The sequence below is a fragment of the Limimaricola variabilis genome, assembly GCF_034371605.1.
Lineage (GTDB): Bacteria > Pseudomonadota > Alphaproteobacteria > Rhodobacterales > Rhodobacteraceae > Limimaricola > Limimaricola variabilis.
Window position 1 is genome coordinate 3001064 of the sequence record NZ_CP139691.1, and the last position, 112913, is coordinate 3113976.

General features: G+C 68.4%; 96 protein-coding genes and 3 tRNA genes (2 of these 99 running past the window's edge). 53 read left to right on the top strand and 46 right to left on the bottom strand.

Features of this window, described 5'->3' with window-relative positions; genetic code table 11:
- The 4 genes in view from cofC to cofG are tightly spaced (each overlapping or abutting the next) and all read right to left on the bottom strand, a layout consistent with a single transcriptional unit that may run on beyond the window.
- Positions 1-297: the 5' portion of a 2-phospho-L-lactate guanylyltransferase gene (gene cofC / locus T8T21_RS14995; protein ID WP_322336171.1), read on the bottom strand. 351 nt of this gene lie to the left of the window's left edge; 297 of the gene's 648 nt are visible here — the first part of the coding sequence; it begins with the start codon at positions 295-297; the stop codon falls past the left edge of the window.
- Positions 294-1250 (bottom strand): 2-phospho-L-lactate transferase, encoded by a 957-nt coding sequence (gene cofD / locus T8T21_RS15000; RefSeq protein WP_322336172.1) that lies wholly within the window; start codon positions 1248-1250, stop codon positions 294-296. Before cofD ends, cofC begins: the two co-directional genes overlap by 4 nt.
- Positions 1247-2524: a 5-amino-6-(D-ribitylamino)uracil--L-tyrosine 4-hydroxyphenyl transferase CofH gene (cofH, locus tag T8T21_RS15005; RefSeq protein WP_322336173.1), complete on the bottom strand. Its 1278-nt coding sequence runs from the start codon at positions 2522-2524 to the stop codon at positions 1247-1249. Before cofH ends, cofD begins: the two co-directional genes overlap by 4 nt.
- Positions 2521-3663, bottom strand: coding sequence for a 7,8-didemethyl-8-hydroxy-5-deazariboflavin synthase CofG (gene cofG, locus T8T21_RS15010; protein WP_322336174.1), 1143 nt, complete (start codon positions 3661-3663; stop codon positions 2521-2523). Before cofG ends, cofH begins: the two co-directional genes overlap by 4 nt.
- Positions 3664-3901: 238 nt before the next feature.
- Between cofG and T8T21_RS15015 the strand changes: the two genes are divergently transcribed.
- The 7 genes from T8T21_RS15015 (at position 3902) to T8T21_RS15045 (ending at position 13064) form a co-directional block, all read left to right on the top strand.
- Complete coding sequence (locus T8T21_RS15015) at positions 3902-5473, top strand: Re/Si-specific NAD(P)(+) transhydrogenase subunit alpha (RefSeq protein WP_322336175.1); 1572 nt, start codon at positions 3902-3904, stop codon at positions 5471-5473.
- Between the two features lie 12 nt (positions 5474-5485).
- Positions 5486-6988, top strand: coding sequence for an NAD(P)(+) transhydrogenase (Re/Si-specific) subunit beta (locus T8T21_RS15020; protein WP_322336176.1), 1503 nt, complete (start codon positions 5486-5488; stop codon positions 6986-6988).
- Between the two features lie 24 nt (positions 6989-7012).
- The gene (locus tag T8T21_RS15025) at positions 7013-8332 is read left to right on the top strand and encodes an aspartate aminotransferase family protein (protein ID WP_322336177.1); all 1320 of its coding nucleotides are present in this window, start codon (positions 7013-7015) and stop codon (positions 8330-8332) included.
- Positions 8333-8393: 61 nt separating this feature from the next.
- Entirely contained in the window at positions 8394-9644 is a 1251-nt protein-coding gene (locus tag T8T21_RS15030; protein ID WP_322336178.1) for a Zn-dependent hydrolase, read from the top strand.
- A gap of 10 nt (positions 9645-9654) precedes the next feature.
- Positions 9655-11109, top strand: a complete 1455-nt coding sequence (hydA, locus tag T8T21_RS15035; protein WP_322336179.1) for a dihydropyrimidinase — start codon at positions 9655-9657, stop codon at positions 11107-11109.
- A 96-nt stretch (positions 11110-11205) separates the two neighbouring features.
- Positions 11206-12696, top strand: a complete 1491-nt coding sequence (locus T8T21_RS15040; protein ID WP_183471186.1) for an NCS1 family nucleobase:cation symporter-1 — start codon at positions 11206-11208, stop codon at positions 12694-12696.
- Between the two features lie 74 nt (positions 12697-12770).
- Positions 12771-13064, top strand: coding sequence for a DUF1330 domain-containing protein (locus tag T8T21_RS15045; RefSeq protein WP_183471184.1), 294 nt, complete (start codon positions 12771-12773; stop codon positions 13062-13064).
- A gap of 16 nt (positions 13065-13080) precedes the next feature.
- Here the strand turns inward: T8T21_RS15045 and T8T21_RS15050 are convergent, their stop codons facing one another.
- Positions 13081-14478: a helix-turn-helix domain-containing protein gene (locus T8T21_RS15050; protein WP_322336180.1), complete on the bottom strand. Its 1398-nt coding sequence runs from the start codon at positions 14476-14478 to the stop codon at positions 13081-13083.
- Positions 14479-14602: 124 nt separating this feature from the next.
- Here T8T21_RS15050 and T8T21_RS15055 point away from each other — a divergent pair, with 124 nt between their 5' ends.
- From T8T21_RS15055 to scpA, 3 genes are read left to right on the top strand one after another with little or no spacing between them, the layout of a single operon-like run.
- Positions 14603-16135 carry an acyl-CoA carboxylase subunit beta gene (locus T8T21_RS15055; protein ID WP_322336181.1) on the top strand — a complete coding sequence of 511 codons (1533 nt, stop codon included), beginning with the start codon at positions 14603-14605 and terminating at the stop codon, positions 16133-16135.
- Complete coding sequence (locus tag T8T21_RS15060) at positions 16116-18146, top strand: acetyl/propionyl/methylcrotonyl-CoA carboxylase subunit alpha (protein WP_322336182.1); 2031 nt, start codon at positions 16116-16118, stop codon at positions 18144-18146. Before T8T21_RS15055 ends, T8T21_RS15060 begins: the two co-directional genes overlap by 20 nt.
- Positions 18147-18165: 19 nt before the next feature.
- Positions 18166-20301 carry a methylmalonyl-CoA mutase gene (scpA, locus tag T8T21_RS15065; protein WP_322336183.1) on the top strand — a complete coding sequence of 712 codons (2136 nt, stop codon included), beginning with the start codon at positions 18166-18168 and terminating at the stop codon, positions 20299-20301.
- Positions 20302-20510: 209 nt separating this feature from the next.
- Here the strand turns inward: scpA and T8T21_RS15070 are convergent, their stop codons facing one another.
- Positions 20511-21599: a cytochrome c3 family protein gene (locus T8T21_RS15070; RefSeq protein WP_322336184.1), complete on the bottom strand. Its 1089-nt coding sequence runs from the start codon at positions 21597-21599 to the stop codon at positions 20511-20513.
- Between the two features lie 132 nt (positions 21600-21731).
- Here T8T21_RS15070 and T8T21_RS15075 point away from each other — a divergent pair, with 132 nt between their 5' ends.
- From T8T21_RS15075 to T8T21_RS15125, 11 genes are all read left to right on the top strand, one after another.
- Positions 21732-22853, top strand: a complete 1122-nt coding sequence (locus tag T8T21_RS15075; RefSeq protein WP_322336185.1) for a hypothetical protein — start codon at positions 21732-21734, stop codon at positions 22851-22853.
- On the top strand, positions 22850-23644 hold the full coding sequence (locus tag T8T21_RS15080; protein ID WP_322336186.1) for an RnfABCDGE type electron transport complex subunit D: 795 nt from the start codon (positions 22850-22852) through the stop codon (positions 23642-23644). The genes T8T21_RS15075 and T8T21_RS15080 overlap by 4 nt, the downstream gene beginning before the upstream one ends.
- Entirely contained in the window at positions 23637-24437 is an 801-nt protein-coding gene (gene nqrC, locus T8T21_RS15085; protein ID WP_322336187.1) for an NADH:ubiquinone reductase (Na(+)-transporting) subunit C, read from the top strand. The genes T8T21_RS15080 and nqrC overlap by 8 nt, the downstream gene beginning before the upstream one ends.
- Entirely contained in the window at positions 24434-25093 is a 660-nt protein-coding gene (locus T8T21_RS15090) for an NADH:ubiquinone reductase (Na(+)-transporting) subunit D (RefSeq protein ID WP_183471168.1), read from the top strand. The genes nqrC and T8T21_RS15090 overlap by 4 nt, the downstream gene beginning before the upstream one ends.
- Entirely contained in the window at positions 25090-25689 is a 600-nt protein-coding gene (nqrE, locus tag T8T21_RS15095) for an NADH:ubiquinone reductase (Na(+)-transporting) subunit E (protein WP_322336188.1), read from the top strand. The genes T8T21_RS15090 and nqrE overlap by 4 nt, the downstream gene beginning before the upstream one ends.
- Positions 25686-26903 carry an NADH:ubiquinone reductase (Na(+)-transporting) subunit F gene (gene nqrF / locus T8T21_RS15100; protein ID WP_322336189.1) on the top strand — a complete coding sequence of 406 codons (1218 nt, stop codon included), beginning with the start codon at positions 25686-25688 and terminating at the stop codon, positions 26901-26903. Before nqrE ends, nqrF begins: the two co-directional genes overlap by 4 nt.
- 3 nt (positions 26904-26906) lie before the next feature.
- Complete coding sequence (locus T8T21_RS15105) at positions 26907-27863, top strand: FAD:protein FMN transferase (RefSeq protein ID WP_322336190.1); 957 nt, start codon at positions 26907-26909, stop codon at positions 27861-27863.
- 13 nt (positions 27864-27876) lie between these two features.
- The gene (locus T8T21_RS15110; RefSeq protein WP_322336191.1) at positions 27877-28026 is read left to right on the top strand and encodes a hypothetical protein; all 150 of its coding nucleotides are present in this window, start codon (positions 27877-27879) and stop codon (positions 28024-28026) included.
- Positions 28027-28052: 26 nt separating this feature from the next.
- Positions 28053-28421: a CBS domain-containing protein gene (locus T8T21_RS15115; protein ID WP_322336192.1), complete on the top strand. Its 369-nt coding sequence runs from the start codon at positions 28053-28055 to the stop codon at positions 28419-28421.
- A gap of 161 nt (positions 28422-28582) precedes the next feature.
- Positions 28583-29026, top strand: coding sequence for a hypothetical protein (locus T8T21_RS15120; protein ID WP_322336193.1), 444 nt, complete (start codon positions 28583-28585; stop codon positions 29024-29026).
- 25 nt (positions 29027-29051) lie between these two features.
- Entirely contained in the window at positions 29052-29894 is an 843-nt protein-coding gene (locus T8T21_RS15125) for a universal stress protein (RefSeq protein ID WP_322336194.1), read from the top strand.
- On the opposite strand, the gene T8T21_RS15130 is transcribed toward T8T21_RS15125, so the two are convergent.
- From T8T21_RS15130 to T8T21_RS15140, 3 genes are all read right to left on the bottom strand, one after another.
- Positions 29895-32597 (bottom strand): cation-translocating P-type ATPase, encoded by a 2703-nt coding sequence (locus T8T21_RS15130; RefSeq protein ID WP_322336195.1) that lies wholly within the window; start codon positions 32595-32597, stop codon positions 29895-29897.
- A 124-nt stretch (positions 32598-32721) separates the two neighbouring features.
- Positions 32722-33495 carry a VIT1/CCC1 transporter family protein gene (locus T8T21_RS15135; RefSeq protein ID WP_322336196.1) on the bottom strand — a complete coding sequence of 258 codons (774 nt, stop codon included), beginning with the start codon at positions 33493-33495 and terminating at the stop codon, positions 32722-32724.
- 6 nt (positions 33496-33501) lie between these two features.
- Entirely contained in the window at positions 33502-33909 is a 408-nt protein-coding gene (locus tag T8T21_RS15140; protein WP_322336197.1) for a c-type cytochrome, read from the bottom strand.
- A 136-nt stretch (positions 33910-34045) separates the two neighbouring features.
- On the opposite strand from T8T21_RS15140, the gene T8T21_RS15145 reads away from it, so the two are divergent.
- Complete coding sequence (locus tag T8T21_RS15145) at positions 34046-34900, top strand: universal stress protein (RefSeq protein ID WP_322336198.1); 855 nt, start codon at positions 34046-34048, stop codon at positions 34898-34900.
- Between the two features lie 20 nt (positions 34901-34920).
- A complete protein-coding gene (locus T8T21_RS15150) occupies positions 34921-35748 on the top strand; it encodes a universal stress protein (RefSeq protein ID WP_322336199.1) in 828 nt (275 codons plus the stop codon).
- Between the two features lie 95 nt (positions 35749-35843).
- Here the strand turns inward: T8T21_RS15150 and T8T21_RS15155 are convergent, their stop codons facing one another.
- Positions 35844-36758: a universal stress protein gene (locus T8T21_RS15155; RefSeq protein WP_322336200.1), complete on the bottom strand. Its 915-nt coding sequence runs from the start codon at positions 36756-36758 to the stop codon at positions 35844-35846.
- Positions 36759-37077: 319 nt separating this feature from the next.
- Here T8T21_RS15155 and fnrL point away from each other — a divergent pair, with 319 nt between their 5' ends.
- Complete coding sequence (fnrL, locus tag T8T21_RS15160; RefSeq protein WP_322336201.1) at positions 37078-37803, top strand: transcriptional regulator FnrL; 726 nt, start codon at positions 37078-37080, stop codon at positions 37801-37803.
- A gap of 770 nt (positions 37804-38573) precedes the next feature.
- Here fnrL and T8T21_RS15165 read toward each other — a convergent pair.
- Together T8T21_RS15165 and T8T21_RS15170 are read right to left on the bottom strand one after the other, a co-directional pair.
- Positions 38574-38963: a nuclear transport factor 2 family protein gene (locus tag T8T21_RS15165; RefSeq protein WP_322336202.1), complete on the bottom strand. Its 390-nt coding sequence runs from the start codon at positions 38961-38963 to the stop codon at positions 38574-38576.
- A gap of 276 nt (positions 38964-39239) precedes the next feature.
- On the bottom strand, positions 39240-39362 hold the full coding sequence (locus T8T21_RS15170; protein ID WP_322336203.1) for a hypothetical protein: 123 nt from the start codon (positions 39360-39362) through the stop codon (positions 39240-39242).
- Positions 39363-39651: 289 nt separating this feature from the next.
- Between T8T21_RS15170 and T8T21_RS15175 the strand changes: the two genes are divergently transcribed.
- Positions 39652-41003, top strand: a protein-coding gene (locus tag T8T21_RS15175) for an IS3 family transposase (RefSeq protein WP_322336204.1) whose coding sequence is annotated in 2 segments (ribosomal slippage) — positions 39652-39988 and positions 39988-41003 — 1353 coding nt in all. Because the reading frame shifts where the segments join, the coding sequence is not laid out codon by codon here.
- A gap of 99 nt (positions 41004-41102) precedes the next feature.
- Here the strand turns inward: T8T21_RS15175 and T8T21_RS15180 are convergent.
- Positions 41103-41528, bottom strand: a complete 426-nt coding sequence (locus tag T8T21_RS15180; RefSeq protein ID WP_322336205.1) for a hypothetical protein — start codon at positions 41526-41528, stop codon at positions 41103-41105.
- Positions 41529-41986: 458 nt separating this feature from the next.
- Between T8T21_RS15180 and T8T21_RS15185 the strand changes: the two genes are divergently transcribed.
- Both T8T21_RS15185 and T8T21_RS15190 read left to right on the top strand, forming a co-directional pair.
- Complete coding sequence (locus T8T21_RS15185; protein WP_322336206.1) at positions 41987-42358, top strand: hypothetical protein; 372 nt, start codon at positions 41987-41989, stop codon at positions 42356-42358.
- Between the two features lie 88 nt (positions 42359-42446).
- A complete protein-coding gene (locus tag T8T21_RS15190; RefSeq protein ID WP_322336207.1) occupies positions 42447-42830 on the top strand; it encodes a hypothetical protein in 384 nt (127 codons plus the stop codon).
- Between the two features lie 78 nt (positions 42831-42908).
- Here T8T21_RS15190 and T8T21_RS15195 read toward each other — a convergent pair whose 3' ends face one another.
- The 5 genes from T8T21_RS15195 to T8T21_RS15215 all read right to left on the bottom strand — a co-directional run bounded on the left by T8T21_RS15195 (position 42909) and on the right by T8T21_RS15215 (position 48551).
- Positions 42909-44792 (bottom strand): site-specific integrase, encoded by a 1884-nt coding sequence (locus T8T21_RS15195; RefSeq protein ID WP_322336208.1) that lies wholly within the window; start codon positions 44790-44792, stop codon positions 42909-42911.
- A 341-nt stretch (positions 44793-45133) separates the two neighbouring features.
- Positions 45134-45208, bottom strand: a tRNA-Gln gene (locus T8T21_RS15200).
- 141 nt (positions 45209-45349) lie between these two features.
- Positions 45350-46183, bottom strand: coding sequence for a 3-deoxy-8-phosphooctulonate synthase (kdsA, locus tag T8T21_RS15205; protein ID WP_322336209.1), 834 nt, complete (start codon positions 46181-46183; stop codon positions 45350-45352).
- An 81-nt stretch (positions 46184-46264) separates the two neighbouring features.
- Positions 46265-47914, bottom strand: a complete 1650-nt coding sequence (locus T8T21_RS15210) for a capsule biosynthesis protein (protein ID WP_322336210.1) — start codon at positions 47912-47914, stop codon at positions 46265-46267.
- On the bottom strand, positions 47898-48551 hold the full coding sequence (locus tag T8T21_RS15215; protein ID WP_183471036.1) for an ABC transporter ATP-binding protein: 654 nt from the start codon (positions 48549-48551) through the stop codon (positions 47898-47900). Before T8T21_RS15215 ends, T8T21_RS15210 begins: the two co-directional genes overlap by 17 nt.
- Before the next feature lie 335 nt (positions 48552-48886).
- Here T8T21_RS15215 and T8T21_RS15220 point away from each other — a divergent pair, with 335 nt between their 5' ends.
- Positions 48887-49474, top strand: coding sequence for a uracil-DNA glycosylase family protein (locus tag T8T21_RS15220; RefSeq protein ID WP_322336211.1), 588 nt, complete (start codon positions 48887-48889; stop codon positions 49472-49474).
- Between the two features lie 3 nt (positions 49475-49477).
- Entirely contained in the window at positions 49478-50254 is a 777-nt protein-coding gene (locus T8T21_RS15225) for an SseB family protein (RefSeq protein WP_322336212.1), read from the top strand.
- 4 nt (positions 50255-50258) lie between these two features.
- Here T8T21_RS15225 and T8T21_RS15230 read toward each other — a convergent pair whose 3' ends face one another.
- From T8T21_RS15230 to T8T21_RS15265, 8 genes are all read right to left on the bottom strand, one after another.
- Positions 50259-51185, bottom strand: coding sequence for a 2-hydroxyacid dehydrogenase (locus T8T21_RS15230; protein ID WP_322336213.1), 927 nt, complete (start codon positions 51183-51185; stop codon positions 50259-50261).
- A 1-nt stretch (position 51186) separates the two neighbouring features.
- On the bottom strand, positions 51187-52326 hold the full coding sequence (gene rodA / locus T8T21_RS15235) for a rod shape-determining protein RodA (protein WP_322336214.1): 1140 nt from the start codon (positions 52324-52326) through the stop codon (positions 51187-51189).
- A gap of 1 nt (position 52327) precedes the next feature.
- On the bottom strand, positions 52328-54268 hold the full coding sequence (gene mrdA, locus T8T21_RS15240; RefSeq protein ID WP_322336215.1) for a penicillin-binding protein 2: 1941 nt from the start codon (positions 54266-54268) through the stop codon (positions 52328-52330).
- Positions 54265-54798, bottom strand: a complete 534-nt coding sequence (locus T8T21_RS15245) for a rod shape-determining protein MreD (RefSeq protein WP_322336216.1) — start codon at positions 54796-54798, stop codon at positions 54265-54267. Before T8T21_RS15245 ends, mrdA begins: the two co-directional genes overlap by 4 nt.
- The gene (gene mreC, locus T8T21_RS15250) at positions 54791-55747 is read right to left on the bottom strand and encodes a rod shape-determining protein MreC (protein ID WP_183471023.1); all 957 of its coding nucleotides are present in this window, start codon (positions 55745-55747) and stop codon (positions 54791-54793) included. Before mreC ends, T8T21_RS15245 begins: the two co-directional genes overlap by 8 nt.
- Positions 55748-55828: 81 nt before the next feature.
- Positions 55829-56866 carry a rod shape-determining protein gene (locus tag T8T21_RS15255; RefSeq protein WP_085895516.1) on the bottom strand — a complete coding sequence of 346 codons (1038 nt, stop codon included), beginning with the start codon at positions 56864-56866 and terminating at the stop codon, positions 55829-55831.
- A gap of 184 nt (positions 56867-57050) precedes the next feature.
- On the bottom strand, positions 57051-58634 hold the full coding sequence (locus T8T21_RS15260; RefSeq protein WP_183471021.1) for a 2-isopropylmalate synthase: 1584 nt from the start codon (positions 58632-58634) through the stop codon (positions 57051-57053).
- Between the two features lie 192 nt (positions 58635-58826).
- Positions 58827-59627: a glutathione S-transferase family protein gene (locus T8T21_RS15265; protein WP_322336217.1), complete on the bottom strand. Its 801-nt coding sequence runs from the start codon at positions 59625-59627 to the stop codon at positions 58827-58829.
- Positions 59628-59719: 92 nt separating this feature from the next.
- On the opposite strand from T8T21_RS15265, the gene T8T21_RS15270 reads away from it, so the two are divergent.
- Positions 59720-60433 carry an SDR family oxidoreductase gene (locus T8T21_RS15270; protein WP_322336218.1) on the top strand — a complete coding sequence of 238 codons (714 nt, stop codon included), beginning with the start codon at positions 59720-59722 and terminating at the stop codon, positions 60431-60433.
- A complete protein-coding gene (locus tag T8T21_RS15275) occupies positions 60423-61088 on the top strand; it encodes an SDR family NAD(P)-dependent oxidoreductase (RefSeq protein ID WP_322336219.1) in 666 nt (221 codons plus the stop codon). Before T8T21_RS15270 ends, T8T21_RS15275 begins: the two co-directional genes overlap by 11 nt.
- 40 nt (positions 61089-61128) lie before the next feature.
- Here the strand turns inward: T8T21_RS15275 and T8T21_RS15280 are convergent, their stop codons facing one another.
- Entirely contained in the window at positions 61129-62748 is a 1620-nt protein-coding gene (locus T8T21_RS15280; RefSeq protein ID WP_322336220.1) for an MORN repeat-containing protein, read from the bottom strand.
- Between the two features lie 210 nt (positions 62749-62958).
- On the opposite strand from T8T21_RS15280, the gene T8T21_RS15285 reads away from it, so the two are divergent.
- Together T8T21_RS15285 and T8T21_RS15290 are read left to right on the top strand one after the other, a co-directional pair.
- Entirely contained in the window at positions 62959-63387 is a 429-nt protein-coding gene (locus T8T21_RS15285) for a DUF1801 domain-containing protein (protein WP_183471011.1), read from the top strand.
- A 20-nt stretch (positions 63388-63407) separates the two neighbouring features.
- The gene (locus T8T21_RS15290) at positions 63408-64859 is read left to right on the top strand and encodes an MFS transporter (protein ID WP_322336221.1); all 1452 of its coding nucleotides are present in this window, start codon (positions 63408-63410) and stop codon (positions 64857-64859) included.
- On the opposite strand, the gene T8T21_RS15295 is transcribed toward T8T21_RS15290, so the two are convergent.
- Positions 64860-65789: an MBL fold metallo-hydrolase gene (locus T8T21_RS15295; protein ID WP_322336222.1), complete on the bottom strand. Its 930-nt coding sequence runs from the start codon at positions 65787-65789 to the stop codon at positions 64860-64862.
- An 87-nt stretch (positions 65790-65876) separates the two neighbouring features.
- The gene (locus tag T8T21_RS15300; RefSeq protein WP_183471005.1) at positions 65877-66296 is read right to left on the bottom strand and encodes a metallopeptidase family protein; all 420 of its coding nucleotides are present in this window, start codon (positions 66294-66296) and stop codon (positions 65877-65879) included.
- A 61-nt stretch (positions 66297-66357) separates the two neighbouring features.
- Between T8T21_RS15300 and gltX the strand changes: the two genes are divergently transcribed.
- Both gltX and T8T21_RS15310 read left to right on the top strand, forming a co-directional pair.
- Positions 66358-67677 carry a glutamate--tRNA ligase gene (gene gltX / locus T8T21_RS15305; protein ID WP_322336223.1) on the top strand — a complete coding sequence of 440 codons (1320 nt, stop codon included), beginning with the start codon at positions 66358-66360 and terminating at the stop codon, positions 67675-67677.
- Between the two features lie 91 nt (positions 67678-67768).
- Positions 67769-68668 (top strand): NAD(P)/FAD-dependent oxidoreductase, encoded by a 900-nt coding sequence (locus T8T21_RS15310; RefSeq protein ID WP_322336224.1) that lies wholly within the window; start codon positions 67769-67771, stop codon positions 68666-68668.
- Here T8T21_RS15310 and T8T21_RS15315 read toward each other — a convergent pair.
- Both T8T21_RS15315 and T8T21_RS15320 read right to left on the bottom strand, forming a co-directional pair.
- Positions 68665-71190 carry an ABC transporter permease gene (locus T8T21_RS15315; protein ID WP_322336225.1) on the bottom strand — a complete coding sequence of 842 codons (2526 nt, stop codon included), beginning with the start codon at positions 71188-71190 and terminating at the stop codon, positions 68665-68667. The two genes, T8T21_RS15310 and T8T21_RS15315, sit on opposite strands and share 4 nt — an antisense overlap.
- Entirely contained in the window at positions 71187-71858 is a 672-nt protein-coding gene (locus T8T21_RS15320; RefSeq protein ID WP_183470997.1) for an ABC transporter ATP-binding protein, read from the bottom strand. Before T8T21_RS15320 ends, T8T21_RS15315 begins: the two co-directional genes overlap by 4 nt.
- 49 nt (positions 71859-71907) lie before the next feature.
- Here T8T21_RS15320 and T8T21_RS15325 point away from each other — a divergent pair, with 49 nt between their 5' ends.
- A complete protein-coding gene (locus tag T8T21_RS15325; RefSeq protein ID WP_322336226.1) occupies positions 71908-72555 on the top strand; it encodes an arylesterase in 648 nt (215 codons plus the stop codon).
- A gap of 98 nt (positions 72556-72653) precedes the next feature.
- Here T8T21_RS15325 and T8T21_RS15330 read toward each other — a convergent pair whose 3' ends face one another.
- On the bottom strand, positions 72654-72860 hold the full coding sequence (locus tag T8T21_RS15330; RefSeq protein ID WP_085895532.1) for a cold-shock protein: 207 nt from the start codon (positions 72858-72860) through the stop codon (positions 72654-72656).
- A gap of 235 nt (positions 72861-73095) precedes the next feature.
- On the opposite strand from T8T21_RS15330, the gene T8T21_RS15335 reads away from it, so the two are divergent.
- Genes T8T21_RS15335 through dacB form a run of 3 tightly spaced genes read left to right on the top strand, consistent with a single transcriptional unit; the run spans position 73096 to position 76114 of the window.
- Positions 73096-73914: a TolB family protein gene (locus T8T21_RS15335; protein WP_322336227.1), complete on the top strand. Its 819-nt coding sequence runs from the start codon at positions 73096-73098 to the stop codon at positions 73912-73914.
- Positions 73911-74537, top strand: a complete 627-nt coding sequence (locus tag T8T21_RS15340) for a nicotinate-nucleotide adenylyltransferase (RefSeq protein ID WP_322336228.1) — start codon at positions 73911-73913, stop codon at positions 74535-74537. The genes T8T21_RS15335 and T8T21_RS15340 overlap by 4 nt, the downstream gene beginning before the upstream one ends.
- A gap of 47 nt (positions 74538-74584) precedes the next feature.
- Complete coding sequence (gene dacB / locus T8T21_RS15345; RefSeq protein ID WP_322336229.1) at positions 74585-76114, top strand: D-alanyl-D-alanine carboxypeptidase/D-alanyl-D-alanine endopeptidase; 1530 nt, start codon at positions 74585-74587, stop codon at positions 76112-76114.
- On the opposite strand, the gene T8T21_RS15350 is transcribed toward dacB, so the two are convergent.
- Both T8T21_RS15350 and T8T21_RS15355 read right to left on the bottom strand, forming a co-directional pair.
- Positions 76111-76290, bottom strand: coding sequence for a PLD nuclease N-terminal domain-containing protein (locus tag T8T21_RS15350; RefSeq protein WP_322336230.1), 180 nt, complete (start codon positions 76288-76290; stop codon positions 76111-76113). The genes dacB and T8T21_RS15350 overlap by 4 nt on opposite strands.
- Positions 76291-76363: 73 nt before the next feature.
- Positions 76364-76780: a tellurite resistance TerB family protein gene (locus T8T21_RS15355; protein WP_322336231.1), complete on the bottom strand. Its 417-nt coding sequence runs from the start codon at positions 76778-76780 to the stop codon at positions 76364-76366.
- A 91-nt stretch (positions 76781-76871) separates the two neighbouring features.
- On the opposite strand from T8T21_RS15355, the gene T8T21_RS15360 reads away from it, so the two are divergent.
- Positions 76872-78452 (top strand): lysine--tRNA ligase, encoded by a 1581-nt coding sequence (locus tag T8T21_RS15360; protein WP_322336232.1) that lies wholly within the window; start codon positions 76872-76874, stop codon positions 78450-78452.
- Here the strand turns inward: T8T21_RS15360 and T8T21_RS15365 are convergent.
- Positions 78449-79348 carry a CHAD domain-containing protein gene (locus tag T8T21_RS15365; RefSeq protein WP_322336233.1) on the bottom strand — a complete coding sequence of 300 codons (900 nt, stop codon included), beginning with the start codon at positions 79346-79348 and terminating at the stop codon, positions 78449-78451. The genes T8T21_RS15360 and T8T21_RS15365 overlap by 4 nt on opposite strands.
- A gap of 138 nt (positions 79349-79486) precedes the next feature.
- Between T8T21_RS15365 and T8T21_RS15370 the strand changes: the two genes are divergently transcribed.
- From T8T21_RS15370 to T8T21_RS15385, 4 genes are all read left to right on the top strand, one after another.
- A complete protein-coding gene (locus tag T8T21_RS15370; protein ID WP_183470981.1) occupies positions 79487-79900 on the top strand; it encodes a DUF4864 domain-containing protein in 414 nt (137 codons plus the stop codon).
- Positions 79901-80067: 167 nt separating this feature from the next.
- Positions 80068-82344 (top strand): glycosyl hydrolase family 28-related protein, encoded by a 2277-nt coding sequence (locus T8T21_RS15375; protein WP_322336234.1) that lies wholly within the window; start codon positions 80068-80070, stop codon positions 82342-82344.
- Positions 82345-82426: 82 nt separating this feature from the next.
- Positions 82427-82753 carry an antifreeze protein gene (locus T8T21_RS15380; RefSeq protein ID WP_246391126.1) on the top strand — a complete coding sequence of 109 codons (327 nt, stop codon included), beginning with the start codon at positions 82427-82429 and terminating at the stop codon, positions 82751-82753.
- Between the two features lie 96 nt (positions 82754-82849).
- Complete coding sequence (locus tag T8T21_RS15385; protein ID WP_183470977.1) at positions 82850-83107, top strand: hypothetical protein; 258 nt, start codon at positions 82850-82852, stop codon at positions 83105-83107.
- Positions 83108-83341: 234 nt separating this feature from the next.
- Here T8T21_RS15385 and T8T21_RS15390 read toward each other — a convergent pair.
- The 3 genes from T8T21_RS15390 to T8T21_RS15400 form a co-directional block, all read right to left on the bottom strand.
- Positions 83342-83417, bottom strand: a tRNA-Ala gene (locus T8T21_RS15390).
- A 49-nt stretch (positions 83418-83466) separates the two neighbouring features.
- The gene (locus T8T21_RS15395; RefSeq protein WP_322336235.1) at positions 83467-83931 is read right to left on the bottom strand and encodes a pyridoxamine 5-phosphate oxidase; all 465 of its coding nucleotides are present in this window, start codon (positions 83929-83931) and stop codon (positions 83467-83469) included.
- A gap of 258 nt (positions 83932-84189) precedes the next feature.
- Positions 84190-84669: a YdcF family protein gene (locus T8T21_RS15400; RefSeq protein ID WP_322336236.1), complete on the bottom strand. Its 480-nt coding sequence runs from the start codon at positions 84667-84669 to the stop codon at positions 84190-84192.
- Positions 84670-84732: 63 nt separating this feature from the next.
- On the opposite strand from T8T21_RS15400, the gene T8T21_RS15405 reads away from it, so the two are divergent.
- Positions 84733-85005: a GlsB/YeaQ/YmgE family stress response membrane protein gene (locus T8T21_RS15405; RefSeq protein WP_322336237.1), complete on the top strand. Its 273-nt coding sequence runs from the start codon at positions 84733-84735 to the stop codon at positions 85003-85005.
- Between the two features lie 4 nt (positions 85006-85009).
- Here the strand turns inward: T8T21_RS15405 and uvrB are convergent, their stop codons facing one another.
- Positions 85010-87223 carry an excinuclease ABC subunit UvrB gene (gene uvrB, locus T8T21_RS15410; protein ID WP_322336238.1) on the bottom strand — a complete coding sequence of 738 codons (2214 nt, stop codon included), beginning with the start codon at positions 87221-87223 and terminating at the stop codon, positions 85010-85012.
- 130 nt (positions 87224-87353) lie between these two features.
- Here uvrB and T8T21_RS15415 point away from each other — a divergent pair, with 130 nt between their 5' ends.
- Both T8T21_RS15415 and T8T21_RS15420 read left to right on the top strand, forming a co-directional pair.
- Positions 87354-87665 carry an ETC complex I subunit gene (locus T8T21_RS15415; RefSeq protein WP_322336239.1) on the top strand — a complete coding sequence of 104 codons (312 nt, stop codon included), beginning with the start codon at positions 87354-87356 and terminating at the stop codon, positions 87663-87665.
- A gap of 153 nt (positions 87666-87818) precedes the next feature.
- Complete coding sequence (locus tag T8T21_RS15420) at positions 87819-88745, top strand: MYG1 family protein (protein WP_322336240.1); 927 nt, start codon at positions 87819-87821, stop codon at positions 88743-88745.
- A 183-nt stretch (positions 88746-88928) separates the two neighbouring features.
- On the opposite strand, the gene speB is transcribed toward T8T21_RS15420, so the two are convergent.
- Entirely contained in the window at positions 88929-89885 is a 957-nt protein-coding gene (gene speB, locus T8T21_RS15425; protein WP_322336241.1) for an agmatinase, read from the bottom strand.
- Between the two features lie 157 nt (positions 89886-90042).
- The gene (locus T8T21_RS15430; protein ID WP_322336242.1) at positions 90043-91143 is read right to left on the bottom strand and encodes a LysR family transcriptional regulator; all 1101 of its coding nucleotides are present in this window, start codon (positions 91141-91143) and stop codon (positions 90043-90045) included.
- Between T8T21_RS15430 and T8T21_RS15435 the strand changes: the two genes are divergently transcribed.
- Entirely contained in the window at positions 91142-92536 is a 1395-nt protein-coding gene (locus T8T21_RS15435; RefSeq protein ID WP_322336243.1) for an NAD(P)/FAD-dependent oxidoreductase, read from the top strand. The genes T8T21_RS15430 and T8T21_RS15435 overlap by 2 nt on opposite strands.
- Before the next feature lie 118 nt (positions 92537-92654).
- Here T8T21_RS15435 and T8T21_RS15440 read toward each other — a convergent pair whose 3' ends face one another.
- The 3 genes from T8T21_RS15440 to T8T21_RS15450 all read right to left on the bottom strand — a co-directional run bounded on the left by T8T21_RS15440 (position 92655) and on the right by T8T21_RS15450 (position 101578).
- Positions 92655-93296 carry a hypothetical protein gene (locus tag T8T21_RS15440; protein WP_322336244.1) on the bottom strand — a complete coding sequence of 214 codons (642 nt, stop codon included), beginning with the start codon at positions 93294-93296 and terminating at the stop codon, positions 92655-92657.
- A gap of 144 nt (positions 93297-93440) precedes the next feature.
- Positions 93441-95513, bottom strand: a complete 2073-nt coding sequence (locus T8T21_RS15445) for a hypothetical protein (RefSeq protein WP_322336245.1) — start codon at positions 95511-95513, stop codon at positions 93441-93443.
- On the bottom strand, positions 95510-101578 hold the full coding sequence (locus tag T8T21_RS15450) for a hypothetical protein (protein ID WP_322336246.1): 6069 nt from the start codon (positions 101576-101578) through the stop codon (positions 95510-95512). The genes T8T21_RS15445 and T8T21_RS15450 overlap by 4 nt, the downstream gene beginning before the upstream one ends.
- Before the next feature lie 1072 nt (positions 101579-102650).
- Here T8T21_RS15450 and T8T21_RS15455 point away from each other — a divergent pair.
- Positions 102651-104408 carry a purine-cytosine permease family protein gene (locus T8T21_RS15455; RefSeq protein WP_322336247.1) on the top strand — a complete coding sequence of 586 codons (1758 nt, stop codon included), beginning with the start codon at positions 102651-102653 and terminating at the stop codon, positions 104406-104408.
- A 149-nt stretch (positions 104409-104557) separates the two neighbouring features.
- Here T8T21_RS15455 and T8T21_RS15460 read toward each other — a convergent pair whose 3' ends face one another.
- Together T8T21_RS15460 and T8T21_RS15465 are read right to left on the bottom strand one after the other, a co-directional pair.
- A complete protein-coding gene (locus T8T21_RS15460) occupies positions 104558-104734 on the bottom strand; it encodes a CsbD family protein (protein WP_183470932.1) in 177 nt (58 codons plus the stop codon).
- Between the two features lie 138 nt (positions 104735-104872).
- Entirely contained in the window at positions 104873-105691 is an 819-nt protein-coding gene (locus T8T21_RS15465; protein WP_322336248.1) for an alpha/beta fold hydrolase, read from the bottom strand.
- Positions 105692-106017: 326 nt separating this feature from the next.
- Between T8T21_RS15465 and T8T21_RS15470 the strand changes: the two genes are divergently transcribed.
- The 4 genes from T8T21_RS15470 to T8T21_RS15485 all read left to right on the top strand — a co-directional run.
- On the top strand, positions 106018-107298 hold the full coding sequence (locus T8T21_RS15470) for an aspartate aminotransferase family protein (RefSeq protein WP_322337505.1): 1281 nt from the start codon (positions 106018-106020) through the stop codon (positions 107296-107298).
- Positions 107299-107577: 279 nt separating this feature from the next.
- Positions 107578-107654, top strand: a tRNA-Arg gene (locus tag T8T21_RS15475).
- Between the two features lie 567 nt (positions 107655-108221).
- Positions 108222-109499 carry a diaminobutyrate--2-oxoglutarate transaminase gene (gene ectB / locus T8T21_RS15480; RefSeq protein WP_322336249.1) on the top strand — a complete coding sequence of 426 codons (1278 nt, stop codon included), beginning with the start codon at positions 108222-108224 and terminating at the stop codon, positions 109497-109499.
- Positions 109489-112913: the 5' portion of a Pls/PosA family non-ribosomal peptide synthetase gene (locus T8T21_RS15485; protein WP_322336250.1), read on the top strand. It continues 712 nt past the right edge of the window; 3425 of the gene's 4137 nt are visible here — the first part of the coding sequence; it begins with the start codon at positions 109489-109491; the stop codon falls past the right edge of the window. The genes ectB and T8T21_RS15485 overlap by 11 nt, the downstream gene beginning before the upstream one ends.

A 112913-nucleotide genomic window follows, 5' to 3' on the forward strand; every position in this document is an offset into this window, starting at 1 on the left:
CCAGTGTGCCGCCGCTTCAACGGCCAGCGACAGCGACGCCGCGCCACCATCGTCGATCACCCTCAGGCCGAGCGTCTCGGCCACCTCGCGGATGGTCGGGCTGGCGCTGACCACGGCGAGATCGATCTGTGGCCCGAGCCCCTCGATGGCCTCGCGCAGCCGGTCCACCGTCACCCGGAACAGGCTCAGCGCCAGCTTCCCGCGCTCCTCCGGCGTCAGCGCGAGTCCGAGCCGGGTCTTGGCGTCGCGCGGATCCTTCATCGGGATCGCAACGAGACGTCTGCCCGCAGCGCTCATGCCACCACCTCCGCCGGGGCGAAGGCAAGATCGAGTATCTCGCGCGCCAGCCGGGCCTTGTCGGCCTGCGATTTCATCAGGATGTCGCTGCAATGGGGGGCGAGGCCCTCGGCGGCGATCTCAGCCGTGAGGGCGGCATCGGCATGGTCGATGACCAGCCGGTCGGCCAGCGTGCGGTAGCGCCGGGCAACCCCGAGCGCGTCGGCACGCAGGCCGAGAGAAGCCATCATCCGGTCGGCCGGGCCCTTGACCACGCGCCCGTCGATAAATGGGCTGACCGCGATCTTCGGCGCGGTGGCGGCGCGCAGCGCCTCCGTGATCCCGGGCACGCCGAGGATCGGCGCAATGCTCACCAGCGGGTTCGACGGCGCGATGACGATCAGGTCGGCCGCGGTGATCGCGGTCAGTGCCTCGGGCGTCGGGCGGGCCATGTCCATGCCGGAAAAGGCGATCTCGCGGATCTCCGGGGCGCAGCGCTCGCGCACGAAATATTCCTGAAAGCTGAGCCAGCGGCCATCGGTGGTGCGCAGCCGGGTCTGCACCACGTCGTCGGTGGGCAGCAGGATCGCAGGTGCGACGCCGAAGGCGCGGGCCACGTCACGGGCAATGTTGGAGGGCCGGTCCCCCCGCGCGCGCCGCATCGTACGGTGGATGTGCAGGCCGAAATCGCGGTCGCCGAGCGACATCCAGGTCTCCGCGCCCAAGAGCTTCAGCGTCTCCAGCGCACGGTGCCCCTCATCGGCGACGCCCCAGCCTTGATTGCGGTCGATCCGCCCGGCGAGGCTGTAGGTCAGCGTGTCGATATCGGGCGAGACCCACAGCCCGTGGAAGCTTTCGTCATCGGCGACGTTGCCGATCACCGACAGCGCCACATCGTCATGGGCAGCAAGCCCTTCGGCCATCTTGGCGCCGCCGACGCCACCGGCCAGCAGGCAGACCTTGCGCGGGCTCATCGCGCGGCCTCAACCGAGGCAGCAGGCCGCTCGGGGAACATCTCGAGGAAGGCCAGCGGATCACGGCCGTCGCGGTCCACCAGCGGCGCCAGCTCCTCGGGGTCGTGGCTCTCGAACACCTCGCGCACTTCGTAGACGGTGTTGCGGCGCACCGGCACGCGGCCCGCGGCCCGGATCATCCGCACCAGCTCCTTCGCGGTGATCTCCTGCCCGTGGTTCGATCCGGCGGCGCGCGAGATGCTCTCGTTCATCAGCGTGCCGCCCAGATCGTTGACCCCGCGCGACAGCATTTCCTGCGCCCGCGCCGCGCCGAGCTTGGTCCAGCTCACCTGGATGTTGTCGATCCAGCCATGCAGCATGATCCGCGACACCGCGTGCATCAGGTCGACCTCGCGCGCGGTCGGGCCGGGGCGCACCTTGTCCGGGTTCTGGGCGTAGAGCGGCGAGTCGGTGTGCACGAAGGAAAGTGGCACCAGCTCGGTGAAGCCGCCGGTGTCCTTCTGGATGTCGCGCAGGAGCGCGATATGCGCGGCCCAATGCTCGGGCGCGTCGACATGGCCGTACATGATCGTGGCGGTGGTCGGGATGCCGACCTCATGCGCGGTGCGGATGATCTCGACCCAGCGCTCGGCCGAGAGCTTGTTGGTGGTGAGCTGCATCCGGACCTCGGTGTCGAGGATCTCGGCCGCCGTGCCGGGCATCGAATCGAGGCCCGCTTCCTTCAGGTCGGTCAGGAAATCGCGGTAGGACATCTTGGTCTTGGAGGCGCCGTACCAGATCTCGAAGGGCGAGAAGGCGTGGATGTGCATGCCGGGCAGGGCCGTCTTAATGGCGCGGATGATCTCCCGGTAGTAGGTCCCCTCCATCTTCGGATGCAGCCCGCCCTGGATGCAGACCTCGGTCGCGCCGCGATCCCAGGCTTGCTGCGCGCGCCCCACGATCTGCGCGGGCTCGAGCCATTCGGCGGATTGGTCCTCGGCGCGCTTGGCGAAGCCGCAGAACCTGCAGCCCATGTAGCAGATGTTGGTGAAGTTGATGTTGCGGTTCACCACGAAGCTCACCCGGTCGCCATTGACGCGGCGGCGCAGCGTGTCGGCGGTGCGGTAGACGGCGTCGATATCCGCCCCTTCGGCGCGGAACAGGACCACGCCCTCTTCGGTGCTCACCTCGCCGCCTGAAAGCGCCTTTTCGAGGATCGCGCGGATCGGGTCGGATGCGCCGCCCACGGCGGCGGGATCGCAGGCGAACTGCCGGGTCGTCGACTGGAAGGTCATGCTGTCTCTCCGATGTGCCGCTGCTCGCGCGCCAGCCCTTCGCCCCCGGCCATGCCGAGTGCCCGGGCCCGCACGGACGGGTTGATGAAGCCCGAGTCGCCGGTGAGGTATCTCGGGTAGACGGTGAGCCTTTCGCGCAGCTCGAACCCGGCCTCGGCGCAGGACCGGGCGAGGGCGCAGATCTCGGGCCATTCGTGCTGCGGGTTGATGAAGTCGATGGTGACCGGGGAGATGCCGCCCCAATCGTTTATGCCCGCGTCGAGATAGGCGATGTGCCGCGCGCTGAGGTTCGGCGGCGCCTGCAGGCTGATCTCCGGCGACAAGATGATCCGCGCCGCCGCGATGGTGCGCAGCATGTCCTCGAGGTCGGGCTCAGGGTGGTTGGCCATCTCGATGTCGGGCTTGCGCTGGAAGTTCTGGATGATGACCTCCTGCACGTGGCCGTGGCGCGCATGGGCGGCGTTGATCGCCTCCAGCGCCTCGATCCGCTCCGCCCAGGTCTCGCCGATGCCGATCAGCAACCCGGTGGTGAAGGGCACGCGCTTCTCGCCCGCCCGCTCCAGCGTGCGCAGCCGCTGCACCGGCGTCTTGTCGGGGCAGGCGTAATGCGGCTGGCCCTTGCGGGTCAGGCGGCGGCTGACGGTTTCGAGCATCATGCCCATCGAGGCCGAGACCGGCTTGAGCGTGTCGATCTCGTCATCGGTGAGCGTGCCGGCGTTGACATGCGGCAGCAGGCTGGTCTCGCGCAGCACCAGCGCGCACATGTCGCGCAGGTAGTCGGTCAGCTTCGAATAACCCAGCCGTTCCAGCCCCTTGCGGGCTGCCTCATAGCGCAGCTCGGGTTTTTCTCCGAGGCTGAACAGCAGCTCCTTGCAGCCCTCGCGCTCACCGCGCAGCGCCTCGGCAAGCACCTGTTCGGGCGTCATGATCCGCGCCTCTGGCGAGGAGGGATGCTTGACGAAGGTGCAGTAGCCGCAGGTGTCGCGGCACATGTTGGTCAGCGGCACGAAGGCCTTGCGCGAGTAGGTGACCGTGCGGCCCCAGGCCGCGTCGCGGATCTGGCGGGCGCTGGCCATCAGGGCATCGAGATCCCCTGTTTCGGCCATCGCGGCGCCGGTGCTGGGCAAGTGGCTGGTCATGATCTCCTCCTGCCGCCAAGGCTGAGCGATCTCGATGCGACTTGTCAAAACTATTTTTAGTATCAGATCAAAAAACAGCCTGACGTCAGTTTTTATTGGCTTATATCAATCGCATAGTACTTATGATCATTTCTTCATGATCAAAATAATTGACTACTAGATAAAACAACGCGGATAGTCGGGTCAGGCTTCATGCGGCGCTTGGGAGGGCGCCCATGGGCAGTGGGAGGACAGAACCGTGATTATTGGATCGCCACGAGAAATGGCGGCTGGCGAAGCGCGGGTATCGATGACCCCGTCTTCGGCGCGTGACTTGCAGAAGCTTGGGCACGAGTGCCTGATCGAGGCGGGGGCGGGTCTGGCGGCGGGCTTCACCGACGCGGCCTACGCGGCGGCGGGGGTGCGGGTCGTGCCGGATGCCGAGACGCTGTGGGCCGAGGCGGAGATCGTCACCAAGGTGCGGCCGCCGCTCGACGCCGAGATGGACCGGCTGCGCGAGGGCCAGACGCTGATCTCGTTCTTCTATCCGGGCCAGAACGCCGAAGCGCTGGGCCGCGCCAAGGACGCCGGCGCCACGGTGATCGCGATGGACATGGTGCCGCGGATCTCCCGCGCCCAGAAGATGGACGCGCTGTCGTCGATGGCCAACATCGCGGGCTACCGCGCGGTGATCGAGGCGGGCAGCAATTTCGGCCGCTTCTTCACCGGCCAGGTGACCGCCGCCGGCAAGGTGCCGCCCGCCCGGGTGCTGGTGATCGGCGCCGGCGTCGCCGGCCTCGCCGCGATCGGCACCGCGACCTCGCTGGGCGCGGTGACGCTGGCGTTCGACGTGCGTCCCGAGGTGGCCGAGCAGATCGAGAGCATGGGCGCCGAGTTCGTCTATCTCGACTTCGAGGACAGCCAGGACAGCGCGGCCACGGGCGGCTACGCCGCCCCCTCCAGCCCCGAGTTCCGCGAGAAGCAGCTCGCCAAGTTCCGCGAGCTGGCGCCCGAGATCGACATCGTCATCTCCACCGCCCTCATCCCGGGCCGCGACGCGCCGGTGCTGTGGACCCGCGACATGGTCGAGGCGATGAAGCCCGGCTCGGTGATCGTCGATCTCGCCGCCGAGCGCGGCGGCAACTGCGAGCTGACGGTGCCGGAGGAGAAGTTCGTCACCGACAACGGCGTGACGATCATCGGCTACACCGATTTCCCCAGCCGCATGGCGGCGCAGGCCTCGACGCTCTACGCCACCAACATCCGCCACATGATGGCCGACCTGACGCCGAACAAGGACGGCGTCGTCGACCACGACATGGAGGACGACGTGATCCGCGGCGCCACCGCGACGCATCGCGGCGAGATCACCTACCCGCCGCCGAAGCCGAAGACCGCCGCCATCGCCGCCGCGCCCAAGAAGGAGAAGGCGCGCGAGCTGACGGTCGAGGAGAAGCGGTCGAACGAGATCGCGGCCTTCAGGAAGCAGACCAAGGACCAGATCGGCCTTCTGGCCGCGGGCGCGCTGGTGATGCTCTTGATCGGCGCGGTCGCGCCCGAGAGCTTCATGAGCCACTTCATCGTCTTCGCGCTGGCCTGCTTCGTCGGCTTCCAGGTGATCTGGGGCGTCAGCCACAGCCTGCACACGCCGCTGATGGCGGTGACCAACGCGATCTCGGGCATCGTCATCCTCGGCGCGCTCTTGCAGATCGGCTCGGGCAACTGGCTGGTGGTGTTTTTGTCGTTCATCGCGGTGCTGATCGCCTCGATCAACATCGTCGGCGGTTTCCTGGTCACGCGCCGGATGCTCGCCATGTTCCGCAAGTCGTAAGGGGGCCGGATCATGAGCATCGGCATCGTTTCCGCCGCCTATATCGTCGCGGCCATCCTGTTCATCCTGTCGCTCGGCGGCCTGTCGAACCAGGAAAGCGCCAAGCGCGCGGTCTGGTACGGCATTGCCGGCATGGCGGTGGCGGTCTTCGTCACCGTGTTCGGCCCCGGCGTGCACAACCTGTTTCTCATCCTCGTCGCGATCGCGGCGGGCGGCTTCGCCGGCTGGATCGTCGCCGGCCGGGTGCAGATGACCGAGATGCCGCAGCTGGTCGCCGCGCTGCACAGCTTCGTCGGTCTGGCGGCGGTGTTCATCGGCCTGAACGCCGACATCATGCTGCACGACGTCAACGCGCTGCTGGCCAGCCACGGGCTCGACCGCGCCGCGCTGGCGCTCTTGGACCCGACCGAGCTCGCGCAGGCGGGCGGCGGCTTCTTCGGCGAGCTCACCGGCTTCGGCAAGAAGCTGGCGCTGAAGGACGCGGCCGAGATCGGCATCCTCAAGACCGAGGTGTTTTTGGGCATCTTCATCGGCGCGGTGACCTTCACCGGCTCGGTGGTGGCCTTCGGCAAGCTCGCCGGAAAGGTCGACGGCAAGCCGAAGAAGCTGCCGGGCGGGCACATGCTCAACGCCGCGGCGCTGGCGCTGTGCTTGGCGCTGGGGCTTCTCTACCTCACCGGCGCCGGCATCTGGACCATGGTGCTGGTGACGATCATCGCGGGCTTCATCGGCTGGCACCTGATCATGGGCATCGGCGGCGCCGACATGCCGGTGGTCGTCTCGATGCTGAACTCCTATTCGGGCTGGGCCGCCGCCGCGATCGGCTTCACGCTGGGCAACGACCTGCTGATCGTCACCGGCGCGCTGGTCGGCTCCTCGGGCGCGATCCTGAGCTACATCATGTGCAAGGCGATGAACCGCAAGTTCGTCAGCGTCATCCTCGGCGGCTTCGGCGGCACCTCGGGCCCGGCGATGGCGGTCGAGGGCGAGCAGATCGCGATCGACGCCGACGGCGTGGCGCAGGCGCTGGAGGACGCCGACAGCGTGGTGATCATCCCCGGCTACGGCATGGCGGTGGCGCAGGCGCAGCAGTCGGTCTCCGAGCTGACCCGCAGGCTCCGCGCGCAGGGCAAGACCGTGCGCTTCGCGATCCACCCGGTGGCGGGGCGTCTGCCCGGCCACATGAACGTGCTGCTCGCGGAAGCCCGGGTGCCCTACGACATCGTGCTGGAGATGGACGAGATCAACGACGACTTCCCCGAGACGGACGTCGCCATCGTCATCGGCTCGAACGACATCGTGAACCCCGCCGCGCAGGACGACCCCAACAGCCCGATCGCCGGCATGCCGGTGCTCGAGGTCTGGAAGGCCAAACAGGTCTTCGTCTCCAAGCGCGGCCAGGGCACCGGATACTCCGGCATCGAAAACCCCCTCTTCTTCAAGGACAACACACGCATGTTCTACGGCGACGCCAAGAAATCGCTCGACGAACTGCTGGCCCGTTCGGCCGCCTGAGGCCCCCGTTCAAGGAACAACGAGATGAACGCAGAGACCAAGATCCGCAACGACCTCGGCGCCTACTGGATGCCCTTTACCGCCAACCGGCAGTTCAAGGACAACCCGCGCATGATCGCCAGCGCCGAAGGGATGTATTACACCACCACCGACGGGCGGAAGGTGATGGACGGCACCGCCGGTCTGTGGTGCGTCAACGCCGGCCACCGCGCGCCGCGCATCACCGAAGCGGTGCAGCGGCAGGTCGAGGAGCTGGACTACGCGCCCGCCTTCCAAATGGGCCATCCCAAGGCCTTCGAACTGGCCTCGCGCCTCGCCGAGCTGGCACCTGGCAAGCTCAATCACGTCTTCTTCACCAATTCCGGCTCGGAATCGGTGGAGACGGCGCTGAAGATCGCGTTGGCCTATCACAAGGCCAAGGGCGAGTCGGGGCGCACCCGGCTGATCGGCCGCGAGAAGGGCTATCACGGCGTCAATTTCGGCGGCATCTCGGTCGGCGGGTTGGTCAACAACCGCCGCGCCTTCGGCACGCTGCTGGGCGGCGTCGACCATCTGCCGCACACCCACGACATCGCGCGCAACGGCTTCACCAAGGGCCAGCCCGAGCACGGCGCCGAGCTCGCCGACGAGCTGGAGCGGATGGTGGCGCTGCACGGCGCCGAAACCATCGCCGCGGTGATCGTCGAGCCGATGGCAGGCTCGGCGGGGGTGATCCTGCCGCCCAAGGGATATCTGCAGAAGCTGCGGGAGATCACCCGCAAGCACGGCATCCTGCTGATCTTCGACGAGGTGATCACCGCCTATGGTCGGCTCGGCCGCGCCTTCGGGGCGGATTACTACGGCGTCGAGCCGGACCTGATCACCACCGCCAAGGGCCTGACCAACGGCGTTATCCCGATGGGCGCGGTTCTGGTCAGCGAGGAGATCCACGACGCCTTCATGACCGGCCCCGACCACATGATCGAGCTGTTCCACGGCTATACCTATTCGGGCAACCCGGTGGCCTGCGCCGCGGCGCTCGCCGCGCTCGACACCTATCGCGAGGAGGAGCTGTTCGAGCGCGCCGCCTCGCTTGAGGACTACTGGGCCGATGCGCTGTTCAGCCTCAGGGACAAGCCGGGCGTGATCGACATCCGCGCCGTCGGCCTCGTTGGTGCGGTCGAGCTGGAGCCCTTTGCCGACACGCCCACCAAGCGGGCCTTCGACACCTATCTGCGCGCTTGGGACAAGGGCGTGCACCTGCGCACCACCGGCGACACCATCGCCATGTCGCCGCCGCTGATCATCGAGAAATCCGAGATCGACCAGCTGGTCGGAACGCTCGGCGCGGCGCTCGACGCCTGATCATGGCCGGTGCGTGGCGGCCGGGAGGGTCGCCGCGCTCCGGTCCGTAACGGGAGGACCTATGAAAGACATCCAGACCAACACCCGGATCGACGGGGCCCGGCTGTGGGACTCGCTGATGGAGATGGCGAAGGTCGGCCCCGGCCTGCGCGGCGGCAACAACCGCCAGACCCTGACCGATGCCGACCGCGAGGGCCGCGACCTGTTCAAGCGCTGGTGCGAGGAGGCCGGCATGAGCGTCGGCGTCGACTCCATGGGCAACATGTTCGCCCGGCTCGAAGGGGCCGAGCCCGATCTCGACCCGGTGATGATGGGCAGCCATCTCGACACTCAGCCCACGGGCGGCAAGTATGACGGCGTTCTGGGCGTGCTGGCGGGGCTCGAGGTGGTGCGCTCGATCCGCGACCAGGGCATCACCCCGCGCCGCCCGATCGTCGTGGTCAACTGGACCAACGAGGAGGGCACCCGCTTCGCCCCTGCCATGCTGTCGAGCGGCGTCTTCGCGGGCGTCCACACGCAGGACTGGGCCTATGCGCGCGAGGATGCGGAAGGAAAGCGCTTCGGCGACGAGCTGGCCCGCATCGGCTATGTCGGCGACGAGCCGGTGGGCCAACGCAGGATGCACGCCATGTTCGAGCTGCATATCGAGCAGGGCCCGATCCTCGAGGCCGAGGGCAAGGATATCGGCGTCGTCACCCATGGGCAGGGGCTGAGCTGGACGCAGGTGACCGTCACCGGCAAGGAGAGCCATACCGGTTCCACCCCGATGCCGATGCGCCGCAACGCCGGCCTCGGCATGGCGCGCATCCTCGAGAAGGTCGACGAGATCGCCTGGAGCCACAAGCCGCACGCGGTGGGCGCGGCCGGTCACATCGAGGTCTTTCCGAACTCGCGCAACGTGATCCCCGGCAAGGCCGTGTTCACCGTCGATTTCCGTTCGCCCGAATTGTCGGTGATCGAGGACATGGAGGCGCGGCTGCGCGGCGAAGGCGCGAAGGTCGCCGAGGAAATGGGGCTGGAGATCGCCTTCGAGAAGGTCGGCGGCTTCGATCCGGTGCCCTTCGACGAGGGATGTGTGGATGCGGTGCGCCGCGCCGCCGAAAAGCTCGGCTATTCCCATCGCGAGATCATTTCAGGCGCGGGCCATGACGCCTGTTGGATCGCACGCGTGGCGCCGACGGCGATGATCATGTGCCCCTGCGTCGACGGGCTAAGCCACAATGAGGACGAGGAAATCAGCCGCGAATGGGCCGCCGCCGGCTGCGACGTGCTGCTGCACGCCGTCTTGGAAACCGCCGAAATCGTGGAGTGAGGAGATGAGCATGAGAACCGTGATCAAGGGCGGAACGATCGTCGCCGCCGACCGCAGCTACAAGGCCGACATCGCCATCGAGGGCGAGAAGATCGTGCAGATCGGCGCCGACCTCTCGGGCGACAAGGTGCTCGACGCGGAGGGCTGCTACGTGATGCCGGGCGGGATCGACCCGCATGTGCATCTCAAGATGCCCTTCATGGGCGCCCATTCCGCCGATGATTTCGAGAGCGGCACCCGCGCGGGCCTCGCCGGTGGCACCACCATGGTGGTGGATTTCTGCCTGCCCAGCCCCGGCCAGTCGCTGCTCGAGGCGCTGGAGGGCTGGCACGCCAAGTCGCAGCGCGCCTGCGGCGACTACTCCTTCCACATGGCGGTCACCTGGTGGAGCGAGCAGGTGTTCGAGGAGATGCAACAGGTCGTCGATCTGGGCATCAATTCCTTCAAGCACTTCATGGCCTACAAAGGCGCGCTGATGGTCGACGACGATGAGCTGTTCGACTCGTTCCAGCGCTGCGCCGCGATCGGTGCCCTGCCGATGGTGCATGCCGAGAATGGCGACGTCGTCGCGACCATGCAGCAGAAGCTTCTGGCGCAGGGCATCCGTGGTCCCGAGGGCCACGCCATGTCGCGGCCGCCCGAGGTCGAGGGCGAGGCCACCAACCGCGCCATCATGATCGCCGACATGGCGGGCGTGCCGCTTTACGTCGTGCATACCTCCTGCGAGCAGGCGCACGAGGCGATCCGCCGCGCGCGGCAGAAGGGCATGCGGGTCTATGGCGAGCCGCTGATCCAGCATCTCGTGCTCGACGACAGCGAGTATCGCAACCCCGACTGGGACCACGCCGCCCAGCGCGTCATGTCGCCGCCCTTCCGCGACAAGTCGAACCAGGACAGCCTTTGGGCCGGCCTGCAGGCGGGCTCGCTGCAGGTGGTGGCGACCGATCACTGCGCCTTCACCATCGACCAGAAGCGCACCGGGATCGACGACTTCACCAAGATCCCGAACGGCACCGGCGGGCTCGAGGACCGGATGCCGATGCTCTGGACCGAGGGCGTGAACACCGGGCGGCTGACGCCGAACGAGTTCGTCGCCGTGACCTCGACCAACATCGCGCGGATCCTCAACATCTACCCGCAGAAGGGTGCGATCCTCGAGGGCTCGGATGCCGATATCGTGGTGTGGGACCCCAAGAAGTCGAAGGTGATCTCGCCCGAGACCCAGCAATCGGTGGTCGAGTACAACGTCTTCGCTGGCCGCGAAGTGACCGGCCTGCCGCGCTACACGCTCAGCCGTGGCACGCTGGCGGTCGATGACGGCCGTGTCTGCGCCACCCCCGGCCATGGCCGCTTCGTGAAGCGCGCGCCCTTCGGCGAGGTGAACAAGGCGCTGTCGAAGTGGAAGGAGGTGACCGCGCCGCGGCAGGTGGTGCGCAAGCCCGAAAACATGCCGGCCTGCGTCTGAGATGAAATGCCCCCGAGATTTCGGGGGCATTTTTGATGGCGCCTGCGATAGAAGAAAATGGGCGCCACAAGACCAACAACAGGGAGAGGACAAGACATGACGGACATGACTGCGGGAATTCCCGCGGCGCGGGGTGGGTCAGGGGCCCCCATTGATGCCGCCGGGATGGATCCGAGGCTCTACAACGAGGACCAGCTGCCGACCAGCGCCGCCGAGCGGACCTGGGACTGGCTCGCCATAGCCGCGCTCTGGGTCGGCATGGTGGTCTGCATCCCGACCTACCTGCTGGCCTCCTACCTCATCAATTCGGGGATGAGCTGGGATCAGGCGGTGCTGACCATCCTCGCGGCCAACGCGATCGTGCTGATTCCGATGGTGCTGCTCGGCCATGCCGGGACCAAATACGGCATCCCGTTCCCGGTGCTGCTGCGCTCCTCCTTCGGACCCACGGGCGCCAAGATCCCGGCGGTGGCGCGCGGTATCGTCGCCTGCGGCTGGTTCGGCATCCAGACCTGGGTCGGCGGCTCGGCGATCTTCGTGATCCTCAACACGCTCACTGGCGGCGCGCTGGCGGGTGAAGCGATGCCCGTGCTCGGCATCAGCCTCGCGGAGTTCGTCTGCTTCCTCGCCTTCTGGGCGCTGCATCTCTACTTCATCAGAAACGGCACCGAGTCGATCCGTTGGCTCGAGACCTATGCCGCGCCGTTCCTCCTGCTGATGGGCTTCGCGCTGCTGGCCTGGGCCTATTTCGCCGCAGGCGGCTTCGGCCCGATGCTCTCGACGCCGAGCGCCTTCGATCCCGGCCAGCCGCAGGAAGGCCAGTTCTGGGTGGTGTTCTGGCCGAGCCTCACCGGCATGATCGGTTTCTGGGCGACGCTGGCGCTCAACATCCCGGACTTCACCCGTCACGCCAAGAGCCAGAAGGACCAGTTCCTCGGCCAGCTCGTGGGCCTGCCGATCCCGATGGCGCTGTTCGCCTTCATCGCCTCGGCGGTGACCTCGGCGACGATCGTGATCTATGGCGAGGCGATCTGGGACCCGATCCAGCTCGCCGAGCGGATGGGCGGCTTTTCGATCATCATCGCGCTGTTCGCGCTGATCGTGGCGACGCTGACCACCAACCTCGCGGCCAACGTGGTGGCGCCGGCGCATGGCTTCTCGAACCTCGCGCCGAGCAAGATCAACCTCAAGCGCGGCGGCTACATCACCGCGGGCATCGGCATCGCCATGTTCCCCTGGGTGCTGGTCAACCACATCGTCGGCTGGCTGATCGCCTATTCGGCGCTGCTGGGCCCGATCGCGGGCGTCATGCTGGCGGATTACTATCTGCTGCGGAAGACCAAGCTCGAGGTGAAGGACCTGTTCCGGATGGATGGCATCTATTCGGGCCGCAACGGCACCAACTGGGCCGGGGTCGGCGCGCTGGTGATTGGCATCCTGCCGAACCTGCCGGGCTTCCTCGCCGGCGTCGGCATCACCGCCGGCACCTCGGACTTCTTCGCCACGATCTATACCTATGCCTGGTTCGTCGGGCTGTTCGTGGCGGGCGCGGCCTACCTCGTGCTCTCGAAGTTCCTAAACAAGTGACGCGTTGCGCGTGACGGGCCGGGGCGGCAGGTGTCGCCCCGGCCTTTTCATGTCCGGAGACAGGAGAAGACGGCATGCCCAAGGCCTACTGGATCGCCCATGTGACGGTCACCGACCCCGAGCCCTACAAGCTCTATGCCGCTGGTGCGACCGAGGCGTTCCGCGCGCATGGCGCACGGGTGCTGGCCCGCGGCGGCCGGATCGAGGCGCTGGAGGGCGAGACCCACCCGCGCAACGTGGTGATCGAGTTCGACTCGATGGAGGCCGCGCTCGCCTGCTACAACTCGGACGCCTACCAGGCGGCCAAGCGCCATCGCGAGGGCGCGGGCATCGCCAACATCATGATCCTCGAAGGCGCGCCGGGCTGAGCCCGGTCGGGCGCGGTCACTCCAGCCGGTAGGGCAGATCCTGCCGCAGATCCGCGTCCACCTTCAGCCGCCCTTCAAGGGGAGGCACCGCGCGCTGGTGGCAGTTCGTCCGTTCGCAGATCCTGCAGGAGATGCCCACCGGCTCGAAGGCCTCGGCGGATTCGAGGTCCATGTGGTCGGCATAGACCAGCTCGCGCGCATGTTTCACTTCGCAGCCCAGCCCGATCGCAAAGCGTCGCACCGGCGCGCCCCAGGCCCCTCCGCCACCGCTGATGTCGCGCGCCAGCGACAGGTAGCGCACGCCATCCGGCGTCTCCGCGAGCTGGCGCAGCCAGCGGGTCGGCGTCTCGAAGGCCTGATGCACGTTCCAAAGCGGGCAGGCGCCGCCATAACGCGCGAATTGCAGCTGGGTCGCGGAATGGCGCTTGGTCACGGTGCCCGCCTGGTCCACCCGCACGAACCAGAACGGCACGCCGCGCGCACCGGGACGCTGCAGGGTCGAAAGCCGGTGCGCCACCTGCTCGAGGCTGGCACCGAAGCGCTCGGCCAGGAGCTCGAGATCGTGGCGCGTCTGCTGCGCGGCCTCGAGGAACCGGCCATAGGGCAGGAGCGCCGCGCCTGCGAAGTAGTTGGCCAGTCCGATCCGGGCGATGTCCCGCGCCGGGCCGGGCTCGAACCGCCCCAGATCGAGCGTGGCCTCGATCAGCTGATTGTGCTCGATGAGCGCGAGCTGCACCAGGAGCTGGAACCGCCGGGTCGGGCGCGGTGCGCGCGACGACAGGGTCAGGCTGCGGGTCTCGGCGTCGTAGCGGCGCAGCGGCCCCTCGGCGCGCTCCTGCAAGGTGATGCCGCGCGCTTCGAGCGCGCGCGCCGCCGCCTCGGGCGCGTCCTGCCCCTCGGCCGCGGCGCGGCGGGCGAACTGCTCTGCGGCGCGGTCGATCGCGTCGATGTAGTTGTCGCAATAATGGAAGAAGTCGCGCACCTCCTCCCATGGCGAGGCGGTGGTGCCCGCCCGGCCCAGCGCCTCGTCGAAGGAGGCCAGCCGGTCCTGCGCGCGGCGATAGGCGGCGTGCAGATCGAGCAGGGCGCGCGCCACCGAGGGCGCGTTGGCAGCGACCATGCGCAGGTCGGAGAGTGGCGGCTGGCTACCGCTCAGCACCGGATCGGCCAGCGCCTCGCGCATGTCGGAGGCCAATCGGATTTCCTCGCCGGAGGTCAGCTCGGTCACGTCGAAGCCGAACTCGCGCGCCAGCGCCAGTACCACCCCCGCCGAAACGGGGCGGTTGTTGTTCTCCATCTGGTTCAGATAGGGCAGCGAAACCCCGAGTCGCTCGGCAAAGAGCTTCTGGGTCAGCCCCAGCCGTCCGCGCAGCTCGCGCAGCTGGGTGCCGGCATAATGCTTCTGAACCGCCATCACGCCCCACTTTGCTGATTTGCATAAACGCTGCTCTGCATAATGCCGAATTTGCAAATTCGCGCAATCTCGCTGGGAAGAGGCGGGGCGTTTTTCCTAAGGTGACGCGCGAAGGAGAATGCCGATGCAAGAGATTTTGCGCGAGCTCGAAGAGCGCCGCGCCTCGGCCCGGATGGGCGGGGGAGAAAAGCGGATCGCGGCGCAGCATGCCAAGGGCAAGCTCACCGCGCGCGAGCGGATCGAGTTGCTGCTCGATGAGGGCAGCTTCGAGGAATACGACATGTTCGTAGCCCATCGCTGCACCGATTTTGGCATGGAGGAGAGCCGCCCCGCGGGCGACGGCGTCGTCACCGGCTGGGGCACGGTGAACGGCCGGATGATCTATGTCTTCAGCCAGGACTTCACCGTGTTCGGTGGCTCTCTCTCCGAGACCCATGCCCAGAAGATCTGCAAGATCATGGACATGGCGATGCGCAACGGCGCGCCGGTCGTGGGCATCAACGACTCCGGCGGCGCCCGCATCCAGGAAGGCGTGGCTTCTTTGGGCGGCTATGCCGAAGTGTTCCAGCGCAACGTGCTGGCCTCGGGCGTGGTGCCGCAGATTTCGCTGATCATGGGGCCCTGCGCGGGCGGTGCGGTCTATTCGCCGGCCATGACCGACTTCATCTACATGGTGAAGGACTCCTCCTACATGTTCGTCACCGGTCCCGACGTGGTGAAGACCGTGACCGGCGAGGTGGTCACCGCCGAGGAGCTGGGCGGCGCGCTGACGCACGCCCGCAAGTCGAGCGTCGCCGACGCTGCCTTCGAGAACGACGTCGAGGCGCTCTTGGAGGCGCGGCGGCTGATCGACTTCCTGCCGCTCAACAACCGCGAGAAGGCGCCCAAGCGCCCCTTCTTCGACGATCCCGCGCGCGAGGAGCCGAGCCTCGACAGTCTGATCCCCGCCAACCCGAACCAGCCCTACGACATGCGCGAGCTGGTCACCAAGATCGCCGACGAGGGCGACTTCCTCGAGATGCAGGCCGAGTTCGCCAAGAACATCCTGACCGGCTTTATCCGGCTGGAAGGCTCGACCGTCGGCGTCGTCGCCAACCAGCCGATGGTGCTGGCCGGCTGCCTCGACATCGACAGCAGCCGCAAGGCCGCGCGCTTCGTGCGCTTCTGCGACGCCTTCGAGATCCCGATCCTGACGCTCGTGGACGTGCCGGGCTTCCTGCCCGGGACCGGGCAGGAATATGGCGGTGTGATCAAGCACGGCGCCAAGCTGCTCTTCGCCTATGGCGAGGCCACGGTGCCCAAGGTCACGGTGATCACCCGCAAGGCCTATGGCGGCGCCTATGACGTCATGGCGTCGAAGCATCTGCGTGGCGACGTGAACTATGCCTGGCCCACGGCACAGATCGCGGTGATGGGCGCCAAGGGCGCGACCGAGATCCTGTATCGCTCCGAGCTGGGCGACCCCGACAAGATCGCGAAGCGCACCAAGGATTACGAGGACCGCTTCGCCAACCCCTTCGTCGCGGCCGAGCGCGGCTTCATCGACGAGGTGATCAAGCCGCGCGCCACCCGCCGCCGCGCCGCCCGCGCCTTTGCCGCCCTGCGGAACAAGAGCCTCGAGAACCCGTGGAGGAAGCATGACAACATCCCGCTCTGAGGCCCGCGCGCCGTTCCGCAGCCTGCTCGTCGCCAATCGCGGCGAGATCGCCTGCCGGGTGATCCGCTCCGCCCGCGCCATGGGGATCGAGACCATCGCGGTGCATTCGGTGGCCGACCGCGACGCGGTGCACGTGGCCATGGCCGATCGCGCGGTCGAGATCGGGCCTGCGCCCGCCGCGCAGTCCTATATCGCCATGGACCGCGTGCTCGACGCGATCGAGCAGACAGGTGCCGAGGCCGTGCATCCGGGCTACGGCTTTCTGTCGGAGAACCCGAAATTCGCCCGTGCGCTGGCCGAGCGGGGCGTGGTCTTCGTCGGCCCGCCCGCCGGCGCGATCGACCAGATGGGTGACAAGATCGCCTCCAAGAAGATCGCCGCCGAGGCGGGGGTCTCCACCGTACCGGGTCATATGGGCCTGATCGAGGATGCCGATGAGGCGGTGCGCATCGCGCAGCAGATCGGCTACCCGGTGATGATCAAGGCCAGCGCCGGCGGCGGCGGCAAGGGCATGCGCATCGCGCATGACGACCAGGCGGCTCGCGAGGGCTTCGAAGCCTCCAAGCGCGAGGCGGCCTCCTCTTTCGGCGACGACCGGATCTTCATCGAGAAGTTCGTCGAAGGCCCCCGGCACATCGAGATTCAGGTGCTGGCCGACCGGCACGGCAACTGCGTCTATCTGGGCGAGCGCGAATGCTCGATCCAGCGCCGCAACCAGAAGGTCGTCGAAGAGGCCCCGTCGCCCTTCCTCGACGAGGCGACCCGAGCCGCGATGGGCGCGCAGGCCTGTGCGCTGGCCAAGGCGGTGGGCTACGAGAGCGCCGGCACGGTCGAATTCATCGTCGATGCCCAGCGCAACTTCTACTTCCTCGAGATGAACACCCGCCTTCAGGTCGAGCATCCGGTGACCGAGCTGATCACCGGCATCGACCTCGTTGAGCAGATGATCCGCGTGGCCGCTGGCGAACCGCTGCCGTTTGCGCAGGAAGACATCCGGCTGAACGGCTGGGCGATCGAGAGCCGGCTCTATGCAGAGGACCCGTATCGCGGCTTCCTGCCCTCGATCGGGCGGCTGACGCGCTATCGTCCGCCGCAGGAGTTCGCCTCCGAGGTGGAGGTGGTGCGCAACGATACCGGGGTCGCCGAGGGCGGCGAGATCTCGATGCATTACGACCCGATGATCGCCAAGCTCTGCACTTGGGCACCCGACCGCGACCGTGCGGTGGATGCGATGGAGCGCGCGCTCGACGGCTTCGAGCTGGACGGTATCGGGCACAACCTGCCGTTCCTCTCGGCGGTGATGGCGCATCCGAAGTTCCGTTCGGGCGACATCCACACCGGCTTCATCGCCGAGGAATGGCCCGATGGGTTCGACGGTGTCGATCTGCCGCTCGAGACCCGGCGCCGCGTCGCTGCCGCCTGCGCCACCTTGCAGCGCATCGAGGAGATCCGCCGCGCCCGGATCTCTGGCCGGATCGACCACCACGAGCGGCGGGTGGGCGAAGCCTTCGTCGTGCAGGTCGCGGGCGAGAGCCACAAGGTGACGCTCGCAGCCGGGACCGGCGCCACCGATGTGCGGTTCGAGGACGGTGTCGTGATGCGGGTCGCGGGCGACTGGACGCCGGGCCAGCGCCTCGCGCGGCTCAGCGTCGACGGGATCGAGACGGTGTTGAAGGTCGAGCCGCGGATCGCGGGCTTCCGCGTGCGCCATCGCGGCGCCGATCTCGACGTTCGGGTCTACACGCCCCGCCAGGCCGAGCTGGCCGCGCTGATGCCCGAGAAGCAGGCTGCCGACACCTCCAAGCTGCTGCTGTGCCCGATGCCGGGGGTGGTGGTGCACGTCGATGTCGAGGAGGGGCAGGAGGTCGAGGAGGGCCAGCCGCTCTGCACCGTCGAGGCGATGAAGATGGAGAACGTTCTGCGGGCCGAGCGCCGGCTGAAGATCGCCAAGCTGCACGCTGCGGCGGGAGACAGCCTCTCGGTCGACCAGACCATCATGGAATTCGAATGACAGCCGAAAGGAGCGCGAGATGACCGGGCAGGACGACCGCCGAGCCGCATGGGCCGCGCGCGCCCGCAAGGAGCTCAAGGGGCGCGACCCCGAGAGCCTGACCCGCGAGACGCTTGAAGGGATCGCGGTCAGGCCGGTCTATGACGCGGCCGATCTCGACGGGCTGTCGCATCTCGGCGCGATGCCGGGCGAAGCGCCCTTCGTGCGCGGCGTCCGCTCGACCATGTATGCCGGTCGTCCCTGGACGATCCGGCAATATGCCGGCTTCTCGACGGCCGAGGAATCGAACGCCTTCTACCGCCGGGCGCTGGAGGGCGGGCAGCAGGGTGTCTCGGTCGCCTTCGACCTGGCCACCCATCGCGGCTATGACAGCGACCACCCCCGGGTCGAGGGCGATGTCGGCAAGGCCGGCGTGGCGATCGACAGCGTCGAGGACATGAAGATCCTGTTCGACGGCATTCCGCTCGACAAGGTGTCGGTCTCGATGACGATGAACGGCGCGGTGATCCCGATCCTCGCGAACTTCATCGTCGCGGGCGAGGAGCAGGGCGTGCCGGTGAGCAAGCTCTCGGGCACGATCCAGAACGACATCCTCAAGGAGTTCATGGTCCGCAACACCTATGTCTATCCGCCCGAACCCTCGATGCGGATCGTGGCCGACATCATCGAATACACCGCCGACCACATGCCGAAGTTCAACTCGGTCTCGATCTCCGGCTACCACATGCAGGAGGCGGGCGCCGACCTCGTGCAGGAGCTGGCCTTCACGCTTGCCGACGGGCGCGAATATGTGCGCGCCGCCATCGCGCGGGGCATGGATGTCGACCGCTTCGCCGGGCGGCTGTCGTTCTTCTTCGCGATCGGCATGAACTTCTTCATGGAGGCGGCCAAGCTACGGGCCGCTCGCCTGTTGTGGCACAGGATCATGGAGGAGTTCGCGCCCAAGGACCCCAAGTCCCTCATGCTGCGCACCCATTGCCAGACCTCGGGCGTGAGCCTGCAGGCGCAGGATCCCTACAACAACGTGGTGCGCACCGCCTACGAGGCGCTCTCCGCCGTGCTCGGCGGCACCCAGTCGCTGCACACCAACGCGCTCGACGAGGCGATAGCCCTTCCCACCGACTTTTCGGCCCGCATTGCCCGCAACACCCAGCTGATCCTGCAGGAGGAGACCGGCATCACCGATGTCGTCGATCCGCTGGCGGGGTCCTACTACGTCGAAAGCCTGACCAACGAACTGGCCGAGAAGGCATGGGCGCTGATCGAGGAGGTCGAAAGCCTTGGCGGCATGACCAAGGCGGTGGCGTCGGGCATGCCAAAGCTCAGGATCGAGGAGACGGCGGCCAAGCGGCAGGCCCTGATCGACCGGGGCGAGCAGGTGATCGTCGGCGTCAACAAGTACCGCAAGGAGCGGGAGGACCCGATCGACATCCTCGACATCGACAACGTCAAGGTGCGCGAGGGGCAGGTGGCGCGGCTCGACAGGATCCGGGCGACCCGCGACCAGAACGCCTGCGACGCGGCGCTCGCGCGGCTCGAAGCGGCGGCAAGGGAGGACGGCAACCTGCTCGCGGCGGCGGTCGAAGCGGCGCGGGCGCGCGCCACGGTAGGAGAGATCAGCATGGCGATGGAGAATGTCTTCGGCCGGCACCGGGCCGAGGTGAAGACGCTCGCGGGCGTCTATGGCAAGGCCTATGAGGGCGATGCGGGCTTCGAGAAGATCCGCGCCGAGATCGACGCCTTCGCCAAGGCCGAGGGCCGCCGCCCGCGCATGCTGGTGGTCAAGATGGGGCAGGACGGCCACGACCGCGGCGCCAAGGTGATCGCCACCGCCTTTGCAGATCTTGGCTTCGACGTCGACATGGGGCCCCTGTTCCAGACGCCCGAGGAGGCGGCGCAGGACGCGCTCGACAACGACGTGCACGTGGTCGGCATCTCCAGCCAGGCGGCCGGGCACCGCACCCTCGCGCCCAAGCTGGTGGCCGCGCTGCGTGCGCAGGGCGCGGGCGACATCCTCGTGGTCTGCGGCGGCGTGATCCCCGATCAGGACCACGCGATGCTCAAGGAAGCCGGGGTGGCGGCGATCTTCGGGCCGGGGACCAACATCCCCGAGGCGGCGTCGAAGGTGCTGTCGATGATCCGCGCGCGCGACTGACTGGGCTTGGCAGGGCCGCTGAAATCGGCGGCCTTGCCCGGGCTGTGGGTGATGTTCGCCCCAAACTGTCGGGGAAATGTGACAGTGGCCCGCCCCATCACGCGGGAAGCGAGGCTGTCATCGGCCTTGCGACGCGCGAGGTGCTTTCGGGACTTGCGCCGAGGCATGTAGGGGTCGCCGGACACTCCCCAATCCGGCGTTCCCTCGGTTCAGGGGCGCGCGAAGCTTCCTTCCGGCGATTGGGGCAGGGCCGATCCCAGATCGTTCAGCCCGTCGATCAGGAGCTGCGCGGCATAGAGCGGGTTATGGGCATGCGCGCCCCCGTCCTTCGCGATGAACTGGTAATTATAGGCTGCGCGCAGCAGGCGCGGCGTCCAGCTGGCATAGGCGTTGTCGCGGATCGTTTCCTCCGGGCCGGCCTCGCCGTCACCGTCGAGATCGGTGAAGTAATAGGGAAAGCTGTCCGGCGCGTAGAGGATCGCCGCCTCGGCGACGGTCTCGGCATAGAGCCTGATCATCTCGTGCAGGTGCTCGTGCAGGGTCTGGATCTCGGAGGCGATGCCCTCGGCGGTGTCGCCGTCACCGTCGAGATCCGTCGTGGTCGTGCGGATCGCGCGTGACCCCTCCACGCCGGCGTGACATGTCGTGCAATCGGCAATCTCGATCGCCGTGTCGTGCGGCCCGTGGCAGCCCGCGCAGTCGTCGAGATCCGGCACATGGGCGAAACGCCCGGCATAGGTCTGGCCCGGATACTCGTAACCGCCGCCTGCGTCGGTGCCCAGCAGCGTCGCGGCCGCGGCCGAATAGTGAGCATTGATGAAGCGTAGCTGATCCGAGACCTCGTCGTCGCCGATGCCGGCCACGGCCGTCTCGACGGCCTCCCCCGACGCGCGGCCCTGGTGGCAGACCGCGCAGACCGCGGCGCCCGAACCCAGCGACACGGCCGCGCCGGAGGGGAAGGTCACGGTCGTGAGCGCCGCCGCGGCAGGATCGTGGCAGGCGGTGCATTGGATCAATTCACCCGTAGCGACGGGGTGGTCGATGACTCCCACGGTGGTCATCGGCGAGCCGACATAGTCGGCGAAGCCGGTGGTGGAATGACAGGTGGCGCAAGCGCCGGGGATCTCTCCCTCGTCATCCCAATGGCGGAACGCTTCCGCCATGGCATCGGCATGGCCCGAGGCCATCCAGTCCTCGACGATCTCCTCGGGGGTGGGGGCGCTGTCCTGCGCCCATGACAGGACGGGCACGAGGCTGCCGGTCAGCAGCGCTGACAGCAGGAGGGCAGGGCGGTGCATGGCATCTCTCCTATGGGGCGGACCGCATGGCGCGATGATGCGAAGCGCGGGGGCGGCCGGCCTTGATCCAGATCAATGCGGCGGATCGGTGGCTGGTCGATTCAAGGGACAGGAGCCGTCACGGAGATCGCCATGTCCTGTCTCGAGCCGCAGCGCAAAGGGCCGTTCGGCCCGCCCGCCATCCTTCCCGACACGGTGACGCTGGAGGCGCGCGATCTGCCCGGCCTGCGCCCCGTCGCCTGCGTCACGGAGGGCGCGGAGGTCGCCATCGGTGCACACGTCATGAAGGACCGGTCGCGGCCCGAAATCCGCCTCGTCACCCCGGTGGCGGGCCGGGTCGAGCGGGTCGAGACCGGGCTGGGCCGCCGCGCGATCCGGGTGGTCATCCGACCTGAAGGTGCGGCGCGGCCTGCACCGGTGACGGGCGAGGGCGACACGCGCGACCTGATGCTCGCATACGGGTTCTGGCCGGATCTGCGCACCCGTCCGTTCGGCCGCGTGCCTGACCCGGATGCGTCGCCCGATGCGATGCTGGTGGATGCGCTGTCAGGCGCGGGCGTTCTCGCGGCGCAAGCCACGCCCTTTGCGCTGGGCCACGGCCTGCGCGCCCTTACCGCGCTCACCAAAGGGCCGGTGATCCTGTGCCAGCATGGCGGGCCGGCCTTGGCCCCGGCCGAGGGGCGCGTGGAGATCGACGCGCTGGCGCCGCGGCATGACAGCATGGCCCGCAGGCTGCGCCGCCTGCACAGCGTGGCCCGCGGCGGCGAGGTCTGGGTTCTTGACGTGCAGACGGCGATCGCTCTCGGCCGCCTCTGCGCCGAGGGGCTGTTCGACGCGACGCGGCTGGTCGAGGTTGTGACGCCCTCGGGCGCCGCCGCAGGCACTCTGCGCGCACCGCTCGGCGCCGATCTCGCGCCAGTACTGAACGAGCACGGTTGGACGGCCTCGGCCCCCCATCCGCTCCAGCGCAACGAGACCCGGATAGATCCCCGCCGCGACATGGCCGTGCCGTCCGACGCAGCACTCGGGCCGATCGTGCCGGTGCCCGCCCTCGCGGCGTCTCTGCCGCTGGGCATGCGCACCATCCCGCTGCTCAGGGCGCTGCAGATCGGCGATGCCGACACCGCCCGCAGGCTCGGCTGTCTCGATCTCGTCGAGGAGGACATGCGGGCGGCGAGCGCGATCTGCGCCAGCGGTGCCGATTACGGCCTGTTGCTGCGCCGCGTTCTCGACGAGTTGGAGGCCGAGCGATGAGGGGCGGATATCTCGCGACCCTCCGCGCGCGGGCAGCCCGCGACGCCACCACCCTCAGGCTGGCGGCCCTCGCGCCGCCAGCGGCGGTGCTGTTCCTGTCGGCCCCCGGCACGGAGTGGCCGCATCTGCTGGCCGTGGTGACGGCCGCGCTGGCCTGCGCGCTGGTCTTCGCCGAGATCCGCGGCCGGGGGCCGGTCTTCGAAGCGCTGGTACCGGCGCTGCTCATGTTCCTCTTCGCCCCGCCCGAGGCGTCACCGGGGCAGCTCGCATTCGCGCTGTCGCTCGCGCTCGTGCTCGGCTCGCTGATCTTCGGCGGGGCGGGCTTCGGGTTCCTGAGCATCGGCGCGTTGTCCCTTGCGCTGATGGCCTTCTCCTTTCCACCGCTCGCGCCGGCCGTCCCGGTGGATGCGGTGATCTGGGCCGCGCTGCCCGGCGGGCTTGTGGTCCTCTTTGCAGGGCTTGCGCCGTGGCGGGTCGTGCTGGCGGGGGCTGCGGGTTTCGCGCTGGCGGCCTGGCCCGCGGCGCTCGACCCCGGATATGCGCTGCCGCTTGCCCTCGTTCTGGTCCACCTCGCCGCCGATCCGTTCGGCGCGCCGGTCACAGGGCCGGGACAATGGCTGTCGGGGCTGACGACGGGTGGGCTGATCGCGGTTCTGGCCGCACCGGGCCTGCCCGGCCTCGACCTCTCGGCCGGCGTCTTCGCGGTGCTGCTCGCGAACCTGTTCGCGCCGCTGATCGACGCAGGGGTGATCGCTATCGCCGACTGGCGGGAGGAGGCGCGTCGTGCCTGAGCCGCATGGGATATGGGGGCGATTTCTCGCCCGTCCCAACGAGGACCCGGTCAAGGCGCTGGGCATGGCCGGGCTCGTGGCGCTGGGCGCGGCGCTCACCGTGTCGACCGCCGCCACGCTGCTCGAACCTCGACAGGCCGCCAATCTGGAGGCCGCCCGCGCCGCGCGGATGCAGGCCATGGTCGACGCGTTGCCGGGGCTGCGCGTGGTGATGGAGGAGGCCGGCGTCACCGAGCTGCAAAGCCGTCTGGTCGAGCTGGAGAGCGGGAGCGTCCTGCCGGGCGATGCCACAGGGTTCGAGGCCGAACCTACGGCGCGCGATGCCGAGACCGGGATCGATCTGCCGCCCGAGGCCGACATCGCCGGGCTCGGGCGGCGCGAGCGCGTGGCCGCGGTCCACCTGCTCGAACGCGACGGCGCGCCGGTGCTCGTGGTGCTGCCGATGCGCGGCACCGGGTATCAGTCGACAATCCACGCGCTGCTCGCGCTCGAAGCCGATCTCGACACGGTGGCGGCGCTGACCGTGACCGAGCAGGGCGAGACGCCGGGGCTCGGCGCGCAGATCGAACGCGCCGATTGGCAGGCGCTTTGGCCCGGCCGCCGTATCGCCGATGACAGCGGCACCATCCGCATCGAGGTGGTGCGCGGCACGGCTTCCACGCCTTATGAGGTCGACGGCATCTCGGGCGCCACCCGTACCGGCAACGGCGTCACCGCCATGCTGCGGTTCTGGATGGGGCCATGGGGGTATGGCCCGTTCCTCGACCGGCTGGCGCGGGAGGGGATGGGATGAGGCGCCTGTCGCACCACCTCACCGATCCGCTGATCCGGTCGAACCCGGTGACGCTGCAGATCCTGGGCATCTGCTCGGCGCTGGCGGTGACCACGGCGCTGGCGACGGCGCTCACCATGGCGGCGGCGCTGATCTTCGTGCTCTGCGCCTCGGCCGCGATCATCAGCGCGATCCGCCGCCATATCCCGCACGCGATCCGGCTGATCCTGCAGATCACCATCATCGCCACGCTGGTCATCGTCACCGACGAGGTGCTGCGCGCCTACGCCTTCGAGATCAGCCAGCGGCTGTCGATCTTCGTGGGACTGATCGTCACCAACTGCATCGTGCTGGGCCGGGCCGAAAGCTTTGCCATGCACCATCCGGTGGGGCCATCGGTCCTCGACGCGCTGGGCAACGCGCTGGGCTACGGCCTGGTGCTGATGATCGTCGCGACGATCCGCGAACTCTTCGGCACCGGCAGGCTCCTGGGCGTTCCGATGCTGCCGCTCGCCGAACAGGGCGGCTGGTTCGAACCGCTGCGGCTGATGCAGCTCGCGCCGTCGGCCTTCTTCATCATCGGGCTGCTGGTCTGGGCGATCCGCGCGGTGCGGCCCGAGCAGGCCGAGCGCCCCGAACACCGCCTGCTGTCGCGGCGAGGGGAGGCGCGGCCATGACCGAGATCCTGCTCGCCGCGATCCTGACCGACAACCTCGCTCTGTCCTTCTTCCTCGGCATCTGCACCTTCCTCGCGGTGTCGCAGCGGATCTCGACCGCGCTGGGCCTCGGCATCGCGGTGATCGTGGTGCAGGGCGTGACGGTGCCGGTCAACGCGCTGATCCACGCCTATCTGCTCGCCCCGGGCGCGCTGCACTGGATCGGGCTGCCGGAGATCGATCTGAGCTTCCTGCGGATTATCGTCTTCATCGGCGTCATCGCCGCGATGGTGCAGCTGATGGAGCTGCTGCTCGACCGCTTCGTGCCGGTGCTGCACCGCACGCTGGGGGTGTTCCTGCCGCTGATCACGGTGAACTGTGCGATCCTCGGCGGCAGCCTGTTCATGGTCGAGCGGCGCTACGACCCGCTGGAGGCGGTGGTCTGGGGGATCGGCAGCGGCATCGGCTGGGCGCTGGCGATCACCGCCTTCGCCGCGATCCGTGAGCGGCTGCGCCATGCCGACATGCCCGAGGGGCTGCGCGGCCTGGGCGGCGCCTTCATCGTCACCGGGCTGATGTCGCTCGGCTTCTCGGGCTTCGGGGGGCTGGTGCAATGACCGGGCTGTTGGCTGGCGTGGTGCTGCTGGTGGCCGTGGTGCTGGCGCTCAGCGCCGCGCTCATCCTGGCGCGGCGGCGGCTGGTGCCGGATCTGCCCGTCGCCGTCACGGTGAACGACCGCGCGCCTTTCGAAAGCCGATTCGGCACCGACCTGCTCGGAGCGTTGGCCACCCATGACATCCTGCTGCCGGCGGCCTGCGGCGGCGCGGGCACCTGCGGCCAATGCCGGGTGCGGGTCAGGGGGGAGACCATCGAGCCGATGCCCGCGGAGCGGGCGCGCCTGTCGCGGGCCGAGCGGCGCGAGGGAATGCATCTGGCTTGCCAGATCCGCCTCCGTGGCCCGGTCGAGGTCGAGCTGCCCGAGGCACTGCTCGATGCGCGCGGCTTCGACTGCACCGTCCTGCGGGCGCGGTTCCTGACCTCGCTGATCCGCGAGATCGTGCTTGATGCGCCGCCCGAGGTGATCGCAGCAGTGCGGGCCGGAGCCTTCGTCTCGCTGACCGCGCCACCGCATGAGTTCGGCTTCGACGCGATCGTGGTGCCGGAGCGCTTTGCCTATGACTGGGCCGAGCTGCGTGGGCTGCGCGCCACCACGACCGCGCCGGTCACCCGCGCCTATTCCATCGCCAGCACGCCTGCCGATCTCGCACGGGGCCGGCTCGTGCTGCTCATCCGTCTCGCTCTGCCGCCGCCCGACCGGCCGCGCCTGCCGCCCGGGGCGGTGTCGTCCTGGCTGTTTCACGTGAGCGAGGGCGCCCGGATCGCCGCGAGCGGCCCGCATGGCGATTTCCGGGCGCAGGACGGCGCGCGCGAAATGGTCCTGATCGGCGGCGGCGTCGGCATGGCGCCGCTTCGGGCGATCATCCACGAGCGGCTCGGCGAAGGGGCGCCTCCTCTGATCAGCTTCTGGTACGGCGCGCGCCGCCGCGACGACCTGTTCTACGCCGAGGAGTTCGCTGCCTTGGCCCGGCAGCATCCGAAATTCCGTTTCGAGGTCGCTCTGTCCGACCCGCAACCCGGTGACCGGTGGGAGGGGTGGACGGGCTTCGTCCACGCGGCCCTGCGCGAGGGGTTCTTGCGCGACCATCCTGAGCCGGAGGCGTGCGACTACTACCTTTGCGGGCCGCCGCTGATGATCGCGGCGGTGATGGGCGTTCTGGACGAGGCGGGCGTGCCGTCGAACCGCATCTTCTTCGACGATTTCGGGAGCTGAGCCATGCGGATAGGACGACGGGAGTTTCTGGCTGGAGCGGGGGCCGCCCTGTTCGCGCCGCCCGCATGGGCCGCGACGCTGAGCCTCGGCGGCCCGGCATTTGGCAGCTACTGGCGTTGCCTCCTGCCTGCCGGGACCGACGGCGTGGCGGTCGAGGCCGGAGCCACGAGCCTGATCGCCGCGCTGGATGCGGAGCTGTCGCCATGGCGCGAGGACAGCGCGCTCGTTGCGCTCAACCGCGCATCGGCGGGGCGGTGGATGGCAATAGGGGCCGCGACACAGGCCTGCCTGGAGGAGGCGGAAGCGGTGCGCGGGCTGACCCGGGGCGGCTTCGACGCGCGGGTCGGCCCGCTGGTGGCACGTTACGGCTTCGGCAGGATCGCCGGACGCGTCCCTAGGGGCGGGCAGTTTGACCTGAACGGCGGCACAGTCCGCAAGAGCCATGACGCGCTGACCTTCGACCCCTGCGGGCTGGCCAAGGGGCACGCGCTGGATCTTCTGACCGCGCGGGTCGCGGCTTTGGGCGCGAGGGATGCGCTGGTCGAGATCGGCGGTGAAATCAGGGCGCTTGGCCGCCACCCCTCTGGCCGGGCCTGGCGGGTCGCGGTCGAACATCCGGGGGCAGAGGCAACGCTCGCGCAACGGGTGGTGCGGCCAGGGGCGCTGGCGCTGGCCACCTCTGCCCATGCGCTACAGGGCCATGCGGGGCGCGCGACGACGAGCCATGTCATCGATCCCGTCCGCGCCCGGCCCGCGATGCAGACTCTCATGCAGGTCTCTGTGCTGGCCCGAACCGGCCTGCGGGCCGATGCCCTGGCGACGGGACTGCTGGCGCTCGGGCCGGAGCGCGGGATCGCGCTCGCGCGAAAGAGGGGCATCGCCGCCCTGTTCCTGCAACGCGGAGCCGACGGGCCTGTCGAGACCATGACCTGCGGCTTCGACGCCCGCATCTTGGCATGAAGGGAGATCGCGCATGACGCTGCTTCTCGTTCTCATCCTCGTGGCGCTGTCGATGGCGGGGCTGGCGCTGGGCCTGCTGGCCAGGCGGGGTCCGCTTTCGGGTGGCTGCGGTCGGGCCTGCGATGGCTGCCGCAAGACCTGTAACCGCAGGTCCGCGCTATGAAACCGCTGCCGCGCATATCGCGGATCATGACCCGCGAGGTGATCACCGTAACGCCCGGGATGGACCTGCAGCGGGCGATGCATCTCATGGCGTTCCACGGCGTCTCGGGCCTGCCGGTCGTCGATGACGAGGGACACGCCATCGGCATGCTGTCGCAAAGGGATTGCCTGAAGGGCGCGCTGGATGCGGCCTATCACGGCGGATCGTCGGGTCGCGTCGAGGAGGTCATGCATGCCCCGGTCGAGGGCCTGCCCGCCGATATGGATATCCTGACCGCGATCGAGCGCTTCCTCGCCAGCCGGTACCGCCGCTTTCCGGTGTTCGAGGCGGGCGCCATGGTCGGCATCTTGGCACGCGGCGACCTGGTTCGCGCCTTGGCCAACTGGGACGGCTAGGACCTCTTATAGAGCGGCTGGAACCGTGATCGGTTTTTCGGAAGGTGGGGAGGAGGCCGGGCGCGCCCTCGCAGATCGTTTCGAGGCCCGGCGGCAGGCATGATCCAGATCAAGGCGCGTCGGACTCCCATCGGCGAAACAGGATGCGGGAGGACATCGACATGACACTCACACCGCTGATGAAACGCGTCGCGCTGGCCAAGTCGCTCGGTCTCATGTTCGGGCTGGTGGCGCCGATCCTGCTGACCCCGGTCTCCGCTGCCGAGACCATGCTGGTCTGGGGCATCGTGCTCTGGGCCGTGATCCTCGGCGCGCTGGTGGGGCTGGCGGGCCAGTTCGACCGCGTGCCGCTGATCGACCTCCGCCTGCCCTCGGGTTTTCGCGGAGGCTGGATCGGGCTCTGGATGGGCATCGTGCTGCTCCTCGTGGCACAGCAGCCGCTGGGCATTATCTGGGCCCGCTCGGAATGGTTGCCGCAGCCGGGGCCGGGGGTCTGGTGGCTGGTCGCCGAAGCGACCCTGCTCGGCGCGCTGATAGACCTCGCCGTCACCGCAGTCTCCGATCCGCCGATCCGCGACGGTGGCCAGAGGCGGCCCCGTCATTGATCGCCCAGTCCAAGGAGGACCTCACATGCCCGGAATACTGATGGCGAGCGATCTCTCGGAACGCAGCGGCCACGCCCTCGCGCGGGCGCTGCAACTGGCCACGGCGCTGGGCGCCGAGCTCGAGATACTGCACGTGGTCGACGACAGCCTGCCCAGCCGCATCGCAGAGGAGACGGCGCAGACGGCGCACGAGCTCCTGACCCGCGACGCGGCCGGGGCGGGGAGGGTCGAGGTCGTCTTCGGCCATCCCTGGCGGCGGGTCGTGGATCGCATCTCGCGCGGGCGCTTCGATCTTGCGGTGACGGGGGCGCATCGCGACCGCGGCCTCGTCGATCTGTTTCGCGGCAGTGTCCTGCACCGCTGCGTGCAGATGTCCGACGCACCGGTGCTAGTCGTGTCGGATCGGCCGACGGCGCCCTATGGCAAGGTGCTGATTGCCACCAGCTTCGCGGCGCGCGATGCCGACGCGGCGCGTCTCGCCGCGAAGCTGGCGGAGGGCGCCTCGATGCGGCTCGTGCACGCCTACCGGGTGCCCTTCGGCGGGCTCGGCTACCGCATGGACGAGACCGGCGACATCACCAAGCGCGACCGGGACGAGATCGAGGAGCCGATGCTGTTCCAGCTGCAGCAAATGCAGCGACGCCTGTCGCAGGACGGCATCGAGGCGGAGATCGGGCTGCTCGAAGGGCGGCCGACGCCGGCCCTGCTCGACGCCGTGGCGCACGAGGGGGTCGACCTCCTGGCCATCGGGCGTCATGGCGCCGAGGGGCACGTGCCAATGACCATGGGCCGGGTCGCCTCGGAACTGCTGGCGCATCTGCCCTGCGACCTGCTGGTGCATCCAGGCCGTTTCCCCCGTGAGGACTGATCACCCATGCGCCCGAGGCTGCTGCGGCACCCGACCAGCCCAGCCACGGCGCAGCAGCTTCTCCGCTTCGAGCAGCAGCAGGAGCGCCACCCCGAGACCGAGGATCACGGCTCCGTCGCGGAGGTGCACGGGCCGGGTGTCGAACACCGCCTGCAGCGGCGAGGCATAGGTGAAAAGGGCCTGCGCACTGACGGCGACGATGATGCCGAGAAGAACCGCGCGGGTGCCGAGGACCCCCTTCAGCGTGATCGACGTCATGTGCAGGTAGCGCACCGAGAAAAGATAGAAGATCTCCAGCACCACGAGCAGGTTGACCGACAGGGTGCGCGCATAGGCCAGCGTTTCGCCCCGCGTGGTGACCCAGCCGGTCAGGCCGAAGACCGCGGCGCCGAACAGGACCGACACCAGCGCGACCCGCCAGATCATCTCGCCATCGAGCAGGGAGGCGCCCGGCCGTCGGGGCGGACGGTCCATGACGCCGGGCTCCGCTGGCTCGAAGGCCAAGGTGAGTCCGAGCGCCACCGCCGTGACCATGTTGATCCACAGGATCTGGATCGGCGTGATCGGCAGCGGCAGGCCGATCAGGATCGCCAAGATGACGACGAGCGCCTCGCCGCCATTGGTCGGCAGGTTCCAGGCGATGACCTTGCGGATGTTGTCGTAGATCGTGCGCCCTTCGCGGATGGCGGCGACGATGGAGGCGAAATTGTCGTCCGCCAGGACCACCTGCGCGGCCTCCTTGGCCGCGTCGGTGCCCTTGATGCCCATGGCGACGCCGACATCGGCCCGCTTCAGGGCGGGCGCGTCGTTCACGCCGTCGCCGGTCATCGCGACGACATGGCCCCCGGCCCGCAGCGCCTCGACCAGCCGCAGCTTGTGCTCGGGCGCGGTGCGCGCAAAGACGGTCGTGTCGGCCGCAAGACGCCGCAGCTCTGCCGCATCCAGCCCTTCGATGTCATGTCCGGTCAGCACGCCGCGCGCATCGAGGCCCAACTCGGCGGCGACGGCGAGGGCGGTGAGCGCATGGTCGCCGGTGATCATCTTCACCTCGATACCCGCACGGCGGCAATCGGCGACGGCCGTGATCGCCTCGGGCCGGGCCGGGTCGATGAAGCCCGCAAGGCCGAGAAGCGTCAGCCCGTCCATGTCGTCATGCGACAGCCTGTCGAGATCATCGGCCTGCCTGCTCGCGAAGGCGAGGACCCGATGGCCGCTCGATGCCAGCGCCTCGATCCGCGACGACCATGCCGCCCGGTCGATCGGAGCGGGGCCGCCGGGGCCGGCCTGCCGGGTGCAAAGCGCAACGAGCTGATCCGGCGCTCCCTTTGCCTGGATCGTCCACCCCGCCGGGCCGTCATGCAGCGTTGCCATGTAGCGATAGGCGGCGTCGAAGGGGATCTCGTGACGCCTTGGGTGCTCGCGGCGCGCGTTTTCGGGATCGATCCCCGCCTTGCCCGCGAGGGCCAGAAGCGCACCCTCCATAGGATCGCCGTTCACCGTCCAGCCGGCTTCGCCACGCACGAGATGCGCGTCATTGCAGAGTAGCCCGGCCATGATCAGGCTCGAGGCGGCTCCGCTGTCTCCGGTGATGTCGCCCTGCGGGTCGTAGCCAGCGCCGCCCACCGACAGGGGTGGTGCGTCGGGGTCGATCACGATCTGCCGCACGACCATCTCGTTCATGGTCAGCGTGCCGGTCTTGTCGGTGCAGATGACCGTCACCGCGCCGAGCGTTTCGACCGCGGGCAGGCGGCGTATGATGGCCCGGCGCCCGGCCATGCGCTGCACGCCGAGCGCAAGGGTGATCGTCAGCACCGCCGGCAGTCCTTCGGGGATCGCGGCCACGGCCATCCCGACCATCGCGAGAAACGCGGCGCTCGCGTCATAGCCGCCGAGCTGCACGGCGTAGAGGAAAACGGCGGCGCAGACGGCGAGGATCACGAAAGTCAGGCGGCGCGCGAAGCGGTCGATCTGTTGCAGCAGCGGTGTTCTGGATGTCTCCACCGTGCCGAGCATCGTGCCGATCCGGCCGATCTCCGTCGCGCTTCCGGTGGCGATGACGACCCCCTCGCCACGCCCGGCGGCGATCAGCGTGCCCGAGAATGCGAGCGGGCGGCGATCGCCAAGCGGGGCATTCGCCGCGACCGGCAGGACGTCCTTGTCCACCGCCATCGATTCCCCGGTCAACGCCGCCTCCTGCGCCTTGAGGCCACGGGTCTCGATCAGCCGCAGATCGGCGGGCACCCTGTCTCCAGGTTCCAGCAGCACGATGTCGCCGGGCACGAGGGCCGCGGCTTCGATCCGCCCGCGCCTGACGTCGCGCCGGACCGAGGCTTCGGGCGACAGCAACGAACGCACCGCCGCGAGCGCGTTTTCCGCGCGCCCCTCCTGCCACAGGCCGATGGCCGCGTTGATCACCACAACGGCGAGGATGACCCCCGAATCCACCCAGTGGCCGAGCACTGCCGTGATCAGCCCGGCCGCGAGCAGAACCTGGATGAGGAGGTTGTCGAACTGATGCCAGATGCGGCGCAGCAGGCTCTTGGGGCGCGGCGCGGGCAGGCGGTTCGGGCCATGCCGCGCCAGCCGCTCGCCGGCCTCGCGCGCGGTCAATCCTGCGGGCGTGGTGTCGAGCCTCGACAGTGCCTGTGCGCCCTCGAGCGCGTGCCAGGGCGTGCCGCCGGCTTGATCCTTTTCCTCCGTCATTCCCGCCGCGCCCCTTTCCTCTCTGTCGAGGCTAACACGGGCAGGCGCGGCGCGGCGTGATCCCGTGCCCGGCCGGTGGGAAAGCGGGGGGGGGCAATCGGCCTGCCGACGGGCCGGGCGCAACTCAGCCACCCCTGAACATGGAGCCGACGAGATAGGCGATCGAGGCCGCCATCCCGCCGATCAGCAGGGTTTCCAGGCCGGAGCGCCACCAGGGGCTGAGGGACCAGCGGCTCTTGAGCGCGCCGATCGCGAAGAAGGTCGCGGCGGTCGACAGGATCGACAGCCCGAACGCCCCGTTCAGCCCGATCGCGAAGGGCAGCAGCGGCACCATGCCCGCCGCGAGGAAGGCGGCGAAGGTGGCAAGCGCCGCCTTGCGCGGATCGGGGATCCTGGGGTTCAGCCCGTACTCGTCGACGAGCATCATCTGCACCCAGGCCCCGCGATTTTGCGCGATGGCCGCGACCGCCTGATCGAGAACCTCGCCCTCCAGCCCCTTGGCCTGCAGGATCTGGCGCAACTCCTCGCGCTCCCCTTCCGGGTAGAGCTCGATATGGCGTTCTTCCACGGCCCTGAGCCGCTCCATGTCGTCGCGTTCTGCCTTGGTCCCGGAGTAGTTGCTGGCGGCCATGGAGAAGCCGTCGGCCAGCACGTTCGCCGTGCCCAGCGCCAGGATGATCCCGGGCGAGAATCCGGCCCCCTGCACGCCGGCGACGATGGCAAAGGTGGTCACCGCGCCGTCGATCGCGCCATAGACGAAATCCTTGAGATGACCGGCGCCACCGCCGCCCGCACGGTCGAGGCGGCGTGCGATGTCCTCTCGGCCATGGCCATGATCGCTATCAGAAAGCCCGGCCATCGCCCGGATCGGCGCCGTTCCCTCGGCATCGCGCGCCATGCGGTGTCACTCCGCTTCCTGAATGGATTGCAGCCAGTGGATCAGGTCCACGATCGTGCGGTCCGTCAGCATCGGCTGCCCGGCCGGGGTGGCGAGCGCGGCCAGCTCCTTGTCGAAGACCGGGCCGAAGACCGGCATCTCGCCGCCATGGCCGAGCAGCGGGTCGCGCCCGTCGATCTGCCGCGCCACGGCCTCGGTGGGAAAGCGGCCGTCGTTGCGCAGAGCAAGGCGGGTCAGGTCCGGCGGTTCGCGGGTCATGATTTCGGCCAGCGGCCCGCCGCCTTGGGCCGTCGCCCCGTGACAGGTCTGGCAGAACACCATGTAGACATCCTGCCCGGCTGAAACCGATGCCGGATCGGATTGGGCGTGGGCCTGCGAGGCGAGGGCAAGCAGCAGCGGAACGGCATGTTTCATGGACGGATCCTCCTGTCCCCGACCCTGCCACGTGACTGCGCGCTGCGGTTTGACCTGGATCAACGCGCCCGGATGCGGGGCCGGAATAGAGTCGATCCCGACAGGGAGGCGTGATCCACGCCCGAAGGGGGCCCGCATGGAGAGAATACTGGTTGCCACAGACATGGCGGAGCAGGGCGACATCGCACTGCGGCGCGGCGCGGCGCTGGCCAAGGGGCGCAACGCGCAGCTGATCCTGCTGCATGTCATGCAGGACGGTCTGCCCGACGATCTGCACGCGACCTTCGAGGGCGCGCTGATGGCGCGGCTCGAGGGGCAGGCCACCGACCTGCGTGAACGCTTCGGCCTCGACGTGGTCGCCCGTATCGGCGTCGGCACCGATTGGATGGTGATCCTCGACCGGATCGAGGCGGAGGGCGCCGACCTTCTGATAATGGGTGCGCATCGCAATCCCGGTCTGATCGACCTGTTCCGCGGCACGACAGTCGAGCGGGTGGCGAAAGCCTGCGACGTGCCGCTCTTGGTCGCGCGCGACGACACCGACCAGCCCTACAGCTCGGTTCTCCTCGCCACGGATTTCTCGCTCGCTGCGCGCGAGGCGCTGGTGGCCGCGCATCGGCTGGCGCCGGCGGCGCGCATTCGCCTTCTGCATTGCTATTCCGTGCCGTTCGGCGGGGTGCTGCGCGGCACGGCGCGCAAGGGGGTGATGGCCCATGAGCGGCAACTGGCGCGCGCCGAGGCCGAGACCGGCATGGACACCTTCCTCGGCGGGCTCGAAACCATCGTCGGTCCCTCGGACCGGGAGCTGATCGAGGGCGAGACCGTCTCGGCGATACGCGAGGAGATCAGATCCGCGCCCACCGATCTGCTCGTTGTCGGCACCCACGGACGCTCGCGGCTGTCCGAGGCGCTTCTGGGCAGCGTGGCCCGCGGTCTCATGGCCGATCCACCCTGCGACATCCTCGCCGTGCCGCCCTCTATCGACACCTGACCCATTGAAAGGAGCCGGCCATGACCTGCCGCACCATCGCCCTTTGCTTCACCGATACCGCGAGCGCCCCGACACTGGCCCGGGCCGGCGCCGCGCTCGCGCGACATCACGGCGCGCATTTGCTCGGGCTGCATGTGCTGCCCGATCCGGTCGTGCATGCCTCGATCTCGATGTATGTCACAGGTGAGATCCTCAACCAGATCCGCGCCCGGCAGCGCGACACCGCCCTCGAGATCGAGACCGCTTTCAAGAAGGCGGCGGAGGCCGAAGGGGCCACGCCCGAATGGCGTTGCCTCGAGGCGCGGCTCGCCACGATCGGCGAGCGACTGTGCGAAAGCGCGCGTGCCGCCGATCTGGTCCTCGTCATGCGCCCGGAGCGGGACGCGGCGGGCCGGCCGCAGGAGGAGCTGATCCGCAATGCCGGCCGGCCGGTGCTGATGATCCCGCAGGGCTACCAGCCCGCCGCGCTCGGCGCTTCGGCGGTCATCGGCTGGAGCGCCACCCGCGAGGCGACGCGGGCCGCGCATGACGCGGTCCTGTTGCTCGACAAGGGCGCCGAGGTCGTTCTGCTCAGTGTCGAGAGGGCGCCCGATCCGGGCGAACAGGACTATCCGGCCAACGAGATGGCGGCGATGTTCAGCCGGCACGAGATGAACGCGACCGTCACCCACCGGTCACCGGGAGGAAGCCGGATCGCGGAGGTGATCGAGCGCGAGGCTTTCGAGACCGGCGCGAGCTTCATCGCCACCGGGGCTTTCGGTCACTCCAAGGCCTATGACTTCGTGCTGGGCACCGTGACGCGTGACCTGATGCAGCGGGCCAAGCGCCCGGTGCTGTTCTCGAAGTAGAGCCGTCGCGATCCCGGGCTGCCTCTCGGGACACGGCGGAGAAGGGGGCGGCGCCCCGGTAGGGGGCGCCAATCGAGCCGAGCTCTGCGGCGGGGCTATGCCGATTGCCGGGCGCCCGCCGGGAACACCATCAGGTCGCAGGGCGGGGTCCTCAGGAAGTCGTCCTTCAGGCCGCGCATCGGTTCCGCACCGGTGAGAGCGACCAGATCGATGCTCCGGGCCGAAACCTCCTGACGGATGCGAAGGCGCGGATCGCCTTCGACGACGAACAGCTCGGTTTCGGTACCGAACCCCGCGCGGTCGCGGAAACGCGCAGCGGCGTGGGCGCTGTAGGTCGGCGCGACGCCCAGGCCGTGAGGTTCGTCGCAGGGATGGCTGACCGAAGATCGGGCGCGCTCGATCTGCATCAAGTCGATTTTGGAGTCCGGTGCGATCGCACGCAGGACCGGCATGGCCCGCTCGCTCGCCGGGCCTAGATCGACCGTCGCCAGGATGCGGCGATAGGGTGTCTCCGGATCGGAGACCGAGACCAGGACCGGCACGGGGCAGTCGGTCGCCAACCTCTCAACGAAGGTCCCGTTGAACATGTCGAGCCCGTTCGGGTGCACATGCTGCCCGACCACCAGCAGATCGGCCTTCTGCCGTTCGAGAACGGGATAGATGTCCTGCCAGGCGGTTGAATCGGTGCCGCTCACCTCCAGCGCTGGGCCGAAGCGGCATTGGACCCGGGCGCGCAGCGTATCGATGTAACCCTCCGCAAGGGCGGCGAAATGCTCTGCCTGATCCGGCTCTATCCGAAATCTGGCCGCATGGAAGATGTGCAGCCACGCGCCCGTGCGGGCCGCGATGGCAGCGCCCTTCAGGACGGCTTGGTTGCTCGCCTTGGAAAAGTCGGTCGCGGCTATGATCGTCCTCATGGGGCTCACCTGTCGGCTGATTTCGATGCAAGCCAATCTTCCTCTGTCCTGCGCCACGCCGCCTTGCGCCAGATCAAGCTCGCTGCTCCGCAAGGGCGTCGAACCCGGGCGCATTGGTCCTGTCGATGGTCGTGGCGGGGCCGTGACTTGGCAAGGCCGCAGTTGCTCGCGTGCACAGAGAGTCCGCTCCCGAAAAGGCAGCTCTTTTGACCCAAGTTCGCTCTTAGTTGACTGGTCAATGGCTTGTCGGCCCTTGCCCGCAGCTGCGCTTTCACGGTCAGAGCGGAGGGCCATTCGATCCGGAGTAGCAATTCGGCAGGATCCGGGCATGGGACGCGGGGTCGCGTCGCACCGCCCTACGCGATCTTGCCGTTCGATGGTAACATGGCCCCACCTTGCAAGGATCTCAGGCATGACCCCACGATTGGACCTGCGCTGTGCGGATTGCGGAATCCGTCACCGCGCCGTCTGCGCGCGATGCGACGAGGCCGAGCTGGCAAGGCTCGAGGAGGTCAAGTTCTATCGCCGCTACGAGGCCGGGCAGAAGATCGTCTGGGCCGGGGACGAACTGAGCTTCGTGGGCTCGGTCGTCTCGGGCATCGCGACCATGTCGCAGACGCTCGAGGATGGGCGGGTGCAGATGGTCGGCCTGCTGTTGCCGTCGGATTTCATCGGCCGTCCGGGCCGCGAAACCGCCCCCTATGACGTGACGGCCGCGAGCGACGTGACCCTATGCTGTTTTCGCCGCGCGCCATTCGAGCGGCTGCTCGCGGACATGCCGCATGTGTCGGGGCGGCTTCTGGAGATGACGCTCGATGAGTTGGACGCGGCGCGCGAATGGATGATGGTGCTCGGCCGCAAGACTGCGCGCGAGCGCATCGCGAGCCTTCTGGTCTCGGTCGCCCGGCGCGAAGCCAGCTTCGACCTGATGCCCCGCACCCACGACCTGCGCCTCGATCTGCCGCTGACGCGCGAAGCGATGTCCGAATATCTCGGCCTGACCATCGAAACCGTGAGCCGCCAGATCAGCCAGCTCGGCCGCGAAGGGGTGATCGCGCTCGACGACCGGCGACGCATTCTGATCCCCGACCTGGATCGGCTCATCGTCGAGACGGGAGACGACGTGGCCGTGGCTTAACGTCTTCCCGCCGCGCATACGGACTTGGCGTGAAACTGCGTATAACCGTTCGAAAGGGTGCAACGGTGCCGAATGAGACATGGTGCGCTGCAGCGGACGGCGTACGGCTTGGCCGACAGTACCAGATGCTCCAAGCATGGATCGCCGCGGTCTTGCTACTGCCTTTGAAGACCATCTTAGGGCCCCGTCAGTCAAAGCCGTAGTAGGGAGTGACGGTTGGACAGGACGTGTCCGGTCGAGAACCGGACCATCAAGTATAAATATCTTGGAACGAACCTGGCTGGGGCGGTAGGATTCTATTATAAGTTACTGATATCAATTAAGAATATAGCATAACGAAGTATATGGTGTCAACTGTCGGGCAAGCAAAACGCCTTCTGTGTCACAGTCTGTGCCGCAGTGCATCCGACAATTCGAAAGGAGCACTCGAAGGCTATCTGTAAGAGATGACCTCAGTGGCTCGAGTAGGCGAAGGGGACGTGATGAGCAGAGAACCCAGACCGTTGCCGCAGTCCGGACTGAGATCCCCTGAACTGACATTCCCACCCTTCGCTGCGAGCGCTCGATAGGTGGTGTTCCTGCCAAGCTACGGGCAAGAAGGGCGGAAAGCGGACTTCTGCTGCTGTCCGTTCGAGCGGCAGCTCAGCGGACCTTGCCGACCTTCGCTGCATCTGCATGATTTCGGCCGCAGCTGCAAGGACCGCTCTGAGTGAGCGCGGGAAGCGGCCGTTCGCTACGCGCAACACGAACGGCCGCTTCGATGGTAGAGCTCAGACTCGCTTCCGGGAGGCTTCGAAGTCGGCCCTCAGAGGCGCGGTGTCGTAGATGATGGTCATCCGGGTGAAGCGCTGCCGGTCCTCGGTCAACTCGAAGACATCGACGCATTCGAACTCCACGACCTTGCCGCTGGCCAGGGTCCAGACGTAGCGGAAATGCAGAGCGACGGAGCGGCCTTCGAAAGAGCTGTCGAAGACGTTGAGGAGCGTCGTCTCCGACCGGGAGGTATCCGCGAAAAGCTCGGCGTAGAAGTCGTGCGCGGGCCGGACGCCGTAGAGCGGCGACACGATCTCGGCGTCGGGGGTGAAGAGGGCGCGCACGCCCTCCAGATCGCCCGTATTCAGGGCGTCGAGGTAGCGGTGGCAGAGGTCATCGAGGGTCATTCCGGTCTCCTTTGGGGAACCAAGCCCGGACGCCTCTGAACCGATCGAGCCGCCCATGGGCGGCGGCTTCTCTGATCGTCACGCACCATCGAGCCGCCGTCAGGGACGGCGGTAATAGCTCGAAGTCTGATGGCAACGGATCATGGGGTCTCGGTATCGGTCCCATCGAGACCTGTCAAAAACATTCGCCCTTGCCAGAAGACCGATGACAATTCTCCGGGGCGGCGCAGCGGCATTCATTGGCCGGGCCTCCAAACTCCTGCGACAGGCGACCGCTTACTCGCTCCATCCCGCATGACCGGACAGCCGGGCGATCAGAAAGTCCATGAAGATCCGGGTTTTCGGGGTCAGCACGTTGGTACGGGGATAGACCAGCCACAGCACGGAGCGGTCGTTCAACTTCTACTCTGGCAGAACCCGGACAAGCCGGCCCGACGTTGTTGCACATCTCGGTGAGGAGGACCCGCTTAGTGAATCCCCTTCACCGATATGTGCAACAGCGCCGCGATAGGGTCAATTTTTGAAGAAGACCGCCATCACCGCAGCGCTAATCAGTCGGCCCTCTTTAGCTGACCTTCACCCGGTATTACCCCCCCGAGGGCAGTGTCCCCCGTCAGCGCCTCTGGGACATCTGAGTTGATTTTGTAGCGGAGGGTTTCTGGCTCATCGTAACCACCGAGGAGTGGAGATGAGACAGAAACCCGGAACAGCCAGACCGACGGCGGAGTCGCTGGTGAAGGACATCCGTCGGCGCACGCGGAAGCACCATTCAGCCGAGGAGAAGATCCGTATCGTCCTGGATGGGCTGCGAGGCGAAGACAGCATTGCCGAACTCTGCCGGCGCAAGGGGATCGCCACGAGCCTCTATTACAGTTGGTCGAAGGAGTTCCTCGAGGCCGGCAAGAAGCGTCTCGCGGGCGACACGGCCCGCCAGGCCAGCAGCCCCGAGGTCAGGGAGTTGCGGCACGAGGCCTCGGCGCTGAAGGAGGCGGTGGCCGATCTCACCCTGGAGAACCGCCTGCTCAAAAAAAGCATGCTCGGGGATGGGGGAGACGAGGCATGAGATATCCCGCCTCCGAGAAGCTCGAGATCATCCGGCAGGTGGAGCGGTCACACCTGCCGGCGAAACGGACGCTCGACATGATCGGCGTGCCGCGCACGAGCTTCTACCGCTGGTATGATCGCTACCTGTCGCTTGGCCCCGCCGGGCTCGAGGACCGGCCCTCGCGACCGAGCCGGGTCTGGAACCGAATTCCCGACAAGGTGCGCGAGCAGATCGTCGAGCTGGCCCTGGAGCAGCCCGAGCTGTCACCGCGGGAGCTCGCCGCCCGCTTCACCGACACCCGTCGCTACTTCGTGTCCGAGGCCAGCGCCTACAGGGTTCTGAAGGCCCATGACCTGATCACCAGCCCGGCCTTCGTGGTGATCAAGGCGGCGGACGAGTTCCACGAGAAGACGACCCGGCCGAACCAGCTCTGGCAGACCGACTTCACCTATCTGAAGGTCATCAGCTGGGGCTGGTTCTACCTCTCGACCATCCTCGACGACTACAGCCGCTACGTCGTCGCCTGGCGGCTCTGCACGACGATGAAGGCTTCGGATGTGACCGCGACGCTGGAAGATGCCCTGGCCGCCTCGGGCTGCGACCGGGCCACCGTCGCCCACCGGCCCCGGCTGCTCAGCGACAATGGCAGCAGCTACATCTCCGGGGAGCTGGCCGGTTGGCTCGGTGACAAAGGCATGGACCATGTGCGCGGCGCCCCGAACCACCCCCAGACCCAGGGCAAGATCGAGCGCTGGCACCAGACCCTGAAGAACCGCATCCTGCTCGAGAACTACTACCTGCCCGGGGCGCTCGAAGAAGCCGTGGCGGCTTTCGTCGACCACTACAACCATCACCGCTACCACGAGAGCCTCGGCAATCTCGCCCCTGTCGACGTCTATCTCGGCAGGGCCGACACCATCCTCAATCGACGAAAGGAGATCAAAGCCAGGACGATCGAAAAGCGCCGTTCGCTGCATCGCCAGACGGCGGCATGAACCGAACCTTGAACGAGCCAGACCCTCCGTTCGACATCAGACCATCGTGTCCCAAATCATCTGACGACGGACAGGACAGAGCGGAAGAAGTGGACAGGCTCAATGCCTCGGGGCCTTACTCCGGCGCAAAGGTTCAAGCAGGTCCAGCAGGATCTCGAGAGGATCGCCGAATACTATGGCGGCTGGATGCCTGAAGGCACACGCAATACTTGGCTGCATCTGTTCGGTGTCAGCCTCAGCCACCAAGTGGATGTCGGCGATGTAGAGGGCTTCGTGGAGGCGGCCGCCGCTTGCGTGACGCCTGGCCTCGACGAAAGCGATGTTCGCGCGATCGCCAGGCAGGCCAAAGAGAAGGCCCAACTGCCCCGCACCTCGAACCCCCGTTTGGACGGCCGCTATCATTACCCCGGCCATGGCATCGCCGATCGGCTTGGCATCACCGCCGATATGGCATGGGAGCTTGGGCTGCGGCAGATCGTTCCTCTGGCCGAGCTGAAGCGCCGCAGGGCCGACAAGGAGCGGCAACGGCGTGCCAAGGCAGGCGCACTATCCCGCGCCGAGTGGCTCGATCAGAATAACGCCTCCCGCACCAAGCCATGGGAGCAACTCGGGATCGGCAGGACGAAGTATTACCGGCTGAAGAAGGCCGGATTGCTCGAGGATCTCGTTGCCGAACAAAGCGGACAGGTCCGTGCCCGCAACAGGGGCGTAGCCATAGCCGTAGCCCCCACCGGGGGCGAAGAGACGAGGTCCAGACAGGCAGAACCCAACCAGCAGGCGCAGGCGGCGCAGGAACCGAAAAACGGCCCAACAGGCGAAGGGCACCCACGGCTTTGCAGTCGACGGACCTCATCGCGACGAGAGGTCCATCGGCAGCAAAGGCCGGGATGCTCAGCCAAGAAGGAAGATCAGAAAGGGAAACGGAAAGAGCGGACTTGTGGCCCGGCAATCCCGCCGGGCACTTCCTCATCGGGAGTTTTACCATGTTCGACTGTTACGACCCCGCTCTCGCCGCGCTCCAGACCTTCCTTCGCGGCCGCTCGGAAGCACTGCAGAGCGCAGCCTTGCTTCTGGGCGGCCAACCTGCGCTCAAGGCGACCCAAGGGCTTCTCGACGAGGTCCGTGCGTCTACGGCGCTCTCACGGCGTCTACAGCGCGATCTCGGGAAGCTGCATGCGCTCCTCTCGTTGGAGCATGTGCAGGACCCCGACCGTCCGGAGGCAGGCTACTTCGCGGCGATCGATCCGTCATGGTCGTGCGTCGAGGAGATCTGTCTCCTCGCAGACGAACTGGCGGAAGTGTTCGATGCGGTCATACCGACCGAAGCGCTGACGCTAGCACCAAGGGCTGCCTGAGCGGCTCCTCACGTCAGCCCAAACAAGGATGGGCTGGCGTCTTGTCAGGCGTCGCCTCCTGCGGCGCCCAGAACTCGAGGATCCGAAGATGGATGATATCGAGACACTCATGATCGACTACGTGCAGTTCGGCCGCATTTTTGCCGATCGCTGGAAGGCCATGAACCTGGCCGACGAGATCGAAGACCTGCCGGGCGGCATTGATCTATACGTGCGTCGCCTGGAAACGCGCCGGGCGTGTCCCGAAGAAGGCGAGGATGTCGCTGCAATGCTGCCGCGGCAGCTTCAAGCCGTCCGCAAAGCCACTTTGGCGGCCAAGGACGCGGCAGATCCCACCAGCGGTGAGCGGATTTCACTCGATAAGAAACTGAACGATATCGGCGAGCTTTGCCGCGCATGGCAGAAACTGTCTGCGCTCAGGGGCTCGATCCTGGACCGTAAGGCCGCACGAATGCTCTGTGAACCTGATTGAGATGCTACATAACCTTTCAGCAAGCTCGGTTTCGCGCTCGCTGAAAGGTCGTGACGCCCTCAGGTGCCTCGTCGCCCATCAAGCCAAGGCCTGAAGGTGTTCAAATGCGGCCCGCTTCATTGCATTGGCCGGCAGGCGAAGCGAACGCAACGCCAGAATCTTCTTCAGGTCCTTGGCCGCTCGCTGAACCTGATCCCCCGTTTGGCTGTCTTCACGAACAAAGTCGAAAACGGGCTGTGTGCTCTTGTCGTCCTTGATAACGACGGTTGCCGCTTCGCCGTCGTCGGTCAGGGTCACCTCGACTTCGAGGTTGTCCGTCCGGGCCAGATTGGAACGGAGAATGACTGGGAAGCCGTAATGACGCTTGCGGCCGATCTCGATCTTGAAGTCAGCCTTGTCGATTGCGGCCTTGAGGTCCTTCGTGTTGTGCGCGGTGTAATGGATGTTGAGAACGGTGCCATGCTTGTGCCCGGCAATTGCCTGCCGTTGACCATCGGTGACATCCGCACTGCGCAGCATGCTCGAGAGAGTTTTCCGCATGGCGTAGAAATCTTCGTCGAAATCACCGAGGCCAAGGTGATCAAGGATACGGCGGAAATGCTTTCCAAAGGCGCTGGTGACGTCGCCCTTCGTCGAACGCCTGACGGCCTCGGGGAACAGGAGAACGCCATGTTCGTCGGGCAGGGCCTGGAACCACTCGACGAAGCCGAGGTCGAGGAGGAGCTGGGGAAGCGGGACGATACGGTTGGCGTCTTCGGTTTTTCCTGTGTTTGCCGGACCCGATGCGATTGCAAGGCAGAAATGCCCGTTCCGGAGGCGGACATCGGTCCGCTTGAGAAGGAGGATCTCCTCGATCCGGGAACCCAGCGTCAAGACGATCAGCGGCACCCAGTAGGTTGCATCGCGGATGATATGATTGCCGCGGCGCCAGCGGCGGGCAGAGGAAAAGCATCCCGTGAAGATCGGCGATGTGAGAAATGCGGTGAGACGCTCCTCGGACCATGGCATCCGGAGCTTGGGCTTGGTGACGCGAACATAAAGTTCGTCCTGGGGGGCTTGCGCGGCCAAGTGCCGTTCCACTTCCTTATAGGACAGCATGTCCATCTGCGGAGCACCGAGGTCCCGCGCGCTTACGAGCATGCGGTTCAGGGCATCGCGCTTGTTCTTCAAAGTGGACATAGTCAGCCGCGGGGTGAGCTTCTCGGCCAGGATCGCGCGCTTCTCGGCATTCGAGATGTCGGTCCGGTGGCGGAGTTCCTCGGTTACGAGAAAATCCGCGGCATCGGCGGCTTCAATCTCATCGTTCTTCAGAACGACAGCCGCCTCGGACTTAAAGCGGTTCTTGCCGTGACCCTTGCCTTGCTTCTTCGGGAGGCGCGCCATCCAGGCGAAGAAAGCCTTCTGGCGTTCCTTGGTAATCGCGGTGACCGGAACATCGCCGAAGAACTCCAGCGCGACCCGGGCGATCGCGTCGATGTTCCCCTTCATGGAGGGGGTGGGGTGGTTCTTCAGGGTCTGCTCCCAGGCCTGCGACAGCAGCACCGGCGCCTGCACGAAGGTGTCGAAGTCGTCGATCCCGTGCGCCGCGCGCAGATCGACTGAGGAGGGACGGACGTCGTCGCCTTCAAGCACATGGATTTCGACGTCGTTCAGGCTGCGCTTCAAATTCATGGCCTGGCTGCCGAGATCGGCAGTCATGGGCTCGGGCAGGGGGAGCGACACCAGTTCGCTGGCCTTCTGCAAAAGGGCTTGAACGGCGCTCCAGTCCTGGCGCCGGGAGGCGCGACGGAGCGCCTTGTTCTCGACTTCCAGCTTCTCGATCCGCGCATCCAGCTCGTCATCGGAGGCACCGCCCATGGCATTCTGCTCGTCGAGGATGCGAGCGAGTTCGGTGCGCAGAATCTCCGTGAGAAGGCTCTTGGCATCGGCGGGGGCGAGCAGGTTGTTCTTCAGTGCGTCCACGATCTTCTGTCCCTCTGTCTCGTAGACCGTGAGCAGCGCGGCTGAGCGCTTCACGGCGTCGAGGGGGACGTCGGTTCGCAGGGACAGACAAAGAAAAAGTTTGGATCGCTGGTTTGACTCGGTCCTTGGCAGCCGCTTCCGAAAATAAAAGACCCGCCCGCGGCGCAACAGGTAGGGCCCGGCATGGTGGCGGGCGCGTCGGCGGCGTCTGGCGGGCTGGGATGACCGCGGCGGTGTCACATCATGTGTCACACGCGGTGTCACAGCCGCGGACGGCTGTAGCACATGATTCGATTCAGAGGGCTTCGCGGCTCTGATTTCATTGGGTTTTTGGGAAAACCTGGCTGGGGTGGTAGGATTCGAACCTACGGTACACGGTACCAAAAACCGCTGCCTTACCACTTGGCTACACCCCAGCAGGTGTGGCGGCTGTCTAACCTTGTCGGTGGGCGGCCGCAAGAGTGGGAGAGGCAGTTTTTGCGCTTCGCCGGGGCATTTTTCGAGATGCCCCGGCGGAAGGCGGCGGTGCCCGGCCGGTGGTCCGCCGGGCGGCACGGTCAGAGGCGGATCGGGTCGGACTTCGCGAGGCGATCGAAGCCCATCAGCGTCTTGACCAGCTTCGGCATGGCGTCGAGCGGCACCATGTTCGGGCCGTCCGAGGGGGCGGTGTCGGGCGCCTCGTGGGTCTCGATGAACACCGCCGCGATTCCGAGGCTCACGGCGGCGCGCGCCATCACCGGGGCAAACTCGCGCTGGCCGCCCGAGGCGCCGCCCAACCCGCCGGGCTGCTGCACCGAATGGGTCGCGTCCATCACCACCGGGTAGCCGGTCTTCATCATCTCGGGCAGCGACCGCATGTCGGCCACTAGCGTGTTGTAACCGAAGGAGACGCCGCGCTCGGTGAGCAGGATGCGGCGGTTGCCGGTCGAGGCGATCTTCTCGGCGACATTGGCCATGTCCCACGGCGCGAGGAACTGGCCCTTCTTGACGTTGATCACCGCCCCGGTCTCGCCCGCCGCCAGCAGCAGGTCGGTCTGGCGGCACAGGAAGGCCGGGATCTGAAGGATGTCGGCGACTTCGGCGACAGGCACGCAGTGATCGGCGCCGTGGATGTCGGTCAGCACCGGGCAGCCGATGGCGCGCTTGACGTCCTCGAGCACCTTGAGCCCGGCCTCCATCCCGAGGCCGCGCTTGCCCGAAAGCGAGGTGCGGTTGGCCTTGTCGTAGCTGCCCTTGAATACGAACTGCGCGCCATGTGCCGCGCAGGCCTCGGCCATGCGGCCGGCGATCATCTGGGCGTGGTCGGACGATTCGAGCTGGCACGGCCCGGCGATCAGGGTGAGGGGATGGTCGTTGCCGACGGTGAGCGGGCCGATGGAGACGTCGATCATGGGGCAGGGGCCTTTCGGGTGGCTGTCGCCCCCGGTCTAGCGCGCGCGAGGGGCGGCGTCACGCGCCGCCCGCAAGCCACCTCAGCTCGAGACCTGTTCGCGCAGGATCGAGACGGTGAGCGACAGCATCAGGTAGATGCCCGAGAAGATCAGGAAGGCCAGCGCCGTGTTCTCGACCGCCCGGGGGTAGGTCGCCTCGTCCGGGGCCACCGGCTCGACCCCGAGCGACAGGTAGCGCACCTGCCGGTTGGCCTCGATCTGGGCCGCTTCCATCTGCTGCAGCGCCTGCTGCACCAGGAGCGTCTGGAAGCCGTAATCCTCCTCGGCCAGCCGCAGCTCGGTGTTGCGCGCGGCGAGGGAGGCGCCCTGCTCGGAGGCCTCGGTCATCTCGCGGCGCAGATCCGAGATCAGCGCCTCGATCCCCGCGATCTGGCTGCGGACCGAGTTGACCTGCGCCTCGTTGGGGCGGCGCACGCCGAGCCGGGTCTGCAGTTCGAGCTGCAGCTGCTGGCGCTGGGTCTCGAGCGCCGAGATCTGCTGGGTGCGGGCCGCGGTTTCGCCCACCGGGTCGATCTGCTGCACCTCCTGCTGGATGCGCAGCCAGTTGGCCAGCGCGTCGGCGCGGCGCGCCTCGGCCGCCTCGTAGCTGTCGCGCGCACCCTGCATCTGGTCGTTGCGCAGCCGCGAGGTGAGCTGGTCGACCTGCTCCTCGGCATAGCCCAGCAGCGCCTCGGAGAAGCGTTGCGACGTCTCGGGATCGGGCGCGATCACCTCCATCTTCACGATGCCCTCGGTCGGGTCGTAGGAGATCTTCACGTGATCCTGGTAGAGCGCGTAGGCGGCCTCGTTGGTCGCCGGCTGCGGCAGGCGCTGCAGCGGGTCGATCTCGGGGTCCGAGAACACCTCCTTGAAGCCCTCCTCCTCGTCGAGCCGCACCATCGCGGCGCGCGAGGTGAGGTAGGACTGCACGGTGATGCTGTCCTGCTGGGTCGCCATCGAGGTGCCCTGGAACATCCCGCCCAGCCCCGCGCCGGATTGCGGCTCGGCCTGCTGGATCACGAATTCCGAACGGGTGGCGTACATTGGCGTCGCCACGACGAAGAAATAGTATCCCGCCACCACCGTCGGCAGCAGCACGAACAGCGCCAAGCGCAGCATCAGCAGCCCCATCCGGCGGCGACGACGCCGCGCGAGATCGCGCTGGATGCCGCGGATCTCCGAGGCGCGGCGCTCGGCCGTGTCGGAGGGGATCACCCGCTCGGTCGAGGGCAGGTCGCGGCTCCGGTCGGGGACGGTGGAGGGCAGCTGCACCCGCGGCTCAGACGTGATCTCTTCCATGGCGGTCTCCTGTGCCGGGACCACCAGCTCGATGATGTTGGACCGCTGGAACGGATCGATGCCGAGATCGCGCAGCTGGCGCACCGCGTCGAAATCCGAGGTGATGTCGAGGCCCTGCTTCTGCGCCACCCGGCGGGCCATGCGCAGCTGCCGTCCCGTCAGCCCCTCGCGGCGGATCCGGTCGATCTGCTGCGCCACCTCGTCATTGCCGTCGCCATCGCCGGGCGCGGTTTCGGGCATCTGCTGCTGCAAGGGGTGCATCGCCATCGCCGAGGCGGCACGCGCGGCGGCCTCGGCGGCCTGCTCCTCGGCGCGGGCCGGATCGGCGGGGCGGGGGGTGAGCGGCGCGCCGGCGCGCAGCCGGTAGCGGGTGACCCTAGGCGGAGTAGTCATAGAGCTCGCGCGCCTCCTCGAGTGTGTCGAACATGTGCAGCTTGCCGTTCCGCAGCACCGCCGCCTGCCGGGCAAACCGCTCCAGCGTCTGCGGCTGGTGCGAGACGATGATCACCGTCGTGGTCTCGAGCCGCTCGCGCAGGATCTCGCCGGCCTTGCGGTTGAACTCCGCATCGGTGGTCTGGGGCATGCCCTCGTCGATCAGGTAGATGTCGAAATCGAGCGCCAGCATCAACGAGAAGGTGAAGCGCGCGCGCATGCCCTGGCTGTAGGTGCCGACCGGCCGGTCGAAATACTCGGCGATGCCGCAGAGCCAGCGGCAGAAGGCCTCCACGTAGTCGGGGTCGAGCCCATAGAGCCGGGCGATATAGCGGGCGTTCTCGCGGGCGCTGTGGCGCGGCACCACCCCGCCCATGAAGCCCAGCGGAAAGGAGATCCGGCTGCCGCGGGTGATCCGGCCCTCGTCGGGCTTCTCCAGCCCGGCCATCATGTTGATCAGCGTGGTCTTGCCGGTGCCGTTGGGCGCCAGGATGCCGAGCGAACGGCCAAGCTCCACCCGGAACGACGCCCGGTCGAGGATGATCTTGCGCTGCTTGCCGGTCCAGAAGGACTTGCTGACCTGATCGAATTCGAGCATCGGCTTTCCCGTTCGGCCTTTCCCCGTGCCTCAACCCATGATGCGGCATCGGGGTCGGCCTACCCCGGTGTAACCATGGTTTATGGCGAAAGGGCGCCAAAATCCTTACCAAAGCGGGGGAATGTTTCCCCCGACCGCCCCGAACCACCGCTGCCTGCGGCGAAACCGTGGCGCGCCTCGCGCGTTTGTCGACGAACCCCCTCCAATGGAGTCGCGACATGCGCAAATTCGTCAAGTACTTCGCTCTCTACAAGCTGGCCCGCAAGGTGCTTCGCCGCGGCCGGCGGGTCTGAGCCCGCTCTTGCGCGGGGGCGGCAGGCACATAGATCGGGCCCATGGATCAACTTCGTGCCGATCTTTCCGCCTGCCGCCTCTGCGCGGATCGTTTCGCGGCCACCGCGACGCGGCACGCGCCGCGCCCGGTGGTCTGGTTTCGCCCCGGCGCCCGGCTGCTGATCGCCAGCCAGGCACCGGGGCTTCGCGTTCACGAGGCGGGAACGCCGTTCTGGGACCGGTCGGGCAAGCGGCTCCGCGACTGGCTCGGCATGGACGAGGACACCTTCTACGACCGTTCGCGCGTCGCCATCGTGCCGATGGCCTTCTGCTTTCCGGGTTATGACGCCAAGGGGTCGGACCTGCCGCCGCCGCCGGTCTGTGCGCGGGTCTGGCGTGACCGGGTTCTGTCCGAGCTGACCGATATCCGTCTCACCGTGCTGATCGGTGGTGCAGCGATGAACTGGCATCTGGGTCGCGGCCCCGGCGTGACCGAACGGGTGCGCGCCTGGCGCGACTACGCCCCCGATGTCTTCCCCTTGCCTCACCCGTCCTGGCGCAATACCGCATGGCTCAAGCGCAACCCCTGGTTCGACGAGGAGGTGCTGCCCGCCCTGAAGGCGCGCGTGCGCGAGGTGATGGAGGAGTGACGCATGGAAACCGGTCTCGATCTGGCCGCGGCCGAGATGGACGCCGCCCCCGAGGATGACGCGGCGCGGCTGCGCTTCTACGGCCGTCTCGCGGATGCCGAACTCTACCTGCTGCTCGCCGAGGAGGCGGGCGAGGAAAGCGTGACCCCCGCGACCCTCGAAGAGGGCGGGCAGGTCTACGCGCTGGCCTTCGACCGCGAGGAACGGCTGTCGGACCACGCGGGCACGGCTGCCTTTCACGCCGCCGTGCCGGGTCGCGCACTCGCCCAGATCCTCGGCGCGCAGGGGCTCGGCCTCGCGCTCAACCCCGGTTTCGCCTCGGCCCGGCTGTTGCCGCCCGAGGCGCTGGGCTGGCTCGCCGAGACGCTGACCCACGCGCCGCAGGAGGCCGCCGATCGCCCGGTCGCTGTCAATCCGCCCAAGGATTTTCCCGAAGATCTGCTCGCCGCACTGGACCAGAAGCTGACCTCGGCGCGCGGGCTGGCGCGCGAAGCGTTCCTTGTGCGGGTCGAATATGCCGATGGGCGCGAGGCGCCGCTGCTGGCCTTCCTCGATCCGGCGCCGATGGCCGAACGCGGCCTCGCCGTCGCGGTGGGCGAGGCGCTGACCTTCTCGGGGCTGGAGGAGGGTGCGCTCGACGTGACCTTCCTCGCCTCCGAGAGCGAGACGGCGCGCCGCATCGCCCGCGTCGGCCTGCGCCTGAAGCTGCCGCAGCCCCATGTGGCGACCGGCCCCAAGGCCCCGGGCAGCGATCCGGACAAGCCGCCGCGCCTGCACTGAGGCGTCAGTAGCCGCGCGCCCGATCGACCTCGAACAGGAGCGGCTCGCCAGCCTCGGCGCGGCGGATGTTCTCTGCGATCACCCGTGCCGCCGTGGCGGGCCGGGTGGCCGAGGCGACATGCGGCGTCACCGTGACCCGCGGATGGGCCCAGTAGGGGTGCTCGCGGGGCAGCGGCTCGGTGCGGAACACGTCGAGCGTGGCGTGACCGATCCGGCCCGCATCGAGCGCCTCGAGCAGCGCCGCGTCATCGATCAGCGCGCCGCGCCCGGGGTTGATCAGCGCCGCGCCCGGCGCCGGCAGCGCGAGGCGCGCGGCATCCAGTAGACCCTCCGTCTCGGGCGTCAGCGGCAGCAGCGCGACGATGATCTCCGCCCCCGTGAGGGCGGTGGTCAGCCCGTCCTCGCCCGACAGGCAGCGCAGCCCCTCGATCCGCTTGGGCGTCCGGCTCCAGCCGGTCACCGGAAATCCCAGCCCGGCCAGCGTCGTCGCGCAGGCGCAGCCCAGCGCACCCAGCCCCAGCACCGTGACCGGCCGGTCTGCGGCCAGGGGCGGCGGCACCGGGGTCCAGTCGCGTTCGGGGTTCACCACATGCGCATCCATCCCGAGATGGTGGCGCAGCACGTGGCCGGTCACGTATTCGACCATGCCGCGTTCGAGGCCGGCATCGACCATCCGTGTCAGCGGCTGGGTCAGCGTGGCATTGCCGACGATCCGCTCCACCCCGGCCCAGAGCGACAGCACCGCGCGGATGCGGGTAAAGGGCGTGAAGTCGCGCAGATCGTCATTCGGGGCATAGACGATGTAGTCGACCGTATCGGGCGCCGCCTCGCGTACCACCTCGGCCGTGATCCCGGCATGGGCCAGGGCGGAGGGCAGCAGGTCGCGATAGTCGGCCCAGTCGCTCTCGGGGGCGGAGAACAGGATATTCATGTCACCTCGGCTTGTGGACATGCGCGCTCTGCACCAGCCCGAAGGCCAGCAGCAGCACCAGCATCGCCGATCCGCCATAGCTCACCAGCGGCAGCGGCACGCCCACCACCGGGGCCAGACCCATCACCATCGACATGTTGACCGCGAAGAACAGGAAGAAGGTCATCGCGATGCCGATCGTCACCAGCGAGGCGAAGCGGTCGCGGTTGTTCACAGCCGAGACGAGGCAGAAGAAGATGATCAGCGCGTAGAGCGCGAGCAGCGTGGAGGCTCCGACGAAGCCGAACTCCTCGGCCAGCGTGGTGAAGATGAAGTCGGTGTGCTTCTCGGGCAGGAAGTTGAGCCGCGATTGCGTGCCCTGCATGAAGCCGCGCCCGGTCCAGCCGCCCGATCCCAGCGCGATCTTGGCCTGGGTGATGTGGTAGCCCGCCCCGAGCGGGTCGTTCGACGGGTCGAGGAAGGTGTCGATCCGGCGGTACTGGTAATCCTTGAGGAGCTGCCAGGTCGTGCCGCGCGAGGCGAAGACGGCATAGATCGTGCCGACTCCGGCGGCGATCACGGTGGCAAAATAGGCCCAGTGGACGCCCGCCGCGAACATCACCGTGGCGCCGCCGATCAGCAGCAGCAGCGCCGTGCCCAGATCGGGCTGGGCCAGCGTCAGCAGCGTCGGGATCGAGATGAACACCACCGGCAGCAGCACCCAGAACGGATGCGATGTCCGCCTGAGCGGCAACCAGTCGTAATAGGCGGCGAGGAACATCACGAGGCTGATCTTCATCAGCTCGGAGGGCTGCAGCCGGATCGGGCCGAGATCGATCCAGCGCTGCGCGCCCATGCCGACCTCGCCGAACATGTCGACCGCGACCAGAAGCGCCAGCGAGCCGCCATAGGCGATCAGCGCCATGTTGCGCCAGAACCAGATCGGCACCATCGCGACCACCAGCATCGCCACCATGCCGACGCCGAAACGCTTGAGCTGCGGCTCCATCCACGGCGTCGCCGAGCCGCCGGCCACCGAGTAGAGCATCAGGAAGCCGAAGCTCGACACGGCGGCGAGCAGCAGGATCACCGGCCAGTTCAGGTAGAGCAGCTTGCGAAAGCCGGTCGGGACGAACTTGGCGTTGGTCTCTAGGTAGCTCATCTCAGGCCCTGTCCGACGCGGTCATGCCGCGCGCCACGTGGTTCTCGATCCGCTTCTGCTGCTCGGCGATCGCGTCGCGCAGGTTGGAGGGATAGGCCTCCAGCGGCGGGGGGCCGTCATAGAGGGCCTGCAGCGTCACGTCGCGGGCGATCGGCGCGGCGACCGACGAGCCGCCGCCGCCATGTTCGACCACCACCGACACCGCGAAGCGCGGGTTGTCATAGGGCGCGAAATTGACCCACAGCGCGTGGTCGCGCCGTTCCCAGGGCAGGTCGGCGTTGGAGGTGACGCCGCGCGCCCGTTCCTCGGCGGTGATCCGGCGCACCTGGCTGGTGCCGGACTTGCCCGCCATCTGCATCCCCTCGGCCACGATCCGCGCTCCGAAGCCGGTGCCGCGTTGAGCGTTGGAGACGTCGAACATCGCCGCGCGCACCCGGCGCAGGAAATTCTCGTTGAGGCCCATCGGCTCGCCCGCGCCGGAGGGCTGGATCACGCCGCCCACCGAGTGCACCAGCCGCGGCCGCACGTCGCGGCCGGTCGCCAGACGGGCCGACATCACCGCCAGCTGCAGCGGCGTCGCCAGCACGTAGCCCTGGCCGATCGAGGCGTTGACCGTGTCGCCGATCCGCCACGCCTCGCCGTAGCGGTCGCGCTTCCACTGCGTGTCGGGGGCCACGCCCATGCTCACCGCCGACATCGGCACGTCGTGCTCGACGCCGACGCCGAGACGGCGGGCCATTTCGGCGATGCGGTCGATGCCGATCTTCTGGCTGACCTCGTAGTAATAGACGTCGCAGCTCTCCTGCAGGGAGCGGTGCATGTTGACGTTGCCGTGCCCGCCGCGCTTCCAGCAGTGGAAGCGGGTGCCGCCCACCTCGGTATAGCCGGGGCAGTACTCGGTGTCCTCGGGGCCGACGAGCCCCGATTCCAGCGCCGCCATGGCGACCACCATCTTGAAGGTCGAACCGGGCGGGTAGGCGCCCTGCACGGTCTTGGCCGAAAGGGGGCGGTACTTGTTTTCGTTGAGCGCCCGCCAGTCGGGACCGGAGATGCCCCGCACGAAGAGGTTCGGGTCGAAGGTCGGCGCGGAGGCCACGGCGCGCAGGTCGCCGCTCTCCAGATCCATCACCACCACCGAGGCGCTCTCGCCCTCGAGCCGTGCCTCGGCGTAGCTCTGCAGCCGGCTGTCGATGGCGAGCTGGATATCGGCGCCCGACTTGCCTTCCTCGCGGTCGATCTCGCGCATCACCCGGCCGGCAGCGTTGACCTCGATCCGCTTGGTGCCGGCGCTGCCGCGCAGCACGTCCTCGTATTTCGCCTCGACCCCGGTCTTGCCGATCTGGAAGCGCGGGATCTGCAGCAGCGGGTCGGGATCCTCCATCTTTGAGAGGTCGTAATCCGAGACCGGGCCGACATAGCCCACCACATGCGCGGTGTCCGAGCCGCGCGGGTAATGCCGCGACAGGCCGACCTCGGCGGTGATGCCGGGCAGGGCGGGGGCGTTGACGGTGACCTTGGCGACGTCGTCCCACGGCACCCGCTCGGCCACGGTGACCGGCACGAAGGCGGGGCGGCGGGCCATCTCGGCCTTGGCGCTTTCGACCTCCTCGGGCGACAGGTTGATCAGCCGCGCCAGCCGGTCGAGCGTGTCATCGACATCGCCCGCATCCTCGCGGGTGATGATGACGCGGTAGTTCTGCTCGTTGACCGCGAGCGGCACGCCGTTGCGGTCGAACACCAGCCCGCGCGCCGGTGCGATCAGCCGCATGTTGATGCGGTTCTCCTCGGCGAGGCTGCGATAGATGTCGCCCTCATCGACCTGCATCGAGCGCATCCGCCAGCCCAGCACGCCGACCATGGCGAGCTGCGAGGCGCCGATCACCAAGCTGCGGCGCCCGATGCTGCGCGCACTTTGCTGGGTTTCCTTGGGGGGACGTTTCATGTCGAGATCCTCCGTCGGGAGTCGATCTGGCCGCGGCCGATGCCCAGAATCCAGCGCGCCGCGAAGGCCACCACCGGGTAGGCCAGCGCCGTGGCGAGCGCCTGGCTCACCACTAGGGTCCAGGGCGGTGCCGGGATCACCGCGATCCATAGCACGAACTGCGTCGCCGCGAGGATGCCCGCGATGGCCAGCGCCGCGGCCAGCCATTCGGCGGCAAAGCCGCCGGCGCGCAGCCGGACATGCCTCCGCCGCAGCATCTCGGTCGCGATCACCGTCAGCGCGGCGCCGAGCCCCGGGGGCCGCTGGAACAGGAAATCGACCAGCAGCACCACTGCCGCGATCAGCCAGACCGGCACCAGCTCCGGGCGGCGGATCGTCCAGAGCAGCAGCGCGGCGAGCAGCAGGTCCGGCCCGGCCCAGCGCGGCGGCAGCGTGTCGAGCGGCAGCAGCCGCAGGAAGACCAGCGCCAGCGCCAGCGCGGCGAAGCCCGCCCGTCCGATCCAGAGCCGGGCCTGACGCGGGCTAGCCATCGGGGGTCTCCGCGCCGGGATCGGAGGTTTCGTCCACCGCGCCCGCGAGGCTCTCCGGTGCCGGGGCCGGCGGGCCGAACATCTCGCGCGGCTCTGGCACGATCAGTCGGCCGGTCTCGTCGACGGTCTCGGCCTGATGGCTGCGCAGCACCCGCAGGAACTCAAGCCGGCCGTAATCGGCGGCGAGCCGGATCCGCAGCCGGCCATCGGCGCCCAGCGCCACCTGGCCCACCAGCAGGTCGGCCGGGAACATGCCGCCATCGCCCGACGACACCACCCGGTCGCCGGGGCGCACCAGATCGGGGTTCTCGAGGAAGTCGATCGGCGGGTAGAGCGTGTTGTCGCCCGCCAGGATCGCCCGCTGGCCCGAGGGCTGGATCGTCACTGGGATGCGCGAGGAGGTGTCGGTCAGCAGCAGCACGCGGCTGGTGCCCTGACCTACCCCCGAGATCCGGCCGACCAGCCCGATCCCGTCCATCGCAGGCCAGCCATCGAGCACGCCGTCGCGGGCGCCGACATTGACCAGCACCGACTGCCGGAAGGGCGAGCCGCTATCGGCCATCACCACGCCGGTGATGTAGGTCAGCCGCGGGTCGAGCCGGACGTTGTTGAGATCAAGCAGCTTGGCGTTCTCCTGCTCCAGCTGCAGCGCCGCCTCGCGCCAGGCACGCATCTGCTGCAGCTCGCGCCGCAGCTGCTGGTTCTGCTCGTGCAGATGCGCGTAGCTCTGGAAGTTGGAGGCCATGACGGCGAGGCCGGTGACCGGCGCCAGTGCCCAATCGAAGGAGGGCAGAACCCGGTCGATCACCTCGGCGCGGATACGCTCGACCCGCGGGCTGTCTATCCGCCACAGCGCGAACAGCGCCACGAGCGCCAGCAGCAGCAGCCCGACCAGCAGCCTGCGGATCGGTCGGGCGAAGGTCTCGCCATTGTGTCGTGCTTTCGCCAAGGAGCGGGCACCCCCTCGTCATCTGGCCATCCGGCCCCCGCCGGTCATCCGGTCGGAGGCCTGGCGCCGCGGGGGCGCCGTTCAGCTGTCGTAGTCTATCACATGGCGCAGCTGCTTCTCGTATTCCAGCGCCTTGCCGGTACCGAGTGCGACGCAGTTGAGCGATTCGTCGGCCACCGAGATGGCGAGGCCGGTCTGCTCGCGCAACGCGAGGTCGAGCTGGCCCAGAAGCGCGCCGCCACCGGTGAGCATCACGCCGCGATCGACGATGTCGGCGGCGAGATCCGGCGGCGTCGCCTCGAGCGCGGTCATCACCGCCTCGCAGATCTGCTGCACCGGCTCGGCCAGCGCCTCGGCGATCTGCGCCTGGCTGATCTCGGTCTCCTTGGGCACGCCGTTGAGCAGGTCGCGGCCCCGGATATGCATCGACTGGCCGCGGCCGTCATCGGGCATCCGCGCCGTGCCGATCTGGGTCTTGATGCGCTCGGCCGTGGCCTCGCCCACCAGCAGGTTGTGCTGGCGGCGCAGGTAGCTGACGATCGCCTCGTCCATCCGGTCGCCGCCGACCCGCACCGAGCGGGCATAGACGATGTCGCCGAGCGACAGCACCGCGACCTCGGTGGTGCCGCCGCCGATATCCACGACCATGTTGCCGGTCGGATCGGTGATCGGCATGCCCGACCCGATCGCCGCCGCGATCGGCTCCGCGATCAGCCCGGCGCGGCGGGCGCCGGCGGACAGGACCGACTGCCGGATCGCGCGCTTTTCCACCGGGGTCGCGCCATGCGGCACGCAGACGATGATCTTGGGCTTGGAGAAGGTCGTCCGCTTGTGCACCTTGCGGATGAAATACTTGATCATTTCCTCGGCGACGTCGAAATCGGCGATGACGCCCTCGCGCATCGGCCGGATCGCCTCGATCGAGCCGGGGGTCCGGCCCAGCATCAGCTTGGCGTCCTCACCCACGGCGAGCACTTTCTTCACGCCGTCCTTGACGTGGTAGGCCACCACGGAGGGTTCGGACAGCACGATGCCACGTCCCTTGACGTAGACCAGCGTGTTCGCGGTCCCCAGGTCGATCGCCATGTCAGACGAAAACAAGCTGCCCAATCCGAACATGGCGTGATCTATCCCGTTTCCAGTGTCATGAAAGCCCGCGATTCCGCATAAGGCGAGCCTCGCGCCTTATAGGCATGACGGGGCAGGGCGGAAAGGCCCCGTGGCCCCTGCGGTCAGCGCATTTTTGCCGTATCACGATGGCTTGCGCGGTGGAGACGGCGCGCGGGCGCCGTCTCCCGGGGCCTCACTGGCCCGCATCCATGTAGCCCACGCCCTTTACATCGGCGTTCGGCGCGGTCTTTTCGCGCCGCACCAGCAGCCGGTTCACGGCGTTGATATAGGCCTTGGCGCTCGCCACCACGGTGTCGGTATCGGCCGACTGGCCGGTGGCGATGCGCCCGTCTTCCTCGAGCCGCACCGACACGGTGGCCTGCGCGTCGGTCCCCTCGGTCACCGCCGCCACCTGGTAGAGCTGCAGCCGCGCCTCGTGCGGGAACAGCGCCTTGATCGCATTGAAGGTGGCGTCCACGGGGCCGTCGCCGGTGGCGTCGACCGACTTCTCCTCGTCGTCGATGGTCAGGGTCATCTCGGCGTGCTGCGGGCCCTCGGTGCCGCAGATCACCTTGAGCGACTTGAGCCGTACCCGGTCGGAGACCGCCTCGTTCTGCCGGACCAGCGCGATCAGGTCGTCGTCGTAGACCTCCTTCTTGCGGTCGGCCAGATCCTTGAACCGCACGAAGGTGTCGTTGAGCTGGTTGTCGGCCAGCTCGAAGCCCAGCTCCTTCAGCTTGGAGCGCAGCGCCGCGCGGCCCGAATGCTTGCCCAGCGGCAGCGAGGTGCCCGACAGGCCGACATCCTCGGGACGCATGATCTCGAAGGTCTCGGCGTTCTTGAGCATTCCGTCCTGATGGATGCCGCTCTCATGCGCGAAGGCGTTCTTGCCGACGATCGCCTTGTTGAACTGCACCGGAAAGCCCGAGACGGTGGCGACGCGGCGCGAGATGTTCATGATCTTGCGGGTGTCGATGCCGGTGTCCCAGGGCAGGATGTCGTGACGCACCTTGAGCGCCATCACCACCTCTTCCAGCGCGGTGTTGCCGGCGCGCTCGCCCAGGCCGTTGATCGTGCACTCGATCTGCCGCGCGCCGCCCTCGACGGCGGCGAGGCTGTTGGCCGTCGCCATGCCCAGGTCGTTGTGGCAGTGGGTCGCGAAGATGATCTCGTCGGCGCCCGGCACTTCGGCGATCAGGCGCCGGATCAGCTGGGCGCTCTCCATCGGGGCGGTGTAGCCCACCGTGTCGGGGATGTTGATCGTCGTGGCGCCCGCCTTGATCGCGATCTCGACGACGCGGGCGAGGTAGTCCCACTCGGTCCGGGTGGCGTCCATCGGCGACCACTGCACGTTGTCGCACAGGTTGCGCGCGTGGGTCACGGTGTCGTGGATCCGCTGCGCCATCTCGTCCTTGGTCAGGTTCGGGATCGCGCGATGCAGCGGCGAGGTGCCGATGAAGGTGTGGATGCGCGGCGAGCGCGCATGTTTCACCGCCTCCCAGCAGCGGTCGATGTCCTTGTAGTTGGCGCGCGCCAGGCCGCAGATCGTCGCGTTCTTCGACTGCTTGGCGATCTCGCTCACCGCCTTGAAGTCGCCTTCGGAGGCGATCGGGAAGCCGGCTTCGATGATGTCGACGCCCATTTCGTCGAGCAGCTCGGCGATCTCCAGCTTCTCGGCATGGGTCATGGTGGCGCCGGGCGACTGCTCGCCGTCACGCAGCGTCGTGTCGAAGATCAGGACGCGGTTTTCGGGACGGGTGTCGGGGGTGGTGGTCATCTCTCAATTCCTCTCGGGTCCGGGTGCTTTCTCCGGCGCGATTGTCCCCTCTGAGCGGTCGCGCCGATGGGCACGCTCAGAGGCGAGTAAGGAGAAGGAGGGTCCGAAGCGCGGGCAGGCCCGCGGGGGACGAGAAGGTGACGTTCCGGCTCATGGGCGGGACTATATCGCCCGAATCCGCGATGAAAACCCCTAAGCGGTCAGAAGCCCCAACTCGGCATCCGAGGCCACGCGGTCGTACTTGTCGGCGGGCGGCATCGGCCGGTCGCGCCAGTCCGGCTCGAAGACGAAGCTCGACCGTTTCCGCCCCTCGGGCAGCGCGCCGTTGCCCGACCCCACGGCATAATCATAGTAGAGCTTCACGATCTGGTCGTACCGCACCTGCTGCGCGGCCGGGTGCTCCAGGCAGGCCGTGCGCCAGCGGCGGACCCGGTCGTATTCCGGCGTCTCGGGCAGGGCGAAGCCCTCGTAATGCTCGAGGAACCAGAACCGCATCATCAGCGGCGTATAGACCACCTCCGCGAGGCCGTATCCGTCGAAGAGCCAGGTGCCGTTGGGGTTGTGCCGTCGCAGCATCTCGTCCAGCCAACGGTAATGCCCGAGCAGCGCCTCGCGCTTCTCGTCCATCCTGGCCCGGTCGGTGTTCATCACGTAGAGATAGCCCGCCATGCCGAACGGCCCCTCGCGGGTGATGAACAGCCGCTCGATGCCGCGCTCGAACGGGTCGGCGCGGGCGATGCGCGGCTCGGCCCAGCGCTCCTCGACATAGCGCAGGATGACGAGGCTTTCCTTCAGGATGCCGCCAGCTTCGGTCTCCAGCACCGGCAGCGCCGTGGTGCCGCCGGTCTTCTCCAGAAGCCAGTCGGGCCGCGGCTGGGTGATGTCGATGACGTGGAAATCGACCGCTTCGGTGAGACCCTTGAGCGCGAGCAGGATCTCGACCCGCTGCGAGAACGGGCAGACCGGGATGTGGTAGATGACGGGACGGGACATGCGCCCTCCTTCCTTGCCTCGCGGCATGATGCCACGCATGGCGACGTCCGTCACGGATTGACCGGGACGCCCGCCCGCCTAGCTCGGGCCGCATGACACAGGACATGAAACGCGCGCTCGTCACCGGCGGCGCCAAGGGAATCGGGCGCGGCCTCGTCGAGCGGCTGGCCCGCGAGGGTTGGCAGGTCGCGGCGATGGATCGCGACGCGGCGGCGCTGGGCGGTCTGCCCGAGGGCGCCCGCGCGATCGAGGGCGACGTCTCGGACGAGGCCTCGGTGCGGGCCGCGATCAAGGCCACCGGCTGGGACGGGCTCGACCTGCTGGTCAACAATGCCGGGCTCGCCGGGCCGGAGGGCGGGCCGGTCGAGGAGCTGGCGCTGGACGACTGGAACGCCTGGATCGGCACCAACCTCACCGGCGCGCTGCTGATGACCAAGCATTGCGTCGCGCTGCTGCGGGCGCGTCGGGGTGCGATCGTCAACATCACCTCGACCCGCGCGCATCAATCCGAGCCGAACACCGAGGCCTATGCCGCCGCCAAGGGCGGGCTGACCGCGCTGACCCATGCGCTCGCGGTCTCGCTCGGCCCCGAGATCCGGGTCAACGCCCTCGCGCCCGGCTGGATCGTCACGACCGGCTGGGACGAGCTGCGCGAGATCGATCACGCACAGCATCCAGCAGGCCGCGCCGGCCGGCCCGAGGACGTGGCCGAAGCGGTGCTGTGGCTGGCGCAGGCGGGGTTCATGACCGGGCAGGAAGTGCTGCTCGACGGCGGCATGACCCGCAAGATGATCTATGCCGAGTGAGCGCGCCCTCGTCATCGGTGCCTCGGGCGGCATCGGCGCAGCGCTCGCCGCCGAGCTGGAGGCGCGCGGCCAAGCGGTGACGCGGCTGTCACGCCGCGATGACGGCTTCGATGCCGTCGACCCGGCCTCGGTGGAGCGGCATCTGGGGGCTCTGCAGGGGCCCTTCGACCTCATCCTCGTGGCGATCGGCATCCTCGCGCCCGAGGGGAAGGGCCCGGAAAAATCGCTCGACGCGATCGAGGCCGATCACATGGCGCAAGTGATGGCGGTCAACGCGATCGGCCCGGCGCTGATCCTGCGGCATGTGCCCCGGTTGCTCGCGCCCGGCGGGCGGGCGGGGGTGCTCTCGGCGCGGGTCGGCTCGATCGGCGACAACCGGATCGGCGGCTGGCATTCCTACCGCGCCTCGAAGGCGGCGCTGAACCAGATCGTCCATGGCGCGGCGATCGAGCTTGCGCGCCAGGACCGCGACGCGATCCTCGTGGCGCTGCATCCCGGCACGGTCGAGACCGACTTCACCGCCCGCTATGCCGGGCGCCACCGCATGGTTTCGGCCGAGGAAGCGGCGCGCAACCTGCTGCAGGTGTTGGGCAATCTCGATCCGGCGCAGTCGGGCGACTTCTGCGACTGGCGCGGCGAAGAGGTGCCGTGGTGAGGCCGGATTGCGCAGCGCGCCAGCGCCGCGCCGTATGGGCCTACTCTTCGGAAGGCGTCTCCGAGGCGTCATCCTCCGCCTCGGGCGTGTTGATCGTGTCGGGCATGTCCTCCGACGACACCTCCGGCGCATCCGGCGCCGGTGCCTCCGCCGGGACGTCCGCCTCCGAGACGGCATCGGTGCTCTCGGCTTCAGCTTCGGGCTCGGCAGGGGTCTCGGTCTCGGGTTCCGCCCCCGTTTCCGCTTCACCGGTCGTTTCGCCCGGCTGCAGCACCGGAGCAGTGCCGACGAAGGCCCCGTCGCTCCAGCCGCCTTCCTCGGTCTCGCCGGTGGCGTAGCGCATCACGCCACGGCCCTGACGGCGACCGTCGCGGAACTCTCCCTCGTAGACGTCGCCATTGGCGTAAGTGGCGATGCCTTCGCCCTCGATCTCGCCATCGACCCACTGGCCCTCATAGGTGAAGCCGTCGGGCATGGTGATCTTGCCCTGGCCGTGCCGCTGCCCGTCCTCGAAGCCGCCCTCGTAGACCGTGCCGTCGGCATAGGTGGCGACGCCCTGGCCCTCGCGCTGGCCCTCGACCCAGTCGCCCTCGTAGCTATAGCCGTCGGCATAGGTCATCCGGCCGCGCCCGTGGTTCTGGGCGGCCTTGAACTCGCCCTCGTAGACGAGCCCGTTGGCATAGGTGGCGATGCCCTGGCCCTCGATCACGCCCTGGTTCCAGTCGCCCTCGTAGGTCGAGCCGTCCGGGTAGGTGATCTTGCCGGTGCCATGCGCGAGATCGTTCTCGAATTGGCCGACATAGACCGAGCCGTCGGGGTAGGTGACCTCGCCCTGGCCCTCGATCCGGCCCTCGACCCAGGCGCCGACATAGCGGTAGCCATCGGTGCCGGTGAAGGTGCCCTGGCCGTGCCGCAGGTCGTTCTTGAACCCGCCCTCGTAGACGTCGCCATTGGCGTATTCGACCCGGCCCGTGCCCTCGCGCTTGCCGGAAACGAACGCGCCCACATAGACGTCGCCATCGGGCTGTTCGAGCCGGCCCTCGCCCTCGATCCGGCCATCCACCCAGCCGCCCTCATAGACCAGCCCGTCGGGCATGGTCAGCCGGCCCTCGCCGTCGCGCTCGCCCGAGCGCAGCATGCCCTCGTAGACCGAGCCGTCGGGATAGGTGATCTTGCCTTCGCCTTCCTTGACGCCGTTGACCCACTGGCCCTCGTAGACATAGCCGTCAGGCCCGGTCAGGGTGCCGTTGCCGTGATGCATGGCGTTGCGGAACTCGCCTTCGTAGCGGGTACCGTTGGCGTATTCGGCGATGCCGCGGCCGGTGATCTTGCCGTCTTCCCACTCGCCCTCGTAGCTGCCGCCATCGGCGAAGGTGATCCGGCCCACGCCCTCGGGCTTGCCGCGCGCGAACTGGCCCTCATAGACCGAGCCGTTGGGGAAGGTGGCGGTGCCGTCGCCGCGGATCTCGCCCTCGAACCACTCGCCGCGATACTCGTAGCCATTGGGCAGCCGGTAGCTGCCCTGGCCGTGCTGGCGACCGTTGAGGAAGGTGCCCTCGTAGACGCCGCCATCCTCGTACTGCTTGGTGGTGACCTCCTGCGCGAGGGCGACCTGCGCCTGCGCGAGACCGATCGCCGCCGCGAGAGTGAACGCGCGCATGGCTCGTGCCTGCATGACCGATTGCCCCCGATCGACGGGCCCGGTTCGACCGGCCCCTGTTTCCGCTTTCGCGGCAGAGTAGCGGCGGGTGGGGGGCAAGACAACAGCCGCGGCACCGTCGCGGCCGAGGCCGCGCGCATGTGTGACCGGGACTTGCGCCGCCCCCCGCGCTCCCTAAGTTGCGGACCGAGCAATGCGCCCGGAGGCACCATGACCGGCAACAAGACCCAACCCACGGGCGAGAGCGTCGAAGCCTTTCTCGCGGCCGTCGAGCCCGAGCGCCGGCGCGAGGACGCGCAGGCGCTCGACGCGCTGTTTCGCGAGGTGACGGGCTTCGTGCCGCAGATGTGGGGGCCGTCGATCCTGGGCTACGGCTCCTACGACTACGTCTACGACAGCGGCCGCTCGGGACGGTTTCTCGCCACCGGCTTTTCGCCTCGAAAGGCGAACCTCGTGCTCTACATCATGCCCGGCTACGACGAGGCCAACCCGATCCTCGCGCGTCTGGGCAAGTATCGGACCGGCAAGTCGTGCCTTTACATCAACAGGCTCGCCGACGTGGATCGCGGCGTTCTGGCGGAGTTGATCCGGCATGGGCTCGACCGGCTGGAGACCTTCTGGCCGGTGCATCCGATCTGAGCCGCCCCGCAAGGACCGAGATGACAGAAGACGACACGCCGCGGCCCGGCCGCTGGATTGCCATGGCCGCGCTGCTGGTGGCGGGCTTCATGAACCTGATCGACGTGACCATCGTCAATGTCGCGATCCCGTCGCTGCAGGCGGCCTTCGACGCCACCGACAGCCAGATCGAATGGGTGGTCGCGGCCTATATCCTGAGCTTCGCGCTGTTCCTGCTGCCCGCCGGTCGCCTCGGCGACGTGGTCGGTCGGCGGCGTATGTTCGTCTTGGGCGTGGTCGTGTTCACCTTGGCCTCGGCGCTGTGCGGCCTCGCGCCCGGCATCGGCGCACTGGTTGCGGCGCGGGTGCTGCAGGGCGTGGGCGGGGCGATGATGACACCGCAGACCCTGGCGCTGGTCCCGGCGCTGTTTCCCCCGCGCGAGCGCGGCGCGGCCTTCGCGTTGTTCGGCCTCTCCGCCGGTCTGGCGAGCGTCACCGGACCGGTGCTCGGCGGGTTCCTGATCGGGGCCGACATCGCCGGGCTCGACTGGCGGCCGATCTTCCTGGTCAACATCCCCGTCGGGCTGGTCGCGGTGATGGGCGCGATGCGCTTTGTGCCGAAGGTGCCGGGCGACAAGGCGCTGCGCCTCGATCTGGTCGGCATGGCGCTGGCGGGGCTGGGGCTGATGCTGCTGCTCTTCCCGCTCATCGAAGGGCGCCAGTTGGGCTGGCCGGGCTGGATCTTCGCCATGATGGCGGCGAGCCTGCCGGTCGGTGCGGGCTTCGTGCTGTGGCAGCGCCGGCAGGCGCGGCGCGGCGCGGCGCAGCTCATACCGGCGAGCCTGCTGGCCAATGCCGATTACGTCACCGGCTCCTCCCTCGCGACGCTGCTCTTCGCCGGGGTGCCGGGGTTCTTTCTGGTCTTCGCGGTGTTCCTGCAGGTCGGTCACGGGCTGACGCCGCTGCAGTCGGGCGTCACCACCATGCCCTTCTCGCTCGGCGTGCTGGGCGCCTCGCTGGTGTCGGGACGGCTCGGCACCCGCTGGCCGCGCCAGCGCATCGCCGTGGGTGCCTTGATGCTGGTCGTCGGGGTGACGGCGCTGCGGCTGCTGGTGCCGGGCGAGGACGCGGCGCTGTCGCGGCTGGCTTTCGTGGCGCCGCTCGGGCTGGCCGGGCTGGGGCTGGGCACCGCCGTTTCGCCGCTGTTCCAGACCGTGCTGGCCAATGTCGCCGACCGCGACACCGGCGCCGGGTCGGGCGCGCTGCAAAGCTTCCAGCAGGTCGGCGGTGCCCTGGGCGTGGCGGTGATGGGGCAGCTCTTCTTCGGTGCGCTGCGCGCAGGCGGCGGCTACGAGGACGCGTTGACCGCCGCGCTGTGGTTCAACGCGGCGGCCTTTCTCGCCGTGGCGATGCTGGTCTGGCGGCTGCCCGAGCCGCGTTTGGTGCCGGGGCAGAGGCCTGACGGGGCGCCCGATCCCACCCCGGCGGAGTGATCACAGCATCAGCTGGTAGGTATGGGGCATCCAGCGGAAGCCCTCGCCCTCGGCGCTGACATAGCCCAGCCCGGGGAAGGGCATGTGGTAGCCCATGACCGGCATCCGGTTCTCAGCGGCCATCGACAGCACGCGGCGGCGCGTCTCGACCGCCATCTCCTTGTCGACGTCGAAGCTGACATGCCAGTCGGGCCGGCCCACCGACCAGACATAGTGGTTGGCGAGATCGCCCATCAGCAGCAGGTCGCTCTCGCCGCCCGCAACGGTGAAGACGAGATGCCCCGGCGTGTGGCCGAAGGCCTCCATCGTGGTGAGCGGGCCCACCTGGTCGCCCTCGGCGAGGAAGTTCAGCTCGCCTTCGAGCGGGCGCACCTTGCTTTCGAAGCCCTCGTTCTCCTGGCCGGCCCAGTAGTCGAACTCGACCCGGCCGGCGTGATGCGCGGCATTGGCAAAGGTCTTCTCGCCGGCCTCGGTCATCAGCCCTCCGATATGGTCGCCATGCATGTGGGTCAGCACGACATGGGTGACGTCCGAGGGCTGCTTGCCCGCCGCTTCGAGCGCGGCGGTGATGCCGGCGGGGTCGGTGCCGGTATCGACGAGGATCACCTCGCCACCCGCCTCGATCAGCACCGGGTTGAAGAAGAACCGCGCCTTGTCCGAGGGGATGAAATGTTCGTCGCTGACCTGCGCGAAGGTCTCGTCATCGACATTGAGCCCGAAGATCGAATGCGGCTCGGGCACGACGCGGCTGCCGGCGAGCAGGTCGGTGACCTTGACGTCCCCGAGCATGAACACCCGGTGGGTCGGCAGCTCCATCTCCATGCCTTCGGCCTGTTGGGCGCGGGCGATGCGGGGCAGGCCGAGACCCGCCGCCATGGGCAGGGCCGCGCCGGCCACGAGAGCCGCGCGGCGGCTGATCGAATGGGACATGTCACCTCTCCTGTGCACTTGTGATGCTTTGGGAGGATAGGGCGCATGGCGCAGCCGCCTAGAGACGTCCCGCCTCGGGGTGGCGGATCACAGCCACCATTGGTCGATCGCGGCGATGTCGTCGTCGGACCAGCCGAAATGATGAGCGTATTCATGCACCGTCACATGCGCCACCATCTCGGCCAGCGTCACGTCGCCCCGCTCGGCCCATTCGTCGAGGATCGGGCGGCGGAACAGCCAGACCACGTCCGGCCCCTGCGGCACGTCCCAGTTCGATTTTTCGGTCATCGGGATGCCGTCATAAAGCCCGGTCAGGTCGAAGGCCTCCATCTGCATCTGCTCGAGAATGTCGTCGGGCGCGAAGTCCACGACCCGCAACGCCACCTCGGCGGCCGCCTTGCGGAACGGCTCGGGCAGGGTGGCCACGACATGGCGCGCGATCGCCTCGATCTCCTCGAGAGAGGGAGCGAGCGGGCTTTGGGCGAAGGGGTCGGGCAACTGGTCCATGGCCCCCGATATGGACAAAACGCCGCCCTTGTGAAAGAGCCGTCGCGAACAGGAGAGCCCCATGACCACGACCCGTTTCGCCCCGTCCCCCACCGGTTGGCTGCATATCGGCAACCTGCGCGCCGCGCTGTTCAACCATGCCATCGCGCGGCAGCAGGGCGGCGAGTTCATCCTGCGCATCGACGACACCGACCAGGAACGCTCCAAGCCCGAATATGTCGACGGCATCCTCGAGGCGCTCGATTGGCTCGGCATCACCCATGACCGGGTGGAGCGGCAATCCGACCGGATGGAGCGCTACACGGCGGCGCGTGAGAAGTTGGTGGCCGACGGGCGGCTCTACGAATGCTTCGAGACCCCGACCGAGCTCGACCTCAAGCGCAAGAAGCAGCTCAACATGGGCAAGCCGCCGGTCTATGACCGCGCCGCGCTGGACCTGTCCGACGCCGAGAAGGACCGCCTGCGCGCCGAGCGCGGCAGCCATTGGCGCTTCAAGCTCGACCGCGAGCGGATCGAGTGGGAGGACGGCATCCTCGGGCCGATCTCGATCGACGCCGCGAGCGTGTCGGACCCGGTGCTGATCAAGGAAAGCGGTCAGGTGCTCTACACCTTCGCCTCCTCGGTCGACGACGCCGAGATGGGCATCACCGACGTGGTGCGCGGCTCGGACCACGTGACCAACACCGCGACCCAGATCCAGATCATCCGCGCGCTGGGCTACGAGCCGCCGCGCTTCGCGCATCACTCGCTGCTCACTGGCCCGCAGGGCGAGGCGCTGTCGAAGCGGCTCGGCACGCTGAGCTTGCGCGACCTCAAGGCCGCGGGCATCGAGCCGATGGCGATCCTGAGCCTGATGGCACGGCTGGGCTCCTCGCAGCCCGTCGAGCTGCGCCAGACGCCTTCGGAGGTGATCGAGGGCTTCGACATTGCCACCTTCGGCTCGGCACCGACCAAGTTCGACCCCGCCGATCTGGAGCCGCTGACCGCGCGCTGGCTGTCGCAGCAGCCGCTGTCAGAGGTCGCCGAGGACGTGCGTGCGGCGGGCGTGCCCGACGATCTGGCCGAGGCGTTCTGGGCCACGGTGCGCGGCAACCTCAAGACCCGCGCCACCATCACCGAATGGTGGGCGGTGTTCCGCGACGGTACGGCGGGCCGGGCCGAGCCCGAAGATGCCGAGTTCGTGGCGCAGGCGCTGGGGATGCTGGGCGAGCCGCCCTATGGCCCGGACACCTGGAAATCCTGGACCGATGCCGTGAAGGCGGAAACCGGCCGCAAGGGCAAGGGGCTGTTCCTGCCGCTGCGCCGCGCCGTCACCGGCATGGATCACGGTCCGGAGATGACCGATGTCATGGCTCTGATGCAGGTCAAGCCGCAGGTCTGACCGCAAGCTTTCGGCTTCGGCTCCCGCTCCGGGGCTGGACCCGGACCGGCCATGCCATACCTCCCGCCTCTGACGAGATGGGAGAACGGCCATGCGCGACTGCGTCATCGTGGGCGGTGGCCCGGCGGGACTGACCGCCGGGATCTACCTCGCACGCTTTTTGCGCGACACGGTGCTGTTCGATGCCGGAAGGCCGCGCGCGCACCGCATCCCGCGCACCCGCAACCTGCCGGGCTATCCCGAAGGCGTCGAGGGGCCGGAGCTTCTGTCCCAGATCCGCGGCCAGCTCGCCCATTACGAGGGGCGCGAGGTCGAGATCCGCCGCGAGGCGGTGACCGGCGCGCGTCGGATCGAAGGCGGGTTCAGGGTCGAGGCCGAGGGCGGTGCGGTCGAGGCGCGCAGCCTGATCCTCGCCACCGGCGTCACCAACCGTCCGCCGCGCATCCCCGAGGCGCTGCATGACGAGGGGGTGGCGCGCGGGCTGATCCGCTACTGCCCGATCTGCGACGCCTACGAGGTGCGCGGCCAGAAGGTCGCGATCCTCGGCTCCGGACCCCACGCGGTGGCCGAGGGACGCTTCGTGCGTCACTACACCGACGACGTGACCGTGGTGCGGCCCGAGCACGCGCCGCTCGACGATGACGGCGAGCGGGCGCTCGCGCAGGCGGGGCTGAAGATCCTGCCCTCGCATCGCCGCGACATCCGGCTCGACGGTGATGCCATCGTCATCGAGATGGAGGATGGTCGCGTCGCGCGCTTCGACACGCTCTACGTGGCGCTCGGGACCGACCCGCATTCCGACCTCGCGCAGGCGCTGGGCGCGGATCTGACCGAGGCGGGCTGCATCCTCGTCGATCCGCATTGCGAAACCAGCGTCGAGGGGCTCTTCGCGATCGGCGACGTGGTCGCCGGGCTCGACCAGATCGCCTATGGCATGGGCCACGCCGCCGTCGCGACGACGGCGATCCATAACCGGCTGCTCGGCGCCTAGTCCTGCGCCCGCAGCACCTGCGCCGGGCGCACCCTGAGCGGCCGCCAGGCAAAGGCCAGCCCGGCCAGCAGGCTCGCCAGCGCCCCGCCCAGAACGATGCCGATGGCCGAGGGCCAGATCACCGCGAAATCGGTCTCCATGACGAAGCGCGCCACCGCCCAGCCGCCCAGAACCCCCGCGCCGAGCGCCACCAGACCGGCCGCCGCGCCCAGAAGCGCCGCCCGCAGCGCAAAGCTCGCGAGGATGCGGCGGCGCGAGGCGCCCAGCGTCTTGAGGATCGCCGCCTCGTAGCTGCGCGACCGCTCGCCCGCCGCCGCCGCGCCGATCAGCACCAGGAAGCCGGTGAGCAGGGTCGCCGCGGCGCCGTAGCGGGTGGCGGCGGCGATGCCGTCGACCACCCGGGTGACCTGCGCGATGGCGTCGCGTACCCGGATCGCGGTGATGTTGGGATAGGCATCGGCGAGGTCGCGCAGGATCGCCGCCTCGGCCGCTTCCTCGGCATAGACCGTGGCGATCCAGCTATGCGGCGCACCGGCCAGCGCCGAAGGGTTCATCGACATCACGAAGGCGATCGCGGCCGAGCCGAAATCGACGCGCCGCAGATTGGCGATGGTCGCGGTCACGTCGCGGCCCAGCACGTTGACGGTGATCTCGTCGCCGATCCCGAGGCCGATCTCCAGCGCCTCCTCCTCGGCAAAGCTCACAAGCGGCGGGCCAGAATAATCGGCATCCCACCATTCGCCTGCGACGATGTCCTCGTCGTCGGGCGGGGTCGCGGAATAGGTCAGGCCCCGGTCGCCATGCAGCACCCAGTGATCGGCCACCTCGCGGGCGGGGCGGCCATTGATGCCCGAGACGATGCCCCGAAGCATCGGCGCGCTGTCGACCCGGCTCACCTGGCTGTCACCGTCGAGCCGCGCGCGGAAGCCCTCGATCTGGTCGGGCTGGATATCGACGAAGAAATAGGCCGGCGCCACCTCGGGCAAATCATCGGTGATGGCGCGGCGCAGATTGCCGTCGATCTGGCCGACGGCGGCCAGCACCGACAGGCCGAGGCCCAGCGACAGCACCACCGAGCCGGTCTCGCCGCCGCGCTTGCCGATCGCGCCCAGCGCCAACCTGAGGCCGGGCCGACCGCGCGCCGCGCGGCCCGCCCGCCGGGCCAAGGCCTGCACGCCGAGCGCCGCCAGCGCCAGAAGCGCCAGCGCCGCCGCGATCGAGCCCGCGGTCGACAGGGTCAGCTTCCAGGTGCCCGAGAACAGCACCGCCGATCCGATCAGCACCGCCAGCAGCCCGAGGATCGCCCCCATGTAGCGCCGCCGCGGCAGCGCCCGGCCCGCGCCCATCGCGTCTCGAAACAGCGTCGCGGCGCGCACGTTCTCGGTCCGCGCCAGCGGCCAGAGCGTGAAGATCCCGGCCACCAGCGCCCCGTAGAGCGCCGCCTCGATCAGCGGGCGGGGGTAGAGGCCGAACTCGGCCGGGATCGGCAGCCGGGCGGTGATCACCGGCGCCAGAAGCAGCGGCGCGAGGATGCCCAGCGCCAGCCCGAGCACGAGGCCGAGGATCGTGAGTGCCCCGATCTGGAAGAAATAGGTGAGGAAGATCGTGCTGCGCGTCGCCCCCAGCGTCCGGAGCGTCGCGATGGTCGCGGTCTTGCCCGACAGATAGGCGCGCACCGCAGCCGAGATGCCGACGCCGCCCACCGCCAGCCCCGACAGCCCGATCAGCACCAGAAACGAGCCCAGCCTGTCGATGAAACGTTCGGTGCCGCCCGCGCCGCGCCGGGCGTCGCGCCAGCGCAGCCCGCTGCCCTCGAAGCGGCCCTCCGCCTCGTCCTCGAGCGCCTGCAGATCGGCGCCTTGGGGCAGGTCGAGCCGGTAGGCGGTGGAGAACAGCGTGCCCTCGGCCAGAAGACCCGATTCCGACAAATCCTCGCGCAGAACGAGGCTGCGCGGACCGAAGTCGAAACCGCCTGCCGCGCTGTCGGGGTAGCGTGCCAGCACCGCCATCAGCACGAAATCCTGCGTGCCGAGCCGGACCCGGTCGCCCGGCGCCAGTGCCAGCCGGTCGGTGAGCGCCCGCTCCATGACGATCCCGGGCAGGCCGCCCGTTCCCGCGAAGGCCGCGTCGAGCGGCATCTCGGGCTCCAGCCGGACCTGGCCCACCAGCGGGTAGGCATCGTCGACGGCGCGGATCTGGGTCAGCGCGCGCTCGGTCTCCCCGTCTCGCGCGACCACTGCCATGGAGCGGAAATCGACCACCTCCGAGACGGTGTCGGCCACGCCCTGCATCCAGGCCAGCTCGGTCGCGTCGGCATAACGGTAGGTTAGCTCGATCTCGGCGTCACCGCCGAGGATCGCGGCGCTTTCGCGCTCGAGCCCGGCCTGGATCGCCGAGCGGACCATGCCGACGGCGGCGATGGCGGCGACGCCAAGCGCGAGGCAGGCGAGAAAGATGCGAAACCCCCGCAGGCCCCCGCGCAGCTCGCGCCGGGCGAGGCGGGCGGCGAGGCGGGCGCTCATGCCGCCACCCGCCCGTCCATCAGCCGCACCACCCGGTCGCAGCGCTCCGCGAGCTCGGGCGCATGGGTGACCATCACCAGCGTCGCGCCGTGCCGGTCGCGCAGGTCGAACAGCAGGTCCATGATCGCCGCGCCATTGGCGGCGTCGAGATTGCCGGTCGGCTCGTCCGCCAGCAGGATGCGCGGATGCGGCGCCGTGGCGCGGGCGAGCGCGACGCGCTGCTGCTCGCCGCCCGAGAGCTGACCGGGGTAATGGCCGGCGCGGTGGCCCAGCCCAACGGCGGCGAGCTGCGCCTCGGCGCGCTCATGCGCGTCGCGGTGGCCCGCCAGCTCAAGAGGAATTGCGACGTTTTCCAGCGCTGTCATGGTCGGGATCAGGTGGAAGGACTGGAACACCACCCCCATATTGTCTCGGCGGAACCGGGCCAGAGCGTCCTCGTCCAGCGCGGTGAGGTCGTGGCCCAGCGCCGCGACGGTGCCGCCGGTGGCGCGCTCCAGCCCGCCCATGAGCATGAGGAGAGACGACTTGCCTGACCCACTCGGACCCACCAGCCCCAGCGTCTCGCCCGGGCGCACGTCGAGCGTGATCCCGTGCAGGATCTCCACCGGCCCGGCATTGCCCGACAGCGTCAGCTCGGCTTCCTTGAGGGAGAGAACGGGGTCGGTCATGCTGAGGGCCTTTCGTCGCACACGCCCCGAGCGATATGGGGCCGGGGGCATGATGCGCAAGCTGATCCTGGCGCTGCCAATCGTCGCGGCCCCGCTCGCGGCGCAGGCGGGCGAGGTGGTGATCGCCGCGCTGGGCGACAGCTTGACGGCGGGCTACGGGCTGCCGCAGGGCGAGGGGCTGGTGCCGCAGCTGCAGGCCTGGCTCGACGAGGCGGGGGCCGAGGTGCGTCTGATCAATGCGGGCGTGTCGGGCGACACCTCGGCGGGCGGTCTGGCGCGGGCCGACTGGACGCTGACCCCCGAGGTCGACGCGATGATCCTGGCGCTGGGCGGCAACGACTATCTGCGCGGGCTCGACCCCGAGGAGATGGCGCGCAATCTCGACGGCATTCTGGGCAAGGCCGAGGCGGTGGGGGTCGAGACGCTGCTCGTCGGGATCAAGGCGGGATCGAATTACGGCCCCGATTACGCGGCCGCCTTCGATGCCGCCTATGCCGATCTGGCCGAGACGCATGACGTGCCGCTCTATCCGGATTTCTTCGCGCCGCTGCAGGCGGACGGGGAGGGGGTCGAGGCGGCGCGGCGGGCCTATCTGCAGGCCGACGGGCTGCATCCCAACGCCGATGGCGTGGCGCGGATCGTCGAGGAGATCGGCCCGCTGGTGCGCGATCTGGCCGAAAGCGCGCGGGCGGAGTGATCCGGCCCGCATGGGCCGGGGCCCATGTGAAACGGGCGCGGCCCCGGCCGCGCCCGTCTCGGAAATCAGGTGCGAAGCGGCCCCGCGGGGCCGGCCTCTTACATCGGCTTGAGGTTCACCGCCGATTCGCGGCCGTCGCGGCCGGCTTCGATGTCGAAGCTGATCTTCTGGTTGTCGGCGAGGCCGGTCAGGCCCGAACGCTCAACGGCGGAAATGTGGACGAAGACGTCCTTCTTGCCGCCATCGGGCGCGATGAAGCCATAGCCTTTGGTGGTGTTGAACCATTTCACGGTGCCGGTAGCCATCGTGCTGTCTTCCTTAACAAGTATCCGCTCGCGGAATTGCAGCGGTGTCGGCTCTGTCAGTGCTGATCGAGGGACTGAGGCCGTAAAGGAGACAGTGGTCGATAGAGGTAACGTCGCCTTGTCCAGTTAACCCGAATCAGCCAGAAAATCAATTCGCATTCGGGCGCGACGCCGGGCGGATCGGCGGCTCTTTGCGCGTCCCGTCCACCCCGTCGGCGCCCTCGGAAGGAGCGCTATGGAAAGCGAGATCTGCCTGTGGCGCCACGACGGTTCGGTCGAGGTCGTGCATCGCGGCACCGGCCGCATCGAGGCGCCGAACTGGTGCGCCGATGGCAGCCTTCTGGTGAATGCCGAAGGGCGGCTGTGGCGGCTCGACCCCGGCGCGGACCGCCTCACGCCGGTCGAGACCGGCTTTGCCACCCAGCTCAACAACGACCACGTACCATCGCCGGACGGACAGGTGATCGCGATCTCCGACAAGGCCGAGACTGGCGCCTCTTGCATCTATCTGGTACCGGCGGCGGGAGGCGCGCCACGCAGGCTGACCGCGCAGCTGCCGTCGTGGATGCATGGCTGGAGCCCCGACGGGCGGCGGGTGGTCTATGCCGGCGCCCGGGATGGCGGGCCGGTGGGGATCTACCTCGCCGAAATCGAAACCGGGGATGAGACCTGCGTGACGGCGGTCTTCGATCATGCCGACGGGCCGGATTTCTCGGCCGATGGGCGCTGGATCTGGTTCAACGGCGAACGTGACGGCGCGGTCGACATCTGGCGCATCCGGCCCGACGGCACCACGCCCGAGCGGATGACCGACGGCCCAGGCGTCAACTGGTTTCCGCACCCGTCACCGGACGGGCGGCACGTCGTGCATCTGCGTTACCCCCCCGGCACCCAAGGCCATCCGGCCGACCTCGATGTCGCGCTGTGGCTGCTGCCGCAGGCGGGTGGGGAAGGGCGCGAGATCGTCCGCTTCCGGGGCGGGCAGGGCAGCCTCAACGTGCCCTGCTGGGCGCCGGACTCGTCCGCCTTCGCCTTCGTGCGGTACCCTGCATGAGCACGGGATGGCCCAAGGCCCGGGCCGGGCAGGCGATCGGGCTGCTCGGCGGGTCGTTCGATCCGGCCCATGAGGGGCACATGGCAATCACGCTGGAGGCGATCCGCCGGTTCCGCCTCGACCGGGTGTGGTGGATGGTCAGCCCGGGCAATCCCCTGAAGGCGCGCGGCCCGGCGCCGATGGCGCGGCGCATCGCCCAGGCCGAACGGGTCGCGCAGCACCCGAAGATCCGCGTGACCGACATCGAAGCGCGGCTCGGCACGCGCTATACCGCGCAGACGATCGCCCGGTTGACGGCGCGCTATCCGGGCGTCGATTTCGTCTGGCTGATGGGGGCCGACAACCTCGTACAGCTGCATCGCTGGCAGGATTGGCGGCGCATCGTCGAGAGCGTCCCGATGGGCGTCTTCGCGCGGCCCGGCGACCGGCTGGCGGCGCGGCTGTCGCGGGCGGCGCGGGTCTATCGCGGCGCGCGGCTGCCGATGCACGCGGCCGAGGGGCTGGCGCGCGCCCCGGCCCCGGCCTGGTGCTTCGTGAACCTGCCGATGTCTGCGGCGTCGTCGACCGCGATCCGCGCCGAAGGCGGTTGGCCGCAGGGCGCAGGAAAACTTGCGAAACCATGAGGCGCAGGGCGTTGCCGAACGCGCGCGGCGCGCTCTATCTATCGGACATGAAAGCACGACTGACCCGACGCGGGCTGCTGATCGGCGGCCTATCGATGACCGCCTCGGCTGCCATGGCGCAGCCGCTCACTTCGCTGCGGCCGCAGGCCCGGCCGGACGGCGCGGTGGCGCTCGACGCCGCGCCTTCGGGGCTGCGCCCGCGGCTGCGCGATTCCACCGCGCAGTTCGTCGAGGAGGCGCGGCTCGGAGGGCGCACCGGCTTCGTCGCGCTCGACGCCCGCTCGGGCGAAATCCTAGACCAGCATGACGCCTATACGCGGCTGCCGCCCGCCTCTGTGGCCAAGGCGGTCACCGCGCTCTACGCGCTCGAGGCGTTGGGGGGCGATTACCGCTTCGAGACCACCCTCGTGGCCACCGGTCCGATCGAGAACGGCATCATCCAGGGCGATTTGGTGCTGGCCGGGACGGGCGATCCGACGCTCGACACCGATGCGCTGGCCGAGATGGCGCTTGAACTCAAGGCGCTGGGCGTGCGCGGCGTGGCGGGCGGCTTTGCGGTCTGGGGCGGCGCGCTGCCGCAGCAGAGCCAGATCGACCCGGTGCAGCTGCCGCATCTGGGCTACAACCCCGCCGTTTCGGGGCTCAACCTCAATTACAACCGCATTTATTTCTCCTGGGCGCGGTCGAGCGGCGGCTACGAGCTGACGCTCGACGCGCGGGGCACCGACACCCGTCCCGTGGTCGATATCGCGACGATGGAAGCGGTGGATCGCGGCACGCCGGTTTACACTTACGCGCAGCAGAACGGCGTCGATGTCTGGACCGTCGGTCGCCGCTATCTCGGCGACAGCGGCGCGCGCTGGCTGCCGGTGCGGCGCCCGGCGCTTTATGCGGGACAGGTCTTCGCCGCTCTCGCCGAGGATCAGGGGATCGAGCTGGGCACAGTGTCCGAGGCGTCCTCGGCCCCGAACGGCACGGTGCTGGTGCGCCACCAGAGCGCCGATCTCACCAAGCTGATCCGCGACATGCTGCTCTATTCGACCAATCTGATCGCCGAGCAGATCGGCCTTGCCGCCAGCGTGGCGCGCGGCACCGGCGTCACCGATCTGCCGGGCTCGGGCCGGGCGATGTCGGATTGGGTCGAGGCGCGTTTCGGCGCGGCGCCGGATCTGGTGGACCATTCCGGACTCGGCGGCGCGTCGCGGATCTCGGCGATGCAGATGGCCAAGATCCTCGCCACGCCGCAGGCGCGGCGCGATCTGAAGCCGTTGCTCAAGTCGATCCGCCTCTACGGCCCGCGCGGCGAGGCGCTGGCCCGTCCGCCGGGGGTGGTGGTGGCCAAGACCGGCACGCTCAATTTCGTCAGCGCGCTTGCGGGATACGAGCGCACGATGGGCGGGCGCGACATCGCCTTCGCGATCTTCTCGGGCGACGTGGCGCGCCGGATCGACGCGCAGGACGAGGAGGAGGAACGCCCCGAGGGCGCGCGCGCCTATAACGGCCGCGCCAAGTGGCTGCAGCAGCGGCTGCTGCAGCGCTGGGGCATCGCCTACGCGGCGGAGGGGGCGGTCAACTAGATCCGCGCGCCGCGCCCGCGCGGCCCCATGAAGAACCACACGATCAGGCCGAGCACTGGCAGGATCAGGATGGCGAGCGTCCAGACCACCTTCTTGCCCGTGCTGGCCGAGGAGGTGATGACGTTCCAGATGGCGTAGAGATCGAGCAGGAAGACGATCAGACCGAAGATCCGCATGGGCGTGCCCTTTCATGGCTGTTGCCCGTGAAACGCTCCGCCCCGCCTGCCGGGTCCCTCCGCCCAGTCCCGCTCAGACGGTCAGGTGCCGGGCCCGCGCGCCGCGCTCGATCGCCGCGGCGTGCAGCCGGTCGATCGACAGCTCGTAGCGGATCTCCTCGAGCATCCGGCCCTCGCCCTCGGTGACGTTGCCGTCGGCGGCCGCCACGTCGCAGGCCAGCGCATAGGCGGTCTCGTAGAGCCGCTCGGGCAGCGCCTCGCGGATCAGCCCGAACAGCGCGTCGAGCCCGTCCTCCTGCTCGAGCAGGTCGAACACCGTGTTCGAGATCTCAGACAGGTCGTCGCCGTAATCGGCGAAGACCGGCAAGTGGTTGACCATGTTGGTGATCTTCACCAGCTCGGAGGTGCGGATCGTTTCATCCGACGCCGAGACGGCGATCATCAGCGCCACCAGCGCATCCTGCGCGGTCAGAGAAGGGGTGTCGCTCATGGGTCTTGCTCCTTGCATTCACGGGCCAATTTATTGACGCCGTGACCCCCCCGCAATAGGAGAGCCGGGATCATTCCCAAGAGGTGACACGATGTCCGAACTGCGCGACGCAGCGATGCAGAGCAAGGCCTGGCCCTTCGAAGAGGCGCGCGCGCTGCTCAAACGTCTGAACGGCAAGGACCCCGAGAAGGGGTATGTCCTGTTCGAGACCGGCTACGGGCCGTCGGGTCTGCCGCATATCGGCACCTTCGGCGAGGTGCTGCGCACCACGATGATCCGCCGCGCCTTCGAGGCGATCTCGGACATCCCGACGCGGCTGGTCTGCTTCTCGGACGATCTCGACGGCATGCGCAAGGTGCCCGAGAACGTGCCCCAACAGGAGATGATGCACGAGAACCTGCAGCGGCCGCTGACCTCCGTACCCGATCCCTTCGGCACGCATGACAGCTTCGGCGGGCACAACAACGCCATGCTGCGCCGGTTCCTTGACACCTTCGGCTTCGAGTACGAGTTCGTCTCGGCGACCGAGTTCTACCGGGCGGGCAAGTTCGACGACACGCTGCGCCTGGCCGCCGAGCGCTATGACGACATCATGGCGATCATGCTGAAATCCTTGCGCGACGAGCGGCGCGAGACCTATTCGTGCTTCCTGCCGATCCACCCGGAGACCGGCCGCGTGCTCTACGTGCCGATGAAGCATGTCGACGCCAAGGAGCACACCGTCACCTTCGATGACGAGGACGGGCGCGAATGGACCCTGCCGGTCACCGGCGGCAACGTGAAGCTGCAGTGGAAGCCCGATTTCGGCGCCCGCTGGGCCGCGCTCGGCGTCGATTTCGAGATGTATGGCAAGGACCACTCGACCAACACGCCGATCTATGACGGCATCTGCAAGGTGCTGGGCGGCCGCGCGCCGCACCACTTCACCTACGAGCTGTTCCTCGACGATCAGGGCCAGAAGATCTCCAAGTCCAAGGGCAACGGCCTGACCATGGACGAGTGGCTGAGCTACGCCTCGACCGATAGCCTAAGCTACTTCATGTATCTCAAGCCCAAGACCGCAAAGCGGATGCATTTCGACGTCATCCCCAAGATGGTCGACGAGTATCACCAGCAGCTGCGCGCCTATCCGGGCCAGGACCTCAAGGCGCAGCTGGCGAACCCGGTGCACCACATCCACCAGGGCGACGTGCCCGCCTCGGACATGGTGGTGCCGTTCCAGATGCTCTTGAACCTCGTCTCGGTGTCGGGTGCCGAGGACAAGGACACGCTGTGGGGCTTCATCCGGCGCTACGCGCCCGAGGCCGCGCCCGAGACGCATCCGGGGCTCGACGCGGCGGCGGGCTTCGCGATCCGCTACTACGAAGACCGCGTGAAGCCGACCAAGACCTACCGCGCGCCGACCGAAGAGGAGCGCGCCGCGCTCGAGGATCTGCGCGCGCGGCTTGCCGCGTGGCAGGGCGGGGCGGATGCCGACGGGCTGCAATCCGAGGTCTTCGCGGTCGGTCGCGAGCGGCAGTTCGAGCCGATGCGCGACTGGTTCAAGGCACTCTACGAGATCCTGCTGGGTGCCTCCGAAGGGCCGCGCTTCGGCGGTTTCATCGCGCTGTACGGCGTCGAGAACACGGTCGCGCTGATCGACCGGGCGCTCGCGGGCGAGTTGGCGGGCTAACGCGCCCCGGCGGTTTCACGCCGCCACAGCCGCCACAGCGCGACGAGGCGCGCGGCGGTCTCCCCGGGCGGCGCGCCGAACAGCCGGCGCGCCACCGGCAGCGCCTCGGCGGCGAGATCGGCCTGCCGCCGGGCGGCCAGCGCCGTCAACGCGGCGCGTGCGGTCTCGTCGCGGGGGAGTTCCCGCGCGGCGAGATGGGCGCAGAGCGCGTCGAGATCGTGGTGATCGCCGATCAGGTCGCCCAGCCGTTTCGCCTGCTTTTCGCGCGCGCCGATCAGCGCCGGCCACGCCGGGCGCAACAGCTTCATATGGGCGCGGTGATCCTTGGCGCGCTTGCGCAGCTCGTGCAGCCTCGCCGCATCGGGGGCCTTTTCGGCCGCCGCGAGCGCGCGCGCGGCGCGGGCCAGCGACCGCTCCAGCCCCTCGTGGAGCAGCACGCGCCCTTTCCCTTCGATCCGCCAATGCCCGGCCCGTTCGCCCATCTGCTCCAGCGCGGCACGCAGGGCCGCGAGTTCGGCTTCGCCGCCATTCTGAGCGGCGCGGGCCTCGCGGGTGAGCGCCGCGCGCAGCCCGGCATAGGCGCGGCGGTCGATCTCGTTGGCGTAATGGGTCGTCAACTTGTCGAAGCTGTCGAGCCGCGCCTGCGCGTCGCGATGCCCCGACAGCGCCCGCGCGGCGTCGCGCAGAGCGCGGTTCTCTGCCGTAAAGGCCGAGAGGCCGGGGCGCATCAGCCGCAGCAGCGCGCGCGCTTTCTTGGTGTCCTTGCGCAGCGCGTGGATCGCCTCCTCCATGTCGGCCTCCGCCGCGTGCCCGGCCGCGCGCGCGCCACGCTCCGCCAGCACCCGCCGCAGGCCGGTCTTGAGCGAGCCATCCTCGGGCGCGATGCGGAAACCCATGATCTCTCCAATACGTGATGGAACCAAACGCCTGTCTTTTCAGCTGGTTCCTGCTCGCGCCGGTTGGGGTGCGAGGGGGAATGACCTGCTCCGCGCCTCGAGCGCGACGCGCGGGACGAGAACGAGATGGGACGGATCATGCGGACGAAGTTGGTGGGGCTGGTGCTCGCGCTTGTGGTGGCTGGCGCGGCATTGGCGCAGCAGGGCGGGGCCCAGGATGCGATCAGGTCGGTGATCGAAGACCAGCTCGGCGATTTCACGGCGCGCGATGTCGAAGGCGCCTATGACCATGCCAGCGACACGATCCAGAACCAGTTCGGCAACGCCGATACGTTCGGCCGGATGGTCAAGCAGGGCTACCCGATGGTCTGGGACAACGACAGCGCCCGCTTTCTCGACCTTGAGGAGCGCGAGGGCGTCTGGTTCCAGAGGGTGCTAATCCGCGACGGGCGCGGCGTGCCGCACTTGCTCGACTACCGGATGATCGAGACCGCCGAGGGTTGGCGCATCGACGGGGTGATGCTGCTCGCCGGGCCGGAATTCGGCGTCTGATCGCCGTTGCGGCCGCACGGTGCGGCCGCGGCTTCTTCATTTCCTGTGGCTATACCTGCCCTCCGTCCGGGGGCCGCGGCTCCCGGGCCCGGACCGGGCGGAGCGGAGGAGCGGCGGGCAGGGGGGCCGCGTCGCCGCCGCTCCGCCCCAGCGACAGGGGGCCTGCCATGCCGATCACCGACGCCTTGATGCCGACGCCGTATTCCGCCGGGCTGGAGGTCTGGTCGAGCGGCGACGGCACGCCCGGATCGGACACCTACGCGCAGTCCGGCGCGGGGGTCTTCGTGCCGGCCGATCAGGATTTCGGCGGCGCGCTGGAAATCCTCAAGACCGCCGCCGTGCAGAAGCTGCGCTACATGGGCGAAACGCCGATCCTGCCGGGGCTCTACCTGCGGGTCACGGCGCGGGTGAAGGCGCTGGCCGGGGCGTTGCCCTCGGTGCGGGTGGCCGGTTGGGCCGGGCGACCGGGCGGTGGGGCGCTGGGCGGGATCGTCACCGCCGGGCCGGAGGTACCGCTCACCGCCTATGGCGCGGTGGTGGAGCTGTCGGCGATCATCGGGCCGGGCGGGTTGCCGGGCGTCGATCTGGTCTGGACCGGCGCCGATCGCGGCCATCTGGGCGTCGACCTGACCGGGCCGTCGGGTGGGGTGGTGCGGATCGACGATCTGGTGATCGAGGATGTCAGCCATCTGTTCGCCGCCGATCTGGCCGGGCTGGTCGATGTCCGCGACTACGGCGCGCGGGGCGACGGCACCGGTGACGACGCGGCGGCCTTCGAGGCGGCCGATGACGCGGCGGCGGGCCGGACCGTGCTGGTGCCCGAGGGGCGCTACCGGCTGGCCTCCAACGTGACCATCCGCAGCCATGTGCGCTTCGTCGGGACGGTGGAGCCCGTCGGCGCGACCAAGCTGATCCTGCAGCGCGATTTCCGCTTCGGGGCCTATCTCGACGCGCTCGGCAATGAGGAGCTGGCCTTCGCCAAGGCCTTTCAGGCGCTGCTGAGCTTCTCGGACCACGATTCCCTCGACCTCGAAGGGCGGCGCATCGGCCTGTCGAAGCCCTTCGACATGGCCGCCGCCGTGCCCGACCGGGAAACCTTCGCCACCCGCCGGGTGATCCGGAACGGGCAGTTCCAGCCGATCGACGGCGCAGCCTGGACGCCCGCAGTCGTCCGCGCCCAAGCCAGCTATGCGCCGGCCAACCCGACCCGGCTCGACAACGTGGCCAATGTCTCGGCCATCGCGCCGGGCAGCCTCGTCACCGGCAACGGGGTGGGGCGCGAGGTCTATGTGAAGGCGGTCGATATCGGCAATCGGCGGATCACGTTGAGCCAGCCGCTCTTCGACGCCGAGGGGGTGCAGGAATTCACCTTCACGCGGTTTCGCTACCTGATCGACTTCTCGGGCTTCAAGGATCTCAGCCAGTTCGTTTTCGACGACATCGAGTTCCAGTGCAACGGCGTGGCCTCAGGCATCATCCTGCCGCCCGCCGGGCTGACCTTTCACCTGCGCGACTGCTTCGTGACCAAGCCGCGCGACCGCGGCCTGACCTCGCATGGCGGCGGCTGCCAAGGGATGATGATCGACCGCTGCCAGTTCCTGTCAAACGAGCAGGGCCTCCCGGTGGAGCAGCGGAAGACGCTGTGCTTCAACGCCAACGCCAACGACGTGAAGATCCGCGACAGCCGGATCGTGCTGTTCGAGCATTTCTGCGTGCTGGCCGGCACCGGCAACCTGATCGCGAACAACCACTGGTTCCACGGCGACTCGCTCTCGGACGGGGTCCGCAAGGGCGGGATCATCCTCACCCGGCCGAACCCGGCGACGCTGATCGTCGGCAACTACATCGACAACAACTTCATCGAGTGGAGCAACGAGCACGACGAGAGCCCTAGCCTCGGCCAGCAGTTCAGCTTCGGCGGGCTGACCGTGTCGGGCAACATATTCATCGCGACCGACGTGGCGCGCTGGTTCAACTGGATCGTGGTCAAGCCGCGCGGGCCGGGGCATTTCATCCACGGGCTGCACGTGACCGGCAACGTGTTCCGCACCTTCAACGGCTATGTCGACCGGGTGGAGCGGGTCGACACCAGCTTCGCCGATCTCGATTACGGGCGGATGCGCGACATCACCTTCACCGGCAACGCCTTTCACGGCATCAACCAGCCGGTACGCAACCCCGCAAGCCTCACCGCCGAGCGCAGCTCCCCCGAAAGGGTCTGGGTGGTACCGACCGCGCCGCATCTGCCGTTCCTCGGCCGGGCGCGGGTGGTCGAGGCGGCGCTGCCTGAGGGGCGGCTGGCCGACGCGAGAGGCGATGCGGTCTACGAACAGCCTTGGCTCGACACGGAATATGGCGGCGACAGGCGCAGCTTCCGGATCGTGTTCGACACGCCGGTGAGCGGGCGAATGCGATGCAGCGTGCGCATGGACCGCCCGGAATGAGGGTGGGCCGGGAACCGCGGCGGGGGGCTGCGCGTCGTCTGGTGTCAGCCCGCGATCCGCGGGCGTTTTCTCGGAGCGGAAGATGAGCAAGATGGCGACCCCGGCCGAATTGGTGCGCACTTCGATGACCTTCTGGACCCTGATGGCCGAGACCCAGGCCGTGATGGCCTATCGGCTGATGGGCATGGCGGGCCTCTGGTCGGTCACCGGCGGCGAGAACAACCGCATGGTCGACGAGAAGGTCCCGGCCTTCGCCGAGGCGATGGTGGCGGGCAACCGCGCGCTGTGGTCCGGCAAGAGGCCCGACCAGGTCGCGCTGGCGACGATGCTGCCGCTGCAGCGCCGCACCGCCTCCAACAACAAGCGGCTGGCGCGGCGCGGGCCGAACTTTCTGACCCTTCCGCGCTAAGCGGCCGGTTTCCGCCGGCCCGCCGAGCGCGCCGGAACGGGGCCATGGGGGAGTGGGTTTTATGCGGCGACCCAGCCCCCAACCAAGGTGCACGTGATGCAGAACCCGTTTTTCGAGCTGCCCCTGCAGATGTGGCAGACCAGTACCCGGATGTGGATGTCGGCCCTCGACACGCAGATGTCGATGATGCGGGCCTTTCTCCCGCAGGCCCTGCAGGAGCAGGCCGAGGAAGTGGGCGAGGCCGCCCGCGACATGACCGAGGCCAGCGGCAAGGGCGTCGACTTCGCGGCGCAGGCGGCGAAGAGCCTGGCCGAGGGCGGCAAGGACGGCGCCCGATCGAGTGTCCCGGTGTAGTCGAAAACTTGTCTGACCATGCATGGCGGCCCGTCCCCCGGACGGGCCGTTTCCTTGTGCGGCGCACGGTCCGGTCCCCAGATGGCTTGGCGCGTTTTGATAGCCGGCAAGGCGGACAAGGGAGCGGCATCGGACATGCCAATTCGCCCCGACCCTGCACAGGGTTCGCGGTCACGGACTGGCGCTTGCCCGATCTCGGGCAGTCACGGCGATATTCAGAAAAAGGGGGAGATCTGGTGGAGTCGAGGGGGATCGAACCCCTGACCTCGTCATTGCGAACGACGCGCTCTCCCAACTGAGCTACGACCCCACTGGTCGCGTATCTGGCCTGTCCGGCTGGCGGTGTCAAGCCGGTCGGATCAGTTTTCGAGGTCGGCGCGGGTCAGTCGGAAGGCCCGGCCAAACCCGCCGACGAGGAAGCCGCCTTCGACCTCGAGGTGCAGGAGTCGGAAATCCGCGAAGTGGTAGTAGATCTCCGCGCCGGGATGCGCGGCGAGCCAATCCTGCTGTGCCGCCGCCTTGTCGGCGGGCAGGGCGCGGGCGTCGAGGCTGAGGCGCGGGGCGGCCATCGGGTCGCCGGAGGTCGTCTCGTCGAGCATCAGCGCGCAGCGTGGATCGGCCTCGAGCGCTGTCCAGTGGCGCGACAGGGTGGAGACCAGCATCAGCAGGTCGGCAGACCGCGTCGGAAGCAGCGCGACGCGGCTGAGCTGCGGCCGCCCGGTGGCGGGGTCGAGCACGCCCAGCACGCCGTGCCGGGCTGCGTCGCGCAGGCGCCGGGCCTGCCGGCGGGCGCCGTCATCGGTGGGGCGGATCGGGTCGGTCATGGCAACAGCCTGACGCGCGGGGGCGGCGCGATCAAGCGCTCACAGGCGCCACCTTGTCTCGGCCATGATGCCGGTGCCGCGATCACCCGTCAGCAAGCGCGTGACGCCGACCCGCAGCTCCAGCCCTCGCGGACCTGCCGGACGACCAAGCCGCTGCGTTTCGCGTGGACATCGCTCGCGCGATTGGCTGGGGTCCCGGCGGTATTTCCCTCGCTTCCTCCCGCCAGCGAAGCTTGGCGCAAGGGAGGTGGAGACGGGTCAACGGCGCAGCCGCCATAGATAGGCGGCATAGGCGGGGACCTCGCGCAGCGCCAGCCGCAGCTGCGCCGAGCGCTTCTGCCCCCCGCGCGGGGCCGATCCGCGGGCCTTCAGGCCGAGCCGCCGGGCCACCAGCAAGGCCCGCGGCAGGTGCGGGGCGTCGGTGACGATCACCACCCGCTCGGCCCCGATCCGCTTCAGGATCGGCAGCGCCAGCTCGATGTTCTCGAGCGTGTTGCGCGAGGTGGTCTCGGGATGGATCGCATGATCGGGCACCCCGGCTTCGAGCAGCAATTGCCGCATCGCCTCGCCCTCGCAGGGGGGATGTTTGCCGAGGCCGCCGCTGGGCACCAGATGCGCCACCTGTCCGGCATGGTAGAGCGCCGCGCCATGCAGGGTGCGGCGCCGCAGGGTCGGCGAGGGGCCGCTTTCCCAGACCGCGGCGCCGAGGATCAGCGCGGCATCGTGGCGGCCCGTCATCGCGGCGCACTTTCCGCGCCGCGTCGGCGCGCTAGGCTGTGACAGGCAACATGGAGACGGCGCATGGAAGAGCTTCTGAACGGCATCGGCATCGCGGCACTGGTGATCCTCGCCCTGGTGGGGCTGGCCGTGGGCTGGGTGGCCAGCCTGCTGACCGGGGGGCGCAGGCGGGCGCTGTACATGATCGTCGGCGCGCTGGCGGCAATGGCGACGCCGTTTCTGCTCGCGGCACTGGGCGTGACGCTGCTGGCCGCCGGCGGCCTGCTTCTGGTGGTGATCGTCGCGCTGATCGGCGCGGCGCTGGTGCTGGCCCTGATCCGCGCGATCGCCAAGTAGCCGCTCAAGAGGCGCGCGGCTTGCGGTTCTTGGTGCGCTGCACGTTGCCACCACGCTGACCGGGCCGACCGGCGGTGGAGCGGCCCTGCGACCGGCTCGCCGCGTCGGAGGCCTGGGCGATCGCCTGCTGCCGTGCCATGGGGTCGTCCGACACCATCAGATCGACCGTCTCGAGCCGCTTGATCTCGTCGCGCAGCCGCGCCGCTTCCTCGAATTCGAGGTTCTCGGCGGCCTTGCGCATGTCGGTCTTGAGCCCGTCGAGCACCGCCTGCAGGTTCGCGCCGGCCATCGGCTTGTCGACCTTGGCGGTGACCCGGTTCATGTCGACATCGCCCTTGTAGAGACCGGCGAGGATGTCCTCGACGTTCTTCTTGACGGTCGCCGGGGTAATGCCGTGCTCCTCGTTATAGGCGATCTGCTTCTCGCGGCGGCGCTCGGTCTCGGCCATCGCCCGCTCCATGGAGCCGGTGATCCGGTCGGCATACATGATGACCCGGCCGTCGGCGTTGCGCGCGGCCCGCCCGATGGTCTGGATGAGCGAGGTCTCGGACCGCAGGAAGCCCTCCTTGTCGGCGTCGAGGATCGCCACCAGACCGCATTCGGGGATGTCGAGCCCCTCGCGCAGCAGGTTGATCCCGATCAGCACGTCGAAGGCGCCAAGCCGCAGGTCGCGCAGGATCTCGATCCGCTCGATCGTGTCGATGTCGGAATGCATGTAGCGCACCTTGATGCCCTGCTCGTGCAGGTACTCGGTCAGGTCCTCGGCCATGCGCTTGGTCAGCGTGGTGCACAGCGTCCGGTAGCCGCGCGCCGTCACCTTGCGGATCTCGTCGAGCAGGTCGTCGACCTGCGTCTTGACCGGCCGGATCTCGATCATCGGGTCGAGCAGGCCGGTGGGGCGGATCACCTGCTCGGTGAAGACGCCGCCCGCCTGTTCCAGCTCCCACGCCGAGGGCGTGGCCGAGACGAAGATCGACTGTGGGCGCATCGCGTCCCACTCCTCGAACTTGAGCGGGCGGTTGTCCATGCAGGAGGGCAGGCGGAAGCCATGCTCGGCCAGCGTGAACTTGCGCCGGTAGTCGCCGCGATACATGCCGCCGATCTGCGGCACCGAGACGTGGCTCTCGTCGGCGAAGACGATGGCGTTGTCGGGGATGAACTCGAACAGGGTGGGGGGCGGCTCACCGGGCGCGCGGCCGGTCAGGTAGCGCGAGTAGTTCTCGATGCCGTTGCACACGCCGGTAGCCTCGAGCATCTCGAGGTCGAAATGGGTGCGCTGCTCGAGCCGCTGCGCCTCCAGGAGCTTGCCCTCGCCCTGCAGCTGGTCGAGCCGGGTCTTGAGCTCCGCCTTGATGCCCTTGATCGCCTGCGCCATGGTCGGGCGCGGCGTGACGTAGTGGCTGTTGGCGTAGATCCGGATGCGGTCGAACTCGTCGGTCTTGGAGCCGGTGAGCGGATCGAACTCGGTGATGCTCTCCAGCTCGTCGCCGAAGAAGGACAGCCGCCAGGCCCGATCCTCGAGGTGGGCGGGCCAGACTTCGAGGCTGTCGCCGCGCACCCGGAAGGCGCCGCGCGCGAAGGCCGCGTCGTTGCGGCGGTATTGCTGCGCCACCAGATCGGCCATCACCGCGCGCTGCTCGTAATTCTTGCCCTTGTGCAGGTCGACCGTCATCGCGCCGTAGGTCTCGACGCTGCCGATGCCGTAGATGCACGACACCGATGCCACGATGATCACGTCGTCGCGTTCAAGCAGCGCGCGGGTGGCGGAGTGGCGCATCCGGTCGATCTGTTCGTTGATCTGGCTTTCCTTCTCGATGAAGGTATCCGAACGCGGCACGTAGGCCTCGGGCTGGTAGTAATCGTAGTAGGAGACGAAATACTCGACCGCGTTGTCCGGAAAGAACCCCTTGAACTCGCCGTAGAGCTGGGCTGCCAGCGTCTTGTTCGGGGCGAGGATGATCGCCGGGCGCTGCGTCTCCTCGATGATCTTGGCCATGGTGAAGGTCTTGCCGGTGCCGGTGGCGCCGAGCAGCACCTGGTCCCGCTCGCCGGCGCGCACGCCGCCCGCGAGCTCCTCGATCGCGGTGGGCTGGTCGCCGGCGGCCTTGAACTCGGTCTGCATGCGGAACCGCTTGCCGCCCTCGAGCTTTTCGCGCCGTTTCACCTCCGGGGCGGGCGCGTGCAGGATCGGCATCTGTTCGGGCGAGTTGTTGTGCATCGGCGGACTCCTCGGGACCGAACCAATCTGGCCTCTTTTCGTTCCTGTGCAAGAGGGGTGCGGCGTCTTTGCCCGCTTGCATGGCGCCGCCGTTTTGCCGATAACGCCGCAAGATCAGAAGGGACCAAAGATGCGCGCACGGATCTACAGACCCAGCAGGGCAGCCACCCAGTCGGGCACCGCCAAGACCGAGGCCTGGGTCCTCGAATACGCGCCCGCCTCGAAGCGCGAGATCGACCCGCTGATGGGCTGGACCAGCTCCACCGACACCCAGAGCCAGGTGAGAATGTATTTCGACAGCCGCGACGCGGCGGTGGCCTATGCCGAGAAGCACGGGCTCGACGCGATCGTGCAGGAGCCGCATGTGCGCAAGCACAACATCCGTCCCGGCGGCTATGGCGAGAACTTCTCGACCACCCGGCGCGGGGCCTGGACGCACTGATCTTGTAAATCCGACTCAAGTTGAGGCGGTTTCGCGGTCAAGATCCGGCGACGAGGCCGGGCGCCACTAGATCGAGCGTCCGACCGGATCGGATACCATGGACTTCTAGCAAGGGCGGCCTGGCGGCCGCCCGTTTCGTTTCAGGGATCAGCAATGACCATCACCCATCTCGTCACCCATTCGGGCGGCTTTCACGCCGACGAACTCCTGTCCTCGGTCATCCTGACCCGGCTGTTTCCCGACGCCGAACTGGTGCGCAGCCGCGACAAGGCGTGGATCACCCCCGGCGAGGGGCGGATCATCTACGACGTGGGCGGTCAGTTCGATGCCGAGGCGCGGATCTTCGATCATCACCAGAAGCCCAACCCGCTGCGCGAGGATGGCCAGCCCTACAGCTCCTTCGGCCTGATCTGGGCGCAGTATGGGCGCGACTACCTGCGGGCGCTGGATGTCCCCGAGCATGACGTCGAGAAGATTCACGCCTCCTTCGACCGCGGCTTCGTGCTGCCCGTCGACCTGCTCGACAATGGCGCGGTGGACGCCTCCGCCGCGGGGCCGCTGTTTTCGGGGCTGACGCTGCCGGTGCTGCTCGAAAGCCTGAAGCCCGCCTTTGACGACCGCGAGGAGGGCGCCGATGATCGCGCCTTCGCCGCCGCCGTGCCGGTCGCGCGCGCCTTCGTCGAGGCCCGCATCCGCCGCTCGGCCGCGAAATACCGCGCCGAGGCAATGGTGCTGTCGGCGATCGAGGCGGCAGGCGAGGGGCGCATCCTCGAACTGCCCATGGGCATGCCGTTCCGCGCTGGTGTCGAAGCGGCGGGCGCCGATCACCTGCTCTTCGTCGTTCATCCGCGCGGCTCGGACTGGGCCCTAACCACGATCCGCACCGGCGACGACACTTTTGAAACCCGCGCCGACCTTCCTGCCGCCTGGGCAGGTCTGACGGACGAGGCGCTGGAAGCGGTGTCGGGCGTGAAGGGCGCGAAGTTCTGCCACAATGGCCGGTTCATCGCCGTGGCTTCCAGCCGCGAGGCGATCATGGCGATGGCGGAACTGGCGGTGGCGGAGGCGACGGCGAATTAGGCCGAAACGCAAGGCAACGGATCATGCTGCAACGTCTGCGATGCGTATAGGGCAGACGTTGCATTGCGCAGCCTTCAGGCCGGACCGATTGTCGCGATCGGCCATTAGGCGATCCGCGCGCTCTGCCTGGCAATGGCAGCTATGAATCGCTGCGTCAGAAAGGGCGCGTTTCTCTCTCGGCCCTCAGGGTTGGCCGGGGAGGACGCAGAGCATCTCGTAGAGCAGGTTGGCGGCGATCATCGCGGTATTGCCTGACGGGTCGTAGGGGGGCGAGACCTCGACAAGGTCGCAGCCCACGAGGTTCAGCCCCTTGCAGCCGCGCACGATCTCAAGCGCTTGGATCGTGGTCAGCCCGCCCATCTCGACCGTGCCAGTGCCCGGCGCGAAGGCAGGATCGAGGCTGTCGATGTCGAAGGACAGGTAGACCGGCGCGTCGCCGATCGCCGCGCGGATATCGGCCATCACCGGCGCGAGCGATTTGTGCCAGCACGCTTCCGCCGGGATGACCGTGAATCCCCTGTCGCGGCCCCAATCGAAATCCTCGGGTGCATAGCCCGTGCCCCGCAAGCCAATCTGGAACACCTTGTCACAGCGCAGAAGGCCGTCCTCGACCGCGCGTCGAAAGGGGGTGCCATGGGCGATCTCTTCGCCGAACATCGCCTCGTTGGTGTCGGCATGGGCGTCGACATGGATCAGCGCGACAGGTCCATGGCGCGCGGCCACCGCGCGCAGCACCGGCCAGCTCAGCGTGTGATCTCCGCCCAGCGTCAACGGGATCGCGCCGTGCGACAGGATCTCTACGTAGGTCGCGGTGATGATGTCGCAGCTCTTCTTCAGGTCGAAGGTATTGATCGCCACGTCGCCGATATCCGCGACCTGCAGATGGTCGAAGGGCGCGGCGCCGGTGGCCATGTTGTAGGGGCGCAGCATCCGGCTTTCGTCGCGGATCTGGCGCGGGCCGAGCCGGGTGCCGGGGCGGTTCGAGGTGCCGATATCCATGGGAATGCCGACGAAGCAGGCGTCGAGCCCTTCCGCGCTCTCTTGCTGTGGCAGGCGCATCATCGTCGCCGGACCACCGAAGCGCGGCATCTCGTTGCCGCCGAGCGGTTGGTTGTATCGGGGGCGGGGATCCTGGGGCATGCGGGCATCGCGTCTGGGACAAGGTCAGCCTCAACCTAGGCGCGGTGCGGGAGACGAAGAATACTCTCCGCGGAAAGGGAACATTGAGCTTCCTCAATGCAATCTTCCGACGCCCTCCCAGTGGACCGCGCCTCGCCCCTTTTGCCTACATGGCAGGCTAGGTCGCGGCGACGCTGCCTCCTCGGCTGAGGTCAAGGAGGGCGTCGCACAGGGTCTTCACGAGATGAGGCTGGGGGTCGCTTCTGGTCACCAGCTCCATGCTGCAGGTGAAGTTGTCTTCGCAGTTCCCAAAGCGGCGCAGGCGACCCGCCTCCAGGTAGGAGCGTGCCGCGTGATCCGGCAGCAGGCCGAGATAGCTGCCGCTCAGCACCAGAAGAAGCTGCGCCTCGATCTCGCCCACGACCTGGTCGGTGTCGTTCAGCTTCTGCGTCTTCTTGCGCCGCCTGTTCCAGTATCCTCGATGGACCCAAGGGTAACGATCGAGCCTCGGCTGATCGATCTCTGGTTCGGGACGCGCGAAGAGCGGATGGCCTTCGCCGCAATAGAGGCTGTTGGTTTCCTGGTAGAGGGCCCTGTAGGACAGCCCGGTCAGGCGGTTGTCGAAGGCACCGATGCCGATATGGAAGCTGCCATCCGCCAACCCGCGCAGGATGTTCTGCGGCTGCTCGACGAGGATGTTGAACTTCGCCGTCGGAGCCATCCTGGCCAGATCTCCGATCGCTTGTGGCAGCTTGAACTGCGGGTCCGTGGCGATGCAGTCGACGATCGCAATCCGCACCTCGCCCGTCAGGCTGCCCTTGAGCGCGGAGAGCCGACCCGACATGTCTTCGAGCGTGCCCAGCAGATCCTGTGCGAGCCGATGGACCGTCTCGCCCTTCTCGGTGAGCCGGAAGCCCCGTCGCCCACGCTGGCAGAGCTTCACGCCGAGGCGTTCTTCAAGCGCCGTGATGTGGTTGGAGATCGTCGGTTGGCTGACGCCAAGCTCCGCCTGCGCCGCGCTGAAGCCGTTGTTGCGCACGACGCTGTCGAACACGCGGAGAAGATGAATGTCGGCGCCCGATACCTGCATGTTGCATTGGTGTGACCAAATGTATGCGATGGCAATGCGGGATTTTATGCGCGAACACGGCCTGTAGGCTGGCCGACGAATTGCCATGACTGGCGTGCGGAGCGAAACGTTGCGCGAGCCCTCCATGACCGTCACCGCACCCTCCACGGTCGATGCCGACACGCCCACCTGCCGAAAGACCTGCGCCATGACTGCCCCCGTGACCGCCGCGCTGAAGGACGCGACCTTTTTTCCCTACTGGCTCGACAGTCCCGATGCGCCGGCCGCCGAGGCGCCGCTTTCGGGCAAGCTGGACTGCGATCTGGCGATCGTCGGCGGTGGCTTCACCGGGCTATGGGCCGCGATCCTCGCCAAGGAAGCCGATCCGAAGCGCGAGGTGGTGCTGATCGAGGCCGAGCGGATCGCGCATGGCGCGTCGGGGCGGCCGGGCGCCATCGTCTCGACCTCGGTGATGCATGGGCTCGGCAACGCCAAGCGAATCTTCCCTCGCGACCTCGATCGGCTCGAGGTCTTGGGTCGCGACAACATGGCCGGCTTTCGGCGCACCATCGCGGAGCATGGAATCGACTGCGACCAGGAATGGAATGGCGAGTTGACGGTCGCCGTCGGGCCCGAGGGGCTGCCGGTGTTGCGGGAGGAATATGGACTCCACAGGGCGCATGGCCACGAGGTGGAGTTGCTCGACGAAACCGCACTCAGGGGGCATCTGCGATCGCCGATCTTCTCGGGCGGGCTCTGGAGCAAGCGCGACAGCGGCACGGTCCACCCCGCCAAGCTGGCCTGGGGGCTCAAGCGCGCGGCGCGCGCGCTGGGCGTACAGATCTACGAGCACAGCCCGATGGGCCGGGTCGAGGATCTCGGCGCGAGGCTGCGCCTGCAGGCGGGGGAGGGCGTGATCGAGGCGCGGCACGTGCTCTTCGCGACCAATGCCTTCGCCGCCGGTCATCCCCGGATCCGGTCGCGGGTCGCGATGCTGCGCGACCGGATCCTGATGACCGAACCGCTTTCGCCCGAGCAGATGTCGCGCATTGGCTGGGGCAACCGGCAAGGGGTCTACGACACCCGCACGCAGCTCAACTACATGCGGCTGACGCGCGACAACCGGATCCTGTTCGGCGGGCGGCTCGGCTATTACATGAACGCGCCGCGCGACCCCCGACCGGATCGCGGGCCCGCCCCCTATGAGGGGCTGGCAGAGGCGTTCTTCACGACGTTTCCGCCGCTCGACGACATTCGCTTCACCCATGCATGGAGCGGGCCGATCGCGCTGACCACCCGCATGGCGGTGCATTTCCAGAGCTATTACGGCGGCAAGGGCCTGTATGCGGGCGGCTATTCGGGTTTCGGCGTCTCGGCGAGCCGGTTCGGGGCACGGATTGGGCTGGCCAGGCTCGACGGGCGCGAGGATCCGGATCTCGACCTCGAATTCGCGCGCACGATGCCGGCCCCGATCCCGCCCGAACCCTTCCGCTACCTCGGCGCCCGCCTGACCCTGCACGCGCTCGACACCGTCGACCGCAAGGGCGGATGGCGGCGCCGCTGGATCGATCTCGTCACGCGGCTCGGTTTTCCGTTGAGCTGAAGAGGAAACGCAGGCGGGACGTCGACCTGATTACAGGCCCTGTTGCGACGGCCCACCATTCGCGGACCGTCGCTCATGCAGATGCCCACCCCCGCGACGGCGGGGGTGGGCGGGTTCATCAGAAGCTCCAGATGGCGTTCACGAACACGCCGCGGCTGTGGTCGAAATCGGTCAGATCGCTCGAGAAGCTGCCGAAATCGTAGCCCGCGCCGATCCGGGCGTTGTCGCTGATCCGGTAATAGGGCGCCGCGAGCACGCCGTGATCGAGGGCCTCGGTTTCAGGCTGGTAGAGCGCGCGGTACTCCAGCAGCAGGTCCCAGTTCTCGGCAAAGCTCCACTCGCCGCGCAGGACGAAGACATGCGCCGTGGAATCCTGCCAGTCCGGCTGCGCCTGGTCGGTCGCCATCTCACCCAGCCGGACGCCGTATTTCGCGCCGACCGAAAGGTCGGGGCCGAGCCGGTAGTCGAGATCGGCCGAGACGACATGGCTGCGCTGCAGCGGCGTGCCGCTGTCGGCGGCGCCGACCGCGCCGTGATCGAGATCGGCGCGCATGTCATACGACAGGACCATGATGAGATCATCATCCATGACCGGCCGTAGCGCGTAGGACAGCCCGGCCTCGGCATATTCGCCGTCGGCCTGGCCGACACGACGCTCATGCGCGTATTCCACTCGGACGCGCAGCGTGCCGCCGAGATCGTCGGTCAGCTGCCGACTGCGCGCCGCGATCAGCACGCCGTCGCCGTTCTCGCCGGGCACGTCGATTTCGTGCAGCTCGATCCGGGCACGCGCCGCCCCTTGCGGGCGCTCGACCGCGGCGCCGAAGCTCAGCGTGCGGCGGGTGCCGCCCTCGGTCTCGGCGTCGATGGTGGCGGCGAGATCGAGGCTGAACCCGTCCGGCGCCTAGGTCAGCCCGTAGCTCTGACCGTGGCCGTCGCCGGCCCCGCCGAGCAGCAGGTCCTGCTCGGCAAAGATCGACCAGTCGTCGCCTATGTCGCGACGCTGGCCCAGCACCAGCCCGTGGCCCGCGATATCGTCGGTCGCATCGCCGACGATGCGATGGCGCAGATAGACCTCCCCGTCGTCGCGAGCATAGCTCAGCCCGGCCTCGAGCCCGGTGCCGGCGCTCCCGAAGCCCAGCTCCGCCTCGGCGCTGAGCCGGTCGGTGAGCGCGCCCGACAGGCCCGCCCCGTAGCGGTGATAGCGGTCGAGATCCCCCTCGGCCGCCAGCGTTCCCTCGGCGAAGAGATGGGCGGTCGCCCCGCCCACGCGGCGCTCAACCCGCAGCGCGGCGTCGCTGCGCGTGCCATTTTGGCCGCCGCCCGACAGCGTCTCGCGTTCGAGGCCGACGCGCAGTTCGGTGGCCGGATCGATGCGCTGCGCCAGATCGAGCCGCAGTTCGCGGCGGCGCTCTGTGCCGCGCTCGACGCTCTCGGCGCCGAAGCCGAGCCGCGTGGCCTCCGTCACCGCGACCTCGACCTCCGCCCCGGCACGGGTGAGCGTTTCGGGCTCGGCGGCGCCGGTTCCTGCGAAGCCGGCTTCACGCCGCTCGACCCAGGCGCTGGCCGTGCCCTCGGTCCCGGCCAGCGGGGCGAGATCGGCCTCGGCGCCGAGCGACCAAGCGGTGGCTTCGGTGCCCGGCGCGCCAGACGCCTCCGTCGAAAAGCTCAGCCCGCCATCGGAGGAGCGGTTGAAGGCGCGGCCCGATCCTTCCGAGCGCGCCAGCTCGGCCGTGAGGCGCAGACCCGGTGCCGCCTCGAGCGTGGCGTCGACCCCGGCCACGCGCATCCGCGCGTCGCCGGTCTCCTCGTCGAGCGCGGTCGCCCCGAGGCTCAGCCCGCCGCCGATCTCCTGGCGCGCCCGCAGCCCGGTCGAGAGATCGTCAATGCCGTCGGCCGGGCGGGCGTAATCGGCGCGCAGGGTGATCTCGTCGCTTTCGTCCGAGAACAGCGCGCGGCCGACCTGGCCCATCAGCGGCCGCCCGAGCAGCACGTGCCCCTGGGCATGGTTGACGCTGTAGTCGAGACCTTCAACCAGCTGCCGCCGCTCGATCAGCCGGCCGGTCTCGTCGCGCCGCTCGACGCTGAGCTGCACGGTGCCGGGCAGCACGTCTCGATGTGCGAGGCGATAGGAAGCGCCACCGGTGGCGTCGAACAGGTCGGTCTCGGGCAGCGCGTCCTCGCGCGAGGCGAAACCCTCGACGCTACCGGTCTCGGTCGCATGGCGGCCGCTCAACCCATAGATGCTGCGCTCGGCCCGGATCAGATCGCCATCGGCGAGGCTGACGCGGGACTGGCCGAAGGTCAGGTGGCTGTCGTCGCGGGCGATCCGGGCGAACAGCCGGCCGTCGCGGCCGCCGGGATGCAGCAGCGCGCTGCCATCGCCGAAATCGGGCGCACCCGGTGCGGCGCGCAGCCGGGCCAGCGCGTCGCGCCGCTCGGTGCCGGTCAGCCCGTCGAGCAACTCGTCGAGCGGCCGCCCGCCGCTGTCGGCCGAGGCGGTCAGCGTCCAGCCATCGCCGACCGGTCCCTGGGCAAAGAAGGCGGCCCGGCCTTCGCTCCAGCCGGTGCCCTCGTCGAGATCGCGCCCGAAGGTCAGGTCGAGCATGCCGGTCCGGGTCCAGAGCGGCCGCGCCGCCTGCGCCTCGGGCGCCACCGCGCCCAAACCAGCGAGCCGCGGCCCGGCCGGGGCGACGGGCTCCGGCACGGGGAGGGACGCAGCCTCGACGAGGGCAGGGGACGACGCCTCAGGATCGAGTGCCACAGGCCGCGGCGCGGGGCGGGCCGAGGGACGGCCAGGGGCGCGGATCTCGAAGGCGAAGGCGTCGGGGGCGGTAGCCTCGGCCACCGCGCCGGGCACGGCCGGCAGCCCCTCGATGACGAAGGCGGATCCATCGGCGCGGGCAGCCAGCGACTGGCCGCTGACGGCGAGGGTGACTCCGAGCGCGGTGGCGGCGAGAAAGTTGTTGCGGGTCACCGGGCGTCTCCACGGATTAGGGTTTCGAGGACCAGCGGCTGGCGGCTCGCGCCGCTGGCGTGGTGACGCGAGATGGCGTCGGAGATGGCGTCGAGGCGGGCGCGGGCGATCTCGGTCCGGGCCGGGTCGAGATAGACCAGCCCGAGCCGGGTCGGCCCCTCGGCCAGCGCGGCGATCAGCTCGCGCATGCCGTCCTGCCATTCGGGGCGCAGCTGGCCGTCGGCTCCGAAGGCGGCGTCGGTCAGCTGCAGCACCGCCTTGCGGCCGGGCTGCACGCCGAAATCCATCCGCGCCATCTTGCCCCGGGTCAGCCGGGTCACCTGCGGGTTCGGGGTGCTGGGGATCCAGCCCTCGGGCAGGGCGCGCTCGTCGAGCTTGAGCTGCATGTTCGAACCGATCCCGGCCCGGGGCAGCATCGCGCAGGGCACCGAGAAACGACCATGCGCGTCGGTGAGCACCGTCTCGCCGCCCGGCGCGCGCAGCACCATGCCGCCGAGGCCCGGCTCGTCCGCATCGGCATGGCCGTCGCCGTCGCGATCCTCGAACACCCGTCCCACGACATCGGCGCAGTCAAACACCCGTTCGGGCACGAGGATGAGGGCGGCGTTGGCGCGGGCCAGTACGGTGCCGTCATCGGGGTCGCGCAGCACCGCCATGGAGACGTGCCGGCCGTCGCCGATCCCGCCCGCCGCGACGATCGAGAGGGTGATCTCGATCTCGCCATCGGCATCCGGGGTCAGCCCGGCGAAGCGCAACAGCCGCCCGTCGACCTTGGGCTCCTGCGCCCGGCCGTTCACCAGTGCCGATCCCTCGCTGTAGACGAAGCCTTTCGGCAACAGGTCCTCGACGTCGATCCGGTCGTATTCGACCTCACGCGCCACGATCCGGAACGGCAGCGCCGTGCCGCGCGTGGCCTCTTCCGACAGCGCCGCGAAGTCGAGCGCCGGGTCCCCCAGAGCGGCATCGACGGCGATGTGGTTGTTGACCACGTTCGGATCGCCGGCCTCGAGCAGGAAGCTCATGAAATAGCGTGCCGCCTCACCCGCCGCCGGCGGGTTGACCGAGGCGCTGATCTCGCAATCGCCGCCCGGGATCGGGTCGCCGGCACAGGCGGTGGCGTCGAAAGGCGCCTCCGAGGCCGCGGAAATCCGCGTCGAGGCGCCGGCATGAAAGCCGCCGGGCAGGTCCATGGTGATCCGGTACTCGGTTTCGGTGATCGGGCATTGCGGCGCCGCGTCGGGCACGAGGTCGAAGCGGTAGAAGCCGTCCGCGCCGGTGACCTGCGCCTGCTGCGCCGGGTCGACGAGGCAGCGGCGCGGCAGCGGTGCGCCGGCGGTGTCGACCAGCCGCACCGTGACACCGGCAATCGGCGCCCGGGTGACCGAGTCGTAGATCACGCCCGAGGGATCGATCGCCAGGTTCTGCTGCTCGAGCGCCTCACCCGGTTCGAGATCGCCGATGCCGAAGCCGCCGAGCGGATCGCCCGCGGGGTTGTTCATCACCACGCGGTAGCCCGAACCGGAGTCGACGAAGAGCTTGTAGCTGCCGTCCGCATCGGTGGTGACGAACTCGACCGCCTCCCCATCGGCATCGAAGATCGGCTGCGGGGTACCCTCGGCATCGACCACTCTCACGCGGTAGCCCGCGCCGACGCCGCGATCCCGGCCGGGGTCGAAGCGGCCATCATGGTCGATATCGTCGAACACCGTTCCGGCGACGCTGGCGATCGGCGCGATGCGGATCCGCGCCCGTCCCTCGATGCAGTTCGCCGGGTTGAGGGCCTCGCACACGCCGTAGCCGACATCATAAAGCCCCGGCTCGGAAAAGCGCGGCACGGTGATCCGCCCCTCGGCGTCGATGCCGAGTCCGGGGAGGCCGGCGTCGTCGGTGATCGAGAACACCGCGTCGGAGGCAACCACCGGCGCGCCGCCGAGGCGGTCATTGCCGATCACCGAGACGCTGCGCCCGCCCGACACGCCATAGATCGGCCGGTCGCTGAAATCGTCGCTGCCGGCGGTGACCTCGGCCGCTGCGACGGCAAAGCGGACCACCGCCTGGGCGCAGTTGCCGGGGTTCAGCGCCTCGCAGGCGCGGTAGGTGACCGCGTAATCGCCGGCCGCCGTCCCGGCCGCCAGGCGAAGCACGCCGGCCGCGTCGAGGCTCAGCCCCTTCAGCGGCGAGGCGACCAGGCTCAGCTTAAGGTCCTCTGCTTTGGCGGGGGCGCCACCAATCCGGTCATTGGCGAGAACGGCCGCGACCTTGCCGCCATCACGTCCCTGGAGCGGTGCAGCGGGGGCGTCGTCGGTGAGCGTCAGCCGGGCTGCCGCGATCACGATCTCGGCCGTGCCCTCGATGCAGTTGTCGGGATCGGCCACCTCGCAGAAGCGGTAGGGCAGGGGGTAGCGCCCTGCCGGTGTCCCGGCCGCCACCGCGACCCGTCCCTGTGCATCGAGCGTGATACGGCCATTCGCCGTCGCTGCGCCGTCGCGCATCGTAAAGCGCAGTTCACCGCTCCGCGCGGCCCGCCCGTCGATCCGCGCCGCCTGCAGCAGGCCGTCAAGCCCGCTCGCGCCGTCCCGCCCATCCGCGCGCAGCGAAACCGGACCGCCCGCCGCAAGAACCAACGTCTCATGCACATCGCTGACGTTGACGGTGAGCTCCTGTCGGGCGGCGTTGCCGGCGGCGTCGGTGCCGGTCACGGTGAGCTTGTAGGCGTTGTCGCGGGCGGCGCTGGCCTTGGCCTCGAAGTCGGGCGCGTCGCGGAAGGCGAGGCTGCCGTCGGCGGCGATCGCGAACTTGGCGGCGTCGGCGCCGGTCAGCGTCCAGCTGACGCTCTCGTCGGCGGTGTAGGCGGCGACGGCGGTGGTGTTCTCGGCGATGGCAACCGTGGCGGTGGCGCCGGTCTGATTGTTCGGGCCGGTCAGCACAGGGGCCGCCTCGTCGACATCACCGACGTTGACGGTGAGCTCCTGGCGGCTTTCGTTGCCGGCGGCGTCGGTGCCGGTCACGGTGAGCTTGTAGGCGTTGTCGCCGGCGGCGCTGGCCTTGGCCTCGAAGTCCGGCGCGGCCCTGAAGGCGAGGCTGCCGTCGGTGCCGATCGCGAACTTGGCGGCGTCGGCGCCGGTCAGCGTCCAGCTGACGCTCTCGTCGGCGGCGTAGGTGCCGACGGCGGTGCTGTTCTCGGCGATGGCGACCGTGGCGGTGGCGCCGGTCTGGCTGTCCGGGCCGGTGAGGGCCGGAGCGGTGGTGTCGGCCGGGGTCTCGTCGACATCGCTGACATTGACGGTGAGCTCCTGGCGGGCGGCGTTGCCGGCGGCGTCGGTGCCGGTCACGGTGAGCTTGTAGGCGTTGTCGCCGGCGGCGCTGCCATTGGCCTCGAAGTCCGGCGCGGCCTTGAAGGCGAGGCTGCCGTCGGCGGCGATCGCGAACTTCGCGGCGTCGGCGCCGGTCAGCGTCCAGCTGACGCTCTCGTCGGCGGCGTAGGTGCCGACAGCGGTGGTGTTCTCGGCGATGGCGACCGTGGCGGTGGCGCCGGTCTGGCTGTCCGGGCCGGTGAGGGCCGGAGCGGTGGTGTCGGCCGGGGTCTCGTCGACATCACCGACGTTGACGGTGAGCTCCTGGCGGGCGGCGTTGCCGGCCGCGTCGGTGCCGATCACGGTGACCTGGTAGGCGTTGTCGCCGGCGGCGCTGGCCTTGGCCTCGAAGTCCGGCGCGGCCCTGAAGGCGAGGCTGCCGTCGGTGCCGATCGCGAACTTGGCGGCGTCGGCGCCGGTCAGCGTCCAGCTGACGCTTTCGTCGGCGGCATAGGTGCCGACGGCGGTGCTGTTCTCGGCGATGGCGACCGTGGCGGTGGCGCCGGTCTGGCTATCCGGGCCGGTCAGCACCGGAGCCGCCTCGTCGACATCACCGACGTTGACGGTGAGGTCCTGGGGGCTTTCGTTGCCGGCGGCGTCGGTGCCGGTCACGGTGAGCTTGTAGGCGTTGTCGCCGGCGGCGCTGCCATTGGCCTCGAAATCCGGGGCGGCCTTGAAGGCAAGGCGGCCGTCGGTGCCGATCGCGAACTTCGCGGCGTCGGCGCCGGTCAGCGTCCAGTCGACGCTCTCGTCGGCGGCATAGGTGCCGACGGCGGTGCTGTTCTCGGCGATGGCGACCGTGGCGGTGGCGCCGGTCTGGCTATCCGGGCCGGTCAGGACCGGGACCGCCTCGTCGACATCACCGACGTTGACGGTGAGGTCCTGGGGGCTTTCGTTGCCGGCGGCGTCGGTGCCGATCACGGTGAGCTTGTAGGCGTTGTCGCCTGCCGCGCTGCCATTGGCCTCGAAGTCCGGCGCGTCGCGGAAGGCGAGGGTGCCGTCGGCGGCGATCGCGAACTTCGCGGCGTCGGCACCGGTCAGCGTCCAGCTGACGCTCTCGTCGGCGGCATAGGTGCCGACGGCGGTGGTGTTCTCGGCGATGGCGACCGTGGCGGTGACGCCGGTCTGGCTGTCCGGGCCGGTCAGCACCGGAGCGGTGGTGTCGGCCGGGGCCGCCTCGTCGACATCGCCGACATTGACGGTGAGGTCCTGGCGGCTTCCGTTGCCGGCGGCATCGGTGCCGATCACGGTGAGTTTGTAGGCGTTGTCGCCGGCGGCGCTGGCCCTGGCCTCGAAGTCCGGCGCGTCGCGGAAGGCGAGGCGGCCGTCGGTGCCGATCGCGAACTTTCCGGCGTCGGCGCCGTCGAGCGTCCAGCTGACGCTCTCGTCGGCGGCGTAGATGCCGACGGCGGTGCTGTTCTCGGCGACGGCGACCGTGGCGGTGGCGCCGGTCTGGCTATCCGGGCCGGTCAGCACCGGAGCGGTGGTGTCGGCCGGGGTCTCGTCGACATCGCTGACGTTGACGGTGAGGTCCTGCCGGCTTTCGTTGCCGGCGGCGTCGGTGCCGATCACGGTGAGCTTGTAGGCGTTGTCGCCGGCGGCGCTGCCATTGGCCTCGAAATCCGGGGCGGCCTTGAAGGCGAGGGTGCCGTCGGTGCCGATCGCGAACTTCGCGGCGTCGGCGCCGGTCAGCGTCCAGTCGACGCTCTCGTCGGCGGCGTAGGTGCCGACGGCGGTGGTGTTCTCGGCGACGGCGACCGTGGCGGTGGCGCCGCGCTGGCTGTCCGGGCCGGTCAGCACCGGAGCGGTGGTGTCGGTGCTGCCGACGGTGGCATAGATCGTCTGGGTGCTGGCGTAGTTCTGCGCGTCGGTGGCCTGGATCACCACTTCATAGGTGCTGTCGCCATTTGCGTCGTTCGGGCTGGCAGCGGTCTGTGAGGCAAGAAGGCGAAGGGCGCCCGCTCGGTCGATCGAGAACTTGCTCTCGTCGGCGCCGCCGACGATGGCCCATGCGACGTCACGATCGGCGGTCCAGGTTCCCAGTGCCTGCTCGTTGTCGGCCAGAGTGGCCTCGTAGACGTTGCCAGTGCTGCTGTCCGGAGCGGTGATCTTGGCGGAGTTGGCCCGGACCTCCTGCAGATAGGCGTTGAGCTCGTCGAGCAGGCCGTTCGCCGCGTTGCCGCTGACGGAGTCGCCGTCGGCGTGGACCAGGTCCGAGCCGACCGTGCGCAGGCCATAGTTGCTGCCTTTGTCGGTATCAGTCTCCGAGCGCAGCAGGTAACTGCCGCCGCTATAGGTCAGCGTGTAGGAGGGCGAGCCCGGGGTGGGGATGAAGCCGAAATGGTGCAGCTGGCCCTTGGCGGTCTCGCGCCAGTTGATCGCACCTTCGACGTCGATCACCTCGCCTGACGTGGTGATGATCCGCATCACGCCGGGGATGTCGTTGCCCTGCGCGGTATAGATACCCGTGTCCGAGACCTGCCGGAAATAGGCGACGTCCACGTCGAGCGTCGAGAAGTTCTTGATGTTGTCGGTCTTGTTCTTGCTGGTCCCGACATCGCCGATGAAACCCTCCGGAAAGGGCACGGAGACGATCTGCGCCTTCTGAGCCATCGCCCCGGGCACCCAGAAGGCCAAAAGGATCGCGGCAATACCGAAGGATTTGCGGGTCCGGCCCATGGCGGGGCGATTGGGGCGATGTGATTGGGCCATGGCAATAGGTCTCCTGCGGCGCGCGCGCCGGGGGTGAGGGTCGTGGAGCTGTGAAGGGAGGGCGGCGGCAGGGGGCGCGTTTTGCCCCTATTCGAGGGAGGGAATTCTCATCTGGACCTTTCCGCCTGTCCTGAAGGCCGGGAGGCCGAAAAATCGACCCGCCGCGCGAGAGAGTTGCGGAGCCCTGTCGAGCTCCCGAGGACCACTTTCAGCAGCCATGAACCGATAAGGTCGTCCCGGTCAGGGGAGGTCAAGGATAGTGGGGAGCCAAAAACATGAGCGTTGCTCGTTTCGTGACGTCACAATAACAGGCACCTTCCTATTCTTTAGTATTGCCCCAGAACTGCCACATTTGCCTTGGGTTCGGCTAAGGATAGTCAGGTTTTATCCTTCGTTCGCGCGGCAGTGACGGCAGGCCCCGGAGGGTGATTCCCGCAGCTGCCCGGATCGCCGCCGGGAGTTAGGTGCCCGGGCTTTTCGGAAACAGGGCGCGTCGGCCTCCTTTCCTGCGCAATAGCGCAGATTGCCGGCGAAGTCGGTGCGTCGATGGCCTGAGGGGTGCCAAGTACCGAGCCACAAGTTTGGTATCGGGCAGCAGGAACGGTTTGGCTTTGCTGCCGGCCTGCAAGTTCCTGATCCGGCCGAACTTCAGCGCGGCGCTCGAGATGGCATCGGACTGAAAGGCTGGAAGTCTGCCAGCCCGGCCGGTGCCTTTGTGTTCTGCAACTTGAGGGGGAGCTGCACCTACAGGGCAATATGCGCCAAACGGCCAGCGTGGAGGACGAGCAGGCACCCAGCCCGACGTCGGGGCAGCCTCTCGCGGGCGCGACAGGGGTCGGCGGCCCGGAAGCCGACAAGGCCGCTTCATGGCATCACCGAGGCGGGGAAAACGAAAGCGGCGCGCATCGCTTCTCGGCTGCGCCAGCTTGCCCCAACGACATGCATAGGATTTGGGCAATTGCCTTCCTTTTAAACAAGGGGCTTCGAACCCTGCCACAACCGCTGGTGCATGTGCTGTCCAGCCGCTAGAAGGCGCCGGAATTAGCGGGTCGAGCAGAAAAGAACGGGTGACATGGCTGAGACTACAGGCGAGCTGCGCCACGCCATTGCAGGGATGGACGACGAACAGCTACCGGTGCCGCGGCACCGACTGCACGGGCCGGGGCACTTCCTCGGCCTCTATGCAGCGGAACATGTGGCGGCGACCGAATTCGTGATCGGCGCGGCCTTCGTGGCGCTCGGCGCCACGATCCACGACATCCTGATCGGCCTGCTGATCGGCAACATGCTCGCGGTGCTGAGCTTCTGGCTGATCACCGCGCCGATCGCCGTGAAGACCCGGCTGAGCCTCTACACCTATCTCGAACAGAACATGGGTGAGCTGTTCTCGCGGCTCTACAATGGCGCGAACGTGCTGATCTTCGTCGTCATCTCGGCAGCGATGATCACGGTCTCGGCCACCGCGTTGCGGGTGCTGTTCGGGGTGCCGCCACAGCTGATGCCCTATCCGACAAGTCCGGCATTCGTGCTGATCGCCGCCTCGGCCAGCGTGATCGCCGTGCTCGTGGCCTATTACGGCTTCAACGTGCTCAGCGAATTCGCCTCGATCTGTGCGCCCTGGCTGATGGTGATGTTCACCGCGGGCGGGATGGTCCTGCTCCCGGCGCTGAACGAGTCGCTGACCGGGCAGACCACGCTCGACAGCTTCCGGGCCTTCGTGGATCTCGCGGGCGCGACGGTGTTCACCGGCACCAATGCCGCGGGCGAGCCCGGGATCGGCATCTGGGAGGTCATCGGTTTTGCGTGGGCCGCCAACACTTTCGCCCATTTCGGGCTGATCGACATGGCGCTGCTGCGCTATGCCCGCAAGACCCGCTACGGCTTGTGCACCGCGACCGGCATGATGTTCGGCCATTACGTCGCATGGATCTCCGCGGCGCTGATGGGCGCGGCCACCGCGGCCTTCATGCAGACCTCGATCGCCGTGGTCTCGCCGGGCGACGTGGCCTATCTCGCGCTCGGCGCCAGCGGCTTCGTCATCGTCATCGTGGCGGGCTGGACGACGGCGAACTCCAACCTCTATCGCGCGGGCCTCGCCGCACAGGCGGTGTTTCCGAACACCTCGCGGACCAAGGTGACGTTGATCGTCGGGGCCGTCGTTGTGGTGGGCAGCTGCTTCCCGATCATCTATCGCAGCTTCCTGCCGCTCCTGACCTATGCAGGCCTGCTGCTGGTGCCGGTCGGCGGCATCGTCTTCGCCGAGCAGCACCTGTTCCCGCGGATGGGGATGAAGACCTATTGGCACAAGCTGCGCGGGGCGCATCAGAACGTCCCGGCGATCGTCACCTGGGCGGCGGCACTGGTCTTCGGCTTCGGCCTGAACCTGATCGATCTTTTCCCCTTCTATTACCTCTTCGTGCCGACCTGGATCCTGTCGATCCTGCTCTACAGCTGGCTGGCCAAGCGCGCCGGGGCGGATAAGGAGTGGCCGGAGGCCGAGGACAGGCTCGCGGCTTTCGATCGGGCGGTGAAAGACCACCATCAGGAGCTGGCGGCGCGCGAGGCGATCGAGCCGGCCAAGGACAGCACCGTCCTGACCAAGTTCATCCGTGCGGTCTGGATCGTGGTCGGGCTTCTCATCCCCGCGGCGCTGGCCTGGCGGGTGCTGTTCAACAGCCCGGACCTCGATGCCTATTACGCGAACCGGGAGCTCTTCTACAGCCTGACGATCTGGTGCACCGGGATCTACTTCGCCTTTGCCTGGTGGGATCTGCAACGGTCGAAAGCGCCCCGGAGGATGGCTGCGGCGGTGGAGTGCCCGGCCGAGTGAGGCGGCAATCGCGCGGTCCCCGACCCCTTACGGCCGCCGCGCGACGGGCTCCTTGATACCCGAGGGCAGCTCCAAGCGCTGCCGGGACAATCCAGACATGAGAAGGCCGCCCATCGGGCGGCCTTCGCTTTTGCCAATCTGGGGTGGTCTCAGTCCTTGAGGGCGCGCTTGGCCTCGCCCTTCATGTCTTGGCCGTGACCCTTGAGCTTCTGGGCCTTGCCTTCGTTCTGCAGATCCTTGTCGCCGGTCGCGTCGCCGAGCTTGTCCTTGGCGGCGCCGGCGGCCTTGTTCATCGCGCCTTTGGCCTTGTCATCATGCTCGCTCATCTCGTCTTCCTCCGATGCGGGATCGCAGCGCGGGCGCTGGACGCGCCTCGTGCCTGCTTGCGGGATAAACGCATGAGCGGGGGACGCCGTTCGATGGGTCTTCTGCCGTCGGCCAGAACGTGCCGAGGCGGGCATGGCCTATCGTGCCACTTTTTCGAGAAAGCCCACCACCGCCTCCAGAAACCTGTCCGGCGCGGTGTTCATCGCCTCGTGGCCCTCTCCTTCGAACTGGGCGCGCCGCACGTCCGGCAGGACGTCGGCCAGCGCGTCGGTGACGAACATCTCGGGCGGGGTCTCGGAGCCGGTCAACAGCAGCACCGGGATCTCGAGCCCCGCAAAGCGGTCGGCATCGAAGTCATAGCGGCTCAGCGCAATGACGTCCTGCAGCGACGCGCGGGCGTCGTCGACCACTTCCTTCCAGTCGCTGGCGGCCATCAGGCTTTGCATGATGTCGCGGGGCAGTTCGAAGACACCCTCGTAGAAGGCCTTCGCCACGCCGAGCCAATCCTGCCCATCCGCGGCCTTGCGCATCCGCTCGAGCACGATCGGTTGCGGCCCCTCGGGGCGGGGTGGCTCGTAGAGGATCAGCTTGGCGACAGCTCGCGGCCGCCGCGCCGCCGCCGCGAGCGCGACCTGCGCGCCATAGGAATGCCCGAGCAGGTGGACCGGTGTGCCGATATGGTCGATCAGGGCCGCGACATCCTCGGCCTCGTCCTCGACGCTGTGACCTTCGGTCGCCGCGCTGTCGCCTCGCCCACGGCGCGCGAAGGCGTAGACGGTAAAGTGCCGGGCCAGCTTGGGCCGCGTGCGGAACCAGTTCGAGCGATGATCGCTGAACGACCCATGAACCAGAACGAGCGGCGGGCCTGATCCGTCCTGCTCGTAGGAGAGGGCGACGCCCGTCGGCGTAACGAAGCTTCTCGTCTCCGACGGCTGGGCCACGTTGCCACGGGTCATCGAGTGGTCCTCCCTCCCACGACCGGAACGCCGGGGCCGAGGGGCTTCTCGACCCACCGGATGTCGGCCCCGGTCCGATGGATCAACCGGCCGCGTCCCGTGCTGTTCCGGTCAAGCCGTATGCACGGGGCAGTGTCGATTATCGGGGGCGTGGGTTGAAATGTTGAGAGGACGATTCCAGCGGCGGGCCCGGCCACACAAGTGCATCGCGGGCGCAGATGCGGGATTGTCCGTTGGCGCGCGCGGTGCAAACTGGGCCCAGCATCGCCAGAGGGAGGCCAGCCGTGAGCCGACACGCCAAGATCAACGACGCCTCCAGCTTCTGGATGCCGTTCACGCCGAACCGCGACTTTGCCGCCGATCCGCGGCTGATCGTGGCGGCCGACGGCATGTATTACACCAGCGATGACGGGCGGCAGATCCTCGACGCCACCGCGGGGCTTTGGTGCGTCAATGCCGGCCATAACGATCCGCTCATCGTCGGGGCAGTGCAACGGCAAGTCGCCACGCTCGACTATGCCCCGCATTTCAACTTCGGCACGCCGCAGGCCTTCGAATTGTCGGCCCGGCTCGCGGGCCTTTTCCCCGAGGGGCTCGACCATGTCTTCTACACCAACTCCGGCTCGGAGTCGGTCGACACCGCGCTCAAGATCGCGCTGCACTACCATCGCATGCGCGGTGACGGGGCGCGGACCCGGCTAATCGGCCGCGAACGGGGCTACCACGGCACCGGCTTCGGCGGCATCTCGGTGGGCGGCATCGTGAACAACCGCCGGCATTTCGGCACGCTGCTCAACGGCGTCGACCACCTGCGGCACACCCATGACCCGGCGCGCAACGCCTTTTCGCGCGGCTGCCCCGAGCACGGGGTGGAATTGGCCGATGATCTGGAACGGCTCTGCGCGCTGCACGACCCTTCGACCATCGCTGCCGTCATCGTCGAGCCGATGGCAGGATCGACCGGCGTGCTGCTGCCGCCGAAGGGATATCTCGCGCGGCTGCGCGAGATCTGCGACCGGCACGGCATCCTGCTCATCTTCGACGAGGTGATCACCGGCTATGGCCGTCTGGGCAAGATGACGGCGGCCGAGTATTTCGGCGTAACGCCCGACATCATCGCGACCGCCAAGGGGCTGACCAACGGCGTGGTGCCGATGGGCGCTGTGGCGGTCAGCCGCGATATCTACGCCTCCGCGATGGAGCGCGCCGACACCCCGATCGAGCTGTTCCACGGCTATACCTACTCGGCGCATCCGCTGGCGGTGGCCGCGGCGCTGGCAACGCTCGAGAGCTACCGCGCGAACGAGATGTTCGCCCGTGTCGAGGCGTTGGCGCCGAAATGGGAGAACGCGCTGCATGAGCTACGGGGACGACCGCATGTCGCCGATATCCGAAATCTCGGCCTCGTCGGCGCGATCGAGCTGGAAAGCCGTCCCGGCGCACCGGGTGCGCGAGGCTGGCAGGCGATGAAGCTGGCCTGGGAGGAGGGGCTGATGATCCGCGTGACGGGTGACATCATCGCGCTGTCGCCGCCCTTCATCATCACCGAGGCGCAGATCGACGGGCTGTTCGACCGGCTGGCCGAGATCCTCGACCGGCTCGATTGAAGCGAGGCGGCTGGCGCGGTTTCGAGGTCCCCGCCCGGACCGCCGTGTCGTCCAGGCGCGGCGCTGATGGCGCGCGCGGGCAAAGGCGGACGAGATGCAGTCTGACGGCATCGCTGGGGGAAGTTGGCCTCGCGGAAGGACCTGCCGTCAGGTTGGACAGGACCCGGCGGAGGCAATATCGCCTTGAAGGCGGGGGACGGTTTTTGCATCTTCGCGCAAGCTTGGACGAATCGTCCCGGCCGATGCCCCAGCCCGATTCCATCGGGCCCGGGCCGTCGCGGTCCCATAGCTCAACTGGATAGAGCAGCTGACTTCTAATCAGCAGGTTGGGGGTTCGAGTCCTCCTGGGATCGCCAAAATTCGATTTTCTTTCAAATGCTTGCCGCATCTTCCGGGTCTCCCGGTGATCAGGGGCATGTCCGGAGGGCAGGGCGCTTCTGGCGCCGCCGGCGCAGAGACGGGTTCTTCGGATGGCTGTCTTGCGAGGTGGTCCGGGCCGAGACCTTGCCGGGAATTTTCCGGACCATTCCTTAAAGGCGGCGAATTCGAATGCTGATATCTCCCGTCCGATATTCAACTCGAAGCTGACGAAATGAGAAACTATTCGCGGCGCGCGGTCTAAGAGATCGACTGAATTGATTAAAATTGGGGCAGTCAGTCGCTCGATCTACGTGATGATGGATCTCCGAATGCCGTTTTGGACAGGCGGCACGTTTGATGGCTTCGATCAATAGATCGGTTGCTAAATAGTTCGTCTGATTGCGGCGCTACGAGCTTCTGATATCATTGAGATCTTGTCGGCTCCGAATAATCATTCGGGGCATTCCCTCTGGGCAGCGCAGAAATGCGTTTGAGTTTTCCTGCACCCCGGCTTGCCGAAAATCGGGCGGATGACTTGTGCCGTTTTTATCCTGTGAGGTGTTATGGAGAACTCGATTTTCAACGAAATGGAGTCTTCGGTCGCCTCCTATTGCCGATCGTTTCCCGCCCTGTTCTCGAAAGCCAGTGGCAGCGAAATCTGGGACGTGGAGGGCGTGCGCCGCCTGGACTTCCTGGCGGGGGCCGGGGCGCTGAATTACGGCCACAACCATCCGGCCCTGACCGTCGCGTTGGTCGAGTACATCTCGAAGGACGGCATCGCCATGAGCCTCGATCTGCACACCGAGGCCAAGGCGGCGTTTCTCTCCACCTTCGCGGAAACCGCGATGTCGCGCTGCGGGCTTGATCATGTCGTGCAGTTCACCGGCCCGACCGGCACCAACGCCGTCGAGGCGGCGATGAAGATCGCAAGGAAGGTGACGGGTCGGACGACAATCGCCGCCTTCACCAACGGGTTTCACGGCATGACGCTCGGCGCGCTGGCGGCGACCGGCAATGCCGCTCACCGGCGGGGGGCGGGTCTGCCGCTGCCGGGTGGGGCGCTGCTGCCCTATGACGGGTATCTCGGGCCCGATGTCGACACGACGGCCTATTTCGAGGCGCTGCTCTGCGATCCCTCATCGGGCTTCGACCGGCCCGCCGCCGTGATCGTCGAATGCGTCCAGGGCGAAGGGGGGCTCAACGTCGCGCGGGCCAGCTGGCTGCGCAACCTGTCACGCATCTGCCGCGCCCATGGGGTCCTGCTGATCGTCGACGACATTCAGGCCGGCTGCGGGCGGTCCGGCGGCTTCTTCTCCTTCGAGCGGGCCGGCATCGTGCCGGACATCGTCACCCTGTCGAAATCCCTCTCCGGTTCCGGGCTGCCGATGTCGATCGTGCTGATCCGACGGGATCTCGATCAGTGGGAGCCGGGCGAGCATAACGGCACCTTCCGGGGCAACAACCTCGCCTTCGTCACTGCCCGGGCCGCGCTCGAGCTGTTCTGGCGCGACGACACCTTCGAACTCGAGATCGCCAGGAAGGCCAAGCGGGTCCATGAAGTCCTGGCAGGGATCGCCGAAGATCACCCCGGCGTATTCGCGGGGCAGAAGGGGATCGGCATGATGCAGGGACTGCTTTGCGTCGACGCGGAGCGGGCGGCGACGATCTGCGGCGCCGCTTATGAACGCGGTCTCATCATCGAGAAAGCGGGACCACGCGACGAGGTGCTGAAGGTCTTCGCGCCGCTGACGACACCGCTCGCGCAGCTCGACGAAGGCCTGGCGATCCTGGCCGAAGCGGTCGACGTGACCTCTGGCCAAAGCTGCCGGAATGTCGCCTGATGGCGACATCGTCGCGCGGCTGCGCGTTGAGCCGGACTTGGCTGCCGAGGGCTCCAATGGTGCGCCCGCCGCCGCCGGCAAGGCTCGGTTCGTGCTGCGCTCAGGCCATGACGACCGGCCCCGCTGGCGCCGGGGCGAGCGTCTGCACCACCTGTTCGAACATATGGCCGACCGCATGCCTGCGTCGGTCGCGGTCGAAACCCGGTGCCGCATCATCACCTATGGCGCGCTCGACCGGCTGGCGAACCGGCTGGCGCGTTACCTGCTGTCGCAGGGGCTTGGCGACGGCTACGTGGTGGGCCTGCTCTTCGATCGCTCGGTGGAGAGCTACGTCGCGCTGCTGGCGGTGCTCAAGATCGGTGCGGCCTACGCGCCGCTCGACCCCGGGTTTCCGGCCGACCGCATCGCCTTCATCGCCAAGGATGCGGGGATCAAGGCGGTTCTGACGGTCGCGTCCTGGGCCGGCTTGGCCCAGGCCGCGGGGGGTCCCGTCTTCGCCATCGACATGCTCGGCGATGAACTGGCCCGGCAGGACACTGCCCGCCCCGACCGGCCATCGATTACCTCCGATGCGCTCGCCTACGTGATCTACACATCCGGCACCACGGGGCGCCCCAAGGGCGTGCCGATCGATCATTCCATGATCGTCAACTTCGTCCGCGTGGCGGGCGAGATCTACGGCTATCGGCCGGGTGACCGGGTCTATCAGGGGCTCACCCTCGCTTTCGATTTCTCGGTCGAGGAGGTCTGGGTGCCGCTGCTCGCGGGGGCGACGCTGGTGCCGAATGATGCCGGGGCGAGCCTCGTGGGGGAGGACCTGCAGGCGTTCCTCGGCGCGCGGCGCATCACCGCCCTGTGCTGCGTGCCGACGCTCTTGGCGACGCTGGAGCCAGAACTGCCCGAATTGCGTCTCCTCATCGTGTCGGGCGAGAGCTGCCCCGCCGATCTCGTGTCGCGCTGGCACAGTGAGAAGCGGCGGATCCTTAACGCTTACGGGCCGACGGAGGCGACCGTCACCGCCACCGTGGCCGAGCTGCATCCGGGCCGCCCGGTGTCCATCGGTGTGCCTTTGCCGACCTACTGGACCTGCATCCTCGACACCGAAAGCGGCAGCTTCGTCGAGCGGGGCGGCACGGGCGAGATCGCGATCGGCGGGATCGGCGTCGCGCGCGGCTATCTGAACCGGCCCGGCCTGACCCAAGCGGCCTTCGTGCCGATAAGGCCCGGACAGTCCTCGTCCGCGCTCGGCCGACTGTACCGAACCGGGGATCTGGGCTGCGTCGACGAGACCGGCGAACTCGTCTGTCTCGGCCGGATTGATACCCAGGTGAAGATCCGTGGCTACCGGATCGAGCTGGCGGAGATAGAGTCGGCGATCATGCAGATCGAAGGGATCCGCCAGGCGGTGGTCGAGGTCTTCAAGCCAGAGCCTGACATGAACGAACTGGTGGCCTATTTCACCGGCGACACCGCCGTCGAGGAGATCGTCGCGGCGCTTCGGACGAGGCTGCCGGCCTACATGATCCCGAGCTACTTCGAACGGCTCGAAGAGATCCCGATGCTGGTCTGCGACAAGGCGGGTCGAAAGGCGCTGCCGCCGCCGCGCAGCCGCCGTATCGGCGGCCGCGGCTGCGTCGCGCCCGGCAATCAGCTCGAACTCGCCTTCGCGGGTTGCCTCGCCAGTGTTCTCGGGCTGGAAGAGGTGTCGGTCGCCGACCATTTCTTCGACGACATGGGGGCGAACTCGCTGTTAATGGCGCGGTTCGCCGCCCGGGCTCGGGCCGAGCTCGGCGTTACGGCGCTGTCGATCCGCGAGGTCTACGGCCACCCGACGATCCGGGGACTGGCGGGCCAGCTTGCATCCCTGCAAGCGCCGGCACCGATCGAGCGGCGCGAGGACAATATCCACCGCGCCGGCGCGCTGGCCTATTGGGGCACCGGTGCCGGTCAGGTCGCGTTTGGCCTGCTCTATACCTGGCTCGGCCTCGAACTCGCGTTGGCGGGGCTTACCTACGTCTTCGAGGCGGCTGGCATCGCGGGGATCTACTGGCGCGCCGTCGCAGTCTCATTCGCCTTGCTTGTCGGGTTCTCGGCGCTGCCGGTGGCGGCGAAATGGCTCCTCGTCGGTCGCTGGCGGGCGACGGAGTTCCCGGCATGGGGGCTGACCTATTTCCGGTTCTGGCTGCTTCGCACCCTGTCGCGCGCCTCGCCGCTGGCGCTGATGACCGGCACGCCGCTCTACAATGCCCATCTCCGGCTGCTCGGCGCCCAGGTGGCCTGGAGCGCGCTGATCCGCTCCAAGCCGCCCGTGCCTGCGGATCTCGTCACCATCGGGTCCGGTACGGTGATCAATCGTGGCGTCCTTCTTTCCGGCTACAAGGCGGTCTCCGGGCGCATCCGGCTGGGCCCGGTGCATATCGGGCGCGACGTTCATGTGGGCGAAGGGGCGGTGATCGATATCCATACCCGGATCGGCAATGGCGCGGACATCGCCCATGTCTCGACCGTGATGGAGGGACAGGACCTGCCACCGGAGGGCAGCTATGTTGGCGTCCCGGCGAGGCCCGCCGAACGGGGGTTCCGTCCGTTCAGATCGCGGCACCGCACGGTGCTGCGGAGCTGGCTCTACAGCCTCTATCTGGTTGCCACCATGATCTTCTTGGCCGGGCCGATCGGGCTTGCGCTGTTCTCGGTGCTCTATGCCTTCGTGTCGGGGGCGCTGGAGACGCCAGTGGCGCTGCCCGATACGACGTCCACCCTGCTGGCGCTGCCCTACATCCTCGTCGGCACGCTGGCGCTCTTCGTCGTCGGGATGATCCTGTCGGCGCTGAGCGCCTTGCTGGTGCCCCGGCTGGCATGGCTGTTCCTGAAGGAGGACCGGATCTACCCGCTTCATGGCATCCATCACCTGATGTTCCGGATCCTCGCCGGGGCGGCCAACAACAAGTTCTACAACGAGTTGTTCGGGGACAGCAGCTACATCGTTCCGTGGCTTCGGGCGCTTGGCTACCGGTTCGGGACGGTCGTCAACACCGGCACCAATTTCGGCATGAGCCAGAGCCAGGACGTGCCGTTCCTCTGCGAGGTCGGTGCCGGGACGATGGCCTCCGACGGGCTGGTTCTGGCCAATGCCGAATACGCCAATGGCTGCTTTCGCCTCAGGCGGATCCGCCTCGCCGAGCAGAACTTCCTCGGCAACGCCGCCATCGTGCTTCCCGGCTCCCGGGCCGGGCGAGACGTGCTGATCGGCACCAAGACCCATATCCCGGTTCACGGGCCCTGGCGGCGGGAGACGGGCCTGCTCGGCTCACCGGCCTTCGAGATCCCGAGATCGGTCCGCCGGGACCATCGCTTCGACCGCTACAAGGCGCCGGCGGTGCTGGCCGGACGGCTGCGCCGCAAGAACCGGCACAA

What these genes read in the sequence shown, in the direction of transcription:
- fnrL (WP_322336201.1), top strand. Translation starts at nt 37,078, where the DNA reads ATGACCCCACGATTGGACCTGCGCTGTGCGGATTGCGGAATCCGTCAC.
- cofG (WP_322336174.1), bottom strand. Translation starts at nt 3,663, where the DNA reads ATGACCAGCCACTTGCCCAGCACCGGCGCCGCGATGGCCGAAACAGGG.
- T8T21_RS15245 (WP_322336216.1), bottom strand. Translation starts at nt 54,798, where the DNA reads ATGGCTAGCCCGCGTCAGGCCCGGCTCTGGATCGGACGGGCGGGCTTC.
- T8T21_RS15125 (WP_322336194.1), top strand. Translation starts at nt 29,052, where the DNA reads ATGCCCGGAATACTGATGGCGAGCGATCTCTCGGAACGCAGCGGCCAC.
- T8T21_RS15220 (WP_322336211.1), top strand. Translation starts at nt 48,887, where the DNA reads ATGGATCAACTTCGTGCCGATCTTTCCGCCTGCCGCCTCTGCGCGGAT.
- T8T21_RS15080 (WP_322336186.1), top strand. Translation starts at nt 22,850, where the DNA reads ATGAGGGGCGGATATCTCGCGACCCTCCGCGCGCGGGCAGCCCGCGAC.
- T8T21_RS15225 (WP_322336212.1), top strand. Translation starts at nt 49,478, where the DNA reads ATGGAAACCGGTCTCGATCTGGCCGCGGCCGAGATGGACGCCGCCCCC.
- T8T21_RS15030 (WP_322336178.1), top strand. Translation starts at nt 8,394, where the DNA reads ATGAAAGACATCCAGACCAACACCCGGATCGACGGGGCCCGGCTGTGG.
- T8T21_RS15210 (WP_322336210.1), bottom strand. Translation starts at nt 47,914, where the DNA reads ATGACTACTCCGCCTAGGGTCACCCGCTACCGGCTGCGCGCCGGCGCG.
- T8T21_RS15090 (WP_183471168.1), top strand. Translation starts at nt 24,434, where the DNA reads ATGAGGCGCCTGTCGCACCACCTCACCGATCCGCTGATCCGGTCGAAC.
- T8T21_RS15260 (WP_183471021.1), bottom strand. Translation starts at nt 58,634, where the DNA reads ATGACCACCACCCCCGACACCCGTCCCGAAAACCGCGTCCTGATCTTC.
- T8T21_RS15275 (WP_322336219.1), top strand. Translation starts at nt 60,423, where the DNA reads ATGCCGAGTGAGCGCGCCCTCGTCATCGGTGCCTCGGGCGGCATCGGC.
- T8T21_RS15190 (WP_322336207.1), top strand. Translation starts at nt 42,447, where the DNA reads ATGGATGATATCGAGACACTCATGATCGACTACGTGCAGTTCGGCCGC.
- T8T21_RS15115 (WP_322336192.1), top strand. Translation starts at nt 28,053, where the DNA reads ATGACCCGCGAGGTGATCACCGTAACGCCCGGGATGGACCTGCAGCGG.
- T8T21_RS15070 (WP_322336184.1), bottom strand. Translation starts at nt 21,599, where the DNA reads ATGCACCGCCCTGCCCTCCTGCTGTCAGCGCTGCTGACCGGCAGCCTC.
- T8T21_RS15335 (WP_322336227.1), top strand. Translation starts at nt 73,096, where the DNA reads ATGGAAAGCGAGATCTGCCTGTGGCGCCACGACGGTTCGGTCGAGGTC.
- gltX (WP_322336223.1), top strand. Translation starts at nt 66,358, where the DNA reads ATGACCACGACCCGTTTCGCCCCGTCCCCCACCGGTTGGCTGCATATC.
- T8T21_RS15295 (WP_322336222.1), bottom strand. Translation starts at nt 65,789, where the DNA reads ATGTCCCATTCGATCAGCCGCCGCGCGGCTCTCGTGGCCGGCGCGGCC.
- T8T21_RS15045 (WP_183471184.1), top strand. Translation starts at nt 12,771, where the DNA reads ATGCCCAAGGCCTACTGGATCGCCCATGTGACGGTCACCGACCCCGAG.
- T8T21_RS15370 (WP_183470981.1), top strand. Translation starts at nt 79,487, where the DNA reads ATGCGGACGAAGTTGGTGGGGCTGGTGCTCGCGCTTGTGGTGGCTGGC.
- T8T21_RS15130 (WP_322336195.1), bottom strand. Translation starts at nt 32,597, where the DNA reads ATGACGGAGGAAAAGGATCAAGCCGGCGGCACGCCCTGGCACGCGCTC.
- T8T21_RS15460 (WP_183470932.1), bottom strand. Translation starts at nt 104,734, where the DNA reads ATGAGCGAGCATGATGACAAGGCCAAAGGCGCGATGAACAAGGCCGCC.
- T8T21_RS15355 (WP_322336231.1), bottom strand. Translation starts at nt 76,780, where the DNA reads ATGAGCGACACCCCTTCTCTGACCGCGCAGGATGCGCTGGTGGCGCTG.
- T8T21_RS15365 (WP_322336233.1), bottom strand. Translation starts at nt 79,348, where the DNA reads ATGGGTTTCCGCATCGCGCCCGAGGATGGCTCGCTCAAGACCGGCCTG.
- T8T21_RS15380 (WP_246391126.1), top strand. Translation starts at nt 82,427, where the DNA reads ATGAGCAAGATGGCGACCCCGGCCGAATTGGTGCGCACTTCGATGACC.
- T8T21_RS15330 (WP_085895532.1), bottom strand. Translation starts at nt 72,860, where the DNA reads ATGGCTACCGGCACCGTGAAATGGTTCAACACCACCAAAGGCTATGGC.
- T8T21_RS15230 (WP_322336213.1), bottom strand. Translation starts at nt 51,185, where the DNA reads ATGAATATCCTGTTCTCCGCCCCCGAGAGCGACTGGGCCGACTATCGC.
- T8T21_RS15165 (WP_322336202.1), bottom strand. Translation starts at nt 38,963, where the DNA reads ATGACCCTCGATGACCTCTGCCACCGCTACCTCGACGCCCTGAATACG.
- T8T21_RS15455 (WP_322336247.1), top strand. Translation starts at nt 102,651, where the DNA reads ATGGCTGAGACTACAGGCGAGCTGCGCCACGCCATTGCAGGGATGGAC.
- T8T21_RS15025 (WP_322336177.1), top strand. Translation starts at nt 7,013, where the DNA reads ATGAACGCAGAGACCAAGATCCGCAACGACCTCGGCGCCTACTGGATG.
- kdsA (WP_322336209.1), bottom strand. Translation starts at nt 46,183, where the DNA reads ATGATCGACGTCTCCATCGGCCCGCTCACCGTCGGCAACGACCATCCC.
- T8T21_RS15315 (WP_322336225.1), bottom strand. Translation starts at nt 71,190, where the DNA reads ATGAGCGCCCGCCTCGCCGCCCGCCTCGCCCGGCGCGAGCTGCGCGGG.
- T8T21_RS15285 (WP_183471011.1), top strand. Translation starts at nt 62,959, where the DNA reads ATGACCGGCAACAAGACCCAACCCACGGGCGAGAGCGTCGAAGCCTTT.
- rodA (WP_322336214.1), bottom strand. Translation starts at nt 52,326, where the DNA reads ATGAGCTACCTAGAGACCAACGCCAAGTTCGTCCCGACCGGCTTTCGC.
- T8T21_RS15110 (WP_322336191.1), top strand. Translation starts at nt 27,877, where the DNA reads ATGACGCTGCTTCTCGTTCTCATCCTCGTGGCGCTGTCGATGGCGGGG.
- T8T21_RS15430 (WP_322336242.1), bottom strand. Translation starts at nt 91,143, where the DNA reads ATGGCGCAGGTCTTTCGGCAGGTGGGCGTGTCGGCATCGACCGTGGAG.
- hydA (WP_322336179.1), top strand. Translation starts at nt 9,655, where the DNA reads ATGAGAACCGTGATCAAGGGCGGAACGATCGTCGCCGCCGACCGCAGC.
- T8T21_RS15375 (WP_322336234.1), top strand. Translation starts at nt 80,068, where the DNA reads ATGCCGATCACCGACGCCTTGATGCCGACGCCGTATTCCGCCGGGCTG.
- T8T21_RS15395 (WP_322336235.1), bottom strand. Translation starts at nt 83,931, where the DNA reads ATGACCGACCCGATCCGCCCCACCGATGACGGCGCCCGCCGGCAGGCC.
- nqrE (WP_322336188.1), top strand. Translation starts at nt 25,090, where the DNA reads ATGACCGAGATCCTGCTCGCCGCGATCCTGACCGACAACCTCGCTCTG.
- nqrF (WP_322336189.1), top strand. Translation starts at nt 25,686, where the DNA reads ATGACCGGGCTGTTGGCTGGCGTGGTGCTGCTGGTGGCCGTGGTGCTG.
- T8T21_RS15290 (WP_322336221.1), top strand. Translation starts at nt 63,408, where the DNA reads ATGACAGAAGACGACACGCCGCGGCCCGGCCGCTGGATTGCCATGGCC.
- T8T21_RS15055 (WP_322336181.1), top strand. Translation starts at nt 14,603, where the DNA reads ATGCAAGAGATTTTGCGCGAGCTCGAAGAGCGCCGCGCCTCGGCCCGG.
- T8T21_RS15325 (WP_322336226.1), top strand. Translation starts at nt 71,908, where the DNA reads ATGATGCGCAAGCTGATCCTGGCGCTGCCAATCGTCGCGGCCCCGCTC.
- T8T21_RS15050 (WP_322336180.1), bottom strand. Translation starts at nt 14,478, where the DNA reads ATGGCGGTTCAGAAGCATTATGCCGGCACCCAGCTGCGCGAGCTGCGC.
- T8T21_RS15105 (WP_322336190.1), top strand. Translation starts at nt 26,907, where the DNA reads ATGCGGATAGGACGACGGGAGTTTCTGGCTGGAGCGGGGGCCGCCCTG.
- T8T21_RS15385 (WP_183470977.1), top strand. Translation starts at nt 82,850, where the DNA reads ATGCAGAACCCGTTTTTCGAGCTGCCCCTGCAGATGTGGCAGACCAGT.
- T8T21_RS15215 (WP_183471036.1), bottom strand. Translation starts at nt 48,551, where the DNA reads ATGCTCGAATTCGATCAGGTCAGCAAGTCCTTCTGGACCGGCAAGCAG.
- T8T21_RS15075 (WP_322336185.1), top strand. Translation starts at nt 21,732, where the DNA reads ATGTCCTGTCTCGAGCCGCAGCGCAAAGGGCCGTTCGGCCCGCCCGCC.
- uvrB (WP_322336238.1), bottom strand. Translation starts at nt 87,223, where the DNA reads ATGCACAACAACTCGCCCGAACAGATGCCGATCCTGCACGCGCCCGCC.
- T8T21_RS15465 (WP_322336248.1), bottom strand. Translation starts at nt 105,691, where the DNA reads ATGACCCGTGGCAACGTGGCCCAGCCGTCGGAGACGAGAAGCTTCGTT.
- T8T21_RS15405 (WP_322336237.1), top strand. Translation starts at nt 84,733, where the DNA reads ATGGAAGAGCTTCTGAACGGCATCGGCATCGCGGCACTGGTGATCCTC.
- T8T21_RS15150 (WP_322336199.1), top strand. Translation starts at nt 34,921, where the DNA reads ATGACCTGCCGCACCATCGCCCTTTGCTTCACCGATACCGCGAGCGCC.
- T8T21_RS15420 (WP_322336240.1), top strand. Translation starts at nt 87,819, where the DNA reads ATGACCATCACCCATCTCGTCACCCATTCGGGCGGCTTTCACGCCGAC.
- T8T21_RS15020 (WP_322336176.1), top strand. Translation starts at nt 5,486, where the DNA reads ATGAGCATCGGCATCGTTTCCGCCGCCTATATCGTCGCGGCCATCCTG.
- T8T21_RS15145 (WP_322336198.1), top strand. Translation starts at nt 34,046, where the DNA reads ATGGAGAGAATACTGGTTGCCACAGACATGGCGGAGCAGGGCGACATC.
- scpA (WP_322336183.1), top strand. Translation starts at nt 18,166, where the DNA reads ATGACCGGGCAGGACGACCGCCGAGCCGCATGGGCCGCGCGCGCCCGC.
- T8T21_RS15185 (WP_322336206.1), top strand. Translation starts at nt 41,987, where the DNA reads ATGTTCGACTGTTACGACCCCGCTCTCGCCGCGCTCCAGACCTTCCTT.
- T8T21_RS15135 (WP_322336196.1), bottom strand. Translation starts at nt 33,495, where the DNA reads ATGGCGCGCGATGCCGAGGGAACGGCGCCGATCCGGGCGATGGCCGGG.
- dacB (WP_322336229.1), top strand. Translation starts at nt 74,585, where the DNA reads ATGAAAGCACGACTGACCCGACGCGGGCTGCTGATCGGCGGCCTATCG.
- T8T21_RS15360 (WP_322336232.1), top strand. Translation starts at nt 76,872, where the DNA reads ATGTCCGAACTGCGCGACGCAGCGATGCAGAGCAAGGCCTGGCCCTTC.
- T8T21_RS15270 (WP_322336218.1), top strand. Translation starts at nt 59,720, where the DNA reads ATGACACAGGACATGAAACGCGCGCTCGTCACCGGCGGCGCCAAGGGA.
- T8T21_RS15470 (WP_322337505.1), top strand. Translation starts at nt 106,018, where the DNA reads ATGCCGTTCACGCCGAACCGCGACTTTGCCGCCGATCCGCGGCTGATC.
- T8T21_RS15350 (WP_322336230.1), bottom strand. Translation starts at nt 76,290, where the DNA reads ATGCGGATCTTCGGTCTGATCGTCTTCCTGCTCGATCTCTACGCCATC.
- T8T21_RS15340 (WP_322336228.1), top strand. Translation starts at nt 73,911, where the DNA reads ATGAGCACGGGATGGCCCAAGGCCCGGGCCGGGCAGGCGATCGGGCTG.
- T8T21_RS15280 (WP_322336220.1), bottom strand. Translation starts at nt 62,748, where the DNA reads ATGCGCGCGTTCACTCTCGCGGCGGCGATCGGTCTCGCGCAGGCGCAG.
- T8T21_RS15450 (WP_322336246.1), bottom strand. Translation starts at nt 101,578, where the DNA reads ATGGCCCAATCACATCGCCCCAATCGCCCCGCCATGGGCCGGACCCGC.
- T8T21_RS15400 (WP_322336236.1), bottom strand. Translation starts at nt 84,669, where the DNA reads ATGACGGGCCGCCACGATGCCGCGCTGATCCTCGGCGCCGCGGTCTGG.
- T8T21_RS15320 (WP_183470997.1), bottom strand. Translation starts at nt 71,858, where the DNA reads ATGACCGACCCCGTTCTCTCCCTCAAGGAAGCCGAGCTGACGCTGTCG.
- T8T21_RS15310 (WP_322336224.1), top strand. Translation starts at nt 67,769, where the DNA reads ATGCGCGACTGCGTCATCGTGGGCGGTGGCCCGGCGGGACTGACCGCC.
- cofH (WP_322336173.1), bottom strand. Translation starts at nt 2,524, where the DNA reads ATGACCTTCCAGTCGACGACCCGGCAGTTCGCCTGCGATCCCGCCGCC.
- T8T21_RS15300 (WP_183471005.1), bottom strand. Translation starts at nt 66,296, where the DNA reads ATGGACCAGTTGCCCGACCCCTTCGCCCAAAGCCCGCTCGCTCCCTCT.
- cofD (WP_322336172.1), bottom strand. Translation starts at nt 1,250, where the DNA reads ATGAGCCCGCGCAAGGTCTGCCTGCTGGCCGGTGGCGTCGGCGGCGCC.
- speB (WP_322336241.1), bottom strand. Translation starts at nt 89,885, where the DNA reads ATGCCCCAGGATCCCCGCCCCCGATACAACCAACCGCTCGGCGGCAAC.
- T8T21_RS15120 (WP_322336193.1), top strand. Translation starts at nt 28,583, where the DNA reads ATGACACTCACACCGCTGATGAAACGCGTCGCGCTGGCCAAGTCGCTC.
- mrdA (WP_322336215.1), bottom strand. Translation starts at nt 54,268, where the DNA reads ATGAAACGTCCCCCCAAGGAAACCCAGCAAAGTGCGCGCAGCATCGGG.
- T8T21_RS15265 (WP_322336217.1), bottom strand. Translation starts at nt 59,627, where the DNA reads ATGTCCCGTCCCGTCATCTACCACATCCCGGTCTGCCCGTTCTCGCAG.
- T8T21_RS15435 (WP_322336243.1), top strand. Translation starts at nt 91,142, where the DNA reads ATGACTGCCCCCGTGACCGCCGCGCTGAAGGACGCGACCTTTTTTCCC.
- T8T21_RS15140 (WP_322336197.1), bottom strand. Translation starts at nt 33,909, where the DNA reads ATGAAACATGCCGTTCCGCTGCTGCTTGCCCTCGCCTCGCAGGCCCAC.
- T8T21_RS15040 (WP_183471186.1), top strand. Translation starts at nt 11,206, where the DNA reads ATGACGGACATGACTGCGGGAATTCCCGCGGCGCGGGGTGGGTCAGGG.
- T8T21_RS15255 (WP_085895516.1), bottom strand. Translation starts at nt 56,866, where the DNA reads ATGTTCGGATTGGGCAGCTTGTTTTCGTCTGACATGGCGATCGACCTG.
- T8T21_RS15415 (WP_322336239.1), top strand. Translation starts at nt 87,354, where the DNA reads ATGCGCGCACGGATCTACAGACCCAGCAGGGCAGCCACCCAGTCGGGC.
- T8T21_RS15060 (WP_322336182.1), top strand. Translation starts at nt 16,116, where the DNA reads ATGACAACATCCCGCTCTGAGGCCCGCGCGCCGTTCCGCAGCCTGCTC.
- ectB (WP_322336249.1), top strand. Translation starts at nt 108,222, where the DNA reads ATGGAGAACTCGATTTTCAACGAAATGGAGTCTTCGGTCGCCTCCTAT.